The organism is Coleofasciculus sp. FACHB-1120 (assembly GCF_014698845.1).
In the GTDB taxonomy this organism is placed as follows: domain Bacteria; phylum Cyanobacteriota; class Cyanobacteriia; order Cyanobacteriales; family FACHB-T130; genus FACHB-T130.
The window spans coordinates 57,672-173,014 of the sequence record NZ_JACJTV010000002.1; the positions used below are offsets into that span (position 1 = coordinate 57,672).

A 115,343-nucleotide genomic window follows, 5' to 3' on the forward strand; every position below is an offset into this window, starting at 1 on the left:
GCTGTGTCAAGAGCTTTCGGAAGAAGATTATGGTGCAGCAGGACTACCCGCCTCAGATTTGGAGCGCAAGTTCTATGGACTGTGGACATTTGAGCCAGAGTTAGTGAAAGAGACAGTGGATTTAGCGATCGCTCATATTGGTCGCTACAACCCGGAACTAGAGAAAAAACTCATCGCCTGCAAGGAGTCAATGCAGCCCTCCTTAGGAAGACCTCATAATCTGGGTGCAGTAGTGTCTTCCGTGGTGGAATATCTCCAGCATGGACAAGAAGATATATCAACCGGCACAAATCTAGACATCCCTGTCGGATCTCGCCAACAAGCGCTGGATCGAAACTTAGTTTCCAACGAAATCCAGGCATTCTTGCGGATGGCGCAGCTGATGGATATGGCAGATGTCACGAATCCATTGGCAGCAGCAGAAGTAGTAGCGTTCTCCGAAATGATCGGGCAACTGCTCGATTTACCCGCTTGGCAGATGAAACGCCTGCGCCTTGCGGGGTTGTTGCACCGCATCGATCCGTTGCAGGGGGCGGAAAGTGTATTGGCTGCGGCTAAGTCGAGTCGCTACGACGAGGAGGCACCGAGTTGTGCGCTGACTTGTCCGTTAGTGCCGGGAGCGCAAGTATTGAGAAGAATGTCACAACTGCGGGCAGTTGCCCAAATCGTCACTCACCAAACCGAGTGGTGGAACGGAACGGGTGAGCCAGCCGGGTTAGCGGGTGATGAAATTCCCTTGGAATCGAGAATTTTGGAATTAGTCTCAGACTTTCAGTGGCGACTGGCGCAAGCGAGAAATGCCAATCCCGACAGCGAAGAGAATTTATCCAAAGCTTTAGAAGAGTGTCGGCAACAACAGGGCGATCGCTTCGATCCCAAATTGGTTGAAACGCTATCACTCCTTGTCATGGGGATGCAACAGGGTTTGACTCTACCTGTCACGCCAACCAAAGTGACAGGGGGAATGTGGCTCTTGGATGCAAATCTCTATGCCGGTACAGCAGCGCAACCTTCCTTAACGGGCAATGGGTAATGAAAGGGATGAGTTATGAGTTTTGAGTGAAAAGAGAGCTTTTTAATGCCATACTCAGACGCGATAACCGCAAGCCTTTTACAACTTAAAACTTTTTTCCTCATTAACAATCCTTCAATTAGCAATTAGCAATTAGCAAATGGACATTGAAGCAATTCGCTCCGGCAAACTCAAGCAACTGCCAGGTACAGATTTAGAAGACGAAGATTTTTCAGGAGTAGATTTGCGAGGTATCAATCTCGCCGGTGCCAACCTCGTCGGCACAAATTTTAGTGGCTCCAACTTGGAACGCGCCCGTCTTGATGGTGCAAATTTAATCGAAGCGCAACTCGTAGGCGCTGACTTGCGGGCAAACCTGCTGGGCGCTAACTTGATGCAAGCTGACTTATGCGGTGCTGACTTGCGCGGGGCAAATTTGCGAGGCGCTAACTTAATGGGCACCAAGCTTACCCAAGCATCTTTTGCCGGTGCCTTCTTGAGCGGTGCCAACTTGATGAGTGTCAACTTGCAAGGCGTGGATTTGCGGAGCGCTGACTTGCGGGGTGTAAACTTGAGCGGTGCCAATCTGCAAGGTGCAGACTTAAGCCAAGCGGATTTACGTGGCGCTTTGCTGAGTGAAGCAAATCTAGAAGAAGCAGACTTAAGGGGTGCAAATCTTGCCGGGGCAAATTTGACTGGAGCAAATTTACTCTGTGCTGAGTTAGATAGTGTTAACTTGACTGGCGTGACTTTGGATCGCGCTTGTTTGACTGGAACCTGTGCGGAAAAAATGGCTTCAAAAGCCTGAGAAAATCTCTGCGGCTAGCGGTTCTCAGTGGACTCAAAAAAACCTAACCCTCGCCCCTTCCCACCTCTCCCTAACCCTCTCCTACAAGGAGAGGGAAGCCGAATAAATGTTTTCTACGGGGAAGGGGAGCAAGTTCGTCTCCAGCCAAAAAAATTTATTCCTTGTCCCTCCCTTGTCGGGGAGGATTCGGGAGTGAAGACGATGCCGGGGAGTAAAAAGTTTGAGCCTCGAAAAGCTTAACTTCATCTGTACATTACGGTGATGATCGACGAAGCGAACCGACTACTAAAACAAGGAATTGAGCAATATCAGACGTATGTAGAAACCAAGGTTCTTGCATCTCTACAAGCGGCAATGCAGTCTTGGCAACAGGCACTCAGTCTTTGTCGAGACAGCGAGGATAGTAGGGTTGAGGGAGCCGCTTTAGGCAATTTAGGGGCTGCGTATAAGGCTTTAGGAGATTTACCCCAGGCGATCGCATTCTATCAACAGCATTTAGCGATCGCTCAACGTATCCAAGACAAGCGCGGCGAGGGAAATGCGCTCTCGAATCTGGGAAATGCTTACTACATTCTTGGTGAGGATGCAAAAGCCATAGAGTACCAGCAACAGCGATTAGCGATTGTACGAGAACTCCAAGATCGTTCAGGTGAGATGCAAGCGCTCTCAAATTTAGGGGCAGCTTATCATTCTTTGGAAGAATATATAAAAGCGATTCTCTGCTTTCACCAGGCAAAAGCGATCGCAATAGAATTACAAGACGTTCGCGGGGAAGGACAGGCGCTTAAGAATCTCCGATTTGCTTATATTGCCCTCGCAGACTTGCAAGCGGCTCGCGATTATCAGCAGCAGTATCTGACAATAATAAGGGAACTTTTGGCAGCAGCCAAAGCAGATGACTTCATCAGCAGCGCGAAGATGCTGGGCATTAATCCCTCAGAGGATTTTGCTGAAGCCGACTTGAGCGGTGTTAACCTCCGCAGCGCCAACCTCCGCAATGCTGACCTCAATCATACCAATCTCAGCAATGCCGATCTCACCTTTGCCGACTTGAGCCGTGCCAATTTAAGCAGTGCCAACCTCTCCCATGCCTGCCTTTGTAATGCCAATCTGCGCGATGCTCATCTGTTGCACGCGAACCTTACTCAAGCAGATTTGCGGACTAAAATGCCCCGTGCTAATTTAACCAATGCCAACCTTAGCGGTGCAAATTTAACCAGTGCTTACCTTCCCAATGCCAACTTGACGAACGCCTCCCTGACGGCTGCCAATCTCAGCGATGCTGATTTAAGCGGTGCTAACTTAAGTGGCGCAAATCTCAAAGATGCTGAGCTTAAGCGTGCCGAGCTCAAGGGTGCAAATGTGGAGAATGCTTTGTTTGAAGGGGTTTTGGGGCTTTCTGAGGCAATGAAGCTCGATCTCAAGCAGCGAGGGGCAATTTTTGAGGAGGGCTAGCGATCGCTCCTACGCCAGCATCACCACTCCAGCTATTAAATCTGCCATTAACCGTAGCATTTTCAGCCACTGTAAACCCATCAAACTTTCCTAAACCTCTATTTCAGCAACAACGATAAGATTAAACTTCTGTCTATCTAACAATCCTTTTTCCGCATAAATATTAAAATTTTCTAGTCTTATTTTTTTTACATAAGTTATCTAGATTTAATCAGAAATCACTCCAGCGATTAAACTACCAATATTTGCTTGTTATTATAATTTACAGAAAGCTTTAATTTATTTTTCAGAATTTTTAAGCGGATGTTTCATTCAATAAATCCAGACAACAATTTTAGGTTGGACGGCGTTTACACTTGTCCAGTTTGTCGGCACGGTGAGATTGCAGCCATGCCGTTAATGGAGGCATTTGCTTGTAACTTTTGCAATCATATTTTCACTGCCGATCCCATTCAACAGTCCGTGAAAATGGCAGATAGCGCATCACCAATAACGTGGCGCTGGAATGGTCGAACTTGGCGAGGTGCCCATCGTAAGGGAAATGAGTTGGGTTGGGGTGTTGGGTTGGCAGCAGTTGCTTTAATCTTATTACCGACTACCCTTGTTGCCTTGTCTACCTACTTTTTTCCCCCAATACCGGGTACTCCCTTATCTTGGGTTCCGACTCTTTGGATTGGGTTAACCTTTTTCGCTCATCTTGCTTTTGTCGTCGATGTTGTTGTTGAGTATTATCAATTCCCAGTCTTTGCTTACGTCAACGCAATCCGACGACATCTGTTAAAAGGAACAAATTTCTAAATCCCTAGGACTCGATATTATTCAACTCAACCTCAACAGTGCGTTTTCCCACCGTTACGCGATCGCCTGAGACTAACTGTCGTCCTCGCCGGGTTTCTAGGGTGCCGTTGACTAAAACAAAACCCTGTTGAATCAAAAGCTTAGCTTGACCACCCGTCTGCGCCATCCCGACCCACTTTAAAAACTGATGGAGCTTAATTGTGTTGCCACTTACCGCCATAAGAAGTGTTGCACTCCAACGTAACCGTATTATGCTAATGGCTAATATATCAATCCTAATTGATATGGGAATAACAGTTTTTGGGTAAGTGGTAAAAAGTTTTAAGTTGGAAAAGACTTGCAGCGATCGCGTTAGCGAAGCGAGGCGTTAGCCTAGCGCTGACTTGTCAGTTCGCGTCTGAGTTTTGAATTGAAGAACCCTCTTCTCGCCTCAAAACCCAACCGAGGGCTACAGATTTACCACAACCAAAAATTTCAGCAGTTGCGCCAAACTACATTAACCAGAAAAGGCAGGAGTGAATGATCGTTAATAAGGATGAACTGCTGGAGCGATATGCGGCGGGAGAACGGGATTTTAAAGGTGCAGACTTAATTGGAACCGATCTTAAAGGCGTGAATCTAAGTCTAGCGAACTTCCAGGAGGGGTCGCTCAGCGAAACTGACTTGAGTGGTGCTAACCTGAGCCAAACCTCTTTAATGGAGGCAACTTTAGGCACAGCCAATCTCAGTGGAGCGAATTTGAGTGGGGCGAATCTCAGTGGAGCGAATTTATTTCGGGCAAATCTCAAGGGTGCCAATCTGAGCGGGGCAAACTTGAAAATGGCAGATTTGACAGAAGCAGACTTGAGCGGGGCGAACTTGGACGGAGCAAACCTTTGGGGAGCTTACCTGATTGGCGCAAAACTAGAGGGTACCAAGTTGCCAAACAATACTGATTCCTAAAAATACTGATTCCTGGAAATGCTGATTCCTGAAAATACTTATTCCTGAATTGACTGTCGAATCGGAATTTCGATGACGAACTCCGTTCCCTGCTCTGGTGCTGAATTACACTTCAAAACGCCCCTGTGTCTCTCGACGATGATTTGATAGCTAATTGACAAACCCAGCCCCGTGCCTTTACCAGTGGGCTTTGTAGTAAAGAAAGGGTCAAAAATTTTCGTGCGGATTTCTTCGCTCATGCCGGGGCCGTTGTCGATAATTCGGATACTCGCTTTTCCGTTGTCGAGGACATCGGTACGAATCCGAATACAAGGCAAGGGAGCCGGGGAAGATCCGAGCAAGGGAGAATGTAAAGCCATTTCCTGGGCGCTGTCTCTTCGCGCCTCTGCCTCCTCTAGGGCATCGATCGCATTGGAAATGAGATTCATAAATACTTGGTTGAGGAGTCCGGCATAGCACTCTACGGACGGCAAATCGCCGTATTCTTTGAGAATTGTAATCCCCGTATTGACTCCTCTGGATTTCAAGCGGCTGTGGAGAATCAGTAGAGTGCTGTCAATGCCTTCGTGGATATCAACCGCCTTCATCTGGGATTCGTCAATCCGCGAGAAGTTTCGCAGGGACTGGACAATTTGCTGAATGCGGTCAGCCCCAATTTGCATAGAGGACAGGGTTTTCGGGAAATCCGCCATTAAGAAATTTAGATCGATTGCCTCAGCTTCCTCTTCAATTTCAGGGACTGGCTGGGGATAGTATTTGGCATAAAGCTGTAAGAGGTTTAGCAAATCCTGGGAATATTGATTTGCGTGAACCAGATTGCCGCAAACAAAGTTGACTGGGTTGTTAATTTCGTGGGCAACACCAGCAACTAACTGCCCTAGACTAGACATCTTTTCATTTTGGATCAAAAGCGTCTGGGTTTGTTGAAGTTTGCACAGGGCAAGTTGCAGATGGTTTGCTTGTTGTTTGAATTCTACTGCTGAGGCTTTTAAGGTTGCTTCAGCGGATTTTCGTTCGGTGATGTCAGTGACGAAGCCTTCGCAGTAGAGTAAGGCACCTGTGCGATCGCGTAATATATTCAAGCACTGTTTGTCGAAACCCTGTTTGTCAAAGCCCTGTTTGTCCTTGGCGGATGCCGCGCTATAGCCGCTCACGGCTTCATATCGCTTCACAGAGCGCAGCTCTTGGCGTACTGCCCGTGCATTTTCTGAAATCCAAATGATGCTACCGTCTTTGCGATAAACCTGAGATTCAAACCCACTCACTGAGCCATGTTCTTGCAGCAAGTCTAGAAATTCGTCACGCCGATTGGGATCTACATACAGCTGGTGCTTGATGTCCGTTAAATGAGCAATCAGTTCCTCTGGGGAGGCGTAGCCGTAAATCTTTGCCAGCGCTGGATTCGCACTGATATAACGCCCGTCCGGGGTCGTCTGAAATATCCCCTCGACGGCGTTTTCAAAAATACTCCGATACTTTTCCTCAGCTTGCCGCAAAGCCTCTTCCACCTGCTGACGCTCGGTGATTTGATTTGCCAGTTCTCGATTGGCGTGGTGCAACTGGCTTGTTCGTTTGACAAGCTTTCTCTGGACTTTTTTCCAACGCTCCACCCAGCTAGAAGCATCAATTGGCACATTATCACGGCTTAGGAACATGGGAGGTCTCAGAGTTTAGTTAGCCAATGTTCTTAGTATGAAACTATCCGAGAAATTACTGGGTGATAGCACTCGCTTTTGAAGTGTGATCTTTTATGTGATGATTTGGTGATATAAATCTATTTTATTTGTGATGTAGATCGCTGAAATTACGGAGACAATCGTTGTAAAGGCAACGTTTTTTAGTCAATTACGATAAGGGGAGAAAATTGATACTGAGGGTTCGACTTTATTATGAGTAGACTAAAAACTTTTAGTTTAGTAAGCATAATGGCGATTTGAGGGAGCGGTGTGGAGCTAAAAGCGATCGCTACCCGGATAACAAATTGGCGATTTGACCCAGCGCTTAATCATTTAGAAATAGCTAGAAATCTCGTAGAAATCACGCTGGATGAGGGAACGACACGGTGCCTCCAGGGAGACTTCCGAGGAATAATCCTGTATCGGTGAGTGAGCGTACCTCCACTTTCTAGCGCGATCGCTACGACACCACCAGTATCTGTGAGGCAGTCTCAGTCTTCCTCTGTCACCAGAGTGGTTAAATTTGGTCAACCATTGCTGCTCCCTGGAGGAACATCCTTTCAAACTGCCTGCAAGAAGAACTAGGGTAGCCCCAGTACCATCCCTAGAAGGAGGCGTCGGTTTATTGGGAAGCGGTGCCGCCGGTGCTGCCATTACCTATCTGACAGATGCTCAAACTGCCATCATTCAACCCAATCAAATCTTGCAAGTTCAGTTCAGCGAAGATTGGCAGTGAAGTGAGTTGTTGATGGTAAACAAAGGTAATCGGGAATGGGTCATGAGAATGAACAAATCCCGATTACCGATTAACCATTAGCCCTTCCCTTAGAAATTATTTGTTTCTGGTGGCGGTGCGCCTGCTCCTGGCTGATTCAGGAAGAAATTCTGGGCCCCATCATTCTGATAGATGCAGCGGATATCTGGTTGCCCGTCCAAACTGCCGGTATAGCCAAAGGTGTTCATCCGGTTCTTGCAATCTCGCACCTGATCTGCCGTTACCAGTTTTCGTTGTTCCAAAATAGACCAGTTGTTACTACGCAAAACACAACCCGGTCGCATATTGGGCTGCGAAACGTAGACATTAAAGGGATTTAGCGTTACATAGACGCGAGTATCCATCACCATCGCGCTAGCTCCGAACTGCACACAAAGCTCAGGATTCGGCGCAGCGCGGTCAATGAAATCACGCGATGCAACGTTTTCTGGGCTAAATGTTGCTGTGGAGCTAAAGCCAATCCCCACCCCAATTCCTAAAACGAAGACGCCGCCGATCAAAGCGATGGAAGTGTAATTGAAAGGGGATGATTTAGCGGATTTAGGGGCACTATAGGGAGTATCGGCAGGGTATCTAGATTTACGTTTCATCGTCGCTTAGGTAATTTCACGCCTACTGGACAGGGAGTAATCAAACTGCTCTCCTTCCTCCCAGTATGGCTATAGATTGTCCCGCTAGGCAGGCGCGAGGGAGGAGGAGTAAAAAAGCTAAAAGGCAAAGGGCAAAAGTAAAGATTTAGGATGAAAGAAGACTGGATCTGCGTTTTGGCTTTGACTTGTTAGGGTCATAAGCTCCCCAAAGAATCCGTGGTTTTCTCTTTGTGATTTTCTCTCGGTATTGCCTTGAGTCACTCCTCGCTTGCCAGGTTTCTACTTTCGTTCAACAATTGGGAGTAAGCATGGGCGACATCTTTGAGATGTTGATATTCGTCTTTCATTCGTTGATACTGCAACTCAAAAGCCAGATGTGAGACGAGAAGCCGATCGGGATTGTACTCAGCTACCTTAACGCCAATTAATGCCTCTCTTATTAAACGAACATATATTTTTTGTAACTGTTCGGCTTTCCTTAACAGTTTTTCTACCTCTAGTAACGCTTTCTCATAGGTATCTACTTGCACGGAATAGACATCAGAGGTAGATACTAAATCGGCTAAGTCATTAATTTTACGATATTGCTCCTCAAGTACGGACATTTCAGGCTCTAATTGCCAGTGTTCGTGAATGATGGGAGCTAGTTCTTTGATGGTAGTCAGCTTTGGATCGTTCGTTTTAGAGTTTTGCTCAATCACCTCCACATCATTCAGGGGATGCCAGGAATAAATATATTCAACATCCCCATCAGGCGTCAGTCTGGGAAAGACAACTTGAACTCTATTCTGACGCCTAACCATCAGCGGAATTCCATAGTTTTTCAGAGGTAAGCTGGGATACTTCTGTTCTGCACCTTTCACCAAAACAACACTATTCTTTTTAATTTGTTTAATTTTGGCTTTCCGTTTTTCATTAACCAGATAGGCAATGACCAAAGGTACAAGTATTACAAGAATGATTAGAAATCTTTGTAGCACAGCGATCGCCTCCAGCCTCCATCTGTTGCAGGGTCAGGTAGTCGTTGATTTATTGTGACTGATTTTGCCTTCGACTGACGAGTGTAGGCAGGACAGGGTGTAGGGGTGCGAAATTTCATCCACTCCTCGCCTCTGCTTGGCTTCCGTCTCAAGCTAGGTGGGGACTGGATTAAATGTAAAGTAAAAATTAAGCAGTTCTCTGTTGTTGGCTTGCATCTGTGAAATCACAAACGTCGCGACATCTGGGCAAAACCTTGAAAGGCTCCCAGTTTCAAACTCTGATTGCCGATAGCCTCACCGTTTTTTGGGGGGATTGGTTGGATTTACGTGTCCGAATTGTGCAGGTGGCGGCGTCTGGGCTAATATCGCCTCTGATCTACATTCTGGCGTTTGGATTGGGCTTGGGTAGCTCTATCAAGCCTGGTGCGGGGATTAGTGGTAATTACAATAACTACCTGGAATTCATTTTGCCGGGGATGGTAGCGCTATCGTCGATGGTGATTAGCTTTACTGGCACGACATTTTCCATCTGTGGCGATCGCTTGTTCTCGAAAACTTTTGAAGAAATGCTGCTGGTGCCAGTGCATCCTCTAGCTTTGCACTTAGGGAAAATGCTAGCTGGCGTGGTGCGGGGGTTGATGACAGCGGGTTCGGTGATTTTAGTAGCGGTACTCTTCACCGGCAAGGTTTGGAGTTTTTTGAACCCTTTGTTTCTGCTGTTAGTAGTGCTGAATTGCGCCGTGTTTGCTGGGTTGGGTGTGATTGTCGGTTTAAGCGTGCGATCGCTCGAAGCCGTTGGTCTTTACAATAATTTCGTGATTATCCCCATGTCGTTTTTGGGCGCAACTTTCTTCGATCCCGCCACTCTCCCAGCGGCTCTCAAAGTAGTCGTCTATTTGCTGCCCCTGACTTATACCAGTATTGGTTTACGTGCCGCAGCTTACTTGCCAATGTCGCAATTTCCCTGGTACTCGGTGCCGATTTTAGGGGTGATGGCGATCGCGCTTTCCTTCGTCGGTGCTTATCAATTCGCTCATCAGCAAGATTAAATTTTGAACTGCCAAAATGCTAAAGATGCCCAGAAGAGGATTTCATTGCACCACTCTGTAGACTCAGCCTCTACCTCAACCTAGTCGCTGCCTGGACTCGGCTAGTGGAGTGCCATCTTTGGTCTCTCCAGATATCAAAAACATCATTGTTTTTACTATCAACTCGATGACATCCCATCCAATGCTTGTCATCTCTGGCTCGTAAAAACGTTGCAGCCTTGACTCGAATATCATTATGCCATGTATTCTCATCAACTTTCCATACCTGGAAACAATGATGATTTATGCTATCAAGTTTGCAAAATCTCATCCAATGGTTGTCATCTTTGCCTTGTAACATTAAGGCTTTCTGAGCAACAATTGAACCATTTTCAATATCTGCTTTAACAGATTTTATTTCCGCATAAGCCGCATTAGCTGTGTCTTGAGCAGTCTTAAATTCCTTGTAGGCATATTCAGCTATTTTTACTGAATTCTCTAAGCGTTTGTTGGTATCCTGAAGTTCTACCTTAGTAGCAAAGCGTTCATTAGTATCCTGAAGTTCTGATTTTGTCGCCAGAGGCTCTGTTTTAATAGATTGAAGCTCATCTTTCAGAGTTTTAATTTCTGTCTTACAAGCTTTTATTTCTGTTTTGGCAGCCTGAAGTTCTTCTTTCAGATTTTCCTGAGACGCCTGAAGCTCTTTTAATATCTCTAGTTCTGCCTGAAACTGTTCGCGTGTTCGTTCTAGTTCAGCGATCGCTTTTTCGTAATATCCTAGCGGTGTTTTCCAGTCACCAGCACCAGCTTTACCCATAAAAAACCTCTTTCTTCTTTTATGTATTCTCTTTATCTGTCAAGAATCGCTGCGACTTCTCAGGCTTTAGCATAAGAGGCTCGGTAGAATCATAAGTCTTTATCGCTCTACGCCAAAACTCACAAAGTACGCCATATTTAAGCCAATCTTGAATAGCTATCCTTTTCAACTCTGGAGCTTTTTTGACTAAAGCAGCCATCATCGCTGCATTGTGTTGAAGTTGTCCATAAATCTTCAGTACCTCGTCAATAGAACTTTTCTCATTCAACTTGCTCAATTCATAGCATTCGCTTAGTTCATAAAGCTCAATGTCCGACAGCCTAGCACCAGGCTTCAATCCGATTTTGAGCCTCTGTCTACATTTATCAAAAGGATTCGGCAATGCATGAGCTAAATGTTTCTTTAACTCATTCCGAATCTGTTCAAGCTTTCCATCTATCGCTTCGTCTATTTTATCTACAAGCTGATTAGCATCTTTAAATAGTTTTTCTTCTAGCAAATTAACCTCTACCAACATTGGTGCGATTAACTTGTTATTAATTTCTTCGGGAGTGAATTGACTACCTAACTGCAAGGCTTCCATTACCACTAAAGAAATTTGATTAATTCTATTTTCTAAATAGGTGTCAGTTATTCCGATAGTTTCTCTTACATCTCTAAGCGCTACTTCCCGCACTTGATTAATGTTTTCTAAAGCCTTCTTTACTTGCTCATCAGCCTGGTTAATTAAAGACTCAATATCACCTACCGTCTTAGTTTCTAATTCCTCCATTTCATTTTTTGCTTGGTTGATTCGGTTTTGAGCTATATAATCAAGCTTGTCAGCTAAGGGATATAGTTTTTCATCAAATAATTCACCAATTTGTTTCCCTGCCGATTTCACAAAATCCTGCGAAACGTCTTTAGAAGCACGTTCTAATTTTTTAATCAAACCTCCAAAGAGCCATCCCAGCATTTCTCACCATCCTTGCATCGCTAAGCTGGCAGCAAACTTCATCAAAGTCTATCTCACTAGCTGCTTTTGCGGTTTCAGTACAAATACTGAAAAACCCGATTTATTTAATAAATCGGGTTTTTAGAAACGCGATAAAACGGCCTTTCTACACAAAATGAGAGAGGGGGCTAAAATGCGTCTAGCGACTTATCGATAATGAAGTTGATAATGCTAACCTACACATTGAACCGGAACAGCATTACATCGCCTTCTTTGACAATATATTCCTTCCCTTCACTGCGGACTAAGCCTTTTTCCTTCGCAGCATTCATGGAACCAGTTGTTACTAAATCTTGGTAAGCGACTGTCTCTGCCCGAATAAAACCGCGCTCAAAATCAGAGTGAATGACGCCTGCTGCTTGGGGTGCTGTCATTCCGGCGTGAATTGTCCAAGCGCGAGTTTCTTTAGGACCAGTTGTAAAGTAGGTACGCAAGCCTAAAAGTTCGTAAGTGGCGCGAATCAGAGATTTTAATCCGCCTTCTTCCACTCCAAGAGAACCCAGAAACTCAGCTTTATCTTCTTCTGGCAATTCGACTAATTCCGCTTCCACTTGGGCAGAAACAATGACGACTTGGGCGTTTTCTTGGGTCGCAATTTCCCGCACTTGTTCTACATATTTATTGCCGGTTGCCAAATCATCCTCAGAGACGTTGGCAGCATAAATAATTGGTTTGCCTGTGAGCAATCCTAATCCTTTGAGCGATTCAGCTTCTTCTTCATTTAAGTTAGCCCGCCGCGCTGGTTTGCCCTCATTTAATAAAGCGCTCAATTTTTCTAGCGCAGCGAGTTCAATCTGTCCTTCTTTGCTAGTACGGGCAGCTTTGCGGGTGCGCTCAATACGTCGCTCTACTTGAGATAAATCTGCTAAAGCCAGCTCCAAATTAATAATGTCAATATCTCGCGCTGGATCAACAGATCCGGCAACGTGGATAATGTCATCATTCTCGAAACATCGCACTACATGAACAATGGCATCAACTTCTCGAATGTGGGACAAAAATTGATTACCCAGTCCTTCCCCCTGACTAGCACCTTTCACTAAACCAGCAATATCCACAAACTCAACCCGTGTCGGGATAATTTGCGCCGAACTGGAAATATTAGCCAGGGCGTTTAACCGTTCATCTGGCACCGACACGACACCAACATTGGGTTCGATGGTGCAAAAAGGGAAATTGGCAGCTTCAGCCTTGGCATTGGCAACCAAGGCGTTAAATAAGGTAGATTTTCCGACGTTGGGAAGTCCGACAATTCCGGCTCTAAGCATCTTAGTTCAAGAGGTAAAACTGGGTAGAATCAATTAGATAGGTTCAGGAATCGGTTGAGGAATCGGACCTGGAACCGGCTGGGGAATGGGCGCTGGCACTGGCTCTGGCACAGGTGAGGGAATCGGCTGGGGAACGGGGGCTGGCACTGGCTCTGGCACAGGTGAGGGAATGGGTTCTGGTACAGGTCCCGGTACGGGTTCTGGTACTTCTGGCGGCGATCCAGGAATCGGATTAGGCTCCGATCCGGGGATCGGGCTGGGGATGGTTGGTTGGGGGATAGGATTAGGACTGGGATTAATCATGGCGATCGCCTTGAACAATTTAACCCTATAAAAATAGGTAAGAACGCATAACAATGACATCCCCCGGAATAACGACATTCCTCGACACTTACACTTGAAGATTCATCCAACCGCATCCAAACTCATTACTGTAGCAGGTATTGAGAACGCATTAGCTCGTCTGCGATCGCAGGCAAATGCGAGTTTAACTGCCCCTCCGAAATTGTTGGGCAGAAACGATCTATCCTAAACCGGCAAAGGCCAAAAGCGCTCGGAATTTCTACCCGCTTGCCTTCCCGATATCACCGATTTTAGAAAAATTTCCAGCATGGATTTTATCCCAGGGTCTCAAACAACTACCCCATTACTGGACGCCCTTCAAGCGTGCGCCAAGAAGCATCATGCACCCTTTTACACGCCCGGACACAAGCGGGGGCAAGGAATTTCTCAACGATTAGCGGATTTGCTCGGAACCGCTGTGTTTCCGGCAGATTTACCAGAATTACCGGAGTTAGATAACTTGTTTGCCCCAGAGGGCGTGATCCAAGAAGCCCAAGAACTGGCAGCAGCAGCGTTTGGGGCAGAACGCACCTGGTTTTTGGTCAATGGTTCGACTTGTGGTTTAATGGCGGCAATTTTAGCCACCTGCGGCGAGGGGGACAAAATTATTCTGCCTCGGAATATCCATTCCTCAGCAATCCAAGGCTTAATTCTTTCAGGTGCTATTCCGATTTTCGTGAATCCAGAATACGACCTAGAGCTGAATATTGCCCACAGCATCACCCCATCGGCAGTGGCAGATGCCCTCCAACAGCATCCGGACACTAAAGCGGTGATGATGGTTTACCCGACTTACTATGGCGTTTGCGGGGATATAAGCGCGATCGCGCAAATTGCTCATCAGCACGGTATCCCTTTGCTCGTAGACGAAGCCCACGGTGCCCATTTCGCCTTTCATCCAGACTTGCCGACCTCTGCACTCGCCTCTGGAGCCGACTTAACGGTACAATCCACCCACAAGGTGCTGGGGGCACTTACCCAGGCATCAATGCTGCACGTCCAAGGCAATCGAGTCAATCGCGATCGCTTGAGCAAAGCTTTACAACTGTTACAGTCCACCAGCCCCAGCTATTTATTGCTAGCTTCGCTGGATGCAGCGCGTCAGCAAATGGCATTGCACGGGGAAGCGCTAATGGCGAAAACCTTACATTTGGCGGAGGAGGCGGCTATGCAAATTAGTCAAATTCCCGGTTTATCCGTGTTAAAAACTGCCAAAACACCGGGTTTTGTTGCCCTTGACAAAACCCGGCTGAGTGTTAAGGTTTCTGACTTAGGTTGGACGGGGTTTGAAGCGGATGAAATTCTCCATCAACAGCTAGGCGTTACGGCTGAGTTACCATCGCTGCACAGTTTGACTTTTATCATCAGTTTGGGAAACACTCCATCTGATATTGTGCAGATGGTATCGGCACTCCGAATTTTAGTGCAGGAGCGATCGCCCACCACATTAATAGCCCCATATCTGGATGTCTTCACCCGGTGGAAAGCTGAATTTCTTCAGATTCATCCTTCATCCTTCGTGCTTCATCCTTCCATCTCTCCCCGCCAAGCCTTTTTTTCCCAAACCCAAACGCTGCCGGTGGAAAAGACTGTAGAACGCATCAGTGCCGAACTTATTTGTCCCTATCCACCCGGAATTCCCGTGTTGATGCCAGGAGAAGCGATCGCTCCCTCTGCCTTGGATTACCTGCAACAGATTCTCGCTTTGGGTGGAAGTATCACGGGTTGTAGCGATCCGACCCTCAAAACCTTAAAGGTTGTTCGCTAATGGGAGACCGGCTTAAACTCAAAACTCAGACGCGATAAATTGCGTCTCTACAACTCAAGACTCAGACGCGATCAATCGCGTCTCTACAACTCAAAACTTAAAACTTTCTATGTGGCCCTACGTAACTCCTGGTATCCCAGATGACCTCTTCGAGCGGTTGCCCGGTATTCCCCTCAGCAAGCGCGAGGTGCGGTTGCTGTTGATTTCCTTACTGAGACTGAAACCCGATTCTGTGTTGTGGGATATTGGTGCGGGAACCGGCACGATCCCCGTAGAAACCGGGTTATTGTGTCCGAAAGGTCGCATTATTGCCGTAGAACGCGATGAGGAAGTGGCTTCTTTGATTCGCCGTAACTGCGATCGCTTTGGGGTTCGTAATGTCGAAGTCGTTGAAGGGAGCGCCCCAGAGTGCCTAAAAGATTTACCCATTCCCCCCCATCGGGTTTGCATCGAAGGCGGACAACCCATCAAGGATATCCTCAAGGTCGTCTGGCAATACTTAGAACCCCAAGGCAGGGTGGTGGCGACTGCGGCTAATCTAGAAAGTCTCTATGCCGTTTCCGAAGGCTTCGCCGAATTACAAGCTCGAAATATCGAGGTTGTTCAGTCTGCCGTCAATCGCTTGGAAACGCGAGGCACCCATCAAATCTTTGCCGCAGTCAATCCAATTTTTATCTTGAGTGGCGAGAAGCTGGATTGAAAATCTTGATCCTAAAGGCTAGAGCAGCATTCTTGACGATTGAGAACACAAAAATTCCCGTTAAGATTCGTACCATCAAGAAATTTATTTTTTGTCGGTATTGGCGGATGTTAGCAGCAATGAGCAGGATGCTGAAAAAAAGCGTTGGCTTTATTCTAAATTAACGGCACCCATTGCCTAAATCTGTTTTAGATCGGTTAAAGTGTGCAAAAGTAATTCTTAATCTTATTAAGACTAGATTAACTTCGTTGTTGCGGTCTCAAGAGCGCATTTTATGCCTTGGTCTCGTATTTTTAGTGGAATAGTCGCGATCGCTGTCTCCCTCCTCATGCTCTTCTTTGGAGGATGGTTCTTTACAGCTGGTCTGTGCATCATCGTCTATCTCGGTCAGTTAGAGTATTTTCAAATGGCACGAGCCAAGGGCATGGCACCCGCTGGCAAAACGACCCTAGTAGTTAGCCAAGTTCTGTTAATCACAGCTTCTCTGGCACCAGCTTTGACAGATGCCATGTTTCCCCTGGCAGGAACATTGATTTGTTTCTATCTTTTGTTTCAGCCCAAGCTTGCCACAATTGCCGATATTTCCGCCTCTATATTGGGGTTATTCTATGGCGGCTATCTGCCCAGTTACTGGGTGCGTTTGCGCGTCGGACTTGCTCCCGCAGTCGCGATCGCAGAGCCATTAAATGGTTATCTGCCCGCTTCTTGGCACGAATTTAGCACGTTGCCCCAAGGCTTGACGGCAACGCTTTTGGCGTTCATCTGTATTTGGGCTGCTGATATCGGTGCTTACATCGTTGGTAAATTCTTTGGTCGCACCCGCCTTTCCGAGATTAGCCCCAAAAAGACTGTCGAAGGAGCTGTATTTGGGGTTCTCGGCAGTGTGGCAGTGGCAGCCGCTGGAGCTTGGTATCTTGATTGGCCCTGCTGGCAATTCAGTGGTTTGGCTTTAGGGCTGCTGATTGGGATTGCTAGCTTACTAGGAGACTTAACCGAGTCGATGATGAAGCGAGATGCTGGGGTAAAGGACTCAGGGCAACTGATTCCAGGTCACGGCGGCATTTTAGATCGGGCTGATAGTTACGTGTTCACCGCGCCCCTAGTGTATTATTTCGTCACCCTCTTGTTACCGCTATTACCTCGCTAGAAAAGTCTTTCTACACGATTGGGGCAATTGATAAGAAAGCTTAATCGTGAAAGTCTCTTTATATCTACCTCTTTTCGTACCTCAGCCCTCAGCCCTCAGTCCTATTGTCATTCCGCTGGAATGACATTAATCCGTCCGCGACAAACTAGCTGACCCGGAATCACAGTTAATTCCTGAATATCCACTTCTGGCCCTAAATCTATCTTGAATTCATCCAAATCGCCTCGAAGCAGTTCCTGTTGCGTCTCGATACAAGGAGACTCTAGAAGCAGTTCCTGAGGGCTAGCTAACTTTAGACCTGTCCGCAGCACTACAGGTGTGGCTTTACCCGATGGGTCTGTTAAAGTACCGTTGAGTTTTAAACATTCCAGATCGATGGTAATCTGTTGCCAAGTGACTTGCTGGTCTTTTAAGATGTCAGCTGGGTGCGTTGGAACTGCTTTGAGCAGTGTCCCCAGTAGATCAGTTAAAGCAGTGGCAAATAAGGGTGCCTGGAGAGATGCCTTAAGGTCTGTCTCCTCTAGTATTAGCTCGCCGGAAACGGGGATGGGTTCGAGAAGGCGTAAAGGTTTACCTCTGAGAACTTGACCCAGGTTAATGCGAATGCTTTCTCCAGTTAACTGAATGCGTGACAGATGCAGTCCTTGATACACTGCATGGCTGGCGGCAATAAAAACTTGAGGGATATAACCTGTAAGGATTTGGCGATCGCCTCCGGAAATTTGAAATTGGAGGTTTTCAACTTGCGAAACTTGCGATCGCAACCACAGCCGCAGCGCTGGTGATAACGTTGTGCTGATAATCCCGCTCGCTTGCTTAGATGTCAATGGCTTTCTTCCTGTAATATTTGTACATAGTCTAATTAGAGGTCAATTTTGGGTTTTAGAGGGCGATTTCTCCAAAATCCTAAATCTAAAATCAAAAATCCCCAATAGTCTAGCCGAGGCAGTGCCTCGACAGGCTAAAACCCAACCCCTTATTCATTCGTCGCTCGATTCGCCTATGGCCGAAAGGCTACAAAAAATTCTCTCCCAGTGGGGTATTGCCTCCCGCCGCCAAGCTGAAAAAATGATTGAAGCAGGGCGCGTGCGGGTCAATGGTACTGTTGTTGGGCTGGGGCAAACAGCAAATCCAGAACAAGACCAGATTCAAGTTGATGGCAAACTTGTACTCCCAGCTCATCGTCCTCAAATGCTCTATATTTTGCTTTACAAACCTGCTGGCGTAGTTTCTACTTGCCGCGATCCCCAAAAGCGCCGTACTGTTCTTGATTTACTACCTCCCCCACTGCGGGAAGGTCAGGGACTGCATCCAGTTGGACGCCTAGATGCCGAATCTACCGGCGCGTTATTGCTCACGAATGACGGTGAAATGACGCTACGCTTGACCCATCCTCGATATCATCTTCCTAAAAATTATCAAGTTTGGATTCAGGGTCATCCTCCTGAAGAGGTACTAAAATCCTGGCGTCAGGGTATTCTACTGTCAGGGAAAAAGACATTGCCTGCTCAAGTTTGCGTTTTGGATGTGCGGGGTTCCCAAACCTGCTTGGAAGTAATTCTGACAGAAGGGAGAAACCGACAAATTCGACGCATTGCCGAGCAACTGGGCTATCCCGTCATTCATCTACACCGTGCCGCGATTGGTCCCATTTGTTTAAAACGAACAGGGGAACCTATGTTCCCTGGTACTTATCGTTTTCTTGAAGATTTTGAAATCAGTTTTCTACAAAACCAAGTCAATCTAACATCAATAGAAGTGCCAGCAGACATCAAGGAGCGCCGTGTATGAAGGAGAATCCACTTCATCTTCAGCAGCAACAAATTGAGAAGCTAAAAGAACTGGGGTCTCGCCTCCGCCAGGTGCGTGAGGAACAATCTATGTCCCTAGAGGAAGTTGGCGACAGGACCAGGATTCAAGTTCGTCTGCTCAAGGCAATTGAGGAAGGTAGGCGCGAAATCTTGCCAGAACCCGTCTATATTCAAGGCTTTATCAAGCGGTATGCTGATGCACTGGGATTAGATGGGGTAGAGTACTCAGACACTTTTCCCAGCGGGCCGATTTTCCAGCTCATTAAGCCTACCTGGCGGTATTTGCCATCACCTCAACTGCGACCGATTCATCTTTACTTGATGTATGTGTTTCTAGTGATTGGTGCAGTGAATGGTCTGTCTTACGTGGTCAATCGTCCGGCTTTAGAAGTAGGGAAAGGTGAGACTAACCAGCGATCGCCTAGCCAGCCTTCAAACAAAGCCGATACGGACTCGCCAGAAAAATTAGGGCCATTTACCCCAGCAGTATTCAGCAGCAATACCAATCAACCCGGAAAGCCGGTAAGAGTTGGCGTAACCGTCAAAACCCCGTCGTGGGTTCGGGTAGTGGTGGATGGCAAGACGCAGTTTGAGGGGCTACTGCCCCAAGGCACTCAGCGCACTTGGGTTGCACAGGAGACACTAATTGTAAAAGCTGGCAATGCGGGTGGTATCCTAGTCGCTTTTAATGATGAAAAGGCAAAGAAACTGGGTGCCCCTGGTAAAGTTCGGGAAGTAACCTTTGCCGCTAATCCTCCTGGGTCTTAATGAGTGCTGAGGACTGTTAGGGTAGAAGCGCGACGCGATCGCGCTTTTCTTCAAGACACGCGCTATCTACCAGTGACGCGAGCGATCGCCTAAGTCCTCACCTCTCAGTCCTCAGTCATCTCCCCTCACTCCTGATTCTTAATCGGGGCGCGACCGAAAGTTTCAGTTAGAGTTTTGAGACGGTAGCCGATCTCTTGGTTGACGGCTTCAGACCGATACCGCCACTCCCAATTCCCCTCTGCTTTGCCGGGAAAATTCATTCGGGCATCGCCCCCCAATCCCAAAAGATCCTGAAAAGGAATAATTGCCTGATTTGCCACCGAACCCATCGCCAGCCGGATCGCATCCCAGTGGATGCCGTCGGAACTGATGCAACCCACATAACGCAGGAGATTCTCCCTTTCATAGTCTGAAAGTTGATAGAACCAGCCTACCGTGGTGTCATTATCATGAGTGCCCGTGTAAACCACACAGTTGCGCGGATAGTTAAAAGGCAAAAAGCCGTTGCCCGAATCCGAACCAAAGGCAAACTGTAAAATCTTCATCCCCGGAAATTCAAACTTATCTCGCAGCGCCTCTACCTCTGGGGTAATCACGCCCAAATCCTCAGCTAGGATGGGTAGCTTGCCTAATTTGTCGTTCAGTAGCTTAAAGAAAGCTTCTCCAGGAGCCTCAATCCACTCCCCATTCATAGCAGTCGTTTCGCCCTGCTTAACCGCCCAGTAGGCTTGGAACCCTCGGAAGTGGTCAATCCGAATAATGTCAATATAATCCAACAAAGATTCAAAGCGCTCTATCCACCACTTAAAGTTTTGCTGCTGCAACCTCTCCCAGTTATAAACTGGATTGCCCCACAGCTGACCTGTGGCGCTGAAGTAGTCGGGTGGCACTCCAGCCATCAGCGCCGGTTCCCCCGTCTGTTCATCCAAGCAAAAGATTTCTGGATGTGCCCAGACATCGGCACTATCGTGAGCCACATAAATTGGAATATCGCCAATAATCTCAATTCCGCCCAAGTTGGCATAGCTTTTCAGTTGAGTCCATTGCCGGAAAAACTCAAACTGCAAGTATTTGTGGTGATAAATCTCATCATTCAGCCGCTGCCGCCACTGTTCTAAAGCTTCCGGTTGGCGTTTGGCAATTTCCGGTTCCCAGGTATACCAACTAGCGTGTCCCTGAGCTTCCCGGATCGCCATAAATAAAGCATAGTCATCCAGCCAGTGAGCCGCTTTGCAAAAACTTGCAAATTCCTTTTGCTGTAAAGGTGATGCCTGGGTTTTAAAATTTTCGCAGGCTTTAGCGAGCAAAGGCATTTTGATCTGGATCGCCCGCTCAAAATCCACTTTGTCTAGGGGGAATTCTGGCAATCTAGAAAAATCGTCGTCGCTGAGTAACCCCTCGTCGCGCAGCTTCTCTGGGCTAATCAGTAAGGGATTTCCCGCCAGTGCTGAGTAGCACATATAGGGAGAATTCCCATAGCCGGTTGGTCCTAATGGCAAAACCTGCCAAAATTGCTGGGAACTCTCCATCAAAAACTCAATAAAGCGATAAGCTTCTAAACCAAGATCGCCGATGCCAAACCGGCTGGGAAAACAAGTGGGGTGTAGCAAAATGCCACTGGATCTAGGAAACGGCATAAATAACCTGATGGAGAGGATGCAAACGATTTGACCTTATCACGGGACGCAGAAATTTGACACTCACTCCTAGGGCGGGTTGCATTCGGTAATTTAGCCATCCCAAATGACTGCGATCGCGGCAGAATAAGTTCAGCCTTTTCTCCCTTGCTCCCGATCATTTTGGGGCAATATATCAGAATGACTTACCGAAACCCTGCTCCGACTGTCGATATCATTATTGAACTGATCGATCGACCGCATCGACCGATTGTGTTAATTGAGCGCCAAAATCCACCTTATGGTTGGGCAATTCCCGGTGGGTTTATTGATTACGGAGAGAAAGCGGAAGTGGCGGCGCAGCGCGAAGCGGCGGAAGAAATTAGCTTACAGGTAGAGTTAATTGAACAATTCCAGGTGTATTCCGATCCCAGCCGCGATCCGCGAACTCATACGATGAGTGTTGTGTTTATCGCAACGGCGGCAGGCGAACCTCAAGCTGCTGATGATGCCAAGGCGGTTGGAATTTTTGAATCTTGGCAAATTCCTACGGATTTGTGCTTTGATCACGGCAAAATCCTGCACGATTATTGGCGTTATCGGCATTACGGGATACGTCCTCGGTTATCTTGAGCCGGTTTATAGCCAATGGGTAATGGTTTTTTAGCGCAGGTTAAACTTAAATACAAAACGGATCAGCCATAAACTGCCTCTACTCGCTATGATGCAACTTCAGAGAAATCGCACGTTTGCCGCTACTCTGCTTCACCGGCGGCAGCGACTTGCCGAGTTAATTGATTTTCCAGTTATTCTCTGGTCTGGGCGTAGTAGTTCCCGAAATTATCCAGCAAATACTTTCCCATTTCGCGCCAGCAGTCATTTCCTCTATTTTGCGGGGCTACCTCTAGAAAATGCGGCGATCCGGCTCGAAGCCGGGAAATTAGAATTGTTTATGGATGATGCGTCTCCTGCTAGTGCCCTCTGGCATGGAGAAATGCCCAAACGTGAGGAAATTGCCCAAGCGATTGGGGCGGATGCGGCATTTTCGATGACAGAATTGGAGTCACGCTCAACCGAGGCTGCGACTATCTTCGTGCAGGATGCCGCGACTGGGCAGCAACAAGCTCAGATCATGCATCGCGCGATCGCATCCGCAAATACATCTCAGGGAATTGACGGGGAGTTAGCAAGAGCTATCGTATTTTTGCGGCTCAGCCACGATGCAGGTGCTTTGGCAGAATTACGAAAAGCTGCATCTGTCACCGTGGACGCTCATTTAGCGGGAATGGCTGCCACAGCCAGCGCCAAGTTGGAGGCAGGGGTGCGTGCGGCAATGGAGAGTGTAATCATCTCGCAGAATATGAGCTGCGCTTACCCCAGTATTGTCACCGTTCACGGGGAAGTTCTCCACAATCAGCAGTATTACCACCCCCTGCAATCGGGAGACTTGCTGCTGGCGGATGTAGGTGCTGAAACATCGATGGGCTGGGCAGCAGATGTCACGCGCACTTGGCCTGTATCGGGGAAGTTTTCTTCTACCCAAAGAGATATCTATAATTTGGTTTTGGCGGCTCACGATGCTTGTATTGCCAAAATCCGCCCGGATGTGGAGTATCGGGAGATTCATCTACTGGCAGCGACTGCGATCGCCCAAGGGTTGGTGGATTTAGGCATTCTGCGGGGCAGTGCAGAAGATTTGGTAGAAATGGATGCTCATGCCTTGTTTTTCCCCCACGGAATTGGTCATTTAGTGGGTTTGGATGTCCACGATATGGAAGATTTGGGCGATTTGGCAGGGTATGAAGAGGGGAGAACGCGGAGCGATCGCTTTGGTTTAGCTTACCTGCGGCTTAACCGCCCTTTACGCGCTGGGATGTTAGTCACCATTGAGCCAGGATTTTATCAAGTTCCGGCAATTTTAAACGATCCCAATTTTCGGGCAAAATATCAGGATGTGGTGAATTGGGATCGCCTTTCTCAGTTTCAGGATGTGCGCGGGATTCGCATAGAAGATGATGTTTTAGTCACCCAATCAGGCAGCGAAGTTCTCACAGCAGCATTGCCAACCGATGCAGATGTAATTGAGTCTTTGGTTAAGAAGGAATCCCGCGTTTTCTTCGGAACCGGGCAACCGATGACTGGAAAAGCACCCGCTGGTATTCCCACTTTTATTAAGCGTTGTCGCGCAATTTTTGAAGAAGTTAGCCCCCAATTGATGAAGGATTATCCTGACTGGTTTATCGCAATTGAGGCAGATAGCGGTGAGTATTTTCTGGATATAGATCACAAGGTTGCTAAACAAAAAGCGCTTGAGAAATACCCGGATGGGTTAATTTCTACTTTACAACTGCTTAAATAAGTTATTGTCGGTAAGAAATCTTTTGGAAGGGTAAATCAAATTTTACCTTTTCCCCATTTATTTTTTCTTAAAAGATTGATTGGCTTGATTTTGGACGTGTTGTAGCGATTCTTATGCTTAAATTAGCGATTAGCTAAATGAATGATGCTGGTATTCTATGCAATGATTCAAAACTTTAAAAAACAATTTTTTTGAAAAATGTTTTGCAAACAACTACTAGCTATGACTTGAAAAGGTATTCTTAAATAATGAAAATATATCTCAAAAAATATTACTAGTCAGTTCTTCCTTATCAATTTCAGTTTACTAAAAAAAGCCAATAAAGTCCATAATATTCAGAAAAAACTTTTCCGAATGGGTGAATTTCTAACCCACCCATTCAAACCGAAAAGCTCATTACTAAGAGCTATTGAGCTTTTAATTTCCGTTCTTTAAGTTTCAGTAGGATATCGGCATGAACCTCACGAGTCAGAGGATAAAAGTATGCTAGGATTAAACCACAAATTAGGGCAATTGTTGGCAGAGGCCCGATTGCGATGCGAATTGCTAAAAGTGCAGAATCCGGTTGAATTGGCGCTAAGTTCTCTTGGGTAGACGGAATATATTGATTCCACTCCAGGCTTTTCAAGACTAAAGCTACTGCAACAGCTAAACTGACTTTTTGCAGGAACACCATGAAGCTGTAAAAAATCCCTTCCCGCCGCTGTCCGGTTTTTAGTTCATCTAATTCAATTACATCTGGCAGCATCGACCACGGGATCAAATAAGCAGTAGAAACGCCAAAACCTGCCATCACCCCTAACACGTACATGAAAGCAATTTGACCGGGCTGTAAGAAAAACAATCCCGCCTGGGCAATAATCCACACGCTCATCCCCATAAAATATACGGCTTTTTTACCGTATCTCTTGCTAAGCTTACTCCAGATAAATAGCATCAACAATGCTGTTCCTTGCACCGCTAGAATGACTTGGGCAACGACTGCATCGCTTAAGCGCATCCAACTGAGAACAAAATAAGGAATGATAGCCGCTGTGACCTGAACAGCTAACCAGGAACACAGATAAATTCCAACAACATATAAAAAGGGGCGATTGCTCAAAACAATCCGTACTTGTTGCAAAATTGGGAGGGAGACAGGTTCCTCAAAAGTGGGATTTTGTGCCGCCCTTGCCAAAATGCGATCGCGCGTCCCCCAAATACACCAATAAATCGGTAAGACCGACAAGATTGCACAAACGATGCCCATCACCCAATATTGTTGGATGCGGTCATTAGGAATCAAGCGGGCAATGATTCCGAACACAATTACAGAGACGATACTTCCCCCAATCGAGAAAGCAAACCGATAGCTGTTGAGATTGGTGCGTTCGTTGTAGTCCTGAGTAAGTTCTGGAGTTAGGGCAGTGTAGGGTAAATTAACAGCGGTGTAAAACGAATTAAACAAAATCGAAATCACAATGTAATACCAGAACAATCCCCATTGATTCGCAGCGTCATTGGCGCTAAATCGAGGCACTAGCCACTGCAAAAAGAACGTGATTCCAAACGGAATCGCCCCATATAACATCCAGGGAAGCCGACGCCCCCAGCGTGGCGAGTTGGTTCGGTCGCTAAGCACCCCGACAACTGGATCGTTCACCGCATCCCAAACCTTGCCAATCAGGAGAATCCAAGTCGCTAGTCCAGCGGCGATTCCGGCAACATCGGTCAGGAAAATTGCGGTATAAAATACCCCAATGTTTGCGGTGATAGCAGAACCCACATCACCGGCACCATAAGCCAGTTTGGTACTCAACTTTAGCTTTTCGCTGTCGGGTGTCGCGGTGGAATAGTCAGAAGAAGAATCACTCATGGCAGTTGGCTGATGGCAGGGGGATTAAAAATTTCAAAAAAGTATCGCATCTGTCTCCCAAAAGTGGGAATTTTTATAGCATTTGTTCTATAGCATTTGTACTGTTCTCTAAACCTGTTCAATTGTGCCTGTTATGCCAGAGCTTTACGTGTCATGGTCAGAGTACCACCAAAAAATCGAACAGTTGGCGGCAATCATATATCAATCCGGCTGGGACTTTAACCAGGTTGTCTGCCTTGCGAGAGGCGGTCTACGGGTGGGTGATATTTTATCGCGAATTTACCACAAACCGTTGGCAATTTTAGCTGCCACTTCTTACGGTGGCACAGGCGATCGCTTTCGGGGTTCTCTCGCCTTTGCCCGCGACCTCACCATGACTTCGCCGCATCTGGGTAGCCGCATTCTCCTGGTGGATGACTTAGTAGATTCTGGCATCACCCTTCGGGAAGCCATCCCTTGGCTGAAACATCATTATGCCGCTGATGTCGAGCAGATTCGATCCGCTGTCATCTGGTACAAAGCTTGCTCTGTCGTTGCACCTGACTACTATACGGACTATCTACCAGAAAACCCCTGGATTCACCAACCCTTTGAAAAATACGAACAGGTCGATCCCTCAGAGTTAGCCCAAAACTATGCTGCTGTTTCAGCGACCAAATAATACCAACCAAACCGGCAGAGTCAACAAGAGTCCTATCGTCCCGACAACCAGCGCCGTCACGGTTAAATCTCGGTCGAGATTGTAAGCTTCCGCCAAGATAAGCGTGGCAAAAGCTGGAGGCATTGCCATTTGTAAAACAATGACCAGATGGGGAGGCCCACTTACACCTAGCAGCCCAATCCCCCCACCCAGCACCAGCGGAACTAGCAGCATTTTTATCCCTAAGCTCACAGATGCCGAGGGGAGGCTACCCCAGGAAGAAAGCTGGCTGAGGCGCATTCCGATTAGCACCAAAGCCAGCGCAACTCCACTCCAAGCGATAATTTGCAGCAATTGTTCGGCGGGTTCGGGCAGTGGGAAGTTGCGAAAACCCAGCCCAAAGCCAAAACTCCACAGCGCTGGATTAATCAGCACTGCCTGTAGGGCCGGGAAGACGCCCTTTTCTGTCCCAATCCCAAAACGAGCCGCTAAGACAACGCCCAAGCCGTAGGCTCCCAACGTGGTGCCCATCAGGTCATAAAACAGCGCCCAGCCAAAGTACTGCTGCCCTACGAGAGCGAGGGTAACGGGATAACCCAAGTAGCCGGTGTTCCCGACCATTGAGGCTAATAGAAAACTTCCTTGAGTGGATTTACTCCAAGCTTTTTTAGGGAATTTTGAGGCTTGCCTTCCTATCCAAAACCAGGCTAATCCGGCTCCCACGAAAATCGCTACCCAAGCAGCGACGGGTGCAATCCAGATTGGTCCTGATAAGTCGGCGTGACGCAGAAACGCGACAATGCCAATCGGGACTCCGATCCAAAAGAGAAACTTTCCTAAATAGGTGGGAACTACTTTGGGCAGTTGGCGACCTAAAACCCATCCCAGCAAAATGCCACCACCTAGCCGGAAATAGAGTTCCAGCAGTTGAATTCCTATATTAGGCATCGTCTCATGGGGCGTCAGCAGAAGGTTTAGACTGGCATCTGTACGATATGTCAGCCTCTATTCATGTTAAGCATCAGGGTTGATGATGAGGCATCTGGGAATACACGGCGGCTGTTGATATTCGCTCAGTCTAAAATGCTTGTAAAGTTAAGTGTTGAGTCTCAGTGCCGTTGTTGGATATCTAAGAATTGATAACTAACCACAAAAACAACAGGAGTGGCTCTTTTGGAAAACGCGGGTATGCCTGAAAAACCACCCAAGTCGGCACTGCCGATAGACGATATTCCGGCGGCGTTGCGGGATACGCCGCACCTCGGACAACGCCAGCGAAAGTGGCAGCCGATTCTCCTGTTTGGCGGTTTGTTGGGATTGGGAGCGATCGCGCTGATTATCGGTATCGTACTCCCCCGTCCTGTATCCGAATCGGATGCGTCAACGCCTGCCCAAAATGAAATTCCAGGCATTCAAACGCCTTCCGCTACACCAGCAGCCAATACCCTCTTTGGACACTTTTCCTATCAAGAGGCACCCCAGTCTGAACTTGAGGCGATTACAGCGGATGGTCGCTTGAAAATGCGTAAAGCTGCCGCCAGACAATATAACGCGATGGTTGCAGCGGCGCGAACTTCCGGGATTATCATCGTGCCAATTTCAGGATTTCGCTCGATTAGCGAGCAGCAGCATTTATATTTTGACACCAAGGCGCAGCGCGGACAGTCAGCCGCCGAACGGGCAAAAGTGAGTGCGCCTCCCGGTCATAGCGAGCATCATACTGGGTACGCGATAGATGTGGGTGATGGAAGAGTCCCCGCAACGAATCTCAGTCCTAACTTTGAGAAGACTGCGGCTTTTAAGTGGCTTCAGAAGAACGCCCCTTACTATAGCTTTGAGATATCCTTTCCCCGCAACAATCCCCAAGGCGTTAGTTATGAACCGTGGCACTGGCGCTATGTGGGCGATCGCGATAGTCTGGAAACATTTTATAAAGCCAAACAATTTGGAGGTGGGGCGCAGCCATCGGGCGATCGCTCTGTCGTGTCGCCGACCAATCCCAGCCCCAATGCTTCACCCTAACCAATAATTAAAAATTAAAAATGCAAAATTTAAAATACCATTTTTAATTTTTAATTCATCTACCTCAGACCTCAATATCATGCAACAAGCTGCCCTAAATCTAATTGCCATTGGCGTTTTTGCAATGACGCTTTCTAGTTTGTTGGGGCCAATGTTGAACATATCACCGACAATCCCCGCGATTGCAACGATTAGTATTCTAGGACTGGCAACCCTAGACACCCTCAGCTTCCAAGGTAAAGGCATCACGATACTTTTGGAGGTATTTGCAAGCGCTGACTCCAAATACCGCGATCGCGTGTTGCGGCATGAAGCTGGTCATTTCCTAGTTGCTTATTTACTCGAAATTCCCATTACCGGCTACACGCTTAGCGCCTGGGAAACCGTTAGGCAAGGAAATCCTGGGCAAGGTGGGGTAATATTTGATACCCAAAAATTGCAGCAAGAAATGACAACGCCTTGGGAGATGCAAGTCATCCTAGATCGATTCTGCACCGTCTGGATGGCAGGCATCGCCGCCGAGATTTTGGTGTACGGTAGCGCTGAGGGAGGTGCAGAAGACCGGCAAAAAATTAGAGAGGTGACACTAGGACGGCAGGAAAGCGACGCACAGCAGAAAGAGCGTGCCAGTGCGATGCAAGCACGGACTCTAATTGAGGAAAACTATCCTGCCTACGAAGCGCTGGTGGCGACGATGGAACAACGTGCCTCAGTTGAGGAGTGTTATCAAGTGCTTCAGCAACGTATTGTTAAGAGTTAATTAATCATCAGGAGCCATTAATCAATTATCAATTCATAGAATTAATGGGAAGTTTTTCCTCTGTATTCTAGACTTTCCCTACGCTTTTTTGATACAATAATCTTGATAAGGAAGAAATACTCTGTAATATTTTTTTAAGTAATATTTTTATTATTTAAGTATACGCCTTTTAGCCTAAATAAGTAGTAATTCTCAATACACTTTTCTATAGTTTTAACAGGTAAAAATAGAGCTAGAGAATTTCTACCTCTTCCACAATTCACAATTAGAAATTATTCACTAACAACCCGATTGCGACCATCAGATTTTGCTTGCAGAAGATTTTTGTCAGCGCGTTGCAGCAAATTCACTCCTTTAATATCGTCCGTCGCATTTAGAGTGCCTGTCCCCAAACTGATCGTAATCGTGAGTGCCAGAGTGGAATTAATTCGGAAGGGTTGTTCGCAGATCAATCGACATAGACGGTGCGCTACCATCGGAGCCTCTTGAACATCTGTGTGGCTGAGAATCACGACAAATTCTTCGCCCCCGTAGCGGAAGAGAGTGTCTTGAAAGCGCAGGTTGTGTTGCAGACGGGCGGAGAGTAGTTGCAGGACGCGATCGCCGATCAGATGCCCGTAGGTGTCGTTAATAGACTTGAAATAGTCTACATCCAGCATTACTAAACTCAGTGGGATTGAGCGACTCCGAGCGTTTTGAATCTGTCGGGGTAATTCCCATTCCAACGCGCGACGATTATTCAACTCTGTTAGCGGATCAGCGAGCGCCATTGTTGACAATAAATCATTGGTTCGCATCAATTGACGATAGTTTTGTACCTTGCGTAGTCCCATCTGAATTTGCGCCGCCAGTAAACGATCTTGCAACCCAGTCTCTTGTTTTGCAAGGGCAGCACTCCTTCTTCTGAATGGGGCAATTTGCAAGTAAGCATCTGCTCCTTTTTCTAAAGCTTCTGCCATGAGTGCCAACTTCCGGTGTCGATCGGAAAGTGTTTGTTCGCGGGCAATTTCGGGTCGATCTTCTATCAAGATACAGTGAATTCCCGCTAGTTGAGGGTGTTGTTTGATGTGATAACAGAAATCTAAACTGCCCTCCAGACTTGCTTGCAAAATTAAGATATAGGGCAATCGCTTTTCCAGCAGCGGGATCACCTCATCTAGCTGGGAGGCAGCTTCAACTGTGCCACCCACTAAAGCATCGATTCGCTTCAGAAATGTTGCCAGAAATGCATCAGTTCCAACTACTAGAACAAAAGCATCCATTAGCGTAGGTATGTTGGAAGAATCAAGGCTCTTTCCCTGTTGACGAAACGTGAGAATTTCTACCACTAGAGTTTTTAGGGAGCAACGAAGGAGACGAACGGATAGATGACCCTAGACTGGATGAGCGTGTATATTGTAGGGCGAAGAAGCGATCGCTTTAGCGGATAGCCGCTATACAAGGCTTCTGGCTGCTATGCCATTCAACCGGGCAGTCTCTACCAAACCTCAACCCGATCGTTGGCAATTCTGACACACTCTGTTACATTCTCAGTTTGCTACAAGTATTAGAGATGGGTATTCCGTTAGCGGTAGATAATTTTACAAAATCTTCATAAAAAACTGCCACACTACCCAAATGCTTGAACAACCTGCGAGCAGATTCTTCTTTATGCTGGCAGATAATTGGTATTTGTTACCACCTTGAGAAAGGGAGCGTCAAGTGAGCGATCGCATCCCTACGTGTCGAGAAGAGAGCGAACCGACAGGTCAGCGCGAGGCTAACGCCTCGCTTCGCTGTTTTCATGCCCAAAGGGCTGTAAGCGATCGCATCTTTTTGCAGCTGATTCCTCTGTCCTGTCTTGATTCACTACGAACTCAGCAACCAGACAAAAGCCAGTTAGGTGATTACCCAACTGGCTCAAAATTAATCCTAGTAATGCAGAGTATGGTTATTGATAACCTTCAATCGTGTGACCTGCCGCCACGATCGCTTGTTTGATTGTTTCTTCCGAAGCTTGAGCTTCCACTGTCACCGTCTTGGCTTTTACATCCACGTCCACCTTGGCATCGGGTTCCATTGTATGGATCGTGTCGGTAATTGTTTCTGCACAGCCATTACAGGCGATAGTGGGAACTTTTAGTTGAAGTGCCATAGATTCAATTCAAGTCAATTAAGTTTGCTAAGTTCGATTCGAGAAGCCTTTATTTTACCGTTGTGACAGTGCCGGATAAATCAGTCTGCTGAGCGATAATGCGGATTTGGCATTCTGGCGCGATCTCGATCGCGTTAGCCTCGCGCTGACTTGTCAGTTCGCATCCTCGATAAAAAGTCCCCTAAAAACATTTTTGGGCTTAGTCGAGTGCGACTAAGCCCGTTAGAACGAAAGGATTGGTTTTATCAAAAAACGAACTTCAACAACTAGGGTGGACAATTATCGCAGCTTCACCTTTACCTTTAGCGTTTTAGCATAGTCAAGTCTTCCCAGACTTTGGTTTGGCTTTGCACCAGCTTGGCTTTTTGCCCCTCCAGCGCTTTTTGCCACTACAGTCTATGCTTGGTTGGTTCTTGCTGCACTTGGGTAACAGACCGGGGACACCGCGTCTATGTTTCCCCTTCGGTTTTTCATCTGCCTCCTTGTGTTTCTAACTTCCTGGTGTCCACTATTAAATTAGCACCCCATTTTGGGGTAAGATTCCCAATTTTACCAAACTTGACAAGTCTTTAAATATGGCAAATAAGCGTTAGAAAAGAGAAACAATTCCCCTGCCTTGCAATACCTGAACCAGAAGAGCTACAACAAGGCATAAACAAATGTAAAAATAGATAAAGTTGACCGATACCAAGCCCTTGTAAATTCCCATGTCTTCTTCCTCCCAGTCCCTTAGCGGTAGCGAAATTCGGCAAAAATTCCTCGACTTCTATGCCCAGCGAGGACATCAAATTTTGCCGAGTGCTTCCTTAGTGCCAGAAGATCCCACCGTACTGCTAACGATCGCCGGGATGCTGCCTTTTAAGCCGATATTTTTAGGACAGCGATCGCCTGAGTTCAAGCGTGCCACGACTTCTCAAAAATGTATCCGCACCAATGATATTGAGAATGTGGGACGGACTGCCCGACACCACACCTTTTTTGAGATGCTGGGGAATTTCAGCTTTGGAGATTATTTCAAAGAACAAGCGATCGCTTGGGGTTGGGAACTGTCAACACAAGTCTTTGGTTTACCCCCAGAACGCCTTGTCGTGAGTGTCTTCCGAGAAGATGAGGAAGCTTATGCGATTTGGCGGGATAAAATTGGTGTTTCGCCGCAGCGCATCCAACGCATGGGAGAAGCGGATAACTTCTGGGCGTCTGGCCCTACTGGCCCTTGCGGCCCTTGTTCGGAAATTTACTATGATTTCCACCCGGAACGCGGTGATGACAAGATTGACCTAGAAGATGACACCCGGTTCATTGAGTTCTACAACCTGGTGTTTATGCAAAGCAACCGGGATGCAGAAGGCAACCTAACGCCGCTGCAAAATAAGAACATTGACACCGGGATGGGACTAGAACGGATGGCGCAAATCCTCCAGAAAGTTCCGAATAACTACGAAACCGACTTAATTTTCCCGATTATCAAAACGGCAGCAGAAATTGCTGGAATTGATTACGCTAGCAGCGACGAGAAGACAAAAGTTTCTCTAAAGGTAATTGGGGATCACGTCCGTTCCGTCGTCCACATGATAGCCGATGAAATCCGCGCATCTAATATTGGGCGGGGGTATGTGCTGCGGCGCTTGATTCGGCGCGTGGTGCGTCACGGACGACTGATTGGGATTTCCGGGGAGTTTACACCACAAGTGGCGGAAACTGCGATCGCGCTTTCCGAGTCCGCTTATCCGATCGTCCGAGTGCGAGAAGCACAAATCAAAGCGGAACTGCAACGAGAAGAATCTCGCTTCCTCAAGACACTGGAACGAGGCGAGAAACTGCTGTCAGAAATGATTCAGCGGGTGAAGCAGGAAGGTAAAACTCAGATTGAAGGGCGAGACGCCTTTACTCTCTATGACACCTATGGCTTCCCCCTGGAACTCACTCAGGAAGTTGCAGAAGAAGAAGGGCTAAGTGTAGACGAGTTAGGCTTCAATGCGGCGATGGAGGAACAGCAAACGCGATCGCAATCCGCCCACGAAACCATCGATCTCACCGTCCAAGGTTCCCTAGATAAGCTAGCTGAACACATTCACAGCACCGAGTTTCTGGGTTACACTCAACCCTCCAGCCAATCGCAAGTAGAAGTCATTCTCGTAGAAGGCAAATCTGTCGAAGCGGCGGAAGGCGGAACACAAGTGCAGATTGTCCTTAATAAGACGCCATTCTACGCAGAATCGGGCGGACAAATTGGCGATCGCGGCTATATCTCCGGCGATTCCGTTTTGGTGCGAGTTGAAGACGTTAAGAAAGAATCCGATTTCTTCGTCCATTTCGGTCGCATCGAACGCGGTACGCTGCGAGTAGAAGATGCTGTAACCGCCCAAATTGACTTGTCTTGTCGCCGTCGCGTTCAAGCGCATCATACCGCAACGCACCTGCTGCAAGCGGCATTGAAGAAATTTGTTGATGAATCGATTACTCAGGCGGGTTCTTTGGTCGCCTTCGATCGGCTGCGATTTGACTTCAACTGTCCTCGTCCCGTCACCTCAGAAGAAGTACAACAAATCGAAGAACAAATTAATACTTGGATCGCGGAAGCGCATCCCGCCGAAACCGAGATTCTGCCAATTGCGGAAGCCAAAGCGAAAGGCGCAATCGCCATGTTTGGCGAAAAATACGGTGATGAAGTGCGGGTACTAGATGTCCCAGGCGTTTCGATGGAATTGTGCGGCGGTACTCACGTTCACAACACTGCTGAAATCGGGCTATTTAAGATCGTCTCCGAAGCGGGTGTCGCCTCTGGAGTGCGCCGGATTGAAGCGATTGCAGGGCCAGCCGTTCTGGAATACTTGAATGTACGGGAGAAAGTGGTTAAGGATTTGAGCGATCGCTTTAAAGTCAAACCCGAAGAACTACCTGACAGAATTACTAACATCCAGAACGAACTTAAAGCTTCCCAAAAGCAGCTAGAAGCATTAAAAGCAGAACTCGCTTTTGCGAAATCCGACCAATTACTCAGCGCTGCTGAAACAGTGGGCGAGTTCAAAATTTTAGTTGCCGAATTGGGAGATGTTGACGCCGAATCCTTAAAAAATGCGGCTGAAAGATTACTGCAAAAACTGGGTAATGGTGCCGTATTCTTGGCATCAATTCCCGAAGCAGATAAAGTTAGCTTAGTTGCACATTTTAGCCCTGAAGTCAATAAAAAAGGATTGCAAGCAGGGAAATTTATTGGCTCAATTGCCAAAATTTGCGGCGGCGGCGGCGGCGGACGCCCGAACCTGGCGCAAGCTGGCGGACGCGATCCCAGCAAGCTGAAAGAAGCCTTAGAAAGTGCTAAAACTCAGTTAATTGAAGGTTTGCAGTAATCCCGTAGGGTGGGCTTTTGCCCACCTTACAAAATCTTCTCGTCTGGTCTTTCCTTCGCGCTCTATAGCGCTAACGCGCATGGCTGCGCTAGTGCGTCTTCGCGGTTTATTCTTTTATCTAAAAACCATAATTGAAGCAATACAAATACTGCATTCCAACAAGCACTTGAAGCAGTAGAAACTTTATCTTTAGAAAACAAAGCGCTACTTCTCGATATTCTTCAATAAATTCCTATTAGACAACGCTATCAATTAGTAGAAGAAATTACAGAATTACAGGCTGAGTATTAGCCGAGAAATGTAGGATTTGGCTCAGTATCAGAATTTTTAGCAAAGTTAGAGGATTTGAAAATATCGGTTAGACTTCAAAATCTATTCGTGCTTTCAGAAGATTTTTAAATCTTAACTTTGCATAGATGCCGCCTTCAGGGGCGGACGACCCAATCTAGCACCAGATGGCGGATGCGATCGCAACAATCCAAAAACCTTTGAAAACTCTCAAGCTTCAGTTGCACTGAGGCTTCAGCCAGGCTTAGCTTACAAATTTTCTCTGGTTTTAGTTATAAAGTTGTGAGTGTAGCGTGTCAGTATCCGCATAGCTGACCGCTCATTCAGGGGCATGAAACTACGCGAGAAAACACTGCTGACAATTGGCGTTACCGTCGTAAGTTTGATAGGGGTTTTATATGTCACCTCGTCAACCATCCTGCTGAGAGGCTTCGCCAAATTGTACGAACGGGAAGCTTACCGGAACGTTCAACGAGTTCAGGATGCCTTCTCTAACTACCTGAGTGAGTTCAGCGTTCTAAACGACCAATGGGCGATGTGGGATGACACTTATGACTTCATCAAGAATGGCAACCGCCGCTATATCGATCGCAATCTGAATGATATTTCCTTGCGATCGCTCAGATCCGACTTAATCCTATTTATCAATTCCTCTGGTCAGCTGGTTTTTAGTCAAAGCTTCAACCTGAAGCAGCGCAAAGCAATCCCCACTCCGAAGGAAATCCAGGCATACTTAGCGGCTAACACAAGCCTGCTAAAGAACTCTGAACGACTTGACCACTATGTTGGCATCGTTCTGTTGCCCCAAGGGCCAATGGCGATCACTGCAGGGCCAATTCTCAATAGCCAGGGTGAAGGGCCTAGCCGGGGAACGCTGATCTTAGGGCGTTACCTGAATACTGAAAAAGTCAAGGCTTTGAGTGAGTTGACCCATTTGCCCATCACTATGTACTTGGCAAGCGATCCGCAACTACCTCCCGACTTCAAATCGGTGCGTCCGGCTTTGTCCAAAATGCCCGATAAGTCTTCTTCGATTCTGGTGCGATCGCTCAGCAATGGCGGGATGGTGGGATATACCCTACTGCGGGACATTGACGGGAAACCCGTGATGCTATTGCGAGTTGATATGCCCAAAGAATTTTATCAACAAAGTCAACTTCTTCTGACTTATCTGGTAGTGTCGCTGGGTATATCTACTTTAGTCGTGGGGATCGTGTTCACCGGGGCAACTTTATTTCTGTTAGAAAAATTGCTTCTGTCTCGGCTAGCTTATCTCAGTACGGAGGTTCGGAGCATTGGTACTAAAGGCGATCTGTCAATGCGCGTCTTAATTGCTGGCAGAGATGAATTGTCGCTCTTGGCTCGTACAATTAACTGGATGTTAGAAACTTTAGAGTCATCTTTAAAAGAACTCAAGGCGGAGCAAAAGAAGGCGGAGAGCCTGCTGCACAATATTTTGCCCCAAGTGATCGCCGACCGTTTAAAGAAAGAACAGCATACTATCATTGCCGATAACTTTGCTGAAGTAACGGTTCTATTTGCAGATATCGTTGGTTTTACTCAACTGGCTGCTCATACATCCCCTGTAGAACTGGTCAACTTGCTCAACCAAATATTCTCAGCTTTTGACCAACTCGCTGAACAACATGGGTTGGAAAAAATCAAGACAATTGGGGACGCCTATATGGTGGTTGGCGGTTTACCCATCCTTCGCACGGATCATGCAGAAGCCATTGCCGAAATGGCGCTGGATATGCAAAAAGAAATTACCCGATTCAATGTACTAAATGGCGAAGAGTTCAATATCCGGATTGGCATTAACACTGGCCCGGTTGTCGCTGGAGTGATTGGTTTGAAAAAGTTTATCTACGATTTGTGGGGAGATACGGTTAATACTGCCAGTCGCATGGAATCCCACGGAGTCACAGGTTCTATTCAAGTTACCGCCGCCACTTACCAGCTTTTACAGGACAAATATCAGTGGAAAGAGCGGGGTGCGATCCAGGTAAAAGGAAAGGGAGAAATGACGACTTATCTACTCATCGGCAGAAAAACGGAAAAACTGCTAGTGTGAGCTAGAAGTTTATAGATATCGCTGTTTAGAAAGGCAAAACTTTATGGGTCGCTTAAATCCTTACACGCTACACATGCAGATTACCCGGATGTTCCAAGACGGGCAATCTATCTTCGCCTCAGTGAAGGTGCAGGATTGGCTGCGAGAGCGCAATCACGATCCAGCCGAATATGATATTCTCTTCCATCAGCAACCCGCACCGCCGGGAGCCAAAGAAGCGATCGCTATTCAGATTGAGTTGCGCCGCAAAGATGGACAGCCGGTCGATCCGTGGCTCCAACAAGAAGTCAATCGCCACGCTTAACACTGTTCAACGCATTTAACTTGTTTAACTTAGCAGCCAAAATTGAGGAGTTGTAAAGACGCGATTAACCGCGTCTTTACAACTCCTCTAAAAAACTGTTTTAACGGGCATCTTTGAAGAAGATGCTCCTTTGATTTCATAAAGAAATTGCAGTATAGCAATTTAAGGGTTGGGTAATATACATCTGTAGGGACATGGCAATCAAAAAGCTCCTACCAAACATTAAAACCACAATAGATTGCACACACCTGAGAAAAGCTCTAGTTGCATAATTTTTTATTAAATTTAACCATTTGGATTTATTGGAAATATTTTAATTCTAAGCAAACAGATTTTCTCAACTTACGCTGAGGGATGACACGCGCCTCAGGGAGCAATAGGCATGAAATCAAATCGGCGCTGGGTTCTGGCTTTTATTCTTTACTTCCTGATTTTACTGACAATTATTGTTTTGGCTTATTGGGGAATTGTCCCTGTCAAAATTTCCGCCATTCCTTTTTATGACACAATTGGACATTTCATTTTATTAGGGTTTGCCAGTTACTTAGGTCACAAAGCTTTAGGGAACTGGATGATTCATATTTGGTCTCGTTCCATAAGCCTACCACTAGCACCGATTCTGATTAGTGTCTTTGCCTTATTTGATGAGAGTCTGCAAGCCCTCTCGCCGCTTCGTTCTTCCACCTTGTCCGACCTCGCTGCCAATCTAATTGGAATCTGGCTCTTTTACTGGCTAGCATCGTTGAAGTAAAGACTGGGAATCGTTTTTCGGGGTTGGTTACATTCTGAGCCTTTGGATGTGCTAGAGATTGATGGCGTCGCCGATGCTGCAATGATTTAGCGACTTTCTCAATCCTTGATGCGCGACAACTGGGCAGGAGCTATTGACATAAGAATGGGAGAACAGAGATTACTTCCCTTTTCCCCACTCTCTACCTCAAGAAGTATTCACCTAAATTAATGCGGTTTATGTGTATCTACAGACTTAATCCCAAGGATTAATGACAGACAACTTCTGTAGATTTATCCTTGATTTAGATAGCTTTAGACGATACAAGTCTAGTTCTACAAAGTCAAAAATTTTACAAAACAATCATTAAAAAGCTTACTATTCTCTTTTGGGGCTTTCAAGTGACTTAGTGTAGAAAGAAAGTAGGTCTAAAGAAAAGTCATTGAAAAAAAGACAGTTAACAAATTCTAAAAATTAAGGTTCAGGCGGAGGTTTAATATGTCTTATCGTTATAACCAAAATAAAGCTCCCTTTGTGAGAATTGTCTACTCAAAAGTTAACGTAAACGGAAAAACTGAACTGGTGCCGCTGGAGCTGTATGCAGATGGCTCTCTTAAAAGAGCAATTTAAAAAAAAATACGCTCTGCAAGCATAAAAAAATTTCTGTTTCCTGATTCTGTACCAAAGTTCGGGAATACTCTACAATACAGCGGATAAGTTAGCGTTCATCGTCTTGAAACGACAGAGCTGCAATGGCTGGTGTAAAGCCTTACCAAAATTCGATGCTATTGGAGAAACCCGAACATTTCCCCGTCCTGGGAGTGCCCGTTCATCTGTTAGATGACTATTCTAAGTGGCTCATCTCGCGTCTACATGAGAAAGTAGGCGGTCATGTCGTCACGCTAAATGCCGAAATGGCGATTCAGGCAGAAGACAACCCCAAGCTGGCTGGGATCATCCAGCAGGCTGAACTGGTAATTCCGGATGGAGCTGGGGTTGTCCTTTATTTGCGGCTAAAGGGTAGACGCTTGAGACGCTGTCCGGGAATTGAGTTGGCAGAGTCACTCTTACAGGAAGCTGGGCAAATGGGGAAGCTTTGCCCAATTTTTTTCTATGGTGGGGCACCAGGAGTCGCGCAAGCAGCAGCAGCGGCTTGGGAGGAACGATTGCCGGGAATTGCGATCGCTGGGAGTCAACACGGCTACCTCTTACCCGAAGCAGAACCAGAATTTAAGACAACGCTGCAAACCCTCCAACCCCGTCTGATATTTGTGGGTTTAGGCGTTCCCCGTCAGGAACTATGGATTGCCGAAAACCGGCACCTGTGTCCCGAATCGATTTGGATTGGTGTCGGCGGTAGCTTCGATATTTGGGCTGGAATTAAATCTAGGGCACCTGCTTGGTTGCGGGATAATCACCTGGAATGGCTTTATCGTCTGTATCAAGAACCGTGGCGCTGGCGAAGAATGATGGCTTTGCCACAATTTGCCTTGCGAGCTGTGGTAAAAAGTTATGAGTTTTGAATTGTTAATTGTTCATTGGAGTTGCCATGAACGATGAGCGATTAGCCATTAGCCATTAGCAATACGCACTGATAACTTTTATATGACCACAGCTTCTGCTCATCCCGGCATTGGCAAAAATCACCGGAGTGACGCACGGGACGCCAATTACTCAGCCTCCTCGCCGGTCATGGTGAAATTGCGGGAAGTGACAAAAATTTATTCCAATGGCAGCCGTGGGTTATTGGATGTGAATTTGGAAGTCAAGCGAGGGGACTTCTTGTTTGTCACCGGGCCTTCTGGTTCTGGTAAATCAACACTCTTAAAGCTGTTGTATGGGGAAGAACGCCCCACGGATGGCGAGGTAATGGTCGATAACTGCAACGTCGCGCAGTTGCGGGGTCATCGCCTGTCTCTGCTGCGGCGGCGCATCGGCGTCGTTTTTCAAGACTACAAACTCATCCCCCGCCGGACAGTCACGGAAAATATTGCTTTTGTGCTGTGGGCGCAAGGCTTCACACGCAAGGAAATTGAGCGCCGCCTCCCTCCAACTCTGAAATTAGTCGGGTTGCAGCATAAAGCGGACTGTTTTCCTGAAGAACTCTCTGGTGGAGAGCAACAGCGCGTCAGTCTTGCCCGTGCCATTGTCGGAACGCCACCGCTGCTACTGGCAGATGAACCTACCGGAAACCTCGATGCGGATAATTCGGCATCGGTGCTGAGAATTCTCCAGAAACTCAACGCTTTCGGTGCCACAGTGATGGTGACAACGCACGACGAACGCTTATTGCGGATGGCGAATAGACCTGTGGTGCAAATCTGTGAGGGGCAATTAAAAATCAGAAATTAACCAGAAATGAATCATTCTTCTGTTTAATTTTTTACTGGGCGCTTCTGACCAAAATCACGGTGCTTTTCACGCCACGCGCGATCGCTTCGGGAATATTTCCTTTGATCACCTGCTGCAATAGCCCTTCCCGACTAGCACCCAATATCACGACATCGCAGGCGTCAGTTTGCGCGAGATCGATTACGGCATCCGAGACAGAACTGGAACGAAGAGGAATTGCCTTCACACTTGCGCTCAGTTGACGGCTGAGAAACAAGGCTGATTTTTCTAACACGGCGGTGTCCGGCAAGAGGGTGGAAGGATGGAAAACTTGGGCTAGCTCAATGGCGGGTGCCTCACTCAGACACATCAAAGCGGGTAGGAGTTGCAAAGCTTGCTGAGCATTGGGACCACCTGCAATTGGAACCAGCCAGCGATTGAAGCAGAGAGACACAACGGGTGAGTGGGTGCCGATGCGATGCCGGGGTGCCAGGGTGCCAGGGTGCCGGGGAAAATTAGCAGCGATATTCTCCCTGACGCCTCTGCTTCTCGGCTCCTCTGCGCCTAGATCGCTTTCGCCCATTTTCACCAACACGACTTCGCAGGGAGCCTGCCGAATGATCGTGTCCACCACATCGCCAAAAACTCGACCGGGCGTGATGCTGGTGCCTTTCCAACCCATCAGCAGCAAATTTATATGACGCTCCTTAATGGTTTCCAGAATCGCTGGCGCAACATCATGAGACACGCGGATCTGGGTGTGGACGGGAATTTGCCAATCTTGACCCAGTTTTTCGGCATGACGGAGCAACCGACGACTTTTGGTGGTGCTGACAGGCGTTTGAGCCGGGGAGCTGCTGCGAGGAACCGAGATTACCTGAAGACATTCGATTTCGTAGTTGCGATCGCGGGCAATTGCCGCTGCCATCTGCAATAATGCGGGTGCAGTTTGCGGGTTGGCGATGGTTACGAGCATTCGTCCGCTTCCTACTGCCGGGGAACGAGTTTGATAAACACAGTAGGAAGGCTCCGGACGCGGGCCAATATTCACTGATTCACCGTTCAGCTTATCTGCTTGCGCCCGAATAATATCAGCACGGGTAATAATCCCAATCAGCTTGCGCCCTTCCGTGACTGGCAACCGACTCAATTGATAGCGATTGAGTAAATAGAGAACATCACCCAAGGAATCGGTGGGATTTACCGTCATGGGTTTCGGCGTCATGATTTTGCTCAAAGGGGCATTTCCTGGCAATCCCCTTTGGACAATTCCGGCAAGGTCAGTTTGGGTGACAATTCCAACCAGTTTCTCCTTATACACAACCGGAAACCCGCGATGATGGGAGCGAGAGAAGGCTTGCACGGTTTCATCGAGGGTCATATTGTTTGTTAAGGTTTCCACCCGACGCTGCATGACGTCGGCTGCCCTTAGGGTCGATAAGAGTCCATCGGTGGTTGGCTTCTTTGCGAGTTCAATCCCATTCCACTTCAACAAGCGATCGTAGAGCGATCCTCTGACTATTTTTTCCGATACTAAGTAAGCAACCACTGACCCAATCATCAGCGGCAGAACCAGATTGAAGTCCATTGTCATTTCAAAAACGATGACAATGGCAGTGATGGGCGCTTTAGAGACGGCGCTGAAAAATGCCCCCATACCCGCGAGGGCGTAGGTGGTCGGCGAACCCACCGCCAGGGTTGTCTGCTGGACGAACCCGACCAAATAGCCAAGCCCAGACCCCAGGATCAGAGAAGGCGCGAATAACCCGCCAGGGGCACCAGAACCGCAGGCAACGAGCGTAAGTATATACTGAGCCACAAAAGCGATCGCTGCCATTTTCCAGCTCACTCCACCTGCCAGCAGGGACTCTCGCAGCCCGGTGTTGTCTCGGAATGTGGACGGGAGAAGGGCGGTCACGATTCCGGAAATGAATCCAGCCAGACCGATTCGCAGGGGTAAAGAAAGTTTGAGGCGGCGATAGAAGGCGAGGGAAGTGAAAATTCCTTTCCCAAACATTGCTCCCAGCACCCCAGCCAAGGCTCCTAACAACAGGTAAAAAGGAATCTCTTGGGCAAAAAAGCTGGTTTGAGATTGGGAAATGTTGAGATTAAGGTCGAGGCTACGACCCCCCAACAGCCGCGACACAACCGCACCGATAAAGGATGCGAGAATCGCTGTGCCTAAGGTAAGGTCGGATAAATCTTGAAGGAGTTCTTCGACAATAAACAAGACACCGGCAATCGGCGCATTGAAACCGGCGGCTAACCCAGCACCCGCACCGGCGGCCATCATCTGGCGGCGATGGTCGGGTGAGGTAGGAACCCAGTGACAGAGTTGAGCGGCAACCGCTGCACCGATATGCACGGTTGGCCCTTGACGCCCCAAGGTGAGTCCGGAACCCAGTGCAATAATGCTGCTGGCTAACTTTACGAGGGCAACTCGTAAATTCAAGGGGATGGGAAACTGAGCAAGGGCAGCTTTGACAAAGGGAATGCCGCTTCCTGCTGCTTCCGGTGCCAGTCGTTCTACGAGGAAGCCGGAGAGGAGTCCAAAGGATAAACCGATGGCGGGTAAGACGAACCATGCGGGGAGAAGGTGAGAGGCATGAACTCGCCATGCTCCCAAAGTCCCGACGCCGAATTTGAACAGAACGGCGGCGAGTCCTGATACTAACCCAATCAGACAAGCTTCCGCGATCGCTAAACGCCGTCTGGGTTGTAAGAAAGCTTTAAGTTTGGATTTGGGAAATTTGAGTTTTGAGTAAAACGACAAAACTTGAGAACTTAACACTCTCAAATAATTCATAAGTTATTCAACATTTTGCCCTCGACTCAATTCATCGCAAATATTCATTGCAAAGGGCTAACGGGCAATTAACCAGGCTTCGATTCCCATTAACTCAGCATTCTGCCGTTGACGGATAGCCCTTCTACAATCAGAGACGGCGTATAGACTGAACCATTCCACTCGGCGTCGCCCCCCAATGCCACTAGCTGCTTGAGGGCTGCGTATACGTTACCTGCCACCATCGTATCTTTTACCCTGCCGACTACCTGACCGTTCTTGATCCGATAGCCCAGGTCAACGTTAATCGAGAAGTCGCCAGAAATCCCAGAACCGCCTCCCAACATCTGGTCTACCACCAGTCCATCACCCATCTGCTGCATTAAATTCAGCAGATCCCCGGTTCCCGGATGAATCAGCAAATTAAATAGCCCCGGGGTCGGGTAACTGCCTAAACCGGGGCGAAATCCGTTGCCGGTGGTACCGCTACCCAGCTGGCGTCCAGTGGTGCGGTCGGTATAAAACAGCTGCAAAATGCCGTCTTTGATAAATACCAGATTCCGCGTGGTCGTGCCTTCATCATCAAAAGGACAGCTAAACGGCCCGGAATCTGGGTTTTGGGTAATCGTGAGGGCTTTTGAAGTCACGGGTTCGCCCAAGCGATCGCTCCACGGAGAAGCTCCCTCAAGCGTTCGTTTGCCATTCAGTGCGGCTGAGAGAGTTCCCCAAAGCATATCCGCTGCTTTGGCGGTAAATAGCACAGGCACGCGACCGATGGGGGGTGAAATGTTTTCTTTCGCCCAAGCTAACCGCTGCAAAATTTGGTTTGCCAAGGCGACGGTATCCAGGCTATCCCGCTGGGTTTGTCCATCGCCAACGCTCAAGAAATCATCCCCCCGCACCCATTCGGCTGCCAGATAACAGCTGAGGGTCGTATCGGTATAGCGACAATCTAGTCCTTTGGAGTTGACAAGGCGCGTTGTTTCCGCTTCGCATTCCCATTGAGCGGTGCAGAGGACTTCTGGGTAGGCATCTCGGACGAGCGCGATCGCTTCTTTGCCCATTAATATCAGATTCTCGACAGGCATAAACTCGCCCAAATCGGGATACTGAGATGCCCGCCCCTCAGTCAATTCCACGGTTTCCACACCGTTGAGTGCCGACAAAGCGATCGCTCGATCTACCAGTGCTTGCGGTTCCACAGGGCCATAAGCAACGGCTAAACCCGGACGTCCTTCTCGCCACAGCCGCAACGCCGTCCCTTCTGATTGGGCACTTTCCAGTTGTTTGAGCCGGTTGGCTTCAAAAAAAACCGGGCGAGAAAGCGATCGCGCTTGATAAACCTCCGCGGCTTCAGCTCCAGAACGAGTGGCTAACTCCAATAGCTGCTCTGCTAGCGTCTCTTGTGGTAAATCGTTAAAACCCATATTCTAACCGTGGAATTTATTGATGGAACCGCCAAGACGCCCTCAAAAGTCAAAATAAAAAGTGCAAACTTCTGTCGATTCAGTCTCAACAGCGGTGCTTTTACTCCGACTTCTATGCTTATCTGAAAGCCTTTTTTGATGTCTTTGTATTCTATTCTCCCAGTCTGGTTGCGAAACCGAAAGATTTCCTGGGGAATCAATTTAACCCAGAGGCAATTCTTGCATTAGCCAAAAACCCGCAAAGGATTCTGCTTGCGGATCGGACTGAATCGCTAAAAAATGTAACATCCCAGCTTTTCGCTTGGCGTCCTCAAAGTTTTCGGCTTCCGTCAAAGTTTTTGCATCTTTGATACTTGCCAAAATCCAGCTATTACTCTCACCCGTCTCTAACAGCAATCTAGGCGGTGTGTTCCGATTAAATTTCAGGAACGCCGGTTCAATTCCCGACATCCAGCCAGCCATTGGCACTGCTCTGGGAGAGAAAATCACCACCCCTGGAATCGGCGTCTCCGGTGGCAAAGGCGCGAAATCTCCTAATCCAATGAGTGGGAAAGCTTCTCGAAAGCCAATGTCCCACTCGTGCATTTCCTCAAAGGCTGCCGCTGACAAGGTTACAAATGCCCACTTTTGCCCAATCAGCGCATCCGGTAAAGGTTGGGGCGGCTGGGGTTGGTATTGGACAGAGGGATTCGGGCCAACCGCTTGGTAGCCCGGTTGCTGGGGATAAACTTCTTGGAACCGCTCTTGCAGCCACCGATACAGTGTAAAAGTTCGGCGGCTCAGCTGAGCGGAAATGCCCAACTCATCGCAGGCTTTCACAATCATTTTGGTCATCGGGCGGCGGAAGAAGCGGATTTTTTGTGGAGGTTCAGGTGCCCTAGCGATCGCTTCTTCCAACGTCGTTCGCAGCCAGATCGAATTTACCGTGGTATTCGGGCAAAACTCGGCGTAACGAAACAGGGACTCAGGTTTGGTGCGGATATCCAATGGACTCTCGCACACCAATAACTCCCAAACCTTTTTCTGTTGTTCGTCCAAAATTGGACGCGAATAAAAATCTAATTCCCAAACTGTTCCCATGCCGCGCCGTTAAAATCTGGTCACTTCCTTCATAATACTTTTGAAGCATCCTTTTACTCATGATTTACATCGACGGTTCCTACGGAGAAGGCGGCGGACAGGTTTTACGGACTTCTCTCAGCCTGGCGGCGATCGCCGGTCATCCGATCCAGATTGGGCGGGTTCGGGCGGGACGCAAAAAGCCTGGACTCGCTGCCCAACACTTAACGGCTGTGCGTGCCGCTGCTGCCATCTGCGGAGCAAAAGTGCAGGGGGATACCTTAGGTTCAACGGCTTTAGAGTTTATTCCGGGTGATTCAATCCAACCTGGAAAATACACGTTTGATGTCACCGAAGCACAGGAAGGCGGTTCGGCGGGTGCTATCACTTTGGTTTTGCAGACAATTTTGCTGCCCTTAGCGATCGCGCAAGGAGAATCGCAGGTGACATTACGCGGCGGCACCCATGTCGCCTATAGCCCCGCTTATACCTACATTGAGCAAGTTTATCTGCCTCTATTACGTCAGATGGGAGTGGAGGCTGAGGTGAGAATACGCAGTTGGGGGTGGTATCCCCAAGGCGGGGGAGAAGTGGAACTTCGCGTTAGCGGTAGGGGTGTTAGCGGTAGGGATAGGGAAACCCAACCCTTCCGGGGGATTAGCCTTCTGGAACCCGGAGAATTTCAGCAGGTGCGGGGGATTGCTGTGGTGACACAACTTCCTTCCCACATTCCCCAACGGATGGCTAGTCGCGCCGAAAATGTGTTGCATGAGGCGGCTCTCAAAGCCACTGTCCAACCCTTGCGGGAAAGGGGCGTGGCACCGGGGGCGGGGATTTTCCTTACCGCTGAGTACGAGAACAGCAAGGCTTTTTTTGGTGCTTTGGGACGTCTGGGACTGCCCGCTGATAAAGTTGCCGATCTGGCTTGTCAGGAGTTGCTGGATTTTCATAACACTGGCGCACCTGTCGATGTACACATGGGGGATCAGTTGCTATTACCAGCAGCTTTAGCTGACTCGACAAGTCAGTACCGAGTGGCGGAGATTAGCACCCACCTAACGACCAATGCGTGTGTGATTGAGCAGTTTGGGTTGGCATCGATAACGATTGATGAAGTCGATCGTCGGGTGACGGTAACACCCAACCCTGACAGATAAGTAGGGATATTTAGGCGATCGCTTCTAAATTTCCAGTTAATTTAAACACGACAAACGCTCCCATGCTGCTAATATTGCCCTCATCGCCGCAGACTTTGATGTTCACTGCTGCAACAAAATTGACCAATGGCTGACCTACCTCCTTCATTGCCACCAGGGTGTGTTCTCCGACCAGCCCGTGCGGAAGAAAAATGGTTAATTCAGCAATTATTATTAGAATTTACAAAATCTGAAGCTTTAAAATTTGACCTGAGAGTTTTAGCTTTTAACTTGGTAGTTTTGATTGTATTGACTTTTTTTATGCTAACAATTGGGCAAATTATCAAAACCCTTGTTTCTAATCTCTTGGTCGGAACTTTTTTATTTATTCTCCTGGCGGGTATTTTTATGATTACCCTTTCTTTTGCCGCTTCCTTTATTCTGTTTTTATTCTCAATTTTTACCTACGCTTTCATCAATTGGTCGCGGTTCTGGGTGATTGAATGTAATGGAAGCCTAGTAGCTTGCGGTGAAATAAACGGCTACGGTACGCACTCCATGCTCTATTACTTATTTGTGAAACCTGTCTGGCGCAGTCAGCAGCTAGGTTCCTATCTAGTGAAGCGTCTTGTTCAAGAAGCGACCCACCCCCTCTATTTAGTCTGTAAGCCTAAATTAGTACGATTTTATTCTCAACTAGGCTTTACGATTGTTCCTTGGCGAGAAATCTCACAGCCCCTGAAGTCAAGTTTTCAAATTTTCCAACTGGATACCCTAATGAGTGGAAATGTTTGGACAGTGATGCGGTATCAAAGTTAGAAAAATCAGGGATCTTACAAAAATCCCCGACAAGCGCCGGGGATTTTTGGGATTTAATTCTTAAGGAACATCAATCGGAATCAAGGCGTTTTCAGGCACATAGCTACTAAAGCGTTCGCCATCTGCCAAAACCGCTACCATTCGCAACGGAAAATCTGGGCCGATTTGCAAATCTGCCCAAGGAACTGCCACTTCCAAACACTTATTTAAACCCACTTGAGCGCGGCTGAACCGAGGATGCCACTTGAGATTTTCCCCAGCCTCCTCAAACTCAATCGTTTGAGTCAGTAAGTTAATCCCTAAATGGTGGTGGAACAGATAGTTCAATGGCGCTTCGTCGGGTAAATTCTCTAGCGGAATGGGGCTATTGTGCATCGTTTGGTTGGGATAGAACCACAGCAAATGCAACTCTGGCGGACAGCCCTTACCCGGTTGAATGCCGGTCTGGAAGTCCAGTCTTAGATAGAAGTTAAGGTGATCCACCCCGTACCAAAGACGCTGAACGGCACTGCTCTTATGCATCGTACCCCGCGATCCCCCGACATCGATCCGACCGGCGCGATCCCAATCCTGTTCGTCACCCAGTCCATCAATGGTGGGATGAATAAAGCCTTCGGGTCGGTGATCTCCCCGCGCTTCGTGAGCTTCTACGGGTTGGCGCAAGTTCGGCGGGATTGGCTCATTTAACGCCTGGTAAATCGCACACAGGTGTTCCCGGAATAACTGGTCGAACATGGCATCTTGGTTTGAGGAATGACCTTCGCCAAACCACCAGAACCAATCGGAACCTTCCGCGGCGTACAAAGCTTCCCAAACTTCTGGATTGTTTTCCTCAGTTGCTTCTGGATGGCTAGCCAAGACTTTCCGCGCATCCTCTAAGAGATCCCAAGCGCGATTTTTGGCGGGATCGCCAATCCAAGTCGTGAAGCTGCCATCGACCCAAGAGCCGCTGTGCAGCTGCTCGGCGGGGATAGTTGCCTGGGGAGGGAACTGGTCTATAAATTCCGAAACCGTGACCAGTTTCAGCTCTGTGTGGTCGCTCAGCGTCTGATAAAGAGCTTCTAAGAAGGGCTTACCATCCAGATGGTAGTGTTCCCAGCAATTTTCGCCGTCGAGGGCAATATTGACCAGCCACGGTTGTTCTAGGGCTGTACCGCCTCCTTGCTGGCGGTGTTTCAGGGTGCGAGCGATCGCTTCCAAATGCCCCACTAAGTCGGCGGCGGCGCGGCGCGGTTCCATCGCGCCATAAGTAAAGCCAATTAAATCTGACAATCGGTGATCCCGAAACACGATTGCTAAGTCGCCGGACTCGGTTTGCAGTCGATAAGGTTGATACAGTAATTCGGGTTCGTAGACATTCCCCGCGCCGTCCCGATGGAAAAATTGCTTAATTGACCAACCCAAAACGGCTTCATCTGAGCAGATCCACTTATATCCCTGCTTGGCAATATAAGGCAAAATCTCAGGACTAACCGATTGTTCTGAAGGCCACAAACCACGCGGTTCTTGCCCAAATCGATCTTTATACATATCCCAAGATTTTTGGAGATGCCTGGGAATATCTTCAGCCCACTGGAAGCGCTGCTTCGGCAAGGTCATATTGGGTACTGCCACCCGACCGGAGTTTGTATCGTTCAGTAAGGGCAAAATCGGGTGCGTGTAAGGCGTTGTCGTTACTTCCAGTTGCCCCGCTTCCTGCATCTGCCGGTGCTGCGGAATGATCCGGCTCAATATTTCTCGCTGTTTGGAGAAAATTCGCTGGCGATCGCTTAAAGTAAAGTTTCTTCCCTGCTTCAACCACCCCTCAATCTCTGGATCGTCCCAAAACAAAGGATCAATCCACGCCAGATTATGCCAAGCGAGCAAATCGCTATAATCTTGGGGATTCCAATTTGTCCAACACCATTCTTCACCTTTTTCTTGACGTTGCCCGTAAAGCTCTCCGTAGCGGGGATGAGGGTCAATTAAGGTATGGTGATTGGCATCAAAAAAATGGTCAATAATAAATCTTTTTTGTTCATCACTCAGTTGCTGTTCCGGCGTCAAAGCTGCGGCTAGATATGGGTCCATCGCCGTGCCAGCGACATAATCCTCTAACTGCAAAATCAAAGACGGCACGAGATTAACCGTTTGATGCAGCTTCGGATAACGAGCCAGCAGCAGCACTAAATCTAGGTAATCTTTCGTTCCATGCAGACGCACCCAAGGCAAGCGATACTGATTGACTGCGCGGCTTTTATACAGGGGCTGATGCTGATGCCAGATGAAAGAGATATAGAGAGGATGGGGCATAGGAAAAGTAAAAAGTAAAAACTAAAAAGGCAAAAGAAATATCGGTTCTATTTCTTTTGCCTTTGGCATTGAAAAGACTGGTTCAATTAAACTAAAAAGGCAAAAGAAATCAAAAAAATCTTTTGCCTTTTGCCTTTTACCTTTTGCCTTTAAAAGACTTGCTCAACTTCAGCAATTTCGGGGATAAATTCGCGCAGGCGGCGCTCAATTCCCATTCTTAGCGTCATTGCCGAACTTGGGCAAGATCCACAGGCTCCTTGGAGGCGTAGCTTCACAACTGGACCGTCGATGTCTACCAGCTCAACGTTACCACCATCGGACATTAAGTAAGGGCGCAGTTCATCCAAAACTTGTTCAACGTTTTCTGAAGTCAGTGCCAGTGTTTGTGACATGGTTAGTTTACCTTATCGAATCTTTCTTTCTATTGCAGCTATGTTGATCCTAGTTCACGCAGAGATAAAAACTCTTCGCGAGAATGGAGAACACCGGGAACCGCTGAGAGCGTATCGTAACGCCTCCAGCCTATACCGCTGCTGGTTCCAGTAACTTGACGTTCGCGTAGTTGAACTCGGTGGTCGTTTTCTGACCTTGCTCATTCGCGTGAATTACTTGCTTGGTCATCACGTAGTAATCGCCGACTTTCTCGAAGGTATCCTCAAATTGCATTTCTCTGAGCAATTCACCTGTCTGAGGATTCCGGAAGACAACATCGTAGCGACTAGCGGCGTAGCCTTCTCCGGTATCTAAACTTTCAGCGGTATCGATGACAAATGCCATTCGACCCATTACCCGACTCACCTGGCAAATTTCAGTGCCTCGGATTTTGTAGTTAGACCCCATCGCATCGCCTTTAACCAGAATTTCCGTAGCGCCGCGGGCGTCCGTTTCCCCCAGGTTAAATTCGTTCTTACCGTGAGCTTTGTCAAAAGACCCCCGCTTGCGGTGGGTAACAATATCCCTGAGCTGAGTATAGATGCTCTCTTGCACCGTTTCGTCTTCGATGCCGGTCACTTCAACAGTCATGTCGCTGTTGATGCGAATTTTGCCTTTGTAGACTTCATCACCTTGCTTGAGTTCTACATCAGCACTATATCCTGGGAAATTTGCATCCCAGGTGTAGCGGTTTTCGTAGGCAGCCCGAAACAAGTCACGAGCATTTGCTTGCTCAGTCATAGACTCTTACTTTAATCAACTTCTTTCCTAGTGTAAAAATCTTTGCAGATTATTAACACTCCCTGGCGACACAATTCGCTGAAAACCCGGATTGGGAGAGAAACCCTTAACGTTGATGCCACCTAGATTAAGAGTTCTATTGAATATGTCTGTGGCGTGGTAATCATCACTGGAGCTTGATACAGGGGTACAGTGAACATGACGGTTGAGCCGAGTCCTTCGCCATAACTGTGAAAATGAATATTACCGCCCATTGCTTCGATGAGCTTTTGAGAGATCGTGAGTCCCAGCCCCGTACCCGCATAGGGAGTTGTGTGAGAGCCATTCACTTTACCGAACAATTGAAACAGTCTGTCTCGTTTATCCTCAGGAACTCCAATCCCCGTGTCAGCCACGGTGACTACCACCATCCCAGGAAGTTCCTGATTATCAAACCTCACCGTTTTTTGAATGACTTGAGTATTAATCGTAATCTCGCCTTCACGAGTAAATTTAATCGCATTATCAACTAAATTTAAAAGGACTTGGAGTAGCCCTCGGTAGTTAGCATACAGAATAATTTCATCTAAAGTTTTTGGTTTCTCAATTTGTAAGTTTAAGTGCTTTTGGAGCGCCAAGGGAATTCTTAAGCGTTCTACTTCACTCAGGAGTTCGTTTAAATTAACTGCATCCAGGGTCAGATTTATGTTTCGCTCAGCTTCAAATTTGGCGATCGCTAAAATGTCATTAACGCTCTTCATGAGCCGGAGGGCTGAGCTGTGAGCGTCATTCATAAATTCTTGCTGCTCGGCTCGGTCTTCCGCGAGATCGTCCAAGATTAGCTTGAGGCTACAGATAATCCCATTCAGGGGAGTGCGAAGTTCGTGAGAGATAGTTGAGAGAAACTCGGTTTTCAGACAAGAAGCAGTTTCTGCAAGTTGGCGCGCCTGCTGCAATTGTTGATAAAGGTTGGCGCGAGCGATCGCTGTACCAACTTGCTCACTAAGCTCCCCCATTAGCTCGATTTCGGCGGCGCTCCATTGACGCGGACACCTCCGATCTTTACTCTCATCCTTAGATCCTAAGGCACTAGCGTACTGCTGGAGAATAATCAGACCATTAGGTTGCTCTTGATACAAACTGGCAACCGCCAAGATTGACTGTCGCTGAAATCCTTCATCGATGTTCTCTACCACAATCGGCTCTAGACTCGCTAGCGCCAGACTCAAGTAAGGACACTCGGCAATCTCAATTTCTCGATCCAGCCGCAAACTCGATGGCTCGTGAGAATATTCTGCCACTACCTGCACTTTGGAAGTAGAAATTTGATGGCAGATAAAGCACCGGCTTACGTCCAGTGTTTTTCCTAAACTCTCAACCGTTTGCTGGCAAATCGCTTTTAGATCGAGTGTGCGATGGATACTCCTAGCAATTTGGGTCAACAGTGTTTGGTGCTGCTCAGAAATTTGCTCAGTCATAGAATCTTCTTGACCTCGCAGGATAGGTTGGCGTGCTTACTTGCTCGAAATTTCATCACACACAAGGCTGACACTAGCAACAAGCAGACCTTTTGTGCTTTCAATTGGTAGCTCCAACTCAACCCAATTTCATCAATCCACGAAAGTAGCACTTACATTAACAATCCATTGAACCCATCTGTTGCGTTGAAATCATTACCGGCTCTTGATACAAAGGTACGGTGAACGTAACCGTTGAACCCAGTCCTTCGCCCATGCTGTAGAAGTTTACAACCCCACCCATTGCTTCTACCAGTCTTTGGGATATTGCCAATCCCAATCCGGTACCACCGTACTGTCGGGTGCGAGAGCCATCCACTTGGCTAAAAGATTGAAATAGTTTATCTTGCTTGTCGAGGGAGACACCAATCCCTGTATCAGCGACTTGGACTTTCACGACGCCTGGACATTCCTGCCCCCCAAACTTAAGTTTCTTTTTACTGACCTCGGCACTGACTGTGACGCCGCCTTCGTGAGTAAATTTGATCGCATTACCGATCAGGTTTAACATCACCTGGAGCAGCCGCTGGTAGTTGCCATACAGGATAATTTCATCGTAGGTGGATGGCATTTGAATGCATAAGCTCAGGTTCTTCTGGTGCGCCTGATTCCGGGTAAATTCCTCGACATCCCCGAATAGCTCTTCCAGCTTCACCTGTCCCAATTCCAGCTCCATTTTGCCTGCTTCAATTTTGGCGACATCGAGAATGTCGTTGATCAGGTTTAGGAGATGTAATGCTGAACGGTAAGCATCTTGGATAAAATCTAGTTGCTCTTCTGGCTCGTCTACTGTCCCATCTAGGATCAGCTTCAGGGAGCCAATCATGCCGTTTAGTGGTGTACGGAGTTCGTGGGAAGTATTTGCCAGAAACTCCGACTTGAGGCGAGAAGCTTCTTCTGCTTGTTCGCGGGCTTCTTCTAATTCTTTATACAGGGTGGCGTGTGCGATCGCGGTTCCCACCTGATCTGCCAGTTCTCTGACTAACTCAACTTCGGCATCGTTCCATCGTCGAGTGCGATCGCACTGTTGTAAAGCAATGACGCCATTTGGCTGGTTTTGATAGCAGGTGGAAACAACTAATACCGACTGTTGCCCAAACGCATTTACTCCAACCTGTTCTATCACAACTGGCTCGCCTTGCGTCTCCAGTGCTTGCCTTAGGTAGGGTTGCTCGGAAAGCTGTAACTGTTGCCCCAGCATCGACCGAAACGTCTCCTGGCAATACTCCGCCACCACCTGCACTTTGGGCTTAGAACTTTCGTAGTCGCAGATGATGCAGCGACTAACGTTGAGCGCTTCTCCCAGCCCTCTAACCGTTTGCTGCCAAATGGTATCCAGATCCAGCGTGCGACGGATATTCCTAGCAATCTGACTCAGCAGTTTTTGGTACTGATCTGGACTTGACACAGTTGACTCGAAAGTTGGCAGAGAGACATTAACAGGAGCCGCCATCAGAGTATACCTGTAAACTGCAAAAGGAGAAGAAGCTAATGATTACCAGCCGTTTTCTGTGATAAATGCAACCTCAAAAGATTTGCCCTGCGGCTAAAGCCGAAAACTAGAGCATTCTTTCTTTTTCATTAATCGTTCCATTCCCCTCTCGGAGGCACGGGCGGATTCCTCTCAAGGTTCCGAGTCAGTTCATCATCTCGATCTCGTTCGCCTCTAAGCCACTGCCGAATTGCCGTCTCAATGACCTTACTCGGATCGTTGGTCAGGTGCTTAATTTGTGTTAACAGTTCAGAATCAAGGTGGATAGAAATTTCCACCTTTTCGGCTGAACCCTGAGAATATCTGGCCCGATCGTTCATATCAGTACAGTGATGACATTTCCAAGCAAATTCAAAGCGGAAGAGGATGCGCCGTCCTTCCATGCTAACTGCTGATGCAAGCAACGCAGTGAGTAAAATGCGGCTCCTATCCTAAGGAGTAACAAAATTTTGCAATTCCGATCCCTAGTATGCATTCTGACATTCTCAGGGCGCTAACTGCTAGTTGCTATAGCGCTCTGTTTTCTTGTGAGGTGAGGGCGGCTAGTCCTGAAGCGTTGCCACTTTTCAGTAGAGAAGTCGTTCTCTCCTCAGAAAATTACCCTTTTTTTAAAAGGATTTTTATCAGGGCAGTTTTGCATGGCTTTAATTCCAATGTGCCCTAATCTACTTGAATACACAAGAGTTGTTTTTAAGTCTTTAGATTCACAATAGCTCTTGCTGTGTTCTCATCACCCTCCCGTGCCAAATTAAATGGTTATCGCTTCGCTTGACTGACTGTTTGACAGTTACTCAGTCCTCGGACCTCAACTCTCAGTCCTCAACTCTCAACTCTCAACTCTCAACTCTCAGTCCTCAGTCCTCAGTCCATTTCCTCAGCCCTCAGTCATGCATCTATTTTGATCGCTGTCTCTGATTTAGCTAAACAGCGCAGATTTTCTACTGTATAGTCATCGAAGGCGGTAAGTGTCCTACTCAAAGTTAAAGAATTGTCTCACGCTGACGGAAGGGACATATCTGCGGCTGTCCCAACTGCCTGGGCATCGGAAACATTACAATATTTGAAGTCCGCTGAACTTTTCAATTGCCGTTCGTGCCTTTTTGTTTGGCTATGACTGACGTACCTGTTTCTCGCATTCGTAATTTCTCCATCATTGCCCACATTGACCACGGAAAATCCACTCTGGCGGATCGCCTCTTGCAGTTTACGGGCACGGTGCAAGATCGGCAGATGAAGGAACAGTTCCTGGACAATATGGATTTAGAACGGGAGCGCGGCATCACGATTAAGCTGCAAGCAGCCCGAATGAACTATACCGCCAAGGATGGTCAGCAATACGTTCTAAATCTAATTGACACACCCGGACACGTAGATTTTTCCTATGAGGTGTCGCGTTCTCTCGCCGCTTGCGAAGGCGCACTTTTGGTAGTGGATGCCTCTCAAGGGGTGGAAGCGCAAACGCTTGCCAACGTTTATCTTGCCCTTGAAAATAATCTGGAAATTATCCCAGTTTTAAATAAAATCGATCTCCCCGGAGCTGAGCCAGATCGGGTTAAGGGAGAAATTGAAGAAATTATTGGACTGGATTGTAGCGGTGCAATTCTCGCTTCTGCAAAAGAAGGGCTTGGGATTGACGAGATCCTGGAGTCGATTGTTCACTTAATTCCGCCGCCAATAGATACGGTGTCGCAACCACTAAGAGCGTTAATTTTTGATAGTTACTATGACAGCTACCGGGGTGTAATTGTATACTTCCGGGTGATGGATGGTACGGTCAAAAAAGGCGATCGCATTCGTCTGATGGCGACCGGCAAAGAATATGAAATTGACGAGTTAGGTATCCTTGCGCCGACCCAGAAGCAGGTGAACGAACTGCACGCCGGTGAAGTGGGCTACCTGGGAGCGGCGATTAAAGCGGTGGAAGATGCTCGCGTGGGAGACACCATTACCCTAGCGAACGCCCCGGCTAAGGAGGCATTGCCCGGTTACACCGAAGCGAAACCGATGGTTTTTTGCGGCTTGTTCCCCACCGATGCTGACCAATACCCAGACTTGCGGGAAGCCCTAGAAAAACTGAAATTAAATGATGCGGCGTTGAACTACGAGCCGGAGACCTCCAGCGCGATGGGGTTTGGCTTCCGATGCGGCTTCTTGGGCTTACTCCATATGGAGATTGTTCAAGAGCGTCTAGAGCGGGAATACAATTTAGATTTGATTATCACTGCTCCTTCGGTGGTTTATCGGGTGATTACCAATAAGGGAGAGGAAGTTTACATTGATAATCCCAGCCACCTACCGCCGCCGAACGAGCGAGAAAAAATTGAGGAGCCTTATGTCAAAGTAGACATGATTACCCCAGAAGTCTACGTGGGGACTCTGATGGAGTTATGTCAAAACCGGCGTGGTGTCTTCAAAGATATGAAGTATTTAACGCAAGGGCGAACCACGCTGACTTACGAGTTACCTCTGGCGGAAGTGGTGACGGACTTTTTTGACCAAATGAAGTCCAGAACTCGCGGCTATGCCAGTATGGAATATCATTTGATTGGCTATCAGGAAAATCCCCTGGTGAAGCTAGATATCATGATCAACAATGACCCTGTTGACGCCTTGGCAATGATTGTGCATCGGGATAAGGCTTACAACGTAGGAAGGGGGTTGACAGAAAAGTTGAAGGAGCTGATTCCCAGGCATCAGTTCAAGATTCCGATTCAAGCCGCAATTGGTAGTAAGATCGTCGCCAGCGAACATATCCCCGCCTTGAGAAAAGATGTGCTTGCTAAGTGCTATGGCGGTGATATTTCTCGAAAGAAAAAGTTGTTGCAGAAGCAGGCTAAAGGTAAGAAGCGCATGAAGTCGATTGGGACAGTTGATGTACCGCAATCAGCTTTTATGGCGGTGTTGCGCCTGGATCAAGAGTAGCGCTTGAATTGAGACTACTAAATGGAGACTTACGCTGGATTCTCAAGCTTTGCTTAGGAATCCAGCGTATTTTCGTAGCTTGGCGTCTCACACGGGACACTTTCCCGGCGGAGAGGAAAAAAAGAACGAACTTGAGGCGAAGAAATGAATGCCGAGAGCGATCGCTAATCTTTACGATATCTTTATCGATATCTTCATGGATTTCTTGAAAATGCAGGTACATCTGGACACCATCGCATAGCAAGGTTAGTCTAAGATGGATTCCAACTCTTATAAAGACTCAACTGCCAAATGAGAATCTTAGTCACAGGTGGTGCTGGTTTTATCGGTTCCCATCTGATCGACCGGCTAATGGCGCAAGGGCATGAAGTCATTTGCCTCGATAACTTCTATACCGGACACAAACGCAACATTCTGAAGTGGCTGGATCATCCATATTTTGAACTAATCCGTCACGACATCACGGAACCGATCCGCTTGGAAGTGGAGCAAATTTATCACCTAGCTTGCCCCGCCTCTCCAGTACACTACCAGTTCAACCCAGTCAAGACCGTGAAAACGAATGTCCTGGGTACGCTGAATATGCTGGGACTGGCAAAGCGGGTAAAGGCAAGATTACTCTTAGCTTCCACCTCAGAAGTGTACGGCGACCCGGAGATGCATCCCCAGACAGAAGAGTATCGCGGTAGTGTCAACCCCATAGGAATTCGCTCCTGCTATGACGAAGGCAAGCGAATTGCAGAAACACTGGCGTTTGACTATCATCGCCAGAATCATGTAGAAATTCGAGTCGCGCGAATTTTCAACACCTACGGCCCTCGAATGTTAGAAAATGACGGTCGAGTGGTTAGCAACTTTGTGGTGCAAGCGCTGGGGGGTACCCCCCTAACAGTTTATGGTGATGGTTCACAAACCCGAAGTTTCTGCTATGTTTCTGACCTAGTGGAAGGGCTGATGCGGCTGATGAATGGTGAGCATACGGGACCAATTAATCTAGGAAATCCCGATGAATATACGATTTTAGAGCTGGCGGAGGCTGTCCAAAAGATGGTAAACCCAGACTCGAAGATTAAGCTTGAGCCACTCCCAGAAGACGATCCTCGCCGTCGGCGTCCGGATATCACGCGGGCAAAGACTTGGCTGGATTGGGAGCCGACAATCCCCTTGCAAGAAGGGTTAAAACTGACTATAGAAGATTTTCGCGATCGCGCACAAGCTTCTCTGCCGGAGAATCGCGTCCATAGCGATTCGTGAATGAGAGTCCTTGGTCAAGAATTAATCTATCCATGATTTTTAACCAAGGCCTACCTAACCGCTGATACCCCCAGAACTGTCATTTCAATTTTTTTGAGGTTTACTCCTATGCGTGTTTGCGTAATTGGCACTGGATACGTTGGCTTGGTAACCGGTGTCAGTCTTGCTCATATTGGGCATCATGTCATCTGCGTGGACAATAACGAAGAAAAAGTCAAGTTGATGAAGGCGGGACAGTCCCCAATTTATGAGCCAGGACTGTCAGAAATTATGCAATCGGCTTCCCAGTCAGGGCATCTTGAGTTCACCTCCGATTTGGGTGCTGGAGTGGCTCATGGAGAAATTTTGTTCATCGCAGTAGGTACTCCCCCTTTACCGAACGGTGAAAGCGATACCCGGTATGTGGAAGCGGTTGCCCGTGGCATCGGCGCTCATCTTGACGGTGGTTACAAAGTCATTGTGAATAAATCCACAGTGCCAATTGGTTCTGGGGACTGGGTGCGGATGATTGTACTCGATGGCGTTCTGGAGCGCCAAAAGTCCCTAGTGGGAGCTGGCGGCGTTGCTACCGAGGAGCTGACACTAGAAACAACTCCTCAGTTTGATGTGGTTAGCAATCCAGAATTTTTGCGCGAAGGTTCGGCGGTTTACGACACCTTTAACCCGGATCGGATTGTGCTGGGTAGCACCAATCCGAAAGCGATCGCCATGATGCAGGAACTCTATACCCCCATTGTCGAGCGCCAAGTGGCAGAAGACAAATCCTTACCGCCAGTGCCCGTATTGGTTACAGACATCAACTCCGCTGAGATGATTAAGTACGCCGCGAATGCCTTCCTGGCAACTAAAATTAGCTTTATCAACGAAGTTGCCAATATTTGCGATCGCGTTGGTGCTGACGTTACCCAGGTCTCTAAGGGCATCGGTTTGGATTCCCGGATTGGCAACAAGTTTTTGCAAGCTGGGATTGGTTGGGGCGGTTCCTGCTTCCCGAAAGATGTCTCCGCTCTGATTCATACGGCTGACGACTACGGCTATGATGCCCAGTTGATGAAAGCTGCTGTGAGTGTCAACCAACGCCAGCGCGTGATTGCGATCGAAAAACTGCAACAGGCGCTAAAAATCCTCAAAGGCAAAACGGTGGGATTGCTAGGTCTGACTTTCAAACCCGATACCGACGATATGCGCGATGCTCCAGCGCTCAATCTCATTGAGCAACTAAACCGGCTGGGGGCGAAAGTGAAAGCCTACGATCCGATTGTTTCTTCAACTGGGATGCGTCATGGCTTAACCGGCGTGATGGTGGAAACCGATCCCGAACGCCTGGCTGATGGTTGTGACGCCCTTGTGTTGGTGACAGACTGGCAGCAGTTCCAGACCCTGGACTACACCAAAATGTCTAAGCTGATGAACAACCCGGTGATGATTGATGGTCGTAACTTCCTCAACCGGAAGGAAATAGAAAGTGCCGGTTTCCAATACATCGGCGTTGGTCGCTAAGAAAAGTTATGAGTTATGAGTTATGAGTTAATAACTTAAAACTCATAACTCCCTAACTCTTTGCCTGACTTTGTGCCAGATTAGACCAGCGACAATTAATCCTAGACCCATTTGCCAGATTTGCGGCTCTACCCAGAAAGCCAGGAACAGACAAGATCCTAGACCTGTCCAAGCTATCCATTTGGGATAGAGCCGTTCTGAATCTGGCATTTTTAATGCTGCCAGATTGGTAATTGCGTAGTAAATCAAGACGTTAAAGGCGCTGAACGACCAAGTCGTTTTGACATTGCCAAGCAGAACTAAAAGAGCGATCGCAATTCCTACCACTACTACCGCTAAATCGGGTGTCGTTCCTTGCCGATTTAGCCGTGCTAACATTCTGGGCATATCCCGGCGTCTTCCCATCGCCAGCAGCACGCGGGACAAACCCAAAATCAAGTTTAATAGTACCCCCAGCATTGCCGCGATCGCACCAATCGATAAAATCGTCGCCCCCCTGGAACCAGCAACGCTGCGAACTGCCACCTCCAGGGAAGCTGCCTGTGCCTGGGTTGCTTTGCCTAAAATTTCTGTCCCGACCGCTCCAATGCCAACGGTTGCCACTGCCATGTAAAGCAGCATTGTCACCCCCAGGCTGACAATCATCGCGATTGGAATCGTCTTTCGGGGTTCCCGGGCTTCCTCGCCCATCGTGGCAATCCGACCATAACCTGTATAAGCTACAAACATCAAGGCGCTGGCTTGGAGTACCGTCGCCGGGGAACCTGTGAAAAATGGTGTGAGATTTTCTGTACCAACCTCTGTGGCGCGGGGTAAACAAACAAGGACAAAGAAAATTAAAGATAGCAGCGTCACCGAGACAATGACAATATTGGCGCGATTAGAGCGGCGAATCCCGCTCAAAACAATCAGAGTCATCAAAATCGCCGCAGCTAACGCTGTGGGAATCAGAAATCCCCGTCCATACAAACCCGTCGCATTCAGCAAATAGCCAGCAAAACCCAAAGCTGCCGTTGCGGCTGAGGCAGTCTTTGCCAAGAGAAACATCCAGCCTGCGGTAAAACCCAGACTCGGATTGAGATACTTGTAGCCATATTCGTAACTGCCACCGCTGACGGCATGATTTGCGGCTAACTGGGCACTATTGAGACCATTGCAGGTTGCCACGATGGCTCCAATCGCGATCGCCAAAATTACCGCAGGTCCAGCAATTTCGGCAGCAATGCCGATGCTGACAAACACGCCCGTGCCAACGATAGAACCTAAACCCATCATCGTGGCACCCAAAACCCCTAACTCTCTTTGAAGCTGCGGGGGTGAGGTTCCAGCAGTCACAAGACATCTCCTAGATAACACCACTGTTATCGTAAGGCTGAGAGGTTAAGGCACAGTTGTGCGATCGCTTACCTTGACGAACCAAGGATAAACGCTCGGTGTTCAATCTCCGCTCCTTGTAGCGCAGTTCTGACCCTGCGATGGGAAGAATTACCCAGGATTACTGCCTAATAATCAAGGATTATTGGGAACGCGCTCGATTTGGGCATAGCCACTGAAAATTAGCTTATCTCCTTGCGTTTCCAAACGGTTAATTCGCATTGTCACGCCGTCGAGATTAAAGCGATCCAAATCGACCATGTTATCTAAAATTTCCGCAAACGCCGATGTCAAGGTCTGAGAAATTTCCCGTGATTCTGCTGGAACCGCCTCTGGTTGAAATTGGGGATCTTTAAACCGAATGCGACGCCGCCGTTCCGCGGCTAAGGTTGCTTTCATGCTGACCGGAACCAATCCTTTTTCGCCCAAATCTGCCTGTGCAAAAATTTGCACTTGGTTTTCAGGCAGCAGCTGTACTTGTACTTCGGTAAAGGAAACGGGTTGACCGCCAGATAAATCTGTCAAAGCTGGTGTAGAAATATCTTGCAGGCGTTTCTGCACCAGTTCTGCCTGAAAGGATTGGTTAATATCTGCCTGGGTTAACGTCACCTGTACAACTGCCTGGGTAGGTTGCTTAAGGCGAATCTGACCTTGCATTACACAGCTAAAGTCAATCGAGACGGCGTCTGTCTCAAACGACATCTCCTCGGTGCGAAACTCGCGGCGAATCACGAGACCACTACCGCTCATTTTGAAGCTGTCAATACTGCCCTGCAAAAGCTTGCTGGAGGGATAGCAGCGAACAGCAACTTCCACAGACTCACTCTGGGTAAACATGTGGCGAATGGTCTGGCTAGCGACTGTGTTGAGGAGGCGTTCTCCCCAATCAGTGCCAGTATTTTTTGTGAAACCAGTAAGGCCGCCTAACATAATGTTTCGCGTCCACGAGAGTGCTTACTCTCTTGTTTGTAACAAAATATTAACGAATAAGCAAGAAGACCTAAGACATAAAGAAAGCCAGAGAGCCTACTGCTCAAGGATATCAGCCGGAAATTGGCGTGATTGATAGAATTTCCTGAATTTTCCAATTAGTTACAACAATTAGAGTGGTAGAGTTCCCTCGATCGCCCTCTTGATAAGCGATCGCTTACAGCACCTAACAATGCTGCAAAGGTTCTGGGCTAGAGATCCCAGACTACTGCCAAAAGTTGCAAAGTATTATTGTATACAATTAAATTTCACAATCTCTGGAGCCTTATACTATGCCAGAAAGGACTTCCCTACTCCTTAAACCTACTCCTTAAGAAAGATAAGAGAAAAATTTACCTGGTTTCTGCCATCGAGAGCAATTCAGATCAGGGAAATTTTGAGCAATGGGTTAGCGATGGGTTTGGGATGAAGGCTGTTCTGCATTCTTAAATTGACGGTGATGACACGCATCATTATTCGATATTACGATCCCAGCTATCCATATCTAGAACGAGCTATCCGTTCGATTCAGGGAGACTTTGATATTGTTGTATACGATGATGGAAGCAAGAATTTTCCTGATTTGGCTGGTGTTAAAAATAAATACCAAATCAGACGACTAGAGCATCGAGGGCCAACTTCTACGCTAATAAAGGCTCTGGTTGATGCAAAAAGAGAAAATGTACAACAAGTATTTATTCTAGATGGGGATGATGAGGCGCTAGAGAGCCTAACCAACTTCCTCAGCGCATCCTTACTATCACCTTATACAGCGGTTATTGGGCAGTTCAAGGATATACCGTCCCCAATTTACCAAGACCAAGGAAATGAATTATTTCGAGAAGCGATCGCTAATTTAAAATTCTGCCCTCCCTGCTTCAGCCTCAAGATTGGAGACTGGATTGAAGAATTGCCCAGCATCCTCAAACAAGTGCAAACAGAATATCTCTCCACTGGCACTTTATTTTTAGGCTTATTCCTCTCTGGTCAAACAGGGATTTCTGTTGCCGAACAAGTGATTATCTGGAGACAGCACGAAGGACAGACTTACAGACATCACCACCCCGAAAGACATTTAACTGGACAGAGAATTTGGCAAATCTACCATCAAAAAGCCTTCGAGGAATATAGCCAAATCTTGCATCTCAATCCCTATGATGCTGTTGCCTATTACAACCGGGGTAATACTTGCTCCAGGCTAGGCGATGGGCAAAAAGCAATTGAGGATTACACTCAGGCGCTGGATATCAATCCTAATTTTACTGAAGCTTACACTAATCGAGGGGTTGCACGCTTCGATTTAGGAGATACTCAAGGAGCCATTGACGATTATACCAAGGCATTACAGTTTAATCCTAACTTTGCCGTCGCCTACAATAACCGAGGAAATGCTCTTTCTAAATTGGGTAAATATCCAGAAGCGATCGCTGATTTGCAGGCATCTGTCCAACTTTTCTCTACTCAAGGGGATGTAAGTAACTACCAGCGATCGCAAAACCTCTTAGCTGAAGCCTATTTTAAAATGGGAGAAAGATTGTGGAAGCAAGAGCAGATTGAACAGGCGATCGCTTGTTACCAGAAATCGCTGGAGGTTAAACCTGAATTTGCTGAATCCTACTACGATTTGGGCATGATTTTTCAGCAAATCGGTAGGCTTAATGAGGCAATTATTCATTACAATAAAGTCTTAACAATCAAGCCTGAATATGCGAAAGCTCGTTATCAAATTGAGACCATATTAAAGGGCTATCAATTTTCTACAGACTGGTTTAGCCGCAACCTTGATATTTTGAATGAGCATCTTGAACCTTTATCTAAAATACCTGGATTAAATATTTTAGAAATAGGCAGTTGGGAGGGTCGATCTACTTGTTGGTTTTTAGAAAATATTTTGATAGATAATTCTAGCCGAATTATCTGTATAGATACTTTTGCAGGTAGTTTAGAACATCAAAGATATGATTTTGACTATATCAACTCGATAGAAATGCGGTTCGACTTTAATATCAGTCGGACGGGTGCAGGAGAAAAGGTACGCAAAATAGTAGGTAAATCTCAACAAATATTGCGTTCGTTACCCTTAGGTTTTTATGATTTAGTTTACATTGATGGCTCTCACCTAGCCAGCGATGTTCTGGAAGATGCCGTTTTAAGTTGGGCGCTTGTCAAAGTTGGCGGCATGATAATTTTTGACGATTACGATTTTAGTTTTGCGGACAATCCCTTCCAAAATACCAAGGTGGGAATAGACGCTTTTGTATCAGTTTTTTTCGGTAAAATTCAATTTATCCATAAGTCTCATCAAATTCTTCTAAAAAAACTTTTTTCTTAGGCTTGACTGGGTTTAATTACTGAAGACAATCCGGGTTCAGATAAGTTATAACAGCGGTATAATAACTGTCCGGAAAGTACATCACAGTTAGCGATTGGTTAAAAGTAAAGGGACAACCCGTGCAAACAAAAACGTAGTAACTTCGGCAAAGCCGAACTGCGATTGGTTGTTCAATATTTCTTAATATTTGGAAGCGAGAGCAAAATGAACCCCCGAGTGAGAAGAGTCAGCCTAGTAATAGCAGCCTTGCCTCTAGCAGGAGCCATCAGCTTAGAACAAGCCTTGGCACAACCCATTATTCCGGCTACTGATGGTACTGGTACCCTTGTCAACGTCAATGGCGATAGCTTCGACATCACTGGCGGTAAGCTATCAAGCCAAGGCGAGAATCTCTTCCACAGCTTTAACCAGTTCGATCTCAATCAAGGTGAGATTGCCAACTTCCTATCCACCCCCAACATTCAGAATATTCTTGGTCGAGTTGTCGGTGGAGATGTCTCCGTCATTAATGGCTTAATTCAAGTTACTGGCGGAAATTCAAACTTATTTTTGATGAATCCAGCCGGAATTGTCTTTGGCAACAACGCTAGTCTGAATGTGCCTGCATCTTTCACTGCCACCACTGCCAACAGTATCGGCTTTGGCAATAATTTGTTTAATGCTGTTGGTAACAATAATTATGCCGCTTTAGAAGGAAATCCCAACACTTTTGTTTTCACAGCTACCCAACCCGGTGCCATCGTTAACACTGGAAACTTAGCAGTAGGACAGGGAAAAAATCTCACCTTACTCGGTGGCACTGTTGTCAATACTGGGCAACTTTTAGCACCCGAAGGAAATCTAACGGTAGCAGCGGTTCCCGGCGGAAAATCCGTGCGGATTAGTCAGCCAGGAAACGTACTCAGTTTGGAGGTCGTGACTCAGAATTTTAATCCCCAATCCCCAATCTCTAATCCCCCATCCGTACCGCAGTTGCTGACGGGCGGGAAAGTTGGGAATGCGACTAAACTCACCGTTAATAGCAAAGGTCAAGTGGTACTCACGGGATCTGGTGTTGCAATCCCCACCGATACAGGTACTGCGATTGTAGCTGGCAACCTTGACACATCCGGGGAGACTGGCGGTAAAGTGCAGGTTCTGGGTGAAAAAGTAGGTTTGGTGAGTGCCAACATCAACGCTTCCGGCAGTCTTGGCGGCGGAACGGTGCTAATTGGCGGCGATTATCAAGGGAAGGGGACGGTACCGAATGCCTCTAGAACTTATGTCAGTGCAGACTCTTCGATCAATGTAGATAGCAAAAACAACGGCAATGGGGGTCGTGCGATCATTTGGTCTGATAAGGCAACTGAATTTTATGGCAATATCAGCGCCCGTGGCGGCAAGATTTCCGGCGACGGCGGATTTGTGGAAGTTTCAGGCAAGGAAAGCTTAACTTTCAAAGGCGCGGTGGATACGCTTGCGCCACAAGGTAAGGCGGGAACCTTACTACTCGATCCACTCAACATCACGATAACAGATCAAAGTGCTGGTCCGGGAGCGCAAGACGGTCAATTAACAGACAGCACAATTCTTGAGGGTGATGCTCCTGCAAATTTCATCATTTCGGAAACCGAACTGGAAAATGCCTCCGCCTCTGGCAATGTGATTTTGCAAGCGACTAACAACATCACTATCAACGATCTAACTACAGACGGGATTCTGGACTTTGACTTTGGACCTGGTACGTCAATTACTTTTACAGCGGACGCTAATAATGATGGTGTTGGGTCTTTTGTGATGCAGAATCCGGCGAACAGCATCCAGACAAATGGAAGAGATATAACGATTTCTGGAGCGAGTATCACTGTTGGAAGTATTAATACCGATAGCGGCAATATTCAACTAACCAGCAACAACGGCGCGATCGCTACCGGCAATCTAGACACCTCTTCTTTCTACGCGAATAGTGGCAATATCCTCCTCAACGCCACCAACGGCAACATTCTCACAGGCGATCTTACATCCTCTGCGACTGAAGGTGATGGGGGTCTGGTGAGTTTAACTACTAACACCGGCACAATTACAGTTAATGGCGATATCGATTCCTCCTCCACTTCTAGTTTTCAATCTATAGGCGGCGCAGTTACTCTAGAAGCTGGAAGTAATATCACCACAGGCGCAATTAATTCTTTTGCAGAAGCTGACATATTTTCCCTTGGAGATAACCCAGGAGCTACAGGAGGTAATGTCAAGATAACTGCTGGAGGCAACATTACAACAGATGCAATTAATTCCTCTGCTGTTGTTACTCTCGATGGTAGTGACATTTTATTCGATGCGATAGGCGGCTCAGTTACTTTAGATGCCCAAGGTAGTATTCAAACTGGCGATATTGATTCCTCTGCTACTGACCCCATCGTTGCTACAGGGGGTGCGGTCAACTTCACAGCTAAGGACGATATAATCACAGGTAACATTAATTCCTCTGCTACTGTTAATCCCCCCTCTGCCGATCTGGTTACTAATGCATTAGGTGGGTTAGTTAGCTTAACAACAGATAGCAATATTACCTTTAATACAATTACTACCCAAGCTAAAGAACAAGTAGATGGAATCGATGGCTCGCTCATTGGTGGTAATGCCACAATATCTTCTCTAGGAGTCGTTAAGGGACTGAATATAATTGGCGGCACTTCGGCAACCATCCTCACTAGTGGAGTGACGCAAGGAGGCTCTGTTATCATCCAGCATGATGGGGGGCAAGATAACTTTCAATTTATCGTCGGCGATGCAACTAACAACGGTACGGCGGGAGCGATTGATACGGGTGGAAGTAGTGGGAATGGGGCGCTAATTTCTTCTTCTCCTACACAAATAATTCCATCTATCGATACGCTGATTCCCAATAACAATACCTTCGAGGTGGGCAATCCTAGTGTTGATGGTATTCAGATAACTTTTATCAACCAAGCACCGACTTTGACCGCAAATACTCTGCTAACGGCTACTCAACAAAATCAGTCGATTACATTCACCGTTGCGAGTTTAAATCCATCTATAACCGATGCAAATAGCGATTTTACCTCAATACGCATTGATGCCATTAATGGGGGAACGCTGACCAAACAAGATGGTACCGTCATCGTACCGGGAACCATTTTGTCTTTGAGCGATGTTTTAATTTACACACCGCCAGCGGGCGCGACTGGTTTGCTCAATGCCTTTACAATTAGTGCGAGCGATCGCGTTTCCTTCTCAGCCCCGCAACAGCTCACAATCAATGTAGCTGAGCCAATCCCCACACCAATTCCAACTCCAATCCCCACACCAATTCCCACACCAATTCCAACTCCAATCCCCACACCAATTCCCACACCAATTCCAACTCCAATCCCCACACCTTCCCCAACGCCATTTTCTAGCGAATTATCACCACCGCAGGAGACGCCGCTGACACGAATACCGGCAACGAGAACCCTTGCCTCAGTCGAAATCGATCCAGTTGTTGCTCAAATCGACCAAGAGTTTACACGGCAATTCCAGGAATATTTGGGACTCGCTCCCGATATTCCCTTAAAAACCTTGGATGAGGCGCGTGAAATTCTTAACGAAATTGAGAAAGCAACTGGAGTGAAACCGGCACTTATTTATGTTGCTTTTGTGCCTGCAACAGTTACACCAGGAACGGCGGCAGATAAAAGTCAGCTCCTTTATCCCGCATCACAATCAGATATTCTTTGGCAATTCAACTCTCAGGGATTAGCCATAAATCAGCTAGCGCAAATTCCAGCTCAATCGTCAAACAATCCTCTCCCGCAGGATAACGACCAACTTGAACTTGTCATTGTGACAGGCAAAAAACCACCAATTCGCAGGAGAGTCACAGGGGTAACACGTCGTCAAGTTCTCAAAGTCGCCCAGGAATTTCGCTCAGAAATCACCAAGCCGCTCAAATCAAACCGTTACCTCAATTCCTCCCAACAACTCTATAAGTGGTTGATAGCACCCGTAAAAGCTGATTTAGAAGCTAGCAAAATCGATAATTTGGTTTTCCTTATGGATACTGGGTTGCGGAGTCTTCCCGTTGCCGCCCTCCATGATGGGCAACAATTCCTAGTGGAAAAATACAGCGTTGGACTCATGCCGAGTCTCAGCCTAACCGATACTCGTTACCGGGATATTAAAAAAACCCAAGTCCTGGCAATGGGGGCAGCCAAATTTACTGACCAAAACCCCTTACCCGCCGTGCCAGTCGAATTGTCCATTATCGCCTCTTCCCTATGGTCGGGTAAATCTTTCCTCAACGATGCCTTCACTCTGAAAAATCTTAAGACGCAGCGTCAGCAAGAACCTTTCGGAATTGTTCACTTGGGCACGCATGGGGAATTTAAGTCAGGAGAACCAAGCAATTCCTATATTCAGCTGTGGGACACCAAGCTGAGATTGGATCAACTGCGGGAGTTAGGTTGGAATGACCCTCCTGTAGAACTACTGGTGCTGAGTGCCTGTCGTACAGCCTTGGGAGATGAACAGGCAGAGTTAGGCTTTGCCGGGTTATCAGTGCAGGCAGGTGTCAAGTCAGCCCTAGCGAGTCTCTGGTACGTTAGCGATGAAGGGACTTTGGGATTGATGACAGAATTCTACGAACAATTGAAAAAAGCGCCCATCAAGGCAGAGGCGGTGCGTCAGGCACAGGTGGCAATGCTCAAGGGCAAAGTACGCTTAGAGGGAGGTCAACTCCGCACCCTCAATGGCAGCTTTCCCTTACCACCCTCAATGGCAGAACTGGGAAATAGAAGTCTTGAGCATCCTTTCTACTGGGCAGCTTTCACGATGATTGGCAATCCTTGGTAAAAGGAGGGAGGGCTAAGGGGTAAGGGCTGAGGACTGAGGACTGAGGACTGAGGAAAAAAGGGTCAAGGGGGAGGAACTCAACACTGACAGGTTGAATTACAGGCGATAGCGTCATCAGGCTGTCTCGCGCTTTTATTTCGGCTGGAGTTCCCAGTGTTTTGGTGTCATTCTGTGCGATCGCAGAAGCTCTCACTTCTTTACTGATGACGGAGTTTTATCAAAATCTCCAGGAAAATCCAGACAGAGCCACTGCGCGGCAAAGTGCCATGCTAACAATCCTGAAAATATGCCCGAACCCTTAGTCTGGGCGGCATTGACCCTGATTGGCGAAGTGCAGTGAAAGGCAATATTTGAGTAAGATAGGAGTCAATACTTTTCGGTTAACCTCTCCCCAACCCATAATGATTTGTCGGAAGGGTAGAGCAACTAAGCGCACCTACCGCATTCCTGTAAATATTGGGTCTCGTACCTCAAACGCCACGCCCCTCAACGCGGGGTCAGTATGGCGAGGGGAATGGTTACACATCAGATTGTGAATTCCAGAAAACTTACGGCGACTATTGCACACAGCGGATCTGAAGAAAGCGATCGCATCTTTATTCAGTTAACGCCAATTCTTCCGGAAATCTTCAAATTCAGGATGTAGTGGCAGCAAAAGCGTTCGTGAGCCTTTGATCTTTCAGCGATCGCAAAATTTCCAGATCAATGACAGCCTTTTCGGAGCGGTGCATCGAAGCCCGAGGCTATCATTGACGCACGCGGCAATTTTGAAGGAAAAAAGGTACTTTTAAGGTCAGAAAGCTGTACAATCCGGAAGGGTATATCTTACCGACTGAACTGAATCGATGTGGGAAATTGAAATTTTCCTAATCATCCGTTTTGATGATGATTGGGAATTCCCAATTGGCATAAACTCAATCAGCGTCACAGCCAATTAATTCTAGAAAAAATAATTTTACCCTCTCTTAACAGGAATGCGTTCACATCTGAAGTTTATATAGCTGTAGAGGGACAAGCGGCTCAGCACATCTTGTTAAAATAAAATCATTAAAAATGCCTAAAATCTGGTTTTTGAGGATAGCTTGGAAATGGGGCTGGGCAGTGCAAACTAAATTATGTTTTTTTGCAGCTTTTGCCACTCCTCTATTTGAGAATAAAACAAGAAAATTCGGTGCATTCTTACCAAGTATCTGGCTTCCTGTTACCTGCAATACAAGTTGGGGTGACAGTTCCAGAAGTGGCAGCGAGCGATGTGTTTATTTCCAGGAATTAGGCCAATGAAAGCCGCTGTGTGTGGAATTAGTTTGTTACTGAAGGCAAAAATTTTTAAAGTGAAAAGAGAAAAAGGAAAAAGGATAAGATATCTAATTTTACCCTTCGCCTTTTGGATGTTGCCTGCGCTCGAGCCAGGGGGCATCGAGTGGGCGATCGCGCAGGCACAAATTGTGCCAGATAAAGACCCCACCAACAGCACGAACACCATTGTCAATCCCAATGGCAACAGTTTCGACATTACTGGGGGACAAACCTCCAGTAATGGGGCAAACCTTTTTCACAGTTTCTCCGAGTTTGGTCTCAACGCCAACCAAGTTGCGAATTTTCTGTCAAACCAAAATATTAAAAATATATTGGGTCGCGTCACTGGCGGAAACCCCTCTATAATTAATGGTCTACTCCAAGTTACGAATGGCAATTCCAATCTGTTTCTAATTAACCCATCTGGGATTGTATTGGGTGCCAACGCCAGCTTAAACGTAAACGGAAGCTTCACCGCCACCACTGCCACAGGAATTGGTTTTGGTAATAACTGGTTTAATGCATCTGGTAGTAATAATTATGCTGACTTAGGGGGAGAACCCAACGCCTTTGCCTTCACCAACGCTCAACCCGGTGCCATTATCAACGCAGGTCAGCTAAGTGTAGGTGCAGGAAAGGATATTGCTTTTTTGGGTGGCACCGTAGTAAATACCGGAACCGTGACCGCTCCTGGGGGTAAGATCACCTTAACAGCCGTACCTGGTGAGAAGATAGTACGCCTGAGTCAAGCAGGGAATCTGCTGAGCTTAGAAATTAAACCCATAACAGCAGCCGATAGCCAGCCGGAAAATTGGACATTGCCAGTTGCTTCCATCCCAGAACTGTTAACGGGAGGTGGTGCAGGGAGTGCGACTGGGCTAACAGTCAACAGCAACGGTCAGGTAGTGTTAACGGGATCTGGGGTTAGTATTCCCACAGATCCCGGCACTGCGATCGCCTCCGGCAGTCTCAACGTTTCAGGTCAGACTGGTGGTACAGCGCAGGTCTTGGGCAACAAAGTCGGGCTGGTTAGTGCCAATGTTAACGCTTCAGGCACCAATGACGGTGGTACCGTCCTGATTGGTGGAGATTTTCAGGGGCAAGGCACCATCCCGAATGCCTCTCATACCTACATCAGCAGCGACTCTACGATCAATGCTGACAGTTTGCTCAACGGCGATGGTGGTCATGTCATCGTCTGGGCAGACAAAGTAACTGGCTTCTATGGCAAGATCGGTGCCAGTGGGGGCATCAATCAAGGTAATGGTGGCTTTGTCGAAGTATCGGGCAAGGAAAACCTAGCATTTAAAGGAGAGGTGAATGTAGGTGCCCCGAATGGGGTGGACGGCACCCTTCTGCTCGATCCGAAGAATATCAAAATAGTCGCTACAGGTGGTGCGGACGACGCTCAACTCAATGCCGATAATCCTTCGGGAGACTTAGCAGGGCAAATTTTCTCGGCTGATGGAGGGGATGAGGTAGACTTCACCATCTCCAAGAGCGTACTCGAAAATCAGACTGGCAACGTCCTACTACAGGCGACCAATGATATCACCATCGACAACGGTTTGTCGCTGGAGTTTTCTTCTGGTGGCTCGATTACCTTTACTGCCGACGCTGATAACATTGGTGCCGGATCTTTTTCAATGGATAAAACGCAATCCATCACAACTTCCGGGGGAGCGTTAACCATTACAGGAGCAAGTGTAACTGTTGGAAATATTAAAACTTCTGTTAATGGCAACACTGGCGGTGCTGGTAGTGTAACGTTGACTGCATCACAGGGCAACATTAACACCGGCACAATCGCAACAGATGCTAAGGGCAAAATTAATGCTGGTGAGGTAAATTTGACTGCACAAAAGGGCAACATTACTACCGGCGGCATCACAACAACGGCTGTGGGTCAAGGCAATTCGGGTAATGTAAAGTTGTCCGCTCAAGGCAGCATTTCATACGGCGATATAGATGCTACACATCCTGGCAATCCTGGCAATGGCAACCAAGGCACTTCGGGCACTATTACTTTAACAGCAGGAACAGGCGCAGCAACTCCCAAAACATACACGGGATCTACCAAAGCCGGGAAGGTAGGTGTAGATGTTACTCCCACTCCCGATCCCACCCCCACTCCTACTCCCAATCCCAATCCCGATCCCACCCCCACTCCTAGTCCTGGCCCCCTTCCCGATCCCACCCCTGCTCCTACTCCCAATCCCAATCCCACTCCTAGCCCTGGAGACGATACAGGCACTGGCGGCAGTGGCGGAAATAACGGCGGCAGTGACCTAGGCACCGGTGACAGTGGCGGAAATACTGGCGGCAGTGACCTAGGCACCGGCGGCAGTGGGAATACTGGCGGAAATACTGGCGGCAGTGGGAATACTGGCGGCAGTGGAAATGCTGGCGGAAATACTGGCGGCAGTGGAAATGCTGGCGGCAGTGGAAATGCTGGCGGAAATACTGGCGGCAGTGGCGGAAATACCGGCAAAACGACAGGCTCCTCCGGTAGCACAGGGGGTACTGGAACCGGCAAAACGACAGGCTCCTCCGGTAGCACCGGCAAAAACACAAGCTCCGGCAGCTCTAGCAGCGATCAAGCAAGCCAGGGAGATGACGGAACAAGTCAAGGAGATAACTTATCCGGCTCAGGAAACGCTCCGACTTCTACCTCTTCCGGCAAGGAAAATTCATCATCACAAAATGTGAATGCGGAATCGTCTTCCCAGACCGATGCAGGTGACTCTGTTGCAGTTCTGGAAGCATCCTTTACCCGTGAATTTGAGGAATATTTGGGCCAACCTGTTGATTCTCGGACGACAACCCTGGTGCAGGCTCGTAGTATTCTGCAAAAAATTGAGAAAGCAACTGGAGTGAAACCGGCACTTATCTATATAACTTTTGTGCCCCAGACAATTGCACTCGATCCGAGCCTACTGGATACAACGGCTTTCAACGGAACTAAGTCTCTACAGCCGTTTAATCAACCAGAAAATTTGCAGCAATCTAGTTCCCTCGCTAAGGTCAATCGGCAAGAGCTTAACAATAGCGACCAGTTGGAAGTATTGGTAGTAACTTCTGAGGGTGTACCAATTCGCAAGCGGGTTCCTGGGACAACGCGATCGCAAGTAATCAAAGTTGCCGATCAATTCCGCGCCGAAGTGATTAGCCCCCGTAGACAGAAGGCTTACCTGGCTCCAGCCCAAAAACTTTATAAGTGGCTGATTGCACCCATTGAAGCCGATTTACAAGAGCGAGACATCCAGAATATGGTCTTCCTCGCAGACAGTGGGTTGCGCTCTATCCCAATTGCCGCTCTCCACGATGGTCAAAAGTTTCTGGTGGAGAAATACAGTGCGGGGCTGATGCCCAGTCTTAGTTTGACGGATACTCTCTTCAAAGACATAAAAAATTCCCAAGTCCTGGCAATGGGAGCGGAGAAGTTTCCTGAACAAAGCGCGTTACCATCAGTGCCCCTGGAGCTGTCAATGATTACGCCCCAGCTGTGGAAAGGAAAAGCCTTCCTTAACGACGCCTTTACCCTCAAGAATCTGAAGTCCCAGCGCTACTCACAGCCTTTTGGGATTGTCCATCTAGCAACTCATGCGGAATTTGAATTAGGTCCTCCTAGCCAATCCTATATTCAGCTATGGGACACCAAGCTCCGATTGAATCAGCTCAAGCAAATGGGCTGGAACGATCCACCCGTAGAGCTATTAGTGCTAAGTGCCTGTCGCACAGCGTTAGGTAATGAACAGGCAGAGATGGGCTTTGCTGGATTGGCTGTGCAAGCAGGCGTGAAATCGGCAATGGGAAGTCTGTGGTACGTCAGCGATGAAGGGACACTGGGACTGATGACCAGCTTCTATACCCAATTGAAAAAAGCCCCCATTAAAGCGGAGGCATTGCGGCAGGCACAGATATCAATGATTAATGGAGAAGTGAGCATTATGGGAAATAAAATGCATACTTCTAGCGAAGATATATCCCTGCCTCCAGAATTAGCTGGGTTAGGGAATAAGAAACTCTCTCATCCCTATTACTGGGCAGCGTTCACCATGATCGGCAATCCTTGGTAGACCAATAAAAATGCCAAATTAAAAATTCTCTCATTTCTAATTTGGCATTTTTTTGAATTTTTAATTGCTTAATACCCACGAGCGCATCAGAGCATTTACCTGTTCTGGCACCTCATCATGGGGACAGTGACCTGCTTGTAGAAAATGCTCTGTCAGTTGAGGATAGTATTGACGAAATTGCTCGGCTCTATCTCTTGCATTCATCCAGGGATCTGCTTCTCCCCACAACAGCAACAGCGGACAGCGCATCTGCTTCAATAAAACATCAACTTTTTCGCCTTGAGGCGTTCTGAAGACAGAAGCAAACACTTGAGCAGCACCGGGATCGCAAGAGGGGCGATAGATTTCTTCCACCAATCGATCGGTGATCGCACTCTGGTCGAGATAAACTTTCTGGAGCGTATTCCGAATGATTGAACGTTGTCGCGCGTACTGGAACAAAAGGAAACTAGCCCAGGGTTGCCGAAAAAGTGACTGAACGACTTCACCCATCACTTTTTGGATCGGGTTCGGTTGAGTCGGCACTTTAAGATTGGTAAACGGGCCAGCACTATTGAGCAAGACTAACCCAGCGGCGGCTGATGGACGCTGGGCTGCCACGCAAAGACCGCAATAGCCACCTAGAGAGTTTCCTGCTAACACAACTGGCTGACGAATCACGTTAGTGATGAAATCATACACTTGGTCTCGCCACAAGTCTCCTCCATACTCCCACTCCGGCTTGGCTGAACGTCCAAAGCCTAGCAGATCGATCGCCCAAACTTCAAAATCCTGACTCAGTTCAGTAATATTCTTGCGCCAGTGGTCTGTAGAGGCACCAAAGCCATGAATCAATAATAGGGGCGGGCGTTCGGGTTGCGGTTGTCCTGCCCGTACATAATAGATGGATTGCCCCCGCCATTGCCAATAAGTGCCGGGAATGGGGACGGTAGAGGCTGCTGGGGTTGCCTGCATGATTGGGAAAATGTTAAGTAATGTTAACTCCTTTATTTTAGCTTCTCAGGAAGGGTAGATGACCTTAGACATTTACTAGGTCAGTCTAAAGGGCTTGACCACTGCATCCGCGTTAGTGACGCCAGAGAAATGCTGGAGTAAGGCAGAAGTGAAGAGCGATCGCCTCCTCACAACGCATAATCAGAACGCATAAGTATTGAGTAATATAAAAAAAGCAGCTAGAATCTTAACATTTGCCTTGATCGACCCAGCTTCAGATGGGGTAACGTAGGCGCGTAGCGGCTTTCCGTAGGGTAGCACGCAAGCTGTGTTCGCATCGCATCTGGAGTAGAGAAGAGGAGAGTTCAAGTAGCGTTTATCAATCGTAGATCAGTAACGAAGAGGGAAGAGCAGTGTCTGTCGAAACCGTACAAAAGCCTTCAACAGTCCGTAAACTCGCACCTCGTTATCGTGTGTTGCTCCATAATGATGACTTCAACCCAATGGAGTACGTGGTGCAGGTTTTGATAACGACGGTGCCTGGTATCACCCAACCTCAGGCTGTCAGCATCATGATGGAAGCTCATACCAATGGGCTTGCTCTCGTGATTACTTGCGCCTTGGAGCATGCGGAGTTCTATAGCGAAACTTTGAATAATCAAGGATTAACCAGCACCATAGAACCGGACGAATAGGATACGCCCAGGCAACAAGTAAGAGGCAAGAGGTTGTTAAAAATAAACTTTGTTCGTTTAGCCCAGTACCCGGCACCGGCGCGGCTGGGCTGTTTTGTGCTGAGTTTACTCTTGCTTTGGTTGCCCGTGGCTGCACCCATTTACTTACTCTTGAGTAAAGATCCCAACTTAGTCACCATCCTGACGATGGGACTGTTGTTTGCGGCGTTTCTTCTGCTTGTTCGGTGGTGGGGTCAGAAAGTCTATCAGCAACCCCAGTTACTGAGACGCTATGGTTTACAAGGAACGCGGCAAAATGCTAAAGAGCTTTTCTCTGGACTGGGTGTTGGCATATTAATTACTTTCAGTCTGTTTGGGCTGGAGGGGCTATTGGGTTGGCTGGTGTGGCAACCAGCCGCGATTCCATTACCTAAACTGATTTTAGACGGGTTGGCGAGCGCTCTGGGTATCGGTTTTGCAGAGGAATTGGTATTCCGAGGCTGGCTGCTAGATGAGTTGGAACGGGATTATCGCCCCCGCGTATCTCTTTTGGCCGATGCTTTTATCTTTGCGCTGCTACATTTTCTGAAGCCGCTGAGGGAGATTTTTCGGACTTTGCCAGGATTTCCAGGGTTGTTGCTGCTGGGATTAACCCTGGTTTGGGCAAAGCGCGGAAGCAAGGGGCGTTTGGGACTCTCGATCGGTCTGCACGCGGGTTTGGTTTGGGGATATTACATCATTAATGTGGGGAATCTGGTGCAATTTTCTGGTCAAGTTTCCGACTGGATTACCGGCGTTGACAAGAATCCCTTGGCGGGGGTAATCGGGTTGGTGTTTTTGAGCGTTTTGGCGTTTGGGATGCGGAAGCGATCGCATTCACTACGCTTGCCCCAATAATCAACAACCAGTGACCCTAGACTCGATCCATCGCCTTGCCTAATCTTGCTTCTGAATGGGGGCTTATGGATTGGGGAAGTCCCTATCTATCAGGCAAACGGAATTCTCTACTTTCCTGCCTCTCTCCCCCATCTAGACTCTTTGGAGAGAAGTTAACCGAAAAGTATTATAAAACTTAGTTGTGGCAGATTCGGGAAGCGGCTTTGGACGAGCAACGAGCGCGAACATCCTTACCAGATTGCTCCTCGCCGCCTCAAGTCACGCTTCATGGTTTCTGAAAGTCCTGTATTCTCTCCAAATCGAGCCTTCTCCACTTTTACAGTGGCTAAATCCGCATCGCTCAAATTGGCACGACGCAGGTCAGCGCCGCTTAGGTCGGCACCCATTAAGTTTGCACCTATCAACGTGCCACTACTCAGGTCAGCACGACGCAGGATAGCATAACTCAAGTTCGCCTCACTCAGGTTGACACTACACAAGGAAGCATCAATCAAGTTGGCACGACAAAGGTCGGCTCCAATCATTTGAGCCTCATTCAGTCGGGCACATAGCAAGTTGGCACTGTTGAGGTTAGCACCAATCAAGTTTGCCCCCATCAAACAAACTTTGATGGCGTCAGCTCTGATGAGATTGGCACTGAGCAAATTGGCACCACTCAAATCAGCCATATTCAAGTTGGCTTTATTTAGCTTGGCACCCGCGAGATCGGCACCAATCAGGTTGGCACCCAGCAGCAGCGTACCCAGCAAAATCGAACCGCTTAAGTCGGCACCATGTAGGTCAACACCACTGAGATTAGCACCCGCGAAATCTTTAACGGGATTTAATCCAGCAATTTCTGCTAATTCAAGGAAGTTATCTGTATCTGCCTCTACAACGTGCAAGATCAAGTCTTTCAGTCGCTGGAGAGATTTCTCATTAGGCACATTCAAACTCTGTCCGGCTTTCATTAGGCTTTTGTTTGGACTTGAATAGGCAGAGGGCAATCATTCTCTCTATTACTGCCCTCTTGTTACGACTAATATGCTTCAACCCCAGTTCCTCAACATCCGGAAATTCACTTACAAATTGGTTATTTTGCTCTAGTTGAGCCAAAATTGCTTCTAATGATTTATCTAGATTATCTGTTGACTCACCTTCAAGCATCTCTAGGTGGAATTTTTTAGGGTTTGAGTATTGCATTTTTTACCTCAACATCATTTAGCTTAAGTAGATCCATTATAAAAATAACATTGCACTGCGATCGCCGGTGAAATATCCACTAAAATTTACGTGAATTCGAGGGTTCATCAAGTTATGGAAAAGTGACAAACTCATTCTCGTCTAGATGTCTGAGGCTGCATGAGTTCTAGAAAAAATTTTTGATTTCTAACCAGTAAAATAAAACTAATATTTTGTGTTTTTCTATACTTAGCTTACTTAGATTTTGAGTCCTGGCTTGAACTCGCTCGAAAAAACTTTACGGTTGTGTTTGTCTAAAGTTCGATTGATTGGCATTGCCCCGACAAAACATCTGGGATCATTACGGGCAAACATTTGTCAGACTTATAGGAAGAAAATTTAACCTTGACCCGCCTGAGGTACTTTGAGCGATCGCTTATCGGGCGAGCGTGTTGCGTAGCAAACAGCGTATGCTGCAATGACGTGGCTATTTAGCGATCGCATCGGTTCGGTTGCATCAGGGGAACACCGCTCAAACTTCCTGTGTAACCTATAGTACCTCTGCCTACTGAGATTTCCTTTTATCAAGATGCCTTTCCAGTCAAGTTTCTATCAAATTGCGTAGAAAAGTAGTTGTGAATCCACGCTTCTCGATAGAAGGCTAATCTTATGATTTGATGACAATTAAATATTGTGGTAATTTCTTGTAGCTGTCAAAAAATATTAACTCCGTTGCTGCCAACCGTTGCCTTAACGAGGGGGTAATAAATTTATACTTATTCCTAATAATTCATAACGGTTGTCAATAAATTGCAACAGCTCATCGTCAGTTTCTGGGATGACAAGCTTGACATTTTGAACGGGAAAGGGTGTGAGAACGGGGATGCTTCGCTCTTTCAAAACCTGATTTAAGCCCTGGCTTAAGTAGGGATACTGATCGCATCTACGTAGATTTCGGCTTAGTTTTGAAAGAACCCAAACCTGTTTCTCGAAGAAAACAGGTTTGGATGAACACCCTTGCGATCGCTTCGGTAAAATCCCCTAAGAATTATGGGGAATTCCTGGAAGGGCGTTTGGCATTTATAGCGGTTCTTATTTTTATGCCATACACTCCGAGCTCACCCCTCCCCTTTCCAATTCCGAAAAGGGGACTGGAGGGTTAAACCTGGATTGGACTCAACTTGGCATCACTATAGTTGGGGATGCCAATATAGTCTTGTAGGGCTTTCACCTCCAAAGGAGCTGACTGCAAGGCGCGAATCGCTGCCGCAGTGGCTTTGGCACCTGCAATCGTCGTGATCATGGGGATTTTGTAAGTGAGGGCGCTGCGACGAATCAAGCGTCCATCTGCCTGCGCTTCTTCCCCAGACGGTGTGGTGATAATCAGCTGAATCTTGTTATTTTTGATTGCATCTAGAACGTGAGGACGCCCCTCATGCAGTTTCAGCACCACATCCACCTCTAGCCCATGTTCCCGCAGCACTTTGCGCGTGCCGATGGTGGCGACAATATGAAAGCCCAATTCAATCAAATCTCTGACCACTGGCACCGCCGCCGCCTTGTCCCGGTCGTTCATTGAGACAAACACTGTGCCAGATAAGGGCAACCGCTGTCCCGCTGCTAACGCTGCCTTAGCAAACGCTCTTCCGAAATCCACGTCAATCCCCATCACTTCTCCGGTCGAGCGCATTTCTGGCCCCAGAAGAGTGTCAGCACCGGGGAATTTTTCAAAAGGCAACACGGCTTCCTTGACAGCAACATGACGCGGCACTACCTCCTCTGTCAAGTCGAGGGATTCCAGCGTGGCACCTGCCATAATCCGGGACGCTAGAGCGGCTAGAGGCACTCCTGTCGCTTTGGAGACATAAGGAATGGTGCGCGAGGCTCTGGGGTTGGCTTCGAGAATGTAAACTTGTTCCCCCTGAACGGCAAACTGGATATTCATCAAACCAATCACCTTGAGAGTCTTGGCGAGATCGAACGTCCAGGTACGGATGGTATCCAAAACTGCTTCCGATAGGGAAGTATAGGGCAAGGAACAGGCAGAATCCCCAGAGTGAATGCCCGCTTGTTCGATATGCTCCATGATGCCGCCAATCACTACTGTGCCAGTGTGGTCAGCGATCGCATCCACATCCACCTCAATCGCATTTTCCAAAAACTTGTCGATCAAGATCGGATGATCGGGTTCTACCAGCACCGCATAGAGCATATAGCGCTGCAAGTCCTCATCGGAGTAGACAATTTCCATCGCCCGTCCTCCCAATACATAGGAAGGACGTACCACGACGGGGTAGCCAATGCGCTGTGCGACCGCTAAGGCATCTTCAAAACTCCGAGCAATTCCGTTCGCTGGCTGCTTAATATTGAGTTCCCGCAGGATTTTTTCAAATCGCTCTCGGTCTTCAGCGGTGTCAATCGAATCTGGCGAAGTTCCCCAAATTTTAGCGGTGATTTCGGGGTGGGATTGCAGATATTCCTGCAATGGCAAAGCCAATTTTAGCGGCGTCTGCCCCCCAAACTGCACGATAATCCCTTCCGGCTTTTCCGCCTCGATGATGTTGAGAACATCTTCTTTTGTCAGTGGCTCAAAGTAGAGGCGATCGCTCGTATCATAATCAGTGGAAACGGTTTCTGGGTTTGAATTGACCATAATCGTCTCAAACCCTTGCTTGGAGAGAGAATAAGCTGCATGACAACAACAGTAGTCAAACTCAATCCCCTGTCCAATCCGGTTCGGGCCACCCCCTAGAATCATCACCTTGCGGTTATCTGAGGGCAATACCTCCGATTCTTCCTCGTAACTTGAGTAGTAATAAGGAGTCAACGCCTCAAATTCCGCCGCACAGGTATCCACGGTTTTGTAGACGGGGACGACGCCCAAATTCTTACGGTAGTCGCGGACTTCATCTTCTGTCGTTTTAGTCGCGTAGGCGATCTGGCGATCGCTAAAACCTTCCCGCTTGATGTCCCACAACTTTTCTTTTGTCAGGTCTTTCAGCTTGCTTCGCTTCAAGAACTTCTCGGTTTCCAACAGTTGTTGCATCTTATCTAGGAACCACGGATCGATTCCCGTTAGTTCATAGACTTCTTCTACCGTCATCCCCATCAACATGGCATGACGAACGGTGAAGATTCTCTCTGGATTAGGCGTCCGCAGTCCCGAACGAATTTGCTCTAAACTCGGCAATTTCTCGCTCTTGTCGCATCCCCAACCCGCGCGACCCGTTTCCAAGCCTCTTAATGCTTTCTGGAACGACTCGCAGAACGTCCGTCCCATCGCCATCACTTCTCCCACCGACTTCATCTGCGTCGTCAGGATTGCCTGAGAACCCGGAAATTTCTCAAAGGCAAATCGGGGTATTTTCGTCACCACATAGTCAATGGTTGGCTCAAAGGACGCCGGGGTTTTCTTGGTGATATCGTTGGGAATTTCGTCGAGGGTATAGCCTACCGCCAACTTTGCCGCTATCTTCGCAATTGGGAACCCGGTCGCTTTAGAAGCCAGGGCAGAACTGCGAGAAACGCGGGGGTTCATCTCAATGACAATCAGGTCGCCAGTCAGAGGATTAACTGCAAACTGAATATTCGAGCCGCCGGTTTCTACCCCAATCTCGCGGATAATTTTAATCGACGCATCCCGCAACCGCTGGTATTCCTTATCGGTGAGGGTTTGCGCGGGTGCTACGGTAATCGAGTCCCCAGTGTGGATGCCCATCGGGTCAAGGTTCTCAATCGAGCAGATAATCACGACGTTATCTGCCAAATCGCGCATGACTTCTAGTTCGTACTCTTTCCAACCCAACAGCGACTGTTCGATGAGAATTTGCGACACCGGGCTGGCGTCCAGACCGCCCTGAGCCATTTCTTCAAATTCTTCCTGGTTGTAGGAAATACCGCCGCCGGTGCCGCCTAGGGTATAAGCAGGGCGGATAATCAAGGGATAGCTGCCAATTTGGGATGCGATCGCTTTCGCTTCGTCGAGCGTGCTAGCAATCCCCGATGGGCAAACACTCACCCCGATTTTCGCCATTGCTTCTTTAAACAGCAGCCGGTCTTCGGCTTTCTCAATCGCCGGTAGCTTGGCTCCGATTAATTCGACTCCGTACTTTTCCAATACTCCATTTTTTGCAAGGGTGACGGCTAGATTTAGAGCAGTCTGACCTCCCATCGTGGGCAGCAGAGCGTCAGGTCGTTCTTTGGCGATTACCTTTTCTACGATTTCTGGTGTCAACGGTTCAATATAAGTGCGGTCAGCCGTTTCCGGGTCGGTCATAATGCTGGCTGGATTCGAGTTCACCAGCACGACTTCATATCCTTCCTCCCGGAGCGCCTTACAGGCTTGAGTGCCTGAATAGTCAAACTCGCAGGCTTGTCCAATCACAATTGGACCAGAGCCTAGTAACAGAATTTTGTGGATGTCCTGGCGGCGGGGCATAGTTGTTTGTCCTAGCGTGACTGTTTTAAGTCCAGATTATTTTAAGGGCTTTCTTCCCGATGCTTGGTAGTGGTTTTTGCCAATTTGCCCAAGATTTGATGACGAAAGGTTTGTGCAACTTCTTTTCGGTCAACGGGCGGTGTCTTCTGGTTACGACCCACTCGCCTCGAAAAGGGCGGTTTGAGCGAGGCTATCAGTTTTAGAAAACCAGGTTATCGGGTCTCTACCGTGATACGTCAAACCCGCTCCTGTATTCTGAAACTCCTCGGTTTTCCTTCCCATGATGTATGGAAGCCAATAAATCTGCCTTTTTAGTTAGTTGACAACTAATTTCAACAAGCTTAAGATAAATTTCTGGGTTTTCTTTGACAACTTAATCAGAACTTTTACAACTTCATAATAAACAAGCAGAGAGAAGATATCTTCCCTCTGCTCAGTTAGTGTTACTCTCTGTCTTAAAGAATCACAGGTTAGGTGCTGAAAACTTTAGCAGCCTGCATATTTAGGCTACATCTAGCTTACCTCAACTGGTTCCAAGAGGCAGATACTAATTATTCGTAGTCTGGACAAAACCCAAGGTCAAGCTGTCTTTAGCGAGGAAGTGAGCCAGATGATAAGCTCGCTCTTCGGTTTTCAGCAAGATTGTTTCGTACAGATAACGGGTTGCGCGATCGCCCAAACTTTCTGCTTGTCCTGCCTGACGGCGGATGAGCTGAATCATGGCTTGCTCGGCAGCTAAGTCGTGTTCCACCATCTGGCGGCAAGAAAATACTCCTTCATCTTCTGGCGTGAAGCAGCACAGTTCTGCTAACTTGGCAAAGCCAGCCACAGGAACGCCACCGAGTCCATCCAACCGTTCGCCAATATCATGAACGTGTCCCTGCACCTGTTCGTAGCTTTCGCTGAAGAACTCGTGCAGCATATAAAATTCTGAACCTTCGACCACAAAGTGATGCTTTTGATATTGCAAGTACAGCGCCTGAAAACTCGCTAGAGCAATGTTGAAGCCTTCACAAACCGGGGTGGTGATACTGCGATCCAGCAACACCGGATTGTCATAAACCTGACCGAAGGAGCGCAATACACTCTGAGTTTCGGACATCGTTGTGTTCTCCTCTCAATAAGCAACGGTTGTTGCTAATGCAGTAAGTGTATCACGCTAACCCAATATTGGTGTCTAACTATAGTCTGAGCCAGTTTGACCGATCCGCAGCAAGCACTGGTTCCTCAGCTATATCTTTGCCGATCTCTCGCAAACAATTACATTTTTAGTTAAGCTAGTTGAGAATTGTTGTCGTTTGAGTTATATGTATTAACTAGGGTGAAATTGTAAAAATTCCCTAGGTCAGGGAATTTTCGGAAAGGCTAGCGAGTCCAGGGAAGTTATAGACAATGCTAATTTTTCGCGTCTGTGGGAAGGAATGAATCCAATAGAGCCAATCGAGCCACAACCAGAAACCGGCAAGGTTGTTGAGGTGAATCGAGCAGATCGGTGGCAAGTTTATTACCGCTTGCGAGAGTTAGGAATTTCCTGTGGGTGTGCGGTTGATCAGCCCTTGCTGGTTGAGGTTTACAGCACGACAGCAGCGATTCAGCTGTGGAGTGTAGTCAGACAGTTAACTGCATCGCGCGGCGAGTTAATTAGCCATCTAGAACGCTGCTGGCAGACGAGTAACGATCCAAAAGAAAGTTAAAAGAGGTTTTAAAAAAGCATGAGTAAGTTTAAACAAAACATCTCAGAATTCCGCCTTGAGGGATGGTTACTCGGTTTTGTCATGGAAGATGGCTATAAAATCAAATCTTTGAGACTCGCAACTTCCGAGGGTGAATGTCAGATCAAGCTTGCCAAAGAAGCTCGGATTTCTCTGTTTCGCTCAGCAGTGACACCCGGTACTTGGGTTGAGGTCTTTGGCGAAACCAAGCTCAAGTTAAAAAGCGGAGAAGTTAAACAAAAAGCTTATCTGGTTCAACCCGGTGTTCCTCCCAGCCAATTGCAGGAAGTTGCATTTCAGGAAGTTGGACAAGTAGAGGCAATTCAAGAAACGCCTCCACCTGCTAAAAAATTACCGCTCCCTTCCGGCGTCAAAGCGACAATTTTGGTGTGTAAAAAGTCAGATTGTTGCAAGCTGGGGGCTAATAAAGTTTGTCAGGCTTTGGAAGAAGGTTTGCGCGATCGCGGCTTGGACGACCAGGTTACGATTAAGGGGACTGGCTGCATGAAGCGTTGCAAAGCAGGGCCAAATATCGTTATGCCAGACAAAACTCGTTACAGTCGGATTCGCGCTACAGAAATCCCTGAAATTATAGATAAGCATTTTCCAGATGAGACGATATCTGAAGAGCTAATTGCACCTCTGTTGGAATGGGAAACAGTTCGGGTTCGTTAATAATGTTTCGTAATTTATAGATAATACATACCCCCAGCTTCTTTAGAGTGGAAGTTGGGGGTATCTGCTATGTGCAGCCTGTCATAATATTAGTACCTGACCAAAGCGAGTAGATGACTATGGCGATCGCTGTCGTCGGGTATTATTAATTACTCAAAATCAGACATTAGGGTTTAACAGTGGTGATGTGGTAAGTACACAATTGGTACTCCCAGGATTTAGTTTTGCGCTAGATGAATTTTTAGCTTGAAGCTCTACCTTAAGTAAGGTAAAAATTGCCCATATTATTAAGGTTGGCTAGAAGTTTTCGCCTTTAAAGGAGTATACTTACCTCCCAATCCTTCGACAAGGGTGCGCGTATTAGCTATCAATACTCCTTGGTAATTCTCGCCTTCCGTTCCTGATGCACCGAGACTATCTGCAAACAGTTCTCTATCTGAAACTTTGACATTCGCCTCTTTAGCTACCGCTTCAATCAGTCTGGGGTTTGTCGTCGTTTCTGCAAAAATTGTGGGAACACCAACATTTTTGATGTCTTTAACGAGTGCTTTCACTCGTGCGGCGGCGGGTTTTTCTTCGGTACTCAGTCCACCCAAAGCCCCTTCAAACGACAAGCCATAAGCTTTGACATAGTAACCCAGGGCATCATGAGTTGTAACTAATTTGCGTTGAGTCGGGGGAATTGTGGCAACTTGAATTTTAATCCAAGTATCTACCTGCCGGAGTTCACTTGTTAATTTTTCGGCGTTACTGTTATAAAGTGCCGCATTGCTGGGGGTTAATTTTTCCAAGTTGCTGCGTATGGTTTCCACAATCCGGATGCCATTTTTTGCATCGTGCCAAACGTGAGGATCAGGAACGGTTTTGCCATCTTCTTCAAATGGTTCTGGGTTGGGAACTGCAACTTCATTCACGGCAATTTTAGAAGCTGGATTTTTAGTTGCCTGGATTAATTTAATTAAACCTGGTTCAAAATCATAGCCTGCGTAGAAAATCAGTTTGGCTTTCTCAATGGCTTGGCGATCTTCGGGTTTCGCTTGATACAGGTGCGGATCGGTGCCAGGATTAATTAAGCAAGTGAGATCGATCGTGTTTTGGGCAATTTCTTGTGTTAAGTCACACAAAATATCGGTGGTTGCTACGACTTGAGGCTGATTCGTGTTGGGATTTGTCGGTGTGTTAATTGAGTCAACTGGTGCTGAATTACACCCTAGTAGCCCAAAGGCGATCGCTACTCCGAGAATTTCCAAGTTTAATTTCATGTTCTGTAACATTCCTAGGGAATTGATGTTTTAATAATGATAATCATTATCACTTATAGCAGGTCATGTTAGAGGTTCAGCATTTAGCTGTCAACTACCGGGGAGTTTGCGCGTTAGAAAATGTCAGTTTTCGTTTGGAAGCAGGGCAACTGGTGGGAGTGATTGGACCGAATGGAGCGGGTAAGAGTACGATGCTTAAGGCGATTCTGGGCTTGATTCCGGCAAGGAGCGGGGTGGTGAAGTTTCGTGCCCGTTCTCTAAAACAGCAGTTGCAGCAGGTGGCGTATGTGCCGCAGCGATCGCAAATAGACTGGGATTATCCGATTACGGCTTGGAATGTGGTGATGATGGCGCGGACTCGTCATACAGGTTGGTTTCGCCAACCCACTTGTCAATCGGAGGAAGTTGTGGAGGCGGCGTTACGGCGAGTGGGGATGCTGGATTTGCGAAAAAGGCAGATAGGGGAGTTGTCGGGAGGACAGCAGCAACGGGTATTTTTGGCACGAAGTCTTGCACAGGAAGCTGAGTTATTCTTTTTTGATGAGCCATTTGTCGGGATTGATAAGAAGACGGAAGAAGTTATTTTTGATATCTTCGCGGAACTGAAGGCGGTTGGGAAAACTCTTCTGGTGATTAGTCACGATTTGGGTGAAAGCTTGAGTCAATATGATAATTTTTTATTATTGAATAAACAGTTAATTGCGACTGGTTCGCGTCACGAAGTCTTTACTACTGCTAATATTCAAGAGGCTTATGGCTACAATTTGAATTGGTTTGCTACTTGAACATAGTTTTAATTTACTTATTAATAACCAATGGCTAATAACTAATGGCTAACTGGCTACTTGAACCATTGAGTTTTGAGTTTATGCGTCTGGCGATCGCGACTGCGGTTATGGTAGGCGTTCTTTGCTCTGTGGTGGGCAGTTATTTGATTGTCCAACGCATGGCATTATTGGGGGATGCGATCGCTCATTCGGTTTTGCCGGGACTAGCGATCGCATTCTTTTTGGGCGTTGATATTCTCGTTGGTGCTTTTATTTCAGGTACTATCAGCACTTTTGTGGTTGCCTGGATTCAGTCTCAATCACGAGTGAAGATTGATGCCGCATTGGGGTTGGTTTATTCGGGTTTCTTTGCCTTGGGCGTTACTCTGATTACTCTTTTGAGAAGTAAATTGGATTTGAATAGTTTTCTATTCGGAGATATTTTAGGCGTAACCAGTGCAGATGCTCTGAGAACTTTCATTATTACTATTATTGTCTTATTGTTGGTCAAGCTTTTTTATAAAGAACTTTTGTTTTATACTTTCGATCCGTTAGGCGCTCAGGCTATCGGATTGCCAGGTAATTTCATTCACTTTGGATTGATGGCAGCGATTACTCTCACTATTATTGCTAGTATGCAAGCGGTAGGAGTTGTCTTAGTCGTTTCGCTGTTAATTGGCCCTGGGATTACTGCCTATTTATTAGTAAAAGAATTGCACCTAATGATGGGATTAGGTGCAATAATTGCCGTAATTGCTAGTGTCAGCGGTTTGTATATTAGCTATTACTTGAATGTCCCATCTGGGCCAGCAATCGTGTTAGTTGTCTCTGGATTGTTTTTACTAGCCTTGCTGTTTAGTCCTTCCCAAGGAATTTTGACTCAGGCGGGAACAGCTAATCGTTCGACAAAGATTTTGCGACAAATGAAACAGTTGAGGCGGTGATGGGGGTTAGCGCATCGCCGCCTCTGCATCCTGACTAAAGGGTAAACTGACCTTGCATTTGACTCAAAGCCTTTGTGCAAGCAGCGCAGCTGCAACTCATGTGGTCTTTGATTGGATTACTCGGTTGTACAGATGCGGAAACTTGTTGATCCGCTACAACAACTTGTGCAGATGGTGCAGACAGCATGGCATTTGAAGCTTCAGCGGCTTGTGCTGCATTAGCTAACAGTAACATTGATGCCAAAATTACAGGGGAGGCTAGCATTGCCAGAGCAGTTTTGTTCATAATTTAAAAGCTGACAGTTTTTGATGGCATTATAGCCAATAAACAGTTAGCTAAGTTTCGCTCAACGGCGACCAAATCCTTGACCACGTTGGCTTGGCGACCAAATTAGTATTTCGCCGTTGTTCCCCCCGGCGGCGAGTTGATGTCCTTGGGGATGCCATGCAAGGCAGGAAAAGCCGTCAGGTGCGCCTTTCAGGTGTTGCGCTAGGCTTTTGGCTTTGTGCCACAGACACACGCAGCCATCTTCCGATGCTGAAGCTAGGAGGAAAGTGTCTGGTTGAAAAGTAATGGCTTGCACGACTTCTGTGTGCCTTTCTAGCACTCGACCTTTCCAAGCGCGAGAGACATCTGGGTGCTTTTCCCAGACTACAATACATTCAGCGCTGGCGCTGGCTAAGAGGGGCGCACCTGTTTTTGCGAGTGCTTGCGACCAAGCTAGGTGGCGAATTTTACCGGGAAACCCTCGCATCACCCAAGGATGGGGATTGTTCCACTCTAAGACGGTGATGGTGCGATCTAGATTGCCAGAGGCGAGGTATTTGCCATCAGGCGACCAAGCGATCGCTAAACTAGCAGAATCAACCGACATCATATAAGGATCGTCGTCCCAATCTTGGGGATTCCAAATTTTCACCCCTTGATAGCCGCCAACTGTTAACCCCTGACCGTTTGGATGCCAATTAATATTTAAAACGGAAGATTCGGCAAAATCTAGAGTTGCGGCAATTTCGCGTTGATCGGCATCCCAAACTTGTACGAAGCGCCCCAAACTGAAAGCTAACAAATTACTGCTGGGACTCCAAGCCATCTGGTCAACCCAATTGGGTGCATTCTTCAAACTGGCAATTAATTCCCCGGTATTTAATTGCCAAATATTCACCCCTCCATCTTGTCCGCCTGCTGCTAAAAATTGCCCATCTTTAGAAAAAGCTAAACAGTCTACAGAATAACCGTTAGCTGATTGTAAGAGGGTGGTTTCCTCACTTTGCAAAAGCATCACTTCTCCGGCGGCGGAACTTGCTGCTATTGTGCCATCGGGCGACCAAGCAACAACTGTCACGTAATCGGAGAGGGTTCCTTGCTTCGCCAATTTAAGCAGCGGTTCTTTTACGCTAGGCATCCTTGAAAATCCTCTTTTAGTTGGGATTCGTTGAGATTGCGACCGATGAAAACGAGTTCATTTTTGCGTTCTTCGTCGGGCTTCCAGGCGCGGTCAGGGTTTCCCTCAAATAGCATATGTACGCCTTGGAATACATAACGGCGGTCTTCGCCTGCAATATTGAGAATACCTTTCATCCGAAAGATATCTTGACCCTGAGTTTGCAATAGGGAACCGATCCAATTGTTGAGCTTTTCAAAATTAAGTGGTTTCGCTTCCACCAAAGCGATTGAATACACTGTTTCATCGTGTTCGTGGGCATCTTCATTTAAGAATTCTGGGTCAATTTTCAACGCCCGATTTAAGTCAAATGCTCCTACTCCTAAGAGCGCATCCATCTCTAACTCGGAGTTGCGGGTGCGGTAAATTTTTGCGATCGCATTCATTGAGCGAATCCGCTTTTCAAGCTCATCAAGTTGTTCTGGTGTCACCAAGTCAGTTTTGTTAAGCAAAATCACATCGGCAAAGGCAATCTGTTCCTGCGCTTCCTCCGCCTCCCAGTGATTCCAGATGTGGAGAGCATCTACAACGGTCACTACAGCGTCTAACTTTACGCGATCGCGCATATCCTCATCCACAAAAAATGTCTGAATCACAGGCGCAGGATCGGCGAGTCCGGTGGTTTCAATCACCAAATGGTCAAACTTATTCCGCCGCTTCATCAAGTTGCTGATAATCCGAATCAAGTCGCCACGCACGGTACAGCAGATGCAGCCGTTGTTCATCTCAAAGATTTCTTCATCGGTATTGACAATCAGTTGGTTATCAATCCCCACTTCCCCGAACTCGTTGACTATCACCGCCACCTTCAGCCCGTGTTCGTGAGTCAGGATGCGATTTAAAAGTGTTGTCTTCCCCGCGCCCAGGTATCCGGTGAGAACGGTGACGGGAATGGTGTTTGTCGGCGCTTGTACCATGATGGATTCCTCTGGTTTTATAATAATGATAATCATTATTACATTGTGAGCAGCAACCCAGAAGAAGGGTGAGGGCGCAAAGCGGTGTTGCTCTTAGCGGGACTTGAACTTTGTTCAAGTCCCGCTAAAAACCCGGCGATTAGTGGTGGATTTGCCGTCAGGATTGTTGACTTTGGGAGCAATTTGAGGAAGAAGTAGGTGCGATCGCTCTAAGGTTCTAACTCCTCACTAAATTGGCGATCGCTCTATCTGTAGGAAGCTGAGTCAATGCGATCGCGCTCAACTATCCATCAAGAATGGCAAGATAGCAGCGCCTACCGCATCTGCGTACTCTTCATGTAATCCCAACGAACCGGGAAGCCGGACTGTCTGCACTCCTGGGACGTTAGCCATTGCTTCCATTTCTGCTTTTGATTTCGGCGGTGCTTGTTCGCCAATTACCACCATCACGGGTAACGGTAAAGGCTGAAACCAGGCGAGAAAATCGTCTCTATGATTAACCGGATCTAAACCTCCGGTGACGAAGGCGGCGGGAGCAAAACGCGCTCCTGGTTGATGTGCTGTCTGCAACTTTTGTTCGAGTCGGGAGGGACTCAACGAGTCAGGTTCAACGTAGACATGGCGACGATACATCAAGCTAATGAAGGATTCCGTGGTGTTTAGCTTGTAAAGGACTTGTCCTAAAATGGGCGATCGCACTACATTTCTCAGCGTTCCAAACCACCCTTGCTGTTTACCCATCATCGTCGGAAATGGCCCGCGCCAAGTGGGAGCCGCTAAAACAATCCGCGACAAAATGGGCGGTTGTTGTTGCGCTAGTTGCATCGCATAACCAGCAGCGTGTCCAGCAGCAATGATGGCGACTGGAGTATCAAAAACGTTTTTGACAAAATCTTGCAGAAATTGGTGATATAGGGCGGGTTGGTAGTTCAAGGGTAGACGAGGCGATCGCCCAAATCCAGGCCAATCGAGAGCGACGACTTGAAACTGAGATGATAATAACTCTGCCAGTCCACGCATTTCCGCGCGTGTAGAAGCAGTGCTGAAAGCTGGCAGAAGTAATATGGGAGATCCTTTGCCTAGAGTTTCATAAACGATGGGTAATTCTTGCCCTTCCCAAGCCCAGAGATATTCCTGAACAGTTCCGCCAATTCCGACAGGATTAGGTGCAGAAATCGTTGAAGTTGCCATAAGACACAATCCCTATTTTATTTACTCAAGGCAATCTTTTAACTGCTGTTGAATTTGGGCTTCATTCAAGTTACGCCCAATAAATACCAGTTGATTGCTCTTTTGAGAAATCCACTTGTCAGTTTTCATCTCAACCCGTTTACCGCACAGTTGAAAGATGTGGCGTAAACTACTCTCCTTAAACCAGAGTAAACCTTTGGCGCGAAAAACGTCTTCGGGAAGTTGTTCGGTTAAAAATTGTTGAAATTTCTCTAAAAGGAGAGGGCGATCGCTTTGAAAAGAAAATGACATGAAACCATCATTTTCTAAGTGGTGGGAATGATTGTGATGATCGTGATGGTGATGATGATGGTGATCATGGCTAGATTCCTCTTTAGCTGGATAAGATTCCGCTTGGGAAAATCCCACATCTAAAATTAGTGGCAGAGGAACTTGTCCGTAGGAGGTTCGCAAAACTCTTGCGCCTACTTTCATGGCGCGAATGTAGTCTTCCAACTCCTTGACTTGCGCTTCTGGAACCAAATCGGTTTTGTTTAGCAGAATGATGTCACCGTAAGAAATCTGATTGAGGGCGGCATCACTTTCAAAATGCTCTGGTGTAAATGTCTCCACATCTACCAAAGTCAAGATAGAATCGAGCCGAGTTAGCTCGCGCAAATCTGTACTAATGAAAGTCAACGCAATGGGTAATGGATCGGCAATTCCGGTTGTTTCGACAATTAAATAATCGATGCGATCGCTCCGTTCCAGCACCCGATAAACTGCATCGAGCAATCCATCGTTGATTGTGCAACATATACAGCCATTTGTGAGTTCGATCATGTTTTGATCGACGGAAATCAATAGCTGGCTATCGATATTAATATCGCCAAATTCATTAACTAAAACTGCTACTTTTAAATCTTGGCAATTATGCAAAATATGGTTGAGCAGCGTTGTTTTACCACTACCTAGAAAGCCTGTAACGATCGTGACTGGCATTCCCCGTTTAGGAATATCCGGAATCAGGTTTTGTTTGGGTGCTGTAAGATTGTTCATTACTCTTTCGGTGTTAATTGAGCGATGCAGACATAGATTCACACCATGCGGCGCAGTGTCTGCGATGACATGGCAGGTTCTCAGAATGTCGAGATTATTTTAATAATGATAACTATTATCATAAGCAAAAAGACCTGGCGATTGGAAATCGCGGCTATACAAACCAAGTCCGCCTGCGCGGACTCAATTCAGCCTGGGTCGGTAGGCTTTGTTTGTCTAGCCCCAGACTTCCATGTGGGCGATTTGCAAATACGGGATACTCCCATTGCTCTTCGTGTCGGAAGTCTTAAATTACCGCAATGCAGTCAATTTCTACCAGCACATCTTTGGGTAGGCGGGATACTTGTACGCAGGCACGGGCGGGGGCTGTCTCTGCGTCAAAATACTTACCATAAACTGCGTTAACCGCAGCAAAATCATTCATATCTTTGAGAAAAACGGTGGTTTTGACCACATTTTCAAACTTAGCCCCAGCAGCAGAGAGAATCGCTTCAAGATGAGCCATTACCTGTTCGGTTTGCTTGGCTACATCGTCGGTGTAGACAATATCACCGATTCTGGGATCGATGGCAATTTGACCGGCAACGAAGATCATCTGACCGCTGGCAGCGATCGCTTGATTATACGGCCCGACTGGTGCTGGTGCGTTCTCTGTACGAATTACTTTGCGTGTCATTGATCTTTGTGTTGGTAACGATGCTTCTTGTTTGCAGGGTTGTGAATCGGAGGCTTCAGGCTTGTAGCGTTCTCCATCGGGCATTATCGCATCGCTAAAGTCTGCATTCTGGATGTTCACTCCATAGATGTTGGCATCAGTTAAGATTGCCTTCTTCAAGTTGGCTCCATCTAGGTTAGTCTTTATCAAATCTGCTTTTTGGAGTGTTGCTCTCTCTAGATTTGCTCCTCGCAAACAGGTTTTCCTCAGCTTTGCCTCTCCCAGATATACTCCAGCTAAATCTGCATCAGCGAGATTCAAGCCTGACAAATCGACTTTATCCAGACTTACTCCCCGGAGTTTAGCTCCCTGGAGATTTGCATTTTGCAAGTTTACATTAGTTAGGTTTGCCTGAGTTAAGTTTGCTCCAGCCAAATCTGCCCCTGTAAGATTTGCGTTATTTAAGTCAGCACCACTCAAGTCAGCACCGCTGAGATCTGCCCAACTTAGATTCAGTGAATTTCCCTGCACACCTTTTAAGTTTGCACCTGTCAGGGATACCCTACTCAGGCTTGCACTACTCAGATTCGCCTTGGTCAGAGTTGCATCACTCAAGTCGGCTCCATTCAAATTTGTCTGGTTTAGGTTTATTTCACTAAGGTCTGCACCTTTGAGGTCTACCCCTCTCAGATTTGCCGAATAGAAGTTTCGTTCGCCTTTGGCGTATCTTTCTAGAAGTTCTTCAGCGTTCATTGTTGGTTTAGCGATTTCGCGCACTTGCATCAGTTTAAGACACTGGGCGAACGGGAAATCGCTGGGGCGTTGTTTTAAACCTGCGAAGGCGGGTTGTGTCTGTGTAGGCGCGATTTTTAAATGCCAGAGCTAATGCAAATTTTAAATGCTCGGATTAATGCAACTTCTAATTGCCGGAGCTAATCTTAATTGCTTTATTTCGCTAACACACCGTTTAAGAAAATATCAGCTAACCCTTCTGCCATTTCTTGCATTGCTTTCGGGGAAGCATTTTCTCCTAATAGCGTGTCGTGGCTAAAACCTGCGATTGTGAACATCCCTAAGAAAACTTGGGCGACAATTCTCGGATTCATGTGGCGATAGGTGCCCCTATCCATTGCAGTTTGAAAGAAAGCTTCTGCCACATCTGTCATTTTGACAATTACTTCAGCTTGGATGCGATCGCGCAACTCTGGATGAAACTGCGCTTCCGTAAAACAAACCCGCAGCATATCCGCATTTTCACGTAGATTCATCATCCGCCGATGCATCACCTGAGCCACAGCTTTATAGCTGCCCATTTCGCTCAATTCCGTTAACAAATCCGTGAGAATTTCTACCCAGCCTTGCGTTGCCACCTCAATCAAGATCGCCTTTTTGTTCGGAAAATGACGAAACAACGTTCCTTCTGCAACCCCCGCTGTCGCAGCAAGATCGCGGGTCGTTGTCCCCTCATATCCCTGGCGGGCAAATAATCGCTGTGCTGCCTGTAAAATTCGGGTGTGGGTATCGTCTTCTGTATGAGCAACTTGCTTAGTTGTTCCTACTGTTTTCCGGTTAAAAATTCCCATATTAAGAAATAAATGGATGGATTACCACTAACACCCTAATGCAATTGTGCTATAGGCGAGTAATCAATCACCCAAACCTTCACAGATTGTTAACACCACACAATCCACGTTAGAGTCAATATCTTGGAATTAGCGCTGCTTAATCTTTAGTATTGTATGAGTCAGTTTTGTCGATTCCTGTGTGTGTCAATCCCAACGACAGCAGAACTGTTACGGGAAAGTTTGAACCCCAGCCCTCAACCGTCAAGACAGCGTCAGTGGCGAAGCCTTCTGGCTTTTCTGCTGGCGTTGCTGCTGGGGTGGGGTATGCAGCCCAATGTGGCGTTAGCTCGTACCCAGACGCTTGAAAAGGCGGAGGTGAAACCTGCCACAACCCAATCGATTCAGCCCTATTTAGACCGGGTGATTCAGCGGGTGACTGAGTTTCGCTTAGAGAATGGTCTGAAGTTTATTGTATTGGAACGGCACCAAGCGCCGGTCGTGTCTTTTTACACCTATGCCGATGTGGGGGGTGCCAACGAACCCAATGGTCAAACAGGCGTTGCTCACTTTCTAGAGCATTTAGCTTTTAAGGGAACCACGCGCATTGGTACGCAGGACTACAAGGCAGAAAAGCCGCTTTTAGACCGCTTGGACCAGTTAGCCGAACAAATTCAGGCAGCCAAAGCGGCAAAGAAATCGGCAGAAGTGACAGCGTTGCAGGCAGAATTTAACAAAGTTGAAGCCGAAGCAGCGAAATATGTCAAGCAAAATGAACTGGGTCAGATTGTCGAACAAGCGGGAGGCGTCGGTCTAAACGCAGCAACCTCTACAGATTCCACAGTCTATTTCTACAGCTTTCCTTCTAACAAGTTAGAGCTGTGGATGTCGCTGGAGTCGGAGCGGTTTTTAGATCCGGTGTTCCGGGAATTTTATAAAGAGAAAGAAGTCATCCTGGAAGAGCGACGGTTGCGAACCGATAACTCGCCCATCGGTCAAATGATTGAGGCTTTTCTCGATGCGGCTTTCAAAGTGCATCCCTATAAGCGTCCAGTAATTGGCTACGACCAGGACATCCGCAATCTTACCCGCGAAAATGTGCAGGAGTTTTTTGACACGCACTACGTCCCCAGCAAGTTAACCATTGCGGTCGTTGGGGATGTTAACCCAACGGAAGTGAAACGGCTGGCTCAAGTTTATTTTGGACGTTACAAAGCGAGACCTGCGACGGAGGAGCAATTACCGACGGAACCCAAGCAAACGGAAGCGCAGGATGTCACCTTGCGGCTGCAATCCCAACCTTGGTATCTGGAAGGCTATCACCGCCCAGCGATGAATCATCCGGATCATGCGATTTATGAACTGATCGGTCGATTGTTGAGCGATGGTCGGACTTCTCGCCTCTACAAGTCTTTAGTAGAAGAGCAGCAAGTGGCTCTGAATGCGGAAGGTTTTAGTGGGTTTCCGGGAGATAAGTATCCGAATTTGATGCTGTTCTATGCGCTGACAGCTCCTGGTCATACAGTGGATGAAGTGGCGGCGTCTTTGAGCAAGGAAATTGAGCGGCTGAAGACGGAACCCGTAGCGGCGATAGATTTGGATCGGGTGAAGACACAGGCAAGAGCTGATTTATTGCGATCGCTCGATTCCAATATGGGCATGGCGATGTCGCTGGTGGACTATGAAGTGAAAACCGGATCGTGGCGGAACCTGTTTAAGCAACTAGATGCGATCGCTACCGTGACACCCGCAGAGATTCAACGAGTGGCGAAAGAAACTTTCCAGCCACAAAACCGGACAATTGGGCGAATTCTGCCTAAAGAGGGATGAACCGCGAAGACGCAAAGAGCGCGAAGGAAGAGGAAGAAGGAAGAGGAATGAGTATGCAGTGGTTTAGGCAGAATTTGCTGAAGAAGGGCAAAGGAAAACAAAGGAAAAATTATTTTCTGTTTCTTTTGACTTTCTCCTTGATACTTTTGACATTTTTGATGCCAGCGGTAGCGGATACAGCGCGGCATTATACGGAGTTGAAGTTTCCACCGTTACCGGAAGTTCAGGTACCCCCGTACACGCGCTATCAGATGGACAACGGCATGATTGTGTATCTGATGGAAGATCGCGAACTTCCCCTCGTAAGTGGTACGGCGATGATTCGCACGGGCGCTCGTCTGGAACCAGAAAACGAGGTGGGTTTGGCTACCTTGGTTGGGGAGGTTCTTCGGACTGGCGGAACTGCGAAGCACTCCAGCGATGAACTAAACCAATTGTTGGAACAACGCGCCGCTTCGGTAGAGAGCAGTATTGTTAGCACTGCGGGTAGTGCTGACTTTACGACTCTCTCTGAAGACTTGAAGGACGTATTTAGTTTGTTTGCTGAGGTAATCCAAGAGCCGATTTTTGCACAGGAAAAGCTAGATTTAGCCAAGACGCAACAGCGCGGTGAAATTGCGCGTCGGAATGACGACCCAGGTGGCATTGCTTCCCGCGAATTTGAGAAATTAGTCTACGGCAACAATAGCCCCTATGCTCGCACCGTAGAATACGCAACGTTAGACAACATTTCCCGCGAGGACTTAATTGGTTTCTACCAGAAATATTTTCATCCTCAGAATATGATTTTGGGCATCGTGGGGGATTTTGACAGTAAGGCGATGCGTCAGATGATCCAGGAAAAGTTTGGGAACTGGAAGCCAAAAGGCACAGCGCAAACTCCACCAATACCAGGGGCGGAACAGGCAAAGCGGGGAGGCGTGTTTTTGGTAAATCAGCCGCAGCTAACCCAGAGTAATATTGTCATGGGTCATCTGGGCGGTCAATTGAACAGTCCTGATTTTGCGGCTCTGTCAGTATTAAATGGAGTGTTAAACGGTTTTGGCGGACGCTTGTTTAACGAAGTGCGATCGCGCCAAGGTCTCGCTTACACGGTGTACGGTTATTGGGGCGCTCAATATGACTACCCAGGCGTATTCCTTGCTGGGGGACAGACTCGTTCAGATGCGACTGTACCCTTCATTAAGGGCGTTTTATCGGAAATCGAGCGCATTCGCACAACTTCGGTGACGCCAGCAGAACTTTCCTACGCCAAGGAATCGGAACTCAATTCTTTTGTTTTTAAGTTCCAAGATCCTAGCCAAACTCTGTCGCGGTTGATGCGATATGAATATTACGGCTACCCGAAGGATTTTATCTTCCGTTATCAGCGCGAGGTGGAAGCAACCACGATTGAGGATATTCAACGGGTTGCCGAAAAATATCTCCAGTCAAATAACATTGTCACGCTAGTGGTCGGAAATGCTGCTGCGATTCAGCCACCTCTAACCAGTCTCACGCCTAATGTTACGACGGTGGATATTACGATTCCGGCGGGGAAGGGGTAATTGGTAATTGGTCTTGCCATTACTCATTACCGATTACCAATGGAGTTAAGAGGATGTTTGAAAAGCCATGATCGAGACGCTTAGACGGTGGAGATCCCCCTAAAGCCCCCTTATAAAGGGGGACTTTGAGCCGAATTTTCCCTCTTTTTAAGGGGGGCTAGGGGGGAGCAAACCAACTTTTGACACTTCTCAGACATTCTCTTAGGTAGGGGTAATGGGTAATTTGTCTTCCCATTACCCATTACCCATTACCCTTTACCGATTACCAGTTATCCCTTACCAATGGAGTTTAGGTAAGCGTTGAGCTTTGGTGAGAGTTCGTCAATAATTGGTTTGAGTCTGCTTACCTCTTCACTTGTTAGAAGATGAGTAAGGATTCAGGTCATACCATAATTGCTGAAACCTTTGATTCATAGGCGTTACCCCTGATTAGCTGCAAATTTATCTTCTCAGTAAGAATCTGGAAAAGCCCGCTTTTTCGTGCATTATTGCAAATCAAGTTCTTTACATACGATTAAGCTAAGCCTGAGAGTGGCTGTGTGGCTGGCGTTCAAATACCTGAATCCTTACCTTTTAACGTTTTAAGTAGGCGTTTTCTCTGTTCTTGAGAAAGATGATTTTTGGCTGGCATACGTGGCTGACAATAGCTTGGTTAATTATTTTTATATTATAAAATCAAGCTGCGTAGCAGCTTATTAATAAACCTTCATTGCTTTCAAAGTTGGGCGATCGCCAGTTCTTCAAATTGCGGGGTTGGTTTCATGGGGATGTCAGTTTTTGCTGGCGAGTTAAGTTTAGGTAATGGCAGCGATCGTGCAGCGGACAATTGTCGCAGTTCGGTTTTTTAGCGGTGCAAACTATCGCCCCGAAGTCCAACAGCGTTAAGTTCCATTTTCCCACATCTCGATCGGGGGCAACTCGTTCTGCGGCTTTCCAAAGCAGCTTGCACCGCGATTTGACTCGGTTGCCCTGCAAGCCGAAAAAACGTTCCAATATGCGGACAACGTTGGTATCGAGTACCGCTTTTGGTTGGGAGAAAGCATGGGCGCAAATAGAACGTGCTGTATACAAGCCAACTCCAGGAAGTTGAAGCAATTCAGATTCCGTGTGGGGGATTTTGCCGTCGTGTTGTTCGAGGATGATTTGCATTGACTGGCAAAGTCTTTCGGCTCGAAAGTGCAAGCCTAAAGGTTGTAAAGCGACAGCAACTTGCTCCGTAGGTGTTGCGGCCAGAGCTGCTAAGGTAGGATAGCGGGAGATAAAGGCTTCGTAAACGGGAGTTGCTGTTGAGGCTCCCGTTTTTTGCAGCAAGAATTCAGCGATAAAAATGGCGTAGGGGTCGCTTGTGCCTCGCCAGGGAAAGTCGCGCAGGTTTTGTGAAGCCCAAATGACAAGTTGATGGCGAAACCAATCAAGGTTTGAGAGTTCAAGGCATTCGGCTTCCTGAAACTGAGTTTTTGTACCTGTGGCAACGATCGTTGGTTTTTTCATGATAAGCCGATTAAGCTCGTGCCGTTGTTGTAAGAAGATGTGCGAAGCCATTCTAGGAAGCCTTCCTCTAGGGATTCGACTTCCTTTAATCGCTGCAAGTCTTCGCCTTGTTTCGCCATCTCTCGAACTGCGAAGGGGTGACTGGCGATTTCCATTTTGTTTTCTTCTAGTGGTTTTTCACTCCAACTAGGATTGATAGTCTCCTCTTCGCAAGTGATAAATGCATCAATCGTATCCCTAACGCGCCCCACCACCTTTATAACGCGCTGTGATGTAGGTTCAATACAGGCTTCTAAGAGGAAATAAATCGCCGAACACGCCTCCTGTGCTTCGTAACAATATTGCGATTTCGTAACATTATCAGCATCAGGACCCGCCGCATCAGTATCTTTTAGCAATTGGCTAATTCTTTCAGCATCTGCTGGCTTTCCCTGTAGGATTTGCCAAACTTCGTCTAGCGAAAGCCTTAGCGCAGCCGGGTTTCCTGAAGCTTCCTGTTCGGCAAAAATGTTGTAATTTGGGAGCAATCTTTCGCAAATAGAAGCTGCAAACGCTATTCGGTGAGTGGGAGGAAGCTCTTCTAGTTCTATTTTTAGAGCATTTAAGTTGTAAAAGTCTAGATTCATTTGACAAAACGTCCATTGTCTTGGAAGTTATGACGACCCCGACCTTCTGCAATATTGGCTCCTATGCTATCTGCCGCACGCACAATTTGCTTCCCCATCGTGTCCTTACAAAAGTAGTCCCAGTCCTTGACAATTTGCCAAATTTCATTTGCCAGCTTCTCAGCTAATTTGTAAACTTGCAACTCCTCAAAGTCAGGTCTTCCCACCGAATGCCTCCTGATTACCAATTACCCATTACCAATCTTCTAGTTTGATTGCATCTGAGCATCTAAGGCTTTAGAGATGCGATCGCGTGTTTCTTGCAGGTGGGCTTTGGTGTATTCATCTAAGTTCCCACTCCGGTGTCTGAGGCTGCCGTTGATGTCTTCACGCAATTGGCGCAATTTTGACCAGGCAAGCGTTCGGGCGTCTTCGGGCACGTCCTCAGTCCGCAACACCATGCCGATTAGTATCTGCAAGTGTTCTCGCTGCAAAGCCCGTCGAAAGCTGGATATCTTCACCGACTTGCTATCTGCTGGCTGCAACTCACTCCAAATGTCACTGTGCAAGGTATTAAATAGTTCGGGTAGCGTCAGTGCTTGATTTGGCTGACTTTTCAGTTCCAAGTCGCGCAGACGGTTGAGGCGATCGCCCGATAGCACTTCTCTCAAAACAATGCTTTGCGGGAAGAAGATGCTGTCGTGAACCGGAAAATCAAGGCGATTAATTGCAATATTATTACTCCAATCCATCCAGCGCGAGGGGGCTAACTTATTGAGTAGATCCGGCGGGAAATTAAAAGCGTCTTCAGCAAAAACATACTTTTGCAATGCTGCTAGTGCTTCGCGCTGCTTGGCGACTGGCACAGGTTCAAAAGGTAAGCGTCCGTTGCGGTTTCCGGGGCGATCGCGGTAGAACGATTGTCCGCCAATATACTTAGTAATCAAGAACACGTTTTGCAAATAGTGCATGAACGCGGTGTTAAAGCGATCGCTGACTTCGCTGTAACTTTCGCCGGTGCCGGGATACCCTTTGTTAAGGCGATCCCATAGCTGACGGTCGATATCCAGTTGCGATCGCGCGTAGCCTAGCGGATCGAGACTCATGTCATATTGGTTCACGGTAGGATCGAGGTCAAAGCTGTCCTCATCGGAGGCATAAGCTAATTCCGGCTGACTAGATTTCTTGGCAATCTCATCCAGAAACCGCTGTTCGGCGATGGGAATTACCCCGCCACTGGGTTTGTAACCATACTCAATCGCCCACTCGTCATAAGCACCCACCTTGCTGGTATAGTAATCTCCTTGCTTGACGCCTTGGGGTGCCAAGTTGGGTGGCAGATAGTCCATGACGGAACTCACCATTCCCTTAGCGCGGGTGATGTCGGTATTATTTAATTCCTCTGGGGTGAGGAGGGTACTGCCACGGAAGTTGTGTCTTAAGCCTAGAGTGTGTCCGACTTCGTGAGCAATGAGCAATCGCACAAATTGATGAATGTACTCTTTCATGCGATCGCTTCTGGGACTGACATTCTGCAATAGTGACAGCGACAGCGACCCAACTGCCATTTGATTGGCAAATTGCATTCCTTCGCACCGATGGTTGTGACCATCATGTTCTAATAACGAAGGTTTGACCTGTCTGTTGGCACCACCACGCGCTGCACCTTGTTTAGACGAGTGAGAAGGCAAGAAGCCACGGTTACAAATACTGCTGTTCCCTTTCTGGTTTGGTTCGATCAGGTGGCGATATTCCTGCTTGAACGAATTCACAAAGTCAGCGTCCACGATAATGTCAGCATCCAAAATTTCCCCAGTCAACGGGTTGACGCGAGACGGCCCTAAGGCAAACGCGGCATCCAAAGAATTGAACCAGCGAATCGTGTTGTAGCGCACATCAGCCGGGTCCCAAGTCGCATTTTCTGGCATCTGCTGCACTTCGATCGCATCCTTGAATCCCGCCTTCTCAAACGCGGCGTTCCACATTAAAACGCCCTCGCGGATGGCGTCCCGGTGCTCAACCGGGACAGTATTTTCAATCCAGAAGACAATTGGCTTTTTGGGTGGCGATAGGGAAGCTGCGGGATCTTGCTTTTCTAGATTCCAGCGCTGGATGTAGCGCACAAACGGATCTTTACCACTCTTACTAGAAAAATCCTTGTAAACCGTGGTGAAGTAGCCAATCCGTTCGTCGGCAAGACGCGGAATATAGCCGTTGTTTTCCGGTAGCTGGGAGAGGCTGTAATGTACCTTTAGCGAAAGGGCGCGGCTGTCAGGCAGCGTCGGCAAGTAAACCCCGTCCTCTCCACTAGGGTTGGAAAAGCCGTAAATCGACTCAATCTCCATGTTTAGGGGGAAAGCTTTGGCAGCACCGAAGTAGGTTTTGTCTTCTTCTAGCTGGTAGGGAGCCTCTAAAGCAGTTTTTAAATACGAACTTAATCCCGGTAAATCGCTGAGTAGCAGGTTCCCCAGATCGACGAGAATGGTTTGACGTTGCGGATGAATGCTGATAATTTTCAGGGAACTGAGAACGGAGTCAGAAAAGCCTCGTTCTAGCGATCGCTTTTCTGGAGTGCCGGGACTGGTGCGGAAGTTCACGTTGCGGACAGCGAAATGCAAATTGTTGTTGACCCGGCGAAAATAGAAAAGCATATCTTGCAGCGGCATTCCGCTATAAAGACCGCGTTCGCCAATTCCCGATTCTAAGGTAATGGTGGCAAGGTAATTTTTATTGAGTTGTTCTGGTTTAATTTCTAGATATATGGTGCCGGTTTGTTTATTTCGATAGAGGGTAAACAATCCTTCCAATTTTTGAGTATTTTTAACCGTTTCCTCAAAGGATTGAAAATTTGAATTTTCTATATTTGTATCTTTAGCTAAAACCTGAGTATGTCCGACTGGCTTCTGGGCGTTCGTAATAGCTGCTTTAACTGAAGAAACATTTGCGAATAATAATCCCAGAAGACAACACACATAGAATGGCGATTTTTTCATTTTGTCTTTAAACTGATTGACGATTAGTGATTCAAGTTAAAAAAATGATGGGGTTGGTGCTTTATAAACACCATCTAAGCGGGACTGAAGACAGCACATAAATCCTTGGTCTCTTTAATAAAACCTAGAGAGCTATATTGCACGCTAAAGTTGAACGTCGTTTGCAACGCCATCGTTGAATGCATCAGCGGCTCCCTGTTTAAGATTCCCGCTTTGGAGTCTAAAAATACTATGCGCCAGCCAAAAAACCAAAAAAGTTTATATTTAGTGGCGGATGGCTGTTTCCCCTAGATTTAACCTCTCCTCCAACCCTTTCAAGTTGCACCATTTATTGTTGATGGTGGATTCACTTCGATTCCAACTGGGCGTTTAAGGCTTTGTTAATGCGATCGCGTGTTTCCAGAAGGTGCGCTTTGGTGTAGGTGTCGAGGTTCTTCTGCTTCGATGCACTATCCAGCGATTTCCGCAGTTGTTGCAGTTCGTACCATGCTAGGGTTCGGGCATCTTCCGGTACCGATTCAGTCCGCAACACCATTCCTAGCATTATTTCCAGATGTTCGCGTTGCAAGGAACGGCGGAGGCTGGAAATATTCGCGGGTTTGCGATCGGATTGCTGCACCTCTGTCCAAATGCTATTTTGCAAGGTGTCAAAGAGTTCCGGTAGCGTCAGCGCTTCTCCTGGTTTCGTTTTCAGTTCAATGTCGCGCAGACGATTGAGGCGATCTGCGGATAGAAGCGATCGCAATACGCGACGTTGCTGCAACAGCAGGTTTTCATGAATTGGATAATCCAGTCGGAAAATCGGGATCGGATTTCCCCAGTGTCTCCAGCGCGACGGTGCTAACTGATTGAGTAATTCCGGCGGAAAATCAAAAGCGTCTGCTGCAAAAACATATTTTCCTAGCTTTGTCAATGCATCGCGCTGTTTTTCTAGCGGTACGGGTTCAAACGGCAAACGCCCGTTAGGATCTCCGGCGTGATTGCGGCTAAATGACTGTCCACCAATGTATTGACTCATCAAATTAGCGTTACTGAAGTAGTAACTTAGTATCGTGTTAAACAACACGCGCATTTCTTCATAGCTATCGCCCCGCAACGGGTAACGCTTATCCAAACGCCCCCACATCATCCGGGCGTTGTCCATCTGCCACTGCGAGTAGCGCAACACATCGCCACTCAAATCCCAAAGACTGGCACCCGGATCGAGATCCAAGATGTCTTCATCCGTCGCATAGGCGTATTCTGGCTGGGGTGATTTGGAGGCAATTTGCTCTAAAAATCGCTTTTCACCCACAAAATTCATTGCCCCACTCGGTTTATAACCGTACTCAATCGCCCATTTGTCGTAAGGGCCAACAACGGCTGGATAATAGTCTCCTTGCTTCACGCCTTGGGGTGCCAAGTTGACGGGAACGTAGTCCATCACCGAACTCGCCATTCCTTTGATGCGCGTGATGTCGGTGTTGTTCAATTCTTCCGGTTTTAGCAGCGTGCTACCGTGGAAGTTGTGCCGCAACCCTAAAGTATGTCCAATTTCGTGGGAAATCAGGTGGCGGATATACTGATGCACAAATTCTTTCATTTCGTTGCTGCTAGGCAAGACATTGTGAACCAGCGATAATGCGATCGCGCCCATCGCTGATTGAGTAGCCGCTTCCATGCCATAGCAGAGATCGTGGTCTTGCAGGAGTTGCGAAAAATCGGGGGTAGATGATTGAGAATTTCTCTCTCCCTCTCTCTCCAATCCGTTGCAGAGATTGGGATTCCCCGCAATTTGGGAAAATAGCCCGGTTCCCGACGACTGGCTTGACTCGACAAGGGTGCGATATCGCTGCCTAATCGATTGCACCATGTTGGCATCTACAATGATGTCGGCGTCTAAGATTTCGCCAGTCAGCGGATTGACACGCGATGGTCCTCTAGCAGAATATCCATCCAAAGAATTGATCCAGCGAATCGTGTTGTAGCGGACATCTGCGGGACTCCAGGTGGCATTGTCCGGCATTTGTCGCACTTCAATCGCGTCCTTAAATCCTGCCTTCTCAAAAGCTTTATTCCACATCAGAACGCCTTCGCGGATGGCGTCGCGGTACTCAACCGGAACAGAATTCTCAATCCAGAAGACAATCGGTTTCTTGGGTGGTGACAGAGATGCTTTCGGATCTTGCTTTTCCAGGTGCCAGCGATGAATATAACGAACAAAGGGTTCTCTGCGGTTGTCGTTGGAGAAGTCTTTGTAGGCGGTGATAAAGTAGCCAATCCGGTCGTCAGCGAGACGCGGAATATAGCCGTTGTTTTCCGGTAGCTGGGATAAACTGTAATGTACTTTGAGGCTGAGTGCCCTGCTATCGGGCAAAGTCGCTAAATTTGCGTCCTCGCTACTCGTCGATGAGAAACCATAAACTGAGGAAATTTCAATATTGCGGGGGAAGGCTTTGGCGGTGTCGAAATACGACTTGTTGCTGTCGAGGCGGTAGGAAGTATCTAAAAACGTTTTTAACATCGAAGTTAACCCAGGCAAATCGGTGAGGAGTAACTCCCCCATATCGATAAGCAGAGTTTTGCGTTGCGGATGAGTCGCTTTGATGTCCAGCGAGTAGAGGACAGAGTCGCTAAACGCCCGGTTGAGCGATCGCTCTTGCGGCTCCCCAGAGCGCGTGCGAAAGTTAACATTGCGAACCACAAAGTGTAAGTTGTCGTTCACTCGACGAAAATAAAACAAAAAATCATTTAGGGGAACTCCGCTATAAATCCCGCGTTCTCCAATCCCCGATTCCATCGTCACGGTGCCGAGGAAGTTTTTATTGAGCTGTTCTGGCTTGATTTCTAGATAAATTTTGCCCGTCTTCTTGTTGCGGTAGAGGGTAAACAACCCTTCCACCTTCTCCGTATTTTTAACGAGTTCATCAAACCCAGACTTTTTAGTGACTTTACCCGCGTCAGCCATCTGAAGAGGCGCTGCCTGGTTGATATCTTTCAGCAATCCCAGTATCGGTTGTAGCGGCACCGTACTGCCCTCCCCATACTGTTTCTTGACATCTTTGACTATCCAAGCAAAAGGCAGTTGCTCTGGCTGATTTTGGCTGTCTTTGATGACCCATACGTAAGAATGCGGAGACGTGACAGAAGCAGGAATTTCTGGCGCTGAAACCCATTCACTTGTTTGAGGCAATGTATTTGATTTCCCCTTATCCAGAGAAGTTGGGGAAATCGGTTGCATTGTATTAGTAGAACGGTCTAACTTCTGGCTTCCTGAAAGCAGCTTCTTAGTAACAGCAGCTTCAAGCGATCGCATCTGTTGGCGATCGCTTAACCTTTCCTCCGCTTTCAGGGGTAGCAGCGCAACCGCTCTTACCTGTAGCTCTATCGCTAACAACACTCCTTGTAGAACAAATACATAAAACGGCAATTTTTTCATTTTTTCTAGCATCCGATGACCATTCCTACTTCATCAAATCTTTAAAGATTATTTCAGTATATTTACTGGAGCTTCACATTAAATTTAGAGAATTGGGATTACGATACTTACGTATAAAGTTCCTACCTGTGTTTTCGGCTAGAGTGCAGTAGAAACTTTTTTCGTCAGTCTTTTCAGCGTAACCCAAACACTTGTTAAATGGAGGCATCCATTTAGCAAACAGACTGTTTATCCTTATTGAAAACAGTCTTGGTAAAATTGTTCCTTTGTTCGTTCATTGCTTCGATCTGCAATTTTAAGCGGGTCAAATTTGTCATTCCAAAAGTTGTAGGAATTTAGGAAAGTAAGATTTTTATGATAACCAAACAACGTCCGAATCTCCGCTTCTTTCTGTTTGCAATGCCTCTGATGGCTGGTTCTGCATTCCTTGCTACGCCTAGCTTGGCTGCTACTCTAGCCAAATCTGAGGCAACATTCAAACTTGATAACTTTAGCAACAATCCTATAGGGGTTAGGACTTTCACGGATACTTTTACGTATACAGTTGCAACCAGTGGTAACGTTACTGCCAGCGCTAACGCTAACGCATCTTTTATAGTCAATCCTTTAAATCTACCGACATTTGCCGAAAATTCATCTTTAAGTACAGCAAATGGCACAGGTAAAAGCTACTTTGGTTTGGCGCAAAGCATTGCTGGCATTATCGGTTATGATTTCCTTGTAGGAGAGAAGGAAACGTTTTCTTTTGATTTTTTAGCTAATTTAAAGTTAGAAACATCTATTGACACTCCCAAAATTGAAAGTGCCAGTTCTGATGGAGAGATATCTTTTCAGTTGTATAATACTACCAATACGAACAACTGGATTCCCTTAGACTTCTTTACGTTGTCCGGAAAGTTAAAAACTCCAGGTACGGGTGATTTTCTTACCTTGAATCACAGTGGTAACTTAACTGTTAATCCAGGAAATAAGTCTTTTGAAACTTCTTTTGGAGGAAATACAGAAGTTGCTAAAGCAAAAGTTGAGGGGAGCTATAAACGTACTTTCGACAGCTTAACTTATTTAACTTTAGTAGAAGTTAAAACAAATAAAGCAGTTGTTCAAACTCCTGAGTCTTCCACTACCCTAGCTTTACTTCTTTTCTGCTTGATAGGCGTTGGGTATGGCAGAAATCAAGTTTCTGAATCAATATCGAGAGGTAAGGCTCAGCAACGATAACTCGATTTAAGTCAGAGAAATTCTTACGAGTTCTAAACCCCTGTTTTCTTTAAGAGAACGGGGGTTGTCTTAATGGTTAGAAGATATGTCAGGACTTACGCACCAACTCAACATATATAGCAATTCAAGGGTTGGGTACCATACATCTGTAGCGACTTTTTGATTGCCATTTCCCTACCAAGATGGCGAGAAGTGTACTGGGAGGGACACCTATTTAGAGGTGGAGCTAGATGTTGAGCTACTACTACAACAATTGCTAGGCGAAACTTGAACGGTAACGCTTTGACTGATTGTACTAGCACCATTGGTAGACGCGATCGCTATGCTCTTGGCTGAGGCTACATTCTTTCCATCCGGTGAAACTATTCTTTGGATTAAAATTTTAGAGTAGATCATACTTGATGTTTATTTATAGACTAATAATTTTTAAACTTCCCCAAAAAGTAGCTTTTTCAATCTGTGGTGCTATGAAGCATATAGTTTAACTCGCTCGCTAGCCACTCTTTAAACATCCTATCCATAATTTCTTGATGAGTTTGGGGTGTAAATTGAGCCGGGCTAAACTCTTCAACCATAAACAGATGATACCCTTGCTCGGTGGAAATTGGGCCAAATACCTCTTTTCGTTTGGCACTAAAGATAATCGCTGATAAATCTGGCTTGAAGCTCCAGCGGTAAAGTTTGCCTTCATAACCGCATTGATATCTGCGCCGCTCATCACTATCATAAAGGTGGGCTGCCTCATAAAAGCTAATTTCCCGTTCTTCAATTTGATAGAAGAGTTCTTGAGCCAGCCTTTCATCCGGAAGAATCATTTGATACAGTATTATCTGGTCAAAGTTCAGTTTATTTTGGGCAAAAAACTTTTCCGCTTCTTTGGCAAAAAGACTCTCTGCTAATTTTTTAGAAATCAGGCGATCGCGAATTCCTTCCTCCCAGTCTTCCGACGCGATCATCTGCTCGGCTAGCCATGCTAACGTATCCGCAGCCTTCTCCAAACGCTTCGCGTAACGCAGCTTGTTCGCCTCAGCCTGGATTTCCTCTGGCGTGACGGTTAAACTTCTTTCCTGAGCAGCTTGGGTAATAATTTTTTGATATAAAATTTTCTGACATACTTCTTTTAACTGTATGTCTTTTTTCAGGAAACTAACAATCTCATCCACTTCAACGGATGACCCTGAAAAATCGTTCATATTAAGTTTTATTTATCCAAACACAGTGGTGATTAACTCATTATTACTCATTCCTACTTCTCTACAACTATGAAATCGCAGAAACCTTGTGAAATACTGAATCACCCCGTGCCTAAAGACGAGGTATTTTTAACTTGGTGTTAGAGAATGTCTCTCGAAGTCAGTTATAACACCATTAAGATGTAGGGGCTTTCGCATACCCTAGAGGAAGACTCACGCCTACGAGCGATGGTTTATCGCTGTTTCCAATAGCTTGTTTACCGAATGTGAAAGCCCTAGAAAATACCCATACTGCTTTTCAAACATCCTCTTAATGAACCGGAAATTTATTTCACAGCTCAAAAGTTAAGTGCTATTCCAACATTAATATTAGTTGGAATTCATGGGAACTGCCCTCAGACCTAAACCTGGAAAAACGCGGCTGGGTAATCCTATCCTTCTGGAAGGAATTTGTTGGCTGTTACTATCTGGATTATCCTCAACACGATTTTGTTTGTTGCCAGCGCTAATGTCGGTGCTGTTTGGGGGAGACGATGGCAAGGAAAAGGTGCTGATGGATGTTGTTGCCGATGAAAATGTTCTTACAGGTGGTGTTCCCACACTTACAGAACTAGCAGAATTACTAAATACGGCACCGGGTGCGTTTACACTGGCGGCGGCGGCAGAATTACTAAATACGGCACCGGGTGTGTTTACACTGGTGGGTGCAGCACCGGGATTGGTAAATACGGCGGGTGCGGGTGCGGCACCGGGATTAGTAAATACGGCGGCAGGTACGGGTGCAGTTACAGTTGCGCCAGGATTAGTAAATACGGCGGCAGGTGCGGGTGCAGTTACAGTTGCGCCAGGATTCGGAGATACGGCGGCGGGTGCTGTTGCTGTGGCGCTAGTGGTAGGGGGAGCAGTTGTTGTTGCAGTTGCTGTAGCGCTAGCACTGCTGGAGGTTGCTCCGGGAGTGAATGTTGTCTGACTACTGCTACTGGTTCCTGTGGGCGAGGTTGCTGTCGCACTACTACTGCTACCCGAACCGCCTGAAGATGAGGATGAACTAGAGCTACTGGAACTACTACTGACACCAGGGGCGCTGCCACTAGGAGGAGTGAAATTAGGTGGGGTGAAATTAGGCGGGGTGAAATTAGGCGGGGTGAAATTAGGCGGAGTGAAATTAGGGCTGGGGTTAGCTTGGGATGGAGAAGCAAAAGTAACTATTATGCTTCCGAGCATGCAAAGATAGAAAACGCCTTTATTTGATGAGCTAATCATTGCTATCTCCTTATTAAACGATATAGAGATAAAAGCAAGTAGAAAATTTTGGATATAAAAAAGTTGAAAAAGCGTATCTAAGCCATTGATTAGAACAAGCATTTTTGTAGCATTTCTAATCAACAGCTTATTTATTTCAACCAAAATTACAGAGGCTTTAGAAAGTACCAGCTCCGGCAAATGATGAGGCATAGGTACTACCATCAGCCAGAGCACCAGCGGCTGCGCCGCTGACAGAGGCAGAGTATCCAGCTCCGATTACATAGCCAAAGTTCCCGGTGCTTTTGTCAAAAAAAGAATCTGTAAAATAGCCTGCACTATGAGCAGAGTCAGCGCTAGCTGACCAGCTGCTTCTACCACTAGGGGAGGAAACAGTAATTCCTCGTCCCCCTTGTACTTCGCTATTACTAGAAAGTTGATTCTCACAGAAACTTAGATCGTCAATTTTCAATTGACTCATACGTCCCTCCTTGTAGTGATAAAAATCGCTGAAAGCTTTTTTTGTCTTCAATTCTTCAGCCTTCAGCGATTTCTATAGTTAACTATCGAGTTTTGACAAATCTCTGCTTAAGATGCAGCTGAGCTTGAGCCAGAGCTTGAGGAGGCATAAGAGTAAGGTCCGTAGTAGTAGTCATAGCCACTAGAAGCACTGGTATAAGTAGTGGTATAGGTGGAGGCGAAGTAGTTTCCAGATGCAGATGCACCAGAATAGGCATCCGCATAGGCATATCCACCTTCAACGCTGGTTTCTTCAGAAACGACTTCCAGAATATCTAGGTCGGAAATATTCATTGATTTCTCCTGGCTTAAAATTGTTTGGATTGTGACGAACCTTTGTGGTTGTTTGAACAACTTAACTATCGAGTTTTTGCGAATCTCTGCTTAAGATGCAGCTGAACTTGAGCCAGAGTTTGAGTATGCAGAAGAGTAGGGTCCGTAGTAGTAGTTATAGCCACTAGAAGCACTGGTATAAGTAGTGGTATAGGTGGAGGCGAAGTAGTTTCCAGATGCAGATGCACCAGAATAGGCATCCGCATAGGCATATCCACCTTCAACGCTGGTTTCTTCAGAAACGACTTCCAGAATATCTAGATCGAAAATATTCATTGATTTCTCCTAGTTCAAAAGATTGGTTTAATTAGCCTGTTTGGCTGTTATGAATACTGTAGCTAAATAGACTAAAAGAGTGTTGCCATTTTGGCAGATTTCTTTAGGTAATAAACCGTATGTATGACAACAAGAAAGCCTAGTTCTTGAGAGAAATGAACTAGGCTTTTGTTTGGCAACAGAATGAAACTGTCGGGTTATACTAAGTCCGGAATCCTGAGTTTTGAGTGAGTACATAAGTGCTATTCGTCTCACTCTAGCAAGATTTTGATTGCCCTTCTTCCCTTGCCAGAAAAAGTGGGCTTTGGACGCGGATTTCGGATTATTTAATTAAATTGAATCTAGTTTTTGAACCTTTTGAAGCAGCTTCCCGTTGAAAAAATAGAGAACCAAGGCTTCTTCGGTAGCACCACTTCTACCGGAGTGTCTTCTGGATTAGAGAAGACCCCTTTTTGCTCTAGATTGCCGCCTCTGAGGTGGGGATGTGGTTCGCTAACTGCCTCTAGATAACCCAAATCAGTAATTTTGCTTAAGCAATTATGCGGAGATAAATCTTCCGTGCGGGTGGGAGCGCTTTGATTATCCGTATTTATACTATTCGCTTCCCGTTGGCTTTGTCTGCCAATTTGGCAGTTTTCTTTGAGCAATCGGTTGTATGTACGGTAGGGAATGTAGTGTAAAGGATTGTAACCAGAAAATCGTAGAAGCAAAACACAAGCCCAGGAATATTTTCCAGCTAGGATAGCTTCGACAACTTGATTAAACTGTTCGGGATTTATGGTTTTGTCAAGATTGGGATTAGAACAGGGAATTCGATAAGTCATAGCGATCGCCCTTTTTACTAAACTATTTTTCGCGTTTTATAAGTTGATGCCGCCTTTTTGCAGCTGCCGGATCGGATCTAGCAGGATATCGGCAATGCGACGATGCCGGATGATAATATCAGCAGTCGCGGTCTGACCCGCCTTAAAGTGGATGGTTTGATTATTAGCGGTGACAGAGTTACGGTCTAGCTCCACTTCCACCCGATAAACTGCGCCGAGTCGTTCGTTGGGTTTGGCATCAGGAGATACAGAGAGTACCTTTCCGGAGACGATGCCGTATTCCTGATACGGGAAAGCGTCAAACTTGATGTTCACTGGCATTCCTGCCTTGACAAAGCCTGCTTCTTGATTGGGCAAGCTAGCCGATAAAATTAAAGGTGCTTTGTCAGCAGCCAGTTCGGCAACGGTCTGTCCGGGTTGCACCACAACGCCTGTGTTGTTGATGTTGAGGGATGACACGACGCCGTCAACCGGAGCATAGAGAAACCGCTGCTTTAGCTTACTCTTAGCACTGGCGAGAAGATTTTGATTTTCAGCAATTTTAGCTTTGAGCTGGGTAATTTCCACTTCCAGTTGCTGAATTTGCTGCTGTGCCTCTAGCTGCGTTCGGCGTGCTTCCGCTTCCTTCTGATGCAGCCCTGCTTGCAGTTGCTCGGCTTGTGCTTGAGTTTGCTGGAGTTCACCTTGGGTGTCGGTAATCAGCCGTTGGCGATCGCGTAATGCTTGCTCGGCTTGAAACAGTTGTTCCTTGACACCCGTATCCTCTTCCAGCTTGTTTTTGGTGATGGCACTCTGGCGATCGCGCAAAACTTGCTGGGCATCAAACAGATATTTTTGGGCGATCGCACCCTCTTTCACCAGCGGTTTGAGCCGTTCCACTTCCGCTGCTGCCGCCGCTGCATCCGCCTGCCGTTGCGCCAGCAGTTCTTGTGCCGTACTGGAGAGCGGTTTGAGCCGTTCTAGTCTAGCAAGACTAGCCGCCGCATCCGCCTGATATTGCGTCAGCAGTTTTTGGGCGGCAGCTGCCTTTGCCTTGACTTGCGCGATCGCCGCCGTTGCCGCCTCCACGTCTGCTTTGGCAATTTCCCCACGAGTCGCGCTTTCTTGATGCACCTTCTCAATCAGAGTTTGCTTCTGGGTTAACTCAATTTGGGTGGTTCCCAGCAGTTGCTGTAACCGTTCCACTTCACCCGTAGCAATTTGGGTATCTAGTTCCACCAACACCTGTCCCGCTTTCACCGCTTGCCCTTCTTTGACGGCAATGTTGGCAACTTTGCCCAATTCCACCGGGTCAATTTTATAGACCTCCCCTTTCGGAACTAACCGCCCTTGGGCGTGTCCCACTTCGTCAATTTGCCCGAAGCTAGCCCACGTACCAAACGTCACACAAAAAACTAACCCCCCCAATACCAATTTTCGGGGGAGTGTTGAAGGGGGCTGATCCAGCACATTTTGCAGAGAGGTAGACCAATTTCCGGAAGCAGGCGCTGAGTGTTTCGGTTCTTGGTTAGCGGCTCTAGTGCGAAGTGAAAAGCCAGACGATTCCCGTTCTGATTGCGGAGGTGGGACTGAGACAGCCGTACCTCCATAGATAGATGCAGCCTTGTCGGTAACTGTATCGTCAGATAGGTGTACGGGAAGGTCTTGCCAGCTATTGTCGGAAAACTTAGCTGATAACGTAGCTGGCGGGTTTAAGGACTCTGAGGTGGAAATCGGTACAATTCGTTTTTCCATATTCGTCACGCAGAATTAAGAACTTCAGCGTCAATGCCCTGTTTTAACTCGATTTATCCGGTAATCTTGCCTTCTAGATTGCCTGAGTTCTGTCGGGTTAATGGCTCAGTTTTTGGCTCACCTTTTCTGGTTGCCAATTCAGAACCCTAAACACCAGATGAGACGCACATACATCTAGGGTTATTCGACCGATGCAAGTTGGATTAAAGATCGAGCTGCTGCTGCGCCAGGTGGTAATAAAGACCTTGCAGCGCAATTAGTTCCTCGTGGGTGCCGCGTTCAACCAAAATGCCTCGATCTAGCACTAGGATGCAATCGGCTCCACGAACGGTAGACAGTCGGTGAGCAATAATAAAACTCGTGCGATCGCGACTAATACGACCGAGATTCTGCTGAAATCGGCGCTCGGAATCCGTATCTAGAGAGCTGGTGGCTTCATCTAAAATTAGAATTCGGGGGTCGCCGAGTAAAGCACGAGCGATCGCAATGCGTTGCCGCTGTCCGCCAGAAAGATTCGTACCCCGTTCCCCAACTTTCGTGTTGTATCCCAAGGGCATATCTTGAATAAACGCATGGGCTTCTGCTAATTTGGCAACTTCCACCACTTGCTCCAGCGTATACTCGTCAGCGTAAAGCGTGATGTTTTCTAGAATAGTTCCCGAAAACAGAAAACATTCCTGCGGCACCACACCCAACTGCCTTCGTAACGATTGGGGAGAAGCGTGGCGAATATCGTGTCCATCTACACAGATCCGACCGCTGGTAGGGTGATATAAACCTTGTAGCAGACTGACTAAGGTACTTTTGCCGGAACCGCTGCGCCCTACAATCGCCACGGTTTGCCCAGCGCTCACCTCAACGGAAATATTTTGCAACGTGTTGCGCTCCTGCTCCTGAGAGTAGCGGAACGTAACATTTTCCAACTTCACCTCGCCCCGCAGCTGAGGCAAAACGAGTAGAGGTTGTTGGGGATTTTCTTCAGGTTGGGCTGAAAATACATCATTCAGCCGTTCCACAGAAACCATCACTTCTTGCAGTTCATCCCAAAGGTTCACTAACGCCAGCACGGGGCTGATAACATTGCCAATCAGCATATTGAATGCGACAAATTGACCGATAGTGAGCTGATCTTGGATTACCAATGTGGCTCCATACCAAAGCAATGCGGTACTACCCAAGGTATTAATTAAGCCGCCAGTTGCTTGCAAGCCATTCGCCAGCTTTTGACCGCGAAATCGCGCATTTAACGTCCCAGTTAAACGATCTTCCCAACGCCAACGCAACTCTCTCTCTGCCGCTGCTGCTTTTACCGTGGCAACACCGTTCATCATTTCCACGAGGGAAGAGTTTTGCGCCGCTTCCTCAGCAAAGACTTCTCGCGACACCTTTCTGAGGAATGGACTCGCCACAACGGTTAAAATCGCAATCGGGGGAATCAGCGCCAAAACCAAGAGCGTCAAACGCCAGTT

92 protein-coding genes and 3 pseudogenes (2 of these 95 cut by a window edge) are annotated in these 115,343 nt (G+C 47.2%); 44 read left to right on the forward strand and 51 right to left on the reverse strand.

The annotated features are described in order from the left end of the window. The 4 genes from H6H02_RS02480 to H6H02_RS02495 form a co-directional block, all read left to right on the forward strand. On the forward strand, positions 1 to 1,033 hold the 3' portion of the coding sequence (locus tag H6H02_RS02480; RefSeq protein ID WP_190814357.1) for a DICT sensory domain-containing protein. Its footprint begins 380 nt before the window's first position; the window shows 1,033 of its 1,413 coding nt (coding positions 381-1,413); the start codon falls outside the window, past its left edge; the stop codon is at positions 1,031 to 1,033. A 139-nt stretch (positions 1,034 to 1,172) separates the two neighbouring features. Then, complete coding sequence (locus H6H02_RS02485; protein ID WP_190814359.1) at positions 1,173 to 1,820, forward strand: pentapeptide repeat-containing protein; 648 nt, start codon at positions 1,173 to 1,175, stop codon at positions 1,818 to 1,820. 261 nt (positions 1,821 to 2,081) lie between these two features. Next, complete coding sequence (locus tag H6H02_RS02490; RefSeq protein WP_190814822.1) at positions 2,082 to 3,275, forward strand: pentapeptide repeat-containing protein; 1,194 nt, start codon at positions 2,082 to 2,084, stop codon at positions 3,273 to 3,275. A 303-nt stretch (positions 3,276 to 3,578) separates the two neighbouring features. Continuing rightward, the gene (locus tag H6H02_RS02495) at positions 3,579 to 4,073 is read left to right on the forward strand and encodes a hypothetical protein (protein WP_190814362.1); all 495 of its coding nucleotides are present in this window, start codon (positions 3,579 to 3,581) and stop codon (positions 4,071 to 4,073) included. A gap of 4 nt (positions 4,074 to 4,077) precedes the next feature. Here the strand turns inward: H6H02_RS02495 and H6H02_RS02500 are convergent, their stop codons facing one another. Then, positions 4,078 to 4,293 carry an RNA-binding S4 domain-containing protein gene (locus H6H02_RS02500; RefSeq protein WP_190814364.1) on the reverse strand — a complete coding sequence of 72 codons (216 nt, stop codon included), beginning with the start codon at positions 4,291 to 4,293 and terminating at the stop codon, positions 4,078 to 4,080. A gap of 299 nt (positions 4,294 to 4,592) precedes the next feature. Here H6H02_RS02500 and H6H02_RS02505 point away from each other — a divergent pair, with 299 nt between their 5' ends. After that, the gene (locus tag H6H02_RS02505; protein ID WP_190814365.1) at positions 4,593 to 5,015 is read left to right on the forward strand and encodes a pentapeptide repeat-containing protein; all 423 of its coding nucleotides are present in this window, start codon (positions 4,593 to 4,595) and stop codon (positions 5,013 to 5,015) included. A gap of 38 nt (positions 5,016 to 5,053) precedes the next feature. On the opposite strand, the gene H6H02_RS02510 is transcribed toward H6H02_RS02505, so the two are convergent. Continuing rightward, positions 5,054 to 6,670, reverse strand: coding sequence for an ATP-binding protein (locus tag H6H02_RS02510; protein ID WP_190814367.1), 1,617 nt, complete (start codon positions 6,668 to 6,670; stop codon positions 5,054 to 5,056). A 544-nt stretch (positions 6,671 to 7,214) separates the two neighbouring features. Here H6H02_RS02510 and H6H02_RS02515 point away from each other — a divergent pair. Next, positions 7,215 to 7,427 carry a hypothetical protein gene (locus tag H6H02_RS02515; RefSeq protein WP_190814369.1) on the forward strand — a complete coding sequence of 71 codons (213 nt, stop codon included), beginning with the start codon at positions 7,215 to 7,217 and terminating at the stop codon, positions 7,425 to 7,427. An 89-nt stretch (positions 7,428 to 7,516) separates the two neighbouring features. Here H6H02_RS02515 and H6H02_RS02520 read toward each other — a convergent pair whose 3' ends face one another. The 3 genes from H6H02_RS02520 to H6H02_RS02530 all read right to left on the reverse strand — a co-directional run bounded on the left by H6H02_RS02520 (position 7,517) and on the right by H6H02_RS02530 (position 9,155). Continuing rightward, positions 7,517 to 8,056, reverse strand: a complete 540-nt coding sequence (locus tag H6H02_RS02520; RefSeq protein WP_190434040.1) for a DUF3172 domain-containing protein — start codon at positions 8,054 to 8,056, stop codon at positions 7,517 to 7,519. Positions 8,057 to 8,313: 257 nt separating this feature from the next. Further along, positions 8,314 to 9,036, reverse strand: coding sequence for a hypothetical protein (locus tag H6H02_RS02525; RefSeq protein WP_190814371.1), 723 nt, complete (start codon positions 9,034 to 9,036; stop codon positions 8,314 to 8,316). After that, entirely contained in the window at positions 9,018 to 9,155 is a 138-nt protein-coding gene (locus H6H02_RS02530; protein WP_190814373.1) for a hypothetical protein, read from the reverse strand. The genes H6H02_RS02525 and H6H02_RS02530 overlap by 19 nt, the downstream gene beginning before the upstream one ends. Positions 9,156 to 9,254: 99 nt before the next feature. On the opposite strand from H6H02_RS02530, the gene H6H02_RS02535 reads away from it, so the two are divergent. Further along, a complete protein-coding gene (locus tag H6H02_RS02535) occupies positions 9,255 to 10,085 on the forward strand; it encodes an ABC transporter permease (protein WP_190814375.1) in 831 nt (276 codons plus the stop codon). Between the two features lie 70 nt (positions 10,086 to 10,155). Here the strand turns inward: H6H02_RS02535 and H6H02_RS02540 are convergent, their stop codons facing one another. The 3 genes from H6H02_RS02540 to ychF all read right to left on the reverse strand — a co-directional run bounded on the left by H6H02_RS02540 (position 10,156) and on the right by ychF (position 13,143). Continuing rightward, the gene (locus tag H6H02_RS02540) at positions 10,156 to 10,881 is read right to left on the reverse strand and encodes a hypothetical protein (RefSeq protein ID WP_190814377.1); all 726 of its coding nucleotides are present in this window, start codon (positions 10,879 to 10,881) and stop codon (positions 10,156 to 10,158) included. Positions 10,882 to 10,900: 19 nt separating this feature from the next. Then, complete coding sequence (locus H6H02_RS02545) at positions 10,901 to 11,836, reverse strand: hypothetical protein (RefSeq protein ID WP_190814379.1); 936 nt, start codon at positions 11,834 to 11,836, stop codon at positions 10,901 to 10,903. Between the two features lie 215 nt (positions 11,837 to 12,051). Beyond that, positions 12,052 to 13,143, reverse strand: a complete 1,092-nt coding sequence (ychF, locus tag H6H02_RS02550; protein ID WP_190814381.1) for a redox-regulated ATPase YchF — start codon at positions 13,141 to 13,143, stop codon at positions 12,052 to 12,054. Between the two features lie 85 nt (positions 13,144 to 13,228). On the opposite strand from ychF, the gene H6H02_RS02555 reads away from it, so the two are divergent. The 4 genes from H6H02_RS02555 (at position 13,229) to H6H02_RS02570 (ending at position 17,100) form a co-directional block, all read left to right on the forward strand. Then, positions 13,229 to 13,477 carry a hypothetical protein gene (locus H6H02_RS02555; protein ID WP_190814383.1) on the forward strand — a complete coding sequence of 83 codons (249 nt, stop codon included), beginning with the start codon at positions 13,229 to 13,231 and terminating at the stop codon, positions 13,475 to 13,477. A 276-nt stretch (positions 13,478 to 13,753) separates the two neighbouring features. Next, positions 13,754 to 15,253, forward strand: coding sequence for an aminotransferase class I/II-fold pyridoxal phosphate-dependent enzyme (locus H6H02_RS02560; protein ID WP_190814385.1), 1,500 nt, complete (start codon positions 13,754 to 13,756; stop codon positions 15,251 to 15,253). A gap of 109 nt (positions 15,254 to 15,362) precedes the next feature. Continuing rightward, positions 15,363 to 15,953 carry a precorrin-6Y C5,15-methyltransferase subunit CbiT gene (cbiT, locus tag H6H02_RS02565; protein WP_190427201.1) on the forward strand — a complete coding sequence of 197 codons (591 nt, stop codon included), beginning with the start codon at positions 15,363 to 15,365 and terminating at the stop codon, positions 15,951 to 15,953. A gap of 274 nt (positions 15,954 to 16,227) precedes the next feature. After that, positions 16,228 to 17,100: a phosphatidate cytidylyltransferase gene (locus tag H6H02_RS02570; RefSeq protein WP_190814387.1), complete on the forward strand. Its 873-nt coding sequence runs from the start codon at positions 16,228 to 16,230 to the stop codon at positions 17,098 to 17,100. Positions 17,101 to 17,207: 107 nt separating this feature from the next. Here H6H02_RS02570 and H6H02_RS02575 read toward each other — a convergent pair whose 3' ends face one another. Then, on the reverse strand, positions 17,208 to 17,927 hold the full coding sequence (locus H6H02_RS02575) for a DUF2993 domain-containing protein (protein WP_190814389.1): 720 nt from the start codon (positions 17,925 to 17,927) through the stop codon (positions 17,208 to 17,210). 175 nt (positions 17,928 to 18,102) lie between these two features. On the opposite strand from H6H02_RS02575, the gene H6H02_RS02580 reads away from it, so the two are divergent. After that, positions 18,103 to 18,891, forward strand: a complete 789-nt coding sequence (locus H6H02_RS02580; protein ID WP_190814391.1) for a pseudouridine synthase — start codon at positions 18,103 to 18,105, stop codon at positions 18,889 to 18,891. Then, positions 18,888 to 19,679 (forward strand): RodZ domain-containing protein, encoded by a 792-nt coding sequence (locus tag H6H02_RS02585; protein WP_190814393.1) that lies wholly within the window; start codon positions 18,888 to 18,890, stop codon positions 19,677 to 19,679. Before H6H02_RS02580 ends, H6H02_RS02585 begins: the two co-directional genes overlap by 4 nt. Before the next feature lie 125 nt (positions 19,680 to 19,804). Here the strand turns inward: H6H02_RS02585 and malQ are convergent, their stop codons facing one another. Then, positions 19,805 to 21,316, reverse strand: coding sequence for a 4-alpha-glucanotransferase (gene malQ, locus H6H02_RS02590; RefSeq protein ID WP_190814395.1), 1,512 nt, complete (start codon positions 21,314 to 21,316; stop codon positions 19,805 to 19,807). A gap of 180 nt (positions 21,317 to 21,496) precedes the next feature. Here malQ and H6H02_RS02595 point away from each other — a divergent pair, with 180 nt between their 5' ends. Both H6H02_RS02595 and H6H02_RS02600 read left to right on the forward strand, forming a co-directional pair. Next, positions 21,497 to 21,928, forward strand: a complete 432-nt coding sequence (locus H6H02_RS02595; RefSeq protein WP_190814397.1) for an NUDIX hydrolase — start codon at positions 21,497 to 21,499, stop codon at positions 21,926 to 21,928. Between the two features lie 88 nt (positions 21,929 to 22,016). After that, positions 22,017 to 23,390 (forward strand): annotated as a pseudogene (locus H6H02_RS02600) (aminopeptidase P family protein); the annotation flags it as partial. A 670-nt stretch (positions 23,391 to 24,060) separates the two neighbouring features. Here the strand turns inward: H6H02_RS02600 and H6H02_RS02605 are convergent. Beyond that, positions 24,061 to 25,509, reverse strand: a complete 1,449-nt coding sequence (locus tag H6H02_RS02605; RefSeq protein WP_190814400.1) for an MFS transporter — start codon at positions 25,507 to 25,509, stop codon at positions 24,061 to 24,063. 133 nt (positions 25,510 to 25,642) lie between these two features. Here H6H02_RS02605 and H6H02_RS02610 point away from each other — a divergent pair, with 133 nt between their 5' ends. Continuing rightward, positions 25,643 to 26,170 (forward strand): phosphoribosyltransferase, encoded by a 528-nt coding sequence (locus H6H02_RS02610; protein WP_190814402.1) that lies wholly within the window; start codon positions 25,643 to 25,645, stop codon positions 26,168 to 26,170. Here the strand turns inward: H6H02_RS02610 and H6H02_RS02615 are convergent. After that, positions 26,156 to 27,097 (reverse strand): AEC family transporter, encoded by a 942-nt coding sequence (locus H6H02_RS02615; protein WP_190814404.1) that lies wholly within the window; start codon positions 27,095 to 27,097, stop codon positions 26,156 to 26,158. The genes H6H02_RS02610 and H6H02_RS02615 overlap by 15 nt on opposite strands. Positions 27,098 to 27,337: 240 nt before the next feature. On the opposite strand from H6H02_RS02615, the gene H6H02_RS02620 reads away from it, so the two are divergent. Together H6H02_RS02620 and H6H02_RS02625 are read left to right on the forward strand one after the other, a co-directional pair. Next, on the forward strand, positions 27,338 to 28,171 hold the full coding sequence (locus H6H02_RS02620) for a M15 family metallopeptidase (RefSeq protein ID WP_190814407.1): 834 nt from the start codon (positions 27,338 to 27,340) through the stop codon (positions 28,169 to 28,171). Between the two features lie 79 nt (positions 28,172 to 28,250). Continuing rightward, positions 28,251 to 28,931 (forward strand): ATP-dependent Zn protease, encoded by a 681-nt coding sequence (locus H6H02_RS02625; protein ID WP_190814409.1) that lies wholly within the window; start codon positions 28,251 to 28,253, stop codon positions 28,929 to 28,931. A gap of 272 nt (positions 28,932 to 29,203) precedes the next feature. Here H6H02_RS02625 and H6H02_RS02630 read toward each other — a convergent pair whose 3' ends face one another. From H6H02_RS02630 to H6H02_RS02640, 3 genes are all read right to left on the reverse strand, one after another. Next, a complete protein-coding gene (locus H6H02_RS02630; RefSeq protein ID WP_190814411.1) occupies positions 29,204 to 30,193 on the reverse strand; it encodes a diguanylate cyclase in 990 nt (329 codons plus the stop codon). Between the two features lie 497 nt (positions 30,194 to 30,690). Beyond that, positions 30,691 to 30,834: a hypothetical protein gene (locus H6H02_RS02635; protein WP_190814414.1), complete on the reverse strand. Its 144-nt coding sequence runs from the start codon at positions 30,832 to 30,834 to the stop codon at positions 30,691 to 30,693. A 27-nt stretch (positions 30,835 to 30,861) separates the two neighbouring features. Beyond that, complete coding sequence (locus H6H02_RS02640) at positions 30,862 to 31,065, reverse strand: heavy-metal-associated domain-containing protein (protein WP_190411340.1); 204 nt, start codon at positions 31,063 to 31,065, stop codon at positions 30,862 to 30,864. A 707-nt stretch (positions 31,066 to 31,772) separates the two neighbouring features. On the opposite strand from H6H02_RS02640, the gene alaS reads away from it, so the two are divergent. From alaS to ftsE, 6 genes are all read left to right on the forward strand, one after another. Further along, the gene (alaS, locus tag H6H02_RS02645) at positions 31,773 to 34,415 is read left to right on the forward strand and encodes an alanine--tRNA ligase (protein WP_190814416.1); all 2,643 of its coding nucleotides are present in this window, start codon (positions 31,773 to 31,775) and stop codon (positions 34,413 to 34,415) included. A gap of 619 nt (positions 34,416 to 35,034) precedes the next feature. Further along, complete coding sequence (locus H6H02_RS02650; RefSeq protein ID WP_190814418.1) at positions 35,035 to 36,777, forward strand: adenylate/guanylate cyclase domain-containing protein; 1,743 nt, start codon at positions 35,035 to 35,037, stop codon at positions 36,775 to 36,777. A gap of 43 nt (positions 36,778 to 36,820) precedes the next feature. Then, on the forward strand, positions 36,821 to 37,081 hold the full coding sequence (locus tag H6H02_RS02655; RefSeq protein ID WP_190814420.1) for a hypothetical protein: 261 nt from the start codon (positions 36,821 to 36,823) through the stop codon (positions 37,079 to 37,081). Positions 37,082 to 37,463: 382 nt separating this feature from the next. Beyond that, positions 37,464 to 37,832: a VanZ family protein gene (locus tag H6H02_RS02660; protein WP_190814422.1), complete on the forward strand. Its 369-nt coding sequence runs from the start codon at positions 37,464 to 37,466 to the stop codon at positions 37,830 to 37,832. A gap of 761 nt (positions 37,833 to 38,593) precedes the next feature. After that, positions 38,594 to 39,334, forward strand: coding sequence for a WecB/TagA/CpsF family glycosyltransferase (locus H6H02_RS02665; protein WP_190814824.1), 741 nt, complete (start codon positions 38,594 to 38,596; stop codon positions 39,332 to 39,334). 82 nt (positions 39,335 to 39,416) lie between these two features. Then, on the forward strand, positions 39,417 to 40,163 hold the full coding sequence (ftsE, locus tag H6H02_RS02670) for a cell division ATP-binding protein FtsE (RefSeq protein ID WP_199328946.1): 747 nt from the start codon (positions 39,417 to 39,419) through the stop codon (positions 40,161 to 40,163). A gap of 31 nt (positions 40,164 to 40,194) precedes the next feature. On the opposite strand, the gene H6H02_RS02675 is transcribed toward ftsE, so the two are convergent. From H6H02_RS02675 to H6H02_RS02685, 3 genes are all read right to left on the reverse strand, one after another. Beyond that, complete coding sequence (locus H6H02_RS02675) at positions 40,195 to 42,948, reverse strand: chloride channel protein (protein WP_190814424.1); 2,754 nt, start codon at positions 42,946 to 42,948, stop codon at positions 40,195 to 40,197. A gap of 89 nt (positions 42,949 to 43,037) precedes the next feature. Further along, positions 43,038 to 44,354: a TldD/PmbA family protein gene (locus H6H02_RS02680; RefSeq protein ID WP_190814426.1), complete on the reverse strand. Its 1,317-nt coding sequence runs from the start codon at positions 44,352 to 44,354 to the stop codon at positions 43,038 to 43,040. Between the two features lie 201 nt (positions 44,355 to 44,555). Further along, on the reverse strand, positions 44,556 to 45,434 hold the full coding sequence (locus tag H6H02_RS02685; RefSeq protein ID WP_190814428.1) for a Tab2/Atab2 family RNA-binding protein: 879 nt from the start codon (positions 45,432 to 45,434) through the stop codon (positions 44,556 to 44,558). A 59-nt stretch (positions 45,435 to 45,493) separates the two neighbouring features. Between H6H02_RS02685 and rtcA the strand changes: the two genes are divergently transcribed. Together rtcA and H6H02_RS02695 are read left to right on the forward strand one after the other, a co-directional pair. Beyond that, positions 45,494 to 46,570: an RNA 3'-terminal phosphate cyclase gene (rtcA, locus tag H6H02_RS02690; RefSeq protein ID WP_190814430.1), complete on the forward strand. Its 1,077-nt coding sequence runs from the start codon at positions 45,494 to 45,496 to the stop codon at positions 46,568 to 46,570. 126 nt (positions 46,571 to 46,696) lie between these two features. Continuing rightward, on the forward strand, positions 46,697 to 47,368 hold the full coding sequence (locus H6H02_RS02695; RefSeq protein WP_190814432.1) for a GNAT family N-acetyltransferase: 672 nt from the start codon (positions 46,697 to 46,699) through the stop codon (positions 47,366 to 47,368). Between the two features lie 60 nt (positions 47,369 to 47,428). Here H6H02_RS02695 and H6H02_RS02700 read toward each other — a convergent pair whose 3' ends face one another. From H6H02_RS02700 to H6H02_RS02725, 6 genes and pseudogenes are all read right to left on the reverse strand, one after another. Continuing rightward, on the reverse strand, positions 47,429 to 49,660 hold the full coding sequence (locus H6H02_RS02700) for a glycoside hydrolase (protein ID WP_190814434.1): 2,232 nt from the start codon (positions 49,658 to 49,660) through the stop codon (positions 47,429 to 47,431). A 149-nt stretch (positions 49,661 to 49,809) separates the two neighbouring features. After that, positions 49,810 to 50,052 (reverse strand): NifU family protein, encoded by a 243-nt coding sequence (locus H6H02_RS02705; protein ID WP_190814437.1) that lies wholly within the window; start codon positions 50,050 to 50,052, stop codon positions 49,810 to 49,812. A 130-nt stretch (positions 50,053 to 50,182) separates the two neighbouring features. Beyond that, complete coding sequence (locus tag H6H02_RS02710; RefSeq protein ID WP_190814439.1) at positions 50,183 to 50,833, reverse strand: DUF3386 domain-containing protein; 651 nt, start codon at positions 50,831 to 50,833, stop codon at positions 50,183 to 50,185. A 122-nt stretch (positions 50,834 to 50,955) separates the two neighbouring features. Beyond that, positions 50,956 to 52,290: an ATP-binding protein gene (locus H6H02_RS02715; RefSeq protein WP_190814441.1), complete on the reverse strand. Its 1,335-nt coding sequence runs from the start codon at positions 52,288 to 52,290 to the stop codon at positions 50,956 to 50,958. 157 nt (positions 52,291 to 52,447) lie between these two features. Then, positions 52,448 to 53,722: pseudogene (locus H6H02_RS02720) on the reverse strand (ATP-binding protein); the annotation flags it as partial. 188 nt (positions 53,723 to 53,910) lie between these two features. After that, complete coding sequence (locus H6H02_RS02725) at positions 53,911 to 54,141, reverse strand: type II toxin-antitoxin system CcdA family antitoxin (RefSeq protein ID WP_190814828.1); 231 nt, start codon at positions 54,139 to 54,141, stop codon at positions 53,911 to 53,913. Between the two features lie 790 nt (positions 54,142 to 54,931). On the opposite strand from H6H02_RS02725, the gene lepA reads away from it, so the two are divergent. The 3 genes from lepA (at position 54,932) to H6H02_RS02740 (ending at position 59,497) form a co-directional block, all read left to right on the forward strand. Continuing rightward, the gene (lepA, locus tag H6H02_RS02730) at positions 54,932 to 56,743 is read left to right on the forward strand and encodes a translation elongation factor 4 (RefSeq protein WP_190814443.1); all 1,812 of its coding nucleotides are present in this window, start codon (positions 54,932 to 54,934) and stop codon (positions 56,741 to 56,743) included. 291 nt (positions 56,744 to 57,034) lie between these two features. Then, a complete protein-coding gene (locus H6H02_RS02735; RefSeq protein WP_190814445.1) occupies positions 57,035 to 57,997 on the forward strand; it encodes a UDP-glucuronic acid decarboxylase family protein in 963 nt (320 codons plus the stop codon). A gap of 108 nt (positions 57,998 to 58,105) precedes the next feature. Beyond that, positions 58,106 to 59,497 carry a UDP-glucose/GDP-mannose dehydrogenase family protein gene (locus tag H6H02_RS02740; protein ID WP_190814447.1) on the forward strand — a complete coding sequence of 464 codons (1,392 nt, stop codon included), beginning with the start codon at positions 58,106 to 58,108 and terminating at the stop codon, positions 59,495 to 59,497. Positions 59,498 to 59,539: 42 nt separating this feature from the next. Here the strand turns inward: H6H02_RS02740 and H6H02_RS02745 are convergent, their stop codons facing one another. Then, positions 59,540 to 60,832, reverse strand: a complete 1,293-nt coding sequence (locus H6H02_RS02745) for an amino acid permease (RefSeq protein ID WP_190814450.1) — start codon at positions 60,830 to 60,832, stop codon at positions 59,540 to 59,542. A gap of 174 nt (positions 60,833 to 61,006) precedes the next feature. Next, on the reverse strand, positions 61,007 to 61,801 hold the full coding sequence (locus H6H02_RS02750) for a DUF2993 domain-containing protein (protein ID WP_190814452.1): 795 nt from the start codon (positions 61,799 to 61,801) through the stop codon (positions 61,007 to 61,009). A gap of 499 nt (positions 61,802 to 62,300) precedes the next feature. On the opposite strand from H6H02_RS02750, the gene H6H02_RS02755 reads away from it, so the two are divergent. The 4 genes from H6H02_RS02755 to H6H02_RS02770 all read left to right on the forward strand — a co-directional run bounded on the left by H6H02_RS02755 (position 62,301) and on the right by H6H02_RS02770 (position 74,380). After that, entirely contained in the window at positions 62,301 to 64,172 is a 1,872-nt protein-coding gene (locus H6H02_RS02755) for a tetratricopeptide repeat protein (protein WP_190814454.1), read from the forward strand. A gap of 204 nt (positions 64,173 to 64,376) precedes the next feature. After that, positions 64,377 to 69,005, forward strand: a complete 4,629-nt coding sequence (locus H6H02_RS02760; RefSeq protein WP_242040531.1) for a CHAT domain-containing protein — start codon at positions 64,377 to 64,379, stop codon at positions 69,003 to 69,005. A gap of 158 nt (positions 69,006 to 69,163) precedes the next feature. Beyond that, positions 69,164 to 69,307, forward strand: coding sequence for a CHAT domain-containing protein (locus H6H02_RS26955; RefSeq protein ID WP_242040532.1), 144 nt, complete (start codon positions 69,164 to 69,166; stop codon positions 69,305 to 69,307). 1,086 nt (positions 69,308 to 70,393) lie between these two features. Beyond that, positions 70,394 to 74,380 (forward strand): CHAT domain-containing protein, encoded by a 3,987-nt coding sequence (locus tag H6H02_RS02770; protein ID WP_242040533.1) that lies wholly within the window; start codon positions 70,394 to 70,396, stop codon positions 74,378 to 74,380. 60 nt (positions 74,381 to 74,440) lie between these two features. Here the strand turns inward: H6H02_RS02770 and H6H02_RS02775 are convergent, their stop codons facing one another. Continuing rightward, complete coding sequence (locus H6H02_RS02775) at positions 74,441 to 75,334, reverse strand: alpha/beta fold hydrolase (RefSeq protein ID WP_190814457.1); 894 nt, start codon at positions 75,332 to 75,334, stop codon at positions 74,441 to 74,443. 392 nt (positions 75,335 to 75,726) lie between these two features. Here H6H02_RS02775 and clpS point away from each other — a divergent pair, with 392 nt between their 5' ends. Together clpS and H6H02_RS02785 are read left to right on the forward strand one after the other, a co-directional pair. After that, the gene (gene clpS / locus H6H02_RS02780) at positions 75,727 to 76,008 is read left to right on the forward strand and encodes an ATP-dependent Clp protease adapter ClpS (RefSeq protein ID WP_190814459.1); all 282 of its coding nucleotides are present in this window, start codon (positions 75,727 to 75,729) and stop codon (positions 76,006 to 76,008) included. Positions 76,009 to 76,050: 42 nt separating this feature from the next. Beyond that, positions 76,051 to 76,884, forward strand: a complete 834-nt coding sequence (locus H6H02_RS02785; RefSeq protein ID WP_347342562.1) for a type II CAAX endopeptidase family protein — start codon at positions 76,051 to 76,053, stop codon at positions 76,882 to 76,884. 230 nt (positions 76,885 to 77,114) lie between these two features. Here the strand turns inward: H6H02_RS02785 and H6H02_RS02790 are convergent, their stop codons facing one another. The 4 genes from H6H02_RS02790 to H6H02_RS02805 all read right to left on the reverse strand — a co-directional run bounded on the left by H6H02_RS02790 (position 77,115) and on the right by H6H02_RS02805 (position 83,585). Then, positions 77,115 to 77,810, reverse strand: a complete 696-nt coding sequence (locus H6H02_RS02790; RefSeq protein WP_190814461.1) for a pentapeptide repeat-containing protein — start codon at positions 77,808 to 77,810, stop codon at positions 77,115 to 77,117. Further along, on the reverse strand, positions 77,803 to 78,066 hold the full coding sequence (locus H6H02_RS02795; RefSeq protein WP_190814463.1) for a hypothetical protein: 264 nt from the start codon (positions 78,064 to 78,066) through the stop codon (positions 77,803 to 77,805). Before H6H02_RS02795 ends, H6H02_RS02790 begins: the two co-directional genes overlap by 8 nt. A gap of 1,138 nt (positions 78,067 to 79,204) precedes the next feature. Then, positions 79,205 to 82,483: a carbamoyl-phosphate synthase large subunit gene (gene carB / locus H6H02_RS02800; RefSeq protein WP_190814466.1), complete on the reverse strand. Its 3,279-nt coding sequence runs from the start codon at positions 82,481 to 82,483 to the stop codon at positions 79,205 to 79,207. Between the two features lie 547 nt (positions 82,484 to 83,030). After that, entirely contained in the window at positions 83,031 to 83,585 is a 555-nt protein-coding gene (locus H6H02_RS02805) for a Dps family protein (RefSeq protein WP_190415157.1), read from the reverse strand. A gap of 319 nt (positions 83,586 to 83,904) precedes the next feature. On the opposite strand from H6H02_RS02805, the gene H6H02_RS02810 reads away from it, so the two are divergent. Together H6H02_RS02810 and H6H02_RS02815 are read left to right on the forward strand one after the other, a co-directional pair. Beyond that, positions 83,905 to 84,177: an Asr1405/Asl0597 family protein gene (locus H6H02_RS02810; protein ID WP_190814468.1), complete on the forward strand. Its 273-nt coding sequence runs from the start codon at positions 83,905 to 83,907 to the stop codon at positions 84,175 to 84,177. An 18-nt stretch (positions 84,178 to 84,195) separates the two neighbouring features. Further along, positions 84,196 to 84,870 carry a (2Fe-2S) ferredoxin domain-containing protein gene (locus H6H02_RS02815; RefSeq protein ID WP_190814469.1) on the forward strand — a complete coding sequence of 225 codons (675 nt, stop codon included), beginning with the start codon at positions 84,196 to 84,198 and terminating at the stop codon, positions 84,868 to 84,870. Positions 84,871 to 85,157: 287 nt separating this feature from the next. On the opposite strand, the gene H6H02_RS02820 is transcribed toward H6H02_RS02815, so the two are convergent. After that, entirely contained in the window at positions 85,158 to 86,132 is a 975-nt protein-coding gene (locus H6H02_RS02820; protein ID WP_242040535.1) for a zinc ABC transporter substrate-binding protein, read from the reverse strand. Positions 86,133 to 86,197: 65 nt separating this feature from the next. On the opposite strand from H6H02_RS02820, the gene H6H02_RS02825 reads away from it, so the two are divergent. Together H6H02_RS02825 and H6H02_RS02830 are read left to right on the forward strand one after the other, a co-directional pair. Further along, entirely contained in the window at positions 86,198 to 86,917 is a 720-nt protein-coding gene (locus tag H6H02_RS02825) for a metal ABC transporter ATP-binding protein (RefSeq protein WP_190814473.1), read from the forward strand. A 44-nt stretch (positions 86,918 to 86,961) separates the two neighbouring features. Beyond that, a complete protein-coding gene (locus H6H02_RS02830; RefSeq protein WP_190814475.1) occupies positions 86,962 to 87,843 on the forward strand; it encodes a metal ABC transporter permease in 882 nt (293 codons plus the stop codon). Positions 87,844 to 87,877: 34 nt separating this feature from the next. On the opposite strand, the gene H6H02_RS02835 is transcribed toward H6H02_RS02830, so the two are convergent. The 7 genes from H6H02_RS02835 to H6H02_RS02865 form a co-directional block, all read right to left on the reverse strand. Next, complete coding sequence (locus H6H02_RS02835; RefSeq protein ID WP_190458963.1) at positions 87,878 to 88,129, reverse strand: hypothetical protein; 252 nt, start codon at positions 88,127 to 88,129, stop codon at positions 87,878 to 87,880. A gap of 61 nt (positions 88,130 to 88,190) precedes the next feature. Continuing rightward, on the reverse strand, positions 88,191 to 89,249 hold the full coding sequence (locus H6H02_RS02840; RefSeq protein WP_190814477.1) for a WD40 repeat domain-containing protein: 1,059 nt from the start codon (positions 89,247 to 89,249) through the stop codon (positions 88,191 to 88,193). Continuing rightward, positions 89,237 to 90,205, reverse strand: coding sequence for a GTP-binding protein (locus H6H02_RS02845; RefSeq protein ID WP_190814479.1), 969 nt, complete (start codon positions 90,203 to 90,205; stop codon positions 89,237 to 89,239). Before H6H02_RS02845 ends, H6H02_RS02840 begins: the two co-directional genes overlap by 13 nt. 279 nt (positions 90,206 to 90,484) lie before the next feature. Beyond that, on the reverse strand, positions 90,485 to 91,396 hold the full coding sequence (locus H6H02_RS02850; protein WP_190814481.1) for an alpha/beta hydrolase: 912 nt from the start codon (positions 91,394 to 91,396) through the stop codon (positions 90,485 to 90,487). A 21-nt stretch (positions 91,397 to 91,417) separates the two neighbouring features. Then, on the reverse strand, positions 91,418 to 92,434 hold the full coding sequence (locus H6H02_RS02855) for a GTP-binding protein (RefSeq protein WP_190814483.1): 1,017 nt from the start codon (positions 92,432 to 92,434) through the stop codon (positions 91,418 to 91,420). A 286-nt stretch (positions 92,435 to 92,720) separates the two neighbouring features. Further along, positions 92,721 to 93,842, reverse strand: coding sequence for a Rid family detoxifying hydrolase (locus H6H02_RS02860; RefSeq protein WP_190814484.1), 1,122 nt, complete (start codon positions 93,840 to 93,842; stop codon positions 92,721 to 92,723). Positions 93,843 to 94,036: 194 nt separating this feature from the next. Next, positions 94,037 to 94,672 (reverse strand): TetR/AcrR family transcriptional regulator, encoded by a 636-nt coding sequence (locus H6H02_RS02865; RefSeq protein ID WP_190814486.1) that lies wholly within the window; start codon positions 94,670 to 94,672, stop codon positions 94,037 to 94,039. A gap of 156 nt (positions 94,673 to 94,828) precedes the next feature. On the opposite strand from H6H02_RS02865, the gene H6H02_RS02870 reads away from it, so the two are divergent. Both H6H02_RS02870 and H6H02_RS02875 read left to right on the forward strand, forming a co-directional pair. Further along, positions 94,829 to 96,481, forward strand: a complete 1,653-nt coding sequence (locus tag H6H02_RS02870; protein ID WP_190814488.1) for a pitrilysin family protein — start codon at positions 94,829 to 94,831, stop codon at positions 96,479 to 96,481. Between the two features lie 158 nt (positions 96,482 to 96,639). Next, positions 96,640 to 98,028: a pitrilysin family protein gene (locus tag H6H02_RS02875; protein WP_242040549.1), complete on the forward strand. Its 1,389-nt coding sequence runs from the start codon at positions 96,640 to 96,642 to the stop codon at positions 98,026 to 98,028. 759 nt (positions 98,029 to 98,787) lie between these two features. Here the strand turns inward: H6H02_RS02875 and H6H02_RS02880 are convergent. The 5 genes and pseudogenes from H6H02_RS02880 to H6H02_RS02900 form a co-directional block, all read right to left on the reverse strand. Further along, positions 98,788 to 99,519, reverse strand: a complete 732-nt coding sequence (locus H6H02_RS02880; protein ID WP_190814490.1) for an A/G-specific adenine glycosylase — start codon at positions 99,517 to 99,519, stop codon at positions 98,788 to 98,790. Continuing rightward, a complete protein-coding gene (locus tag H6H02_RS02885) occupies positions 99,516 to 100,145 on the reverse strand; it encodes a DUF416 family protein (protein ID WP_190814491.1) in 630 nt (209 codons plus the stop codon). Before H6H02_RS02885 ends, H6H02_RS02880 begins: the two co-directional genes overlap by 4 nt. Further along, positions 100,145 to 100,351 (reverse strand): annotated as a pseudogene (locus tag H6H02_RS02890) (four helix bundle protein); the annotation flags it as partial. The pseudogene H6H02_RS02890 and the gene H6H02_RS02885, both read right to left, overlap by 1 nt. A 39-nt stretch (positions 100,352 to 100,390) precedes the next feature. After that, a complete protein-coding gene (locus tag H6H02_RS02895) occupies positions 100,391 to 103,117 on the reverse strand; it encodes a zinc-dependent metalloprotease (RefSeq protein WP_190814495.1) in 2,727 nt (908 codons plus the stop codon). 346 nt (positions 103,118 to 103,463) lie between these two features. After that, positions 103,464 to 106,547: a zinc-dependent metalloprotease gene (locus tag H6H02_RS02900; RefSeq protein WP_242040536.1), complete on the reverse strand. Its 3,084-nt coding sequence runs from the start codon at positions 106,545 to 106,547 to the stop codon at positions 103,464 to 103,466. 396 nt (positions 106,548 to 106,943) lie between these two features. Between H6H02_RS02900 and H6H02_RS02905 the strand changes: the two genes are divergently transcribed. Continuing rightward, positions 106,944 to 107,753 (forward strand): PEP-CTERM sorting domain-containing protein, encoded by an 810-nt coding sequence (locus tag H6H02_RS02905; RefSeq protein ID WP_190814497.1) that lies wholly within the window; start codon positions 106,944 to 106,946, stop codon positions 107,751 to 107,753. 452 nt (positions 107,754 to 108,205) lie between these two features. Here the strand turns inward: H6H02_RS02905 and H6H02_RS02910 are convergent, their stop codons facing one another. Beyond that, positions 108,206 to 108,946: a peptidylprolyl isomerase gene (locus H6H02_RS02910; RefSeq protein ID WP_190814500.1), complete on the reverse strand. Its 741-nt coding sequence runs from the start codon at positions 108,944 to 108,946 to the stop codon at positions 108,206 to 108,208. Positions 108,947 to 109,328: 382 nt separating this feature from the next. On the opposite strand from H6H02_RS02910, the gene H6H02_RS02915 reads away from it, so the two are divergent. After that, positions 109,329 to 109,916, forward strand: a complete 588-nt coding sequence (locus tag H6H02_RS02915; RefSeq protein WP_190814502.1) for a hypothetical protein — start codon at positions 109,329 to 109,331, stop codon at positions 109,914 to 109,916. Positions 109,917 to 109,934: 18 nt separating this feature from the next. Next, the gene (locus H6H02_RS02920; protein ID WP_190814504.1) at positions 109,935 to 110,180 is read left to right on the forward strand and encodes a hypothetical protein; all 246 of its coding nucleotides are present in this window, start codon (positions 109,935 to 109,937) and stop codon (positions 110,178 to 110,180) included. Between the two features lie 186 nt (positions 110,181 to 110,366). Here the strand turns inward: H6H02_RS02920 and H6H02_RS02925 are convergent, their stop codons facing one another. From H6H02_RS02925 to H6H02_RS02950, 6 genes are all read right to left on the reverse strand, one after another. Further along, positions 110,367 to 110,669 (reverse strand): hypothetical protein, encoded by a 303-nt coding sequence (locus H6H02_RS02925; RefSeq protein WP_190814506.1) that lies wholly within the window; start codon positions 110,667 to 110,669, stop codon positions 110,367 to 110,369. A gap of 107 nt (positions 110,670 to 110,776) precedes the next feature. Further along, complete coding sequence (locus tag H6H02_RS02930) at positions 110,777 to 111,001, reverse strand: hypothetical protein (protein ID WP_190814508.1); 225 nt, start codon at positions 110,999 to 111,001, stop codon at positions 110,777 to 110,779. Between the two features lie 90 nt (positions 111,002 to 111,091). Continuing rightward, positions 111,092 to 111,316 carry a hypothetical protein gene (locus H6H02_RS02935; RefSeq protein WP_190814510.1) on the reverse strand — a complete coding sequence of 75 codons (225 nt, stop codon included), beginning with the start codon at positions 111,314 to 111,316 and terminating at the stop codon, positions 111,092 to 111,094. Between the two features lie 341 nt (positions 111,317 to 111,657). Continuing rightward, a complete protein-coding gene (locus H6H02_RS02940) occupies positions 111,658 to 112,140 on the reverse strand; it encodes a HetP family heterocyst commitment protein (RefSeq protein ID WP_190814512.1) in 483 nt (160 codons plus the stop codon). A 36-nt stretch (positions 112,141 to 112,176) separates the two neighbouring features. After that, entirely contained in the window at positions 112,177 to 113,874 is a 1,698-nt protein-coding gene (locus tag H6H02_RS02945; RefSeq protein WP_190814514.1) for an HlyD family efflux transporter periplasmic adaptor subunit, read from the reverse strand. A 203-nt stretch (positions 113,875 to 114,077) separates the two neighbouring features. Continuing rightward, a protein-coding gene (locus tag H6H02_RS02950; protein ID WP_199328951.1) for a peptidase domain-containing ABC transporter crosses the window boundary here: on the reverse strand, positions 114,078 to 115,343 show its final stretch. Its footprint extends 1,941 nt past the window's final position; 1,266 of the gene's 3,207 nt are visible here — the last part of the coding sequence; its start codon lies off the right edge, out of view; the stop codon is at positions 114,078 to 114,080.

Coding starts and splice junctions, on each gene's coding strand:
- H6H02_RS02485 (WP_190814359.1), top strand. CDS start 1,173: ATGGACATTGAAGCAATTCGCTCCGGCAAACTCAAGCAACTGCCAGGT.
- H6H02_RS02490 (WP_190814822.1), top strand. CDS start 2,082: ATGATCGACGAAGCGAACCGACTACTAAAACAAGGAATTGAGCAATAT.
- H6H02_RS02495 (WP_190814362.1), top strand. CDS start 3,579: ATGTTTCATTCAATAAATCCAGACAACAATTTTAGGTTGGACGGCGTT.
- H6H02_RS02500 (WP_190814364.1), bottom strand. CDS start 4,293: ATGGCGGTAAGTGGCAACACAATTAAGCTCCATCAGTTTTTAAAGTGG.
- H6H02_RS02505 (WP_190814365.1), top strand. CDS start 4,593: ATGATCGTTAATAAGGATGAACTGCTGGAGCGATATGCGGCGGGAGAA.
- H6H02_RS02510 (WP_190814367.1), bottom strand. CDS start 6,670: ATGTTCCTAAGCCGTGATAATGTGCCAATTGATGCTTCTAGCTGGGTG.
- H6H02_RS02520 (WP_190434040.1), bottom strand. CDS start 8,056: ATGAAACGTAAATCTAGATACCCTGCCGATACTCCCTATAGTGCCCCT.
- H6H02_RS02530 (WP_190814373.1), bottom strand. CDS start 9,155: ATGAAATTTCGCACCCCTACACCCTGTCCTGCCTACACTCGTCAGTCG.
- H6H02_RS02540 (WP_190814377.1), bottom strand. CDS start 10,881: ATGGGTAAAGCTGGTGCTGGTGACTGGAAAACACCGCTAGGATATTAC.
- H6H02_RS02545 (WP_190814379.1), bottom strand. CDS start 11,836: ATGCTGGGATGGCTCTTTGGAGGTTTGATTAAAAAATTAGAACGTGCT.
- ychF (WP_190814381.1), bottom strand. CDS start 13,143: ATGCTTAGAGCCGGAATTGTCGGACTTCCCAACGTCGGAAAATCTACC.
- H6H02_RS02555 (WP_190814383.1), top strand. CDS start 13,229: ATGGGCGCTGGCACTGGCTCTGGCACAGGTGAGGGAATCGGCTGGGGA.
- H6H02_RS02560 (WP_190814385.1), top strand. CDS start 13,754: ATGGATTTTATCCCAGGGTCTCAAACAACTACCCCATTACTGGACGCC.
- cbiT (WP_190427201.1), top strand. CDS start 15,363: ATGTGGCCCTACGTAACTCCTGGTATCCCAGATGACCTCTTCGAGCGG.
- H6H02_RS02570 (WP_190814387.1), top strand. CDS start 16,228: ATGCCTTGGTCTCGTATTTTTAGTGGAATAGTCGCGATCGCTGTCTCC.
- H6H02_RS02580 (WP_190814391.1), top strand. CDS start 18,103: ATGGCCGAAAGGCTACAAAAAATTCTCTCCCAGTGGGGTATTGCCTCC.
- H6H02_RS02585 (WP_190814393.1), top strand. CDS start 18,888: ATGAAGGAGAATCCACTTCATCTTCAGCAGCAACAAATTGAGAAGCTA.
- malQ (WP_190814395.1), bottom strand. CDS start 21,316: ATGCCGTTTCCTAGATCCAGTGGCATTTTGCTACACCCCACTTGTTTT.
- H6H02_RS02595 (WP_190814397.1), top strand. CDS start 21,497: ATGACTTACCGAAACCCTGCTCCGACTGTCGATATCATTATTGAACTG.
- H6H02_RS02605 (WP_190814400.1), bottom strand. CDS start 25,509: ATGAGTGATTCTTCTTCTGACTATTCCACCGCGACACCCGACAGCGAA.
- H6H02_RS02610 (WP_190814402.1), top strand. CDS start 25,643: ATGCCAGAGCTTTACGTGTCATGGTCAGAGTACCACCAAAAAATCGAA.
- H6H02_RS02615 (WP_190814404.1), bottom strand. CDS start 27,097: ATGCCTAATATAGGAATTCAACTGCTGGAACTCTATTTCCGGCTAGGT.
- H6H02_RS02620 (WP_190814407.1), top strand. CDS start 27,338: ATGCCTGAAAAACCACCCAAGTCGGCACTGCCGATAGACGATATTCCG.
- H6H02_RS02625 (WP_190814409.1), top strand. CDS start 28,251: ATGCAACAAGCTGCCCTAAATCTAATTGCCATTGGCGTTTTTGCAATG.
- H6H02_RS02630 (WP_190814411.1), bottom strand. CDS start 30,193: ATGGATGCTTTTGTTCTAGTAGTTGGAACTGATGCATTTCTGGCAACA.
- H6H02_RS02640 (WP_190411340.1), bottom strand. CDS start 31,065: ATGGCACTTCAACTAAAAGTTCCCACTATCGCCTGTAATGGCTGTGCA.
- alaS (WP_190814416.1), top strand. CDS start 31,773: ATGTCTTCTTCCTCCCAGTCCCTTAGCGGTAGCGAAATTCGGCAAAAA.
- H6H02_RS02650 (WP_190814418.1), top strand. CDS start 35,035: ATGAAACTACGCGAGAAAACACTGCTGACAATTGGCGTTACCGTCGTA.
- H6H02_RS02655 (WP_190814420.1), top strand. CDS start 36,821: ATGGGTCGCTTAAATCCTTACACGCTACACATGCAGATTACCCGGATG.
- H6H02_RS02660 (WP_190814422.1), top strand. CDS start 37,464: ATGAAATCAAATCGGCGCTGGGTTCTGGCTTTTATTCTTTACTTCCTG.
- H6H02_RS02665 (WP_190814824.1), top strand. CDS start 38,594: ATGCTATTGGAGAAACCCGAACATTTCCCCGTCCTGGGAGTGCCCGTT.
- ftsE (WP_199328946.1), top strand. CDS start 39,417: ATGACCACAGCTTCTGCTCATCCCGGCATTGGCAAAAATCACCGGAGT.
- H6H02_RS02675 (WP_190814424.1), bottom strand. CDS start 42,948: ATGAATTATTTGAGAGTGTTAAGTTCTCAAGTTTTGTCGTTTTACTCA.
- H6H02_RS02680 (WP_190814426.1), bottom strand. CDS start 44,354: ATGGGTTTTAACGATTTACCACAAGAGACGCTAGCAGAGCAGCTATTG.
- H6H02_RS02685 (WP_190814428.1), bottom strand. CDS start 45,434: ATGGGAACAGTTTGGGAATTAGATTTTTATTCGCGTCCAATTTTGGAC.
- rtcA (WP_190814430.1), top strand. CDS start 45,494: ATGATTTACATCGACGGTTCCTACGGAGAAGGCGGCGGACAGGTTTTA.
- H6H02_RS02695 (WP_190814432.1), top strand. CDS start 46,697: ATGGCTGACCTACCTCCTTCATTGCCACCAGGGTGTGTTCTCCGACCA.
- H6H02_RS02700 (WP_190814434.1), bottom strand. CDS start 49,660: ATGCCCCATCCTCTCTATATCTCTTTCATCTGGCATCAGCATCAGCCC.
- H6H02_RS02705 (WP_190814437.1), bottom strand. CDS start 50,052: ATGTCACAAACACTGGCACTGACTTCAGAAAACGTTGAACAAGTTTTG.
- H6H02_RS02710 (WP_190814439.1), bottom strand. CDS start 50,833: ATGACTGAGCAAGCAAATGCTCGTGACTTGTTTCGGGCTGCCTACGAA.
- H6H02_RS02715 (WP_190814441.1), bottom strand. CDS start 52,290: ATGACTGAGCAAATTTCTGAGCAGCACCAAACACTGTTGACCCAAATT.
- H6H02_RS02725 (WP_190814828.1), bottom strand. CDS start 54,141: ATGAACGATCGGGCCAGATATTCTCAGGGTTCAGCCGAAAAGGTGGAA.
- lepA (WP_190814443.1), top strand. CDS start 54,932: ATGACTGACGTACCTGTTTCTCGCATTCGTAATTTCTCCATCATTGCC.
- H6H02_RS02735 (WP_190814445.1), top strand. CDS start 57,035: ATGAGAATCTTAGTCACAGGTGGTGCTGGTTTTATCGGTTCCCATCTG.
- H6H02_RS02740 (WP_190814447.1), top strand. CDS start 58,106: ATGCGTGTTTGCGTAATTGGCACTGGATACGTTGGCTTGGTAACCGGT.
- H6H02_RS02750 (WP_190814452.1), bottom strand. CDS start 61,801: ATGTTAGGCGGCCTTACTGGTTTCACAAAAAATACTGGCACTGATTGG.
- H6H02_RS02755 (WP_190814454.1), top strand. CDS start 62,301: ATGACACGCATCATTATTCGATATTACGATCCCAGCTATCCATATCTA.
- H6H02_RS02760 (WP_242040531.1), top strand. CDS start 64,377: ATGAACCCCCGAGTGAGAAGAGTCAGCCTAGTAATAGCAGCCTTGCCT.
- H6H02_RS02770 (WP_242040533.1), top strand. CDS start 70,394: ATGTTGCCTGCGCTCGAGCCAGGGGGCATCGAGTGGGCGATCGCGCAG.
- H6H02_RS02775 (WP_190814457.1), bottom strand. CDS start 75,334: ATGCAGGCAACCCCAGCAGCCTCTACCGTCCCCATTCCCGGCACTTAT.
- H6H02_RS02795 (WP_190814463.1), bottom strand. CDS start 78,066: ATGCAATACTCAAACCCTAAAAAATTCCACCTAGAGATGCTTGAAGGT.
- carB (WP_190814466.1), bottom strand. CDS start 82,483: ATGCCCCGCCGCCAGGACATCCACAAAATTCTGTTACTAGGCTCTGGT.
- H6H02_RS02805 (WP_190415157.1), bottom strand. CDS start 83,585: ATGTCCGAAACTCAGAGTGTATTGCGCTCCTTCGGTCAGGTTTATGAC.
- H6H02_RS02810 (WP_190814468.1), top strand. CDS start 83,905: ATGAATCCAATAGAGCCAATCGAGCCACAACCAGAAACCGGCAAGGTT.
- H6H02_RS02815 (WP_190814469.1), top strand. CDS start 84,196: ATGAGTAAGTTTAAACAAAACATCTCAGAATTCCGCCTTGAGGGATGG.
- H6H02_RS02820 (WP_242040535.1), bottom strand. CDS start 86,132: ATGAAATTAAACTTGGAAATTCTCGGAGTAGCGATCGCCTTTGGGCTA.
- H6H02_RS02825 (WP_190814473.1), top strand. CDS start 86,198: ATGTTAGAGGTTCAGCATTTAGCTGTCAACTACCGGGGAGTTTGCGCG.
- H6H02_RS02830 (WP_190814475.1), top strand. CDS start 86,962: ATGGCTAACTGGCTACTTGAACCATTGAGTTTTGAGTTTATGCGTCTG.
- H6H02_RS02835 (WP_190458963.1), bottom strand. CDS start 88,129: ATGAACAAAACTGCTCTGGCAATGCTAGCCTCCCCTGTAATTTTGGCA.
- H6H02_RS02840 (WP_190814477.1), bottom strand. CDS start 89,249: ATGCCTAGCGTAAAAGAACCGCTGCTTAAATTGGCGAAGCAAGGAACC.
- H6H02_RS02845 (WP_190814479.1), bottom strand. CDS start 90,205: ATGGTACAAGCGCCGACAAACACCATTCCCGTCACCGTTCTCACCGGA.
- H6H02_RS02850 (WP_190814481.1), bottom strand. CDS start 91,396: ATGGCAACTTCAACGATTTCTGCACCTAATCCTGTCGGAATTGGCGGA.
- H6H02_RS02855 (WP_190814483.1), bottom strand. CDS start 92,434: ATGAACAATCTTACAGCACCCAAACAAAACCTGATTCCGGATATTCCT.
- H6H02_RS02860 (WP_190814484.1), bottom strand. CDS start 93,842: ATGAACGCTGAAGAACTTCTAGAAAGATACGCCAAAGGCGAACGAAAC.
- H6H02_RS02865 (WP_190814486.1), bottom strand. CDS start 94,672: ATGGGAATTTTTAACCGGAAAACAGTAGGAACAACTAAGCAAGTTGCT.
- H6H02_RS02870 (WP_190814488.1), top strand. CDS start 94,829: ATGAGTCAGTTTTGTCGATTCCTGTGTGTGTCAATCCCAACGACAGCA.
- H6H02_RS02875 (WP_242040549.1), top strand. CDS start 96,640: ATGCCAGCGGTAGCGGATACAGCGCGGCATTATACGGAGTTGAAGTTT.
- H6H02_RS02880 (WP_190814490.1), bottom strand. CDS start 99,519: ATGAAAAAACCAACGATCGTTGCCACAGGTACAAAAACTCAGTTTCAG.
- H6H02_RS02885 (WP_190814491.1), bottom strand. CDS start 100,145: ATGAATCTAGACTTTTACAACTTAAATGCTCTAAAAATAGAACTAGAA.
- H6H02_RS02895 (WP_190814495.1), bottom strand. CDS start 103,117: ATGAAAAAATCGCCATTCTATGTGTGTTGTCTTCTGGGATTATTATTC.
- H6H02_RS02900 (WP_242040536.1), bottom strand. CDS start 106,547: ATGCTAGAAAAAATGAAAAAATTGCCGTTTTATGTATTTGTTCTACAA.
- H6H02_RS02905 (WP_190814497.1), top strand. CDS start 106,944: ATGGCTGGTTCTGCATTCCTTGCTACGCCTAGCTTGGCTGCTACTCTA.
- H6H02_RS02910 (WP_190814500.1), bottom strand. CDS start 108,946: ATGAACGATTTTTCAGGGTCATCCGTTGAAGTGGATGAGATTGTTAGT.
- H6H02_RS02915 (WP_190814502.1), top strand. CDS start 109,329: ATGGGAACTGCCCTCAGACCTAAACCTGGAAAAACGCGGCTGGGTAAT.
- H6H02_RS02925 (WP_190814506.1), bottom strand. CDS start 110,669: ATGAGTCAATTGAAAATTGACGATCTAAGTTTCTGTGAGAATCAACTT.
- H6H02_RS02930 (WP_190814508.1), bottom strand. CDS start 111,001: ATGAATATTTCCGACCTAGATATTCTGGAAGTCGTTTCTGAAGAAACC.
- H6H02_RS02935 (WP_190814510.1), bottom strand. CDS start 111,316: ATGAATATTTTCGATCTAGATATTCTGGAAGTCGTTTCTGAAGAAACC.
- H6H02_RS02940 (WP_190814512.1), bottom strand. CDS start 112,140: ATGACTTATCGAATTCCCTGTTCTAATCCCAATCTTGACAAAACCATA.
- H6H02_RS02945 (WP_190814514.1), bottom strand. CDS start 113,874: ATGGAAAAACGAATTGTACCGATTTCCACCTCAGAGTCCTTAAACCCG.